Raw genomic sequence first — 113,069 nt, 5'->3', positions numbered from 1 at the left:
TGACGACCGGTTGCGTGACGCCGCGCTCGATGAAATCGGCGCTCAACTCCACGACCCGGCGGTACTGCAAATCCACGGTGATCATGTGATAGCAGTCGTCGAGCAGCACCTTGGTCACCGGCCCGCCGAGTGTGCGTTCGACGTAATCGGCGTTCCAGCGGCTGGTGATGTCGTCCTCGATGGAGTGCAGCACCAGCGCCGGCGTGGTGATCGACGGCATGCGTTTTTTCACCACGGCATTGAGCCGGTGCAGTTCCCGTACCGTGACGCCTTCCATGGTCAGCAGACCGGCCTGACTGCTCTGGCCTTCTTTCATCTGGCGTTCGACGATGGCGCGCAGGCGCTCGTTCTTGATCCCGTAGGGCGGCTTTTCTTCGAAACTGCACAGATGCACACCGAACGGGATTTTCATCAGCAACGGGGTGAGGAACGCCAGTTTGTTGATGCTCCAGCCGTCATAGCGCAGGGTGGTCGAGTACAGCAGCAAGCCTTCGATCTGCCCGGGGTGTTCGGCGGCCAGGTACATCGACAACACCGCGCCCATGGACAAGCCTCCGACATACACCTTGCGGTGTTTGCGGCGTACGCCGACGAAGGTGTTGCGCGCGCTTTCGTACCAGTCGCGCCAGCCGGTGGCCTGCAGGTCGGCATTGCCGCCGCAGTGCCCGGCCAGCGTCGGCACATAGACCGTGTGCCCGGCTTTCGCCAGGCCCACGGCCACCCGACGCAACTCCGTCGGGGTGCCGGTGAGGCCGTGGATCAACAACACCGCGACCTCCCCGTTGCCGAGAACGAAACCGGCGTTGCCTTCGCCCATGTCGATCTCTGCGTCGATCATCGTTTCATCGCCCGATGCAGCAGGCGGTCGAGCAGGGCCAGGCCCAGATCGATTTCCGGATAGCTGATTTCCAGCGACGGCGCGAGGGTGATGACGTTCTTGTAGTAACCGCCCACATCGAGAATCAGGCCCAGGCGACGGCCGTCGATTTCGATGTCGCCCTTCATGCCTTCTTCGACCATGAAGTCGAGGGTGGCCTTGTCCGGGGTGAAGCCGTCTGCGGTGCAGATCTCGCAGCGCAGCGCCAGACCGAGGCCGTCGACATCACCAATGATCGGGTAGCGTTTTTGCAGATCCTGCAGGCCTTCGAGGAAGTATTTGCCCTTGGCCATGACCATCGCGCCGTAGTCGACTTCGCTGGTCATCTTGAACATTTCCAGACCCACCGCCGTGCCCAGCGGGTTGGAGGCGAAGGTCGAGTGGGTCGAGCCTGGCGGGAAGACTTTTGGGTTGATCAGTTCTTCACGGGCCCAGATGCCGCCCAGCGGGTTGAGGCCGTTGGTCAGCGCCTTGCCGAAGACGATCACGTCGGGTTTGACGTCGAAGTGTTCGATCGACCACAGCTTGCCGGTGCGGTAGAAGCCCATCTGGATTTCGTCAACGACCATCAGGATGCCGTGCTGATCCAGGACGTGCTTGAGTTCGCTGTAGAAGTTCATCGGCGGGATCACGTAGCCGCCGGTGCCCTGGATCGGTTCGACGTAGAACGCGGCGTATTCGCTCTGGCCGACTTTCGGGTCCCAGACACCGTTGTATTCGGTCTCGAACAACCGCGCGAATTGCTGCACGCAGTGGCTGCCGTACTCTTCCTTGGTCATGCCTTTCGGGCCACGGAAGTGATACGGGAACGGGATGAACTGCGCACGTTCACCGAAGTGACCGTAGCGGCGGCGATAGCGATAGCTGGAGGTGATCGACGAAGCACCGAGGGTGCGCCCGTGGTAGCCGCCCTCGAAGGCGAACATCAGGCTCTTGCCGTTGGTGGCGTTGCGCACGACTTTCAATGAGTCTTCGATCGACTGCGAGCCGCCGACGTTGAAGTGCACCCGGCCGTCGAGGCCGAATTTTTTCTTGGCGTCGACCGCGATCATTTCCGACAGCTCGATCTTGCCCTTGTGCAGGTATTGGCTGGCGATCTGCGGCAGGGTGTCGATCTGCTGTTTCAGCGCGTTGTTCAGGCGCGGGTTGGCGTAACCGAAGTTGACCGCCGAGTACCACATCTGCAAATCGAGGTAGGCCTGGTCTTCGGTGTCCCAGACGTAGGAGCCTTCGCAGCGGCTGAAGATGCGCGGCGGTTCGATGTAGTGAACGGTGTCACCGTAGGAGCAGTACTTGGCTTCTTTTTCCAGAAGGACCTGGTCTTCGGCGGTCGCGATGCGGATATCAGACATGGTGCAGGGTTTCCTGTGCTTCAGAAGTGGATTCGGTGCTGAAAGTGACGGCGTTGGCGGCCGCGGCCAGCGGCAGGCGGGCCAGCAGGTGTGGCAGTTCGGCGAAGCTGTCGAAGCGCGCGTAGGCGATGCCGTTGCGCTCGCAATGCTCGGCCAGGCGATCCTTGGCGAAGACGAAATCGGCGGTGGACGCCACGCACATGTCGGACTGGCCGTCACCGATCACCAGCACGCGTTTGCTGCCGGGGGTGGATTTGCATTTGCAGTTGCCGGCGGCGGCGCGGCAGGCGTCGCTGGCGTAAGGGAAATCGATGCGCCACTTGTCGTGATCGATCTGGCGCAGGCGGTTGGCGAGGATCGGCAGCAGCGTCACGTAGTTGCGCGCAAGGATCCGCGCGATGCCTTGCTCGATGCCATCGCTGACCACTTCCAGCGAAGCGCCGAGGCCGATCACGTGGTCGACGAAATCGGGGAAGTCGGGATCGATCTCGATGCTGTCGAAGAACTCGAGCAGTTGCGCAGGCGTGGCCTGGATCAGCGCCAGCTGACGGCTGAGGCATTCACGGGAACCGATCTTGCCCTCCAGCCATTCGTTTTCGATGGCTTCCCAGCTCGGGTCGGCGAAGCGTTCAAGGATGCTGTCGATCACGTCGGTACGGGTGATCGTCCCGTCGAAATCACACACGATATGCCAGTCAATCATCTGCGGTACCTGTTGGGTCGAGGCCGTTGTCAGGGTGCGCGGTCTGCGCCTGGCAAGGGTGGGAGCAGGGACTGTGCCAAATGGCCCAGGCCCCGTAATGGCGGGGGCGATACGGGATTTTTGCGAAGTGCAGCTACAATTTTTGTAGCTTGCTACAAACAACATGAGTGCTTGCGCCCAGGGCGGTATCCGGGGATTGATGCGCGCAAGTTCAGAAAAGGAATCACTCATGCAGAGGAAAACACTGGCGTTATTGAGCGCCCTGGCCTGCTTTTCCGGGGCCGCGGTGGCGGATGGCATCACGGGCGAGGCGGGCCTGGGCCTGGGGTATCAACCGCATGATCCGACCGGCAGCCGTTATGAAACCCGACCGATCCCGTATCTGGATCTGGACTGGGGCGATGTCAGCCTCGGCACCGATGACGGCCTGACCTGGAGCGCTTTGAAAAGCAACGGTTTCAGCGCCGGGCCGTATCTCAATTACCTCGCGGGGCGTACCGCCAACGGCGAATTGCGCGGCCTGCGGGATGTGCCGGACATGGCCGAAGCCGGCGGTTTCGTGCAGTACGCACCGGCCGATTTCTGGCGCGTGTTCGCCTTCGTTGGCCAGGCCGTCGGCGGTGGCAGCGGGCAGGGCGGTGTGTTTGGCAAAGTGGGGGGTGAAATCGGCTATCCACTAGGCGGCGGGGTGATCGGCAGCAGCAACCTGACCGCGCATTTCGCCGATGCGCAGGGCACGCAGACCTTCTTCGGTGTCAGCGACAGCGAGGCGCAGGCCTCGGGTATCCGCGCCTACAACGCCGGTGGCGGTTTGCAGAACGTGGCGCTGACCCAGAGCTTCGAGTTCCCCCTGGCGCCGCACTGGTCTCTGGTCACCAGCGCGAGCTGGATTCACCTGACGCGCTCGGCGGCGGACAGCAGCATCGTCAAGGCGGTGGGCGATACCAATCAGGGCGAAGTGCAGGCGGCCATCGCCTACAAGTTCGACTGATTTCAGCCACGGGCGAATTGGTCTGCGGTTTGCAGACAGCCATGTCGAATCCATTCCTTCAGGATGTTCTTCATGGCTCGCCCCGCTTATCGTCTGTTGGCCCATTCGTTATGGGATTTGATCCCCATCGCCTTGGGCCTGGCCCATTTCGCTTTTGTCCTGTGGCTGGTTTCGGCTTTCCACGACCTTTCCTGGTGGGCCTTCGTGCCGCTGGCGCTGGGCTATGCGATCAGCCTGTCGTGGAGCATCAACAGTATTTCCCACAACCAGATTCACAACGCCTACTTCACCCCGGCGTGGCTGAACCGGGCGTTCGATCTGCTGCTGTCGGTGACCATCGGTTTTTCGCAAACCCTCTATCGCGATATCCATAACCGCCATCACCGCGGCAATTCGGACCGGCCGGGGCCGGACGGCAAGACCATTGATCCGCTGTCGATTTATCAACGCGGCAAGCACGGTCAGCCGGAGAATCCCTGGGCTTATACCTTCCTGAGTTTTTTCCGCGACGATCCCAAACCGATCTACACCGAGATGCGCCGCAAACGGCCGAAGGACGCGCGTTGGGTTCAGGTGGAAATCTATGTGACGGTTGCGTTTTATCTGCTGCTGGCGGTGTTCGACTGGCAGGCGGTGCTGGTGCTGCTGCCGTTCTGGTATCTGGGGCAGGCGTTGTCGTCGCTCAACGGTTACTACGAACATTTTGGCGGCAATCCGGACTTGCCGATGGCCTGGGGCGTGAGTGCCTACAGCCCGCTGTACAACCTGCTGTGGATGAACAACGGCTATCACGCCGAGCACCACTACCGGCCGAAAATGCACTGGACGCAGGTCAAGGCCTATCACCGGCAGATCGCCCGGCAACAGCAGGAGGCGGGGGTGAAGGATATTCCGCTGGCGCACGGATTGGGGTTTCTGCTGAACCACCCAAAGCCTGACGCCTGACCGATTTGTGTAGGAGCTGCCGCAGGCGTTTTTCAAGATCAAAAGATCGCAGCCTGCGGCAGCTCCTACAGGAGGGCGGTGATGCTGGTCTGTTTTTGTAGGAGCTGCCGAAGGCTGCGATCTTTGTTTTTCAAGATCAAAAGATCGCAGCCTGCGGCAGCTCCTACAGGAGGGCGGTGATGCTGGTCTGTTTTTGTAGGAGCTGCCGAAGGCTGCGATCTTTGTTTTTCAAGATCAAGAGATCGCAGCCTGCGGCAGCTCCTACAGGGGGGCAGTGATGCTGGTCTGTTTTTGTAGGAGCTGCCGAAGGCTGCGATCTTTGTTTTTCAAGATCAAAAGATTGCAGCCTGCGGCAGCGCCTGCACAGGGATTTTCAGTGTTCTTCGCCTTCGGCAAGCAAGGCAATCCCGCCCATGATCACCGCCACGCCAACCCAGTGCAGCAGGCTGATCTGCTCGCCCAGGCCCAGCCACGACCCCAGCAGCACACCGACAAACACCAGCGAACTCAGCGGAAACGCCAGTGACAGACTGCTGCGGCGCAGGATCAGCATCCAGACAAAAAACGCGCCGATGTAGCAGGCAATCGCCACCCACACGCCGGGCGTCATGACGATGCCTTGCAGCCATTGCAGGCTGAAGTCCATCTGCCCCAGTTGATCGCCGCCGACCTTGCTCGCGATCTGTCCGCCACTTTCCAGAATGATCAACAGCGCCCACAGCACGATGGTGCCCAGGCGCCCGTGTAGCCAATGCATTGCGTCGTTCCTTTGCAGTTCCAGGCGAACTTCAGACATGGCCGGCACACACGAGCATCACGCCCGCCGTAATCACCAGCGTGCCCAGCCAGCGCCGCCGGCTGACGGTTTCACCAAGCACCAGTTTGCCCGCCAGCACCACGCCGCAATAAGCCAGCGCCGCCGCCGGAAACAGCAGGCTCAGCGGTGCCCGCGACAGGGCGCCGAGCCAGACGAAAAACTCGATGGCGTAAGCGCCGATCCCGGCCCACAGCAGTGGCGCGTTGAACACCTGCCCCCAGAACACCTGAAGGCGAAAACCACCTTCCAGTTCCGGCAGTCGATCCAGGCCCAGTTTGAAACAGAGCTGGCCGATCACATCCAGAACAATCGACAGGGCCACCAGCACAATCACGGTAAGCGTCATGGAAACAACTCCTCGAACAGCTCTATCAAGGCTTGATTGGTCGTCGAATTGCGCAGGATATCGGCGTCGCTCCAGCGCCCGGCCGGCGGCTGGTCGGTCTTCGCCTCCCAGCGTTTGAGCAGGTTGCTGAAGGCCGGGCGGGCGTATTCGCCGCAGATGTCGATGCCGATGATCCGCTTGCTCGCCGCCAGGGCGCGCAGGGCCTGGAGCATATGGCTCAGGCGCATGCCGCCCTGATCCCAATTGGTGGCGGCGTCTTCGCTGGCGAGCACGTCCTTGTCGATGGTGATCCACACCGCATCGGTGGGCAGGCTGGCGATCAGGTTGTCGAGGAACAGGCTCCAGTCCACTTCGGACAAATTGCGCCAGTGCAGCATGTTTTCCTGCTGCTCATGGCCGGCGCCGTCGCCGACCCGTCCCCAGACTCTGGAAGGCGCGTGCTGCCACGGAAACAACTGTAGAACCCCGCGTCTGAGGGCTGCGAGGTTGCCGCCCTTGAGCTGTGGATTCTGCAGGTCATCGCTGCACGGGCCCAGGGTGACGATGCGGCGGATGTTCGGCAGTTTCAGCGCCTGATTGACCCAGGAACCACAATGCCGACGCGGCGCGAAACGCACCCAGTCGGGGTGATTGTCGAAGTGGATCAGGCTGACCGGCTCGGGCAGGTCGGTGAGAAACGCCGGGGTCAGGTGGTGATAATCACCGGAGCCGACGAAGAAGATTTCCGGCGTCGGGCCGGTATGCCGTGGCCGTTGCTGCAAGCGTTCGGCGAAACGCCGCCAGGTGCGTTCGCTGGACCAGAGCCTGAGTTTCGGGCCGAGGTCGAGCAGGTCCAGGCGGCGGGCGCGGCCACTGTCGAGCAGTCGCGCAATGGGCGCCTGGGCAGTCAGGCTGTGGTCGAGATCTAAAATGTTCAAGGTCGCTATTCACCCTTGGCAGACCCTGCCAGACACCGGCCTCATCGATCATGAGCGCCAGCCGGGCAGGGCTTTGGGGGTAAATGCAAGGGGCGGGCCAGCGTCTGGCTCAGGCGTGCAGGCGCACCCACACCGTGACCAGCACGGTCGCGGCGATCAACCACGCCACAACCGCCACCGCGAGTGACGCCTCCAGCCGCATGCGGTCGACCATCACGTACAGCGTCGTCAGGTAGATGAAGTACGGAATGATCGACCACATGCCGAACACGATGGTCGCCTTCAGATCGTCGATCGAGCGGCTCTTGCCGACGATGTAATGGGCGATCAGGGCAAAGGTCGGAAACAGCGGCACCAGCCCGGCGATGTAATAGTTTCGGGTCTTCGACAGTGCGGCGAGGATCACCACCACTGCCGCGCCGAGTGCTGCTTTGAGAATCAGATCCATCAGTGGCTCAACCCGTATTTTTTCACTTTGTCGAACAGCGTGGTCTTGGCCATGCCCAGTTCCAGGCTGGCCTGGGTCAGGTTGCCGCCGCTGCGCTGCAAGGCATCGCTGAGCAGGTTGCGCTCGAACGCTTCCACCGCTTCGGCAAACGCCAGGCCCTGGCCGCCACTGCTGGCGCCGGACTTCTTGAACGCCGGCAGGCCGAGGGCGAAGCGTTCGGCGACGTTGCGAAGTTCACGCACGTTGCCCGGCCAGTCGTGGCTCATCAGGTTCGACAGGGTCTGGTTGTCCAGCTCCGGCAGCACCCGGTCAAAACGCAGCGCCGACTGCTGGGTGAAGTGTTCGAACAGTTGCAGGATGTCTTCGCGCCGCTCGCGCAGTGGCGGCAGTTCCAGCGTCACCACGTTGAGGCGGTAGTACAAGTCGCTGCGGAATTCGCCGGCCTTGCTCGCGTCGTCGAGGTCGGACTTGGTCGCTGCAATCACTCGGCAGTCCACCGCCACACTCTGGTTCGAACCGAGGCGTTCGAGGGTGCGCTCCTGCAACACGCGCAGCAGTTTGATCTGCAGCGGCAGCGGCATGCTTTCCACTTCGTCGAGGAACAGCGTGCCGCCGTCGGCGTGTTCGATCTTGCCGATGCGCCGCTTGCCGGCGCCGGTGAAGGCGTTGGCCTCGTGGCCGAAGATCTCGCTCTCGAAGAGGTTTTCCGGCAGGCCGCCGCAGTTCAGCGCGACGAACTGCTTGGTGTGCCGGCGGCTGAAGTCGTGCAGGCAGCGCGCGACCAGTTCCTTGCCGGTGCCGGTCTCACCTTCGATCAGCACGTTGGCCGAGGTGTCGGCGACGTTGGCGATCAGCTCGCGCAGGTTCTGCATGGCGGGTGAGCGACCGATGATCCGCCCTTCGAGGGAATCGCGTTCGGCCAGTTGTCGGCGCAGCGAGGAGACTTCCCGGGCGAGGCTGCGTTGCTCCAGCGCACGCCGGGCGACGTCCACCAGACGCTCCGGCGAGAAGGGTTTCTCCATGAAGTCGTAGGCGCCTTTCTGCATCGCGCCGACCGCCATGGAAATGTCGCCGTGGCCGGTGATCAGCACCACCGGCAGGCTGCGGTCGCGTTGCTTGAGGCGGGTCAGCAGTTCCAGGCCATCGATGCCCGGCAGGCGGATGTCGCTGATGACGATCCCGGCAAAGTTGTCGCCGACCTGCTCCAGCGCTTCTTCGGCACTGCCGACGCCGATGCAGGGAATGTCTTCGAGGGTCAGCGCCTGCTGGCAGCCGAGCAGCACATGGGGGTCGTCTTCGACGATCAGCACACTAAGGTCGTGGTTCATATTGGCTCGGCAGGAGTAGGGCTTACCAACGGTAAACTGAGGACGAAGGTGGTGCCACCGTTGGCCGGGTGTTCGACACCCAGGTGCCCGCCGGTGGCGGCAGCGAGACTGGCGGAAAGGGTCAGGCCGAGGCCCAGGCCCTGCTCACCGGGTTTGGTGGTGAAGAACGGCTCGAACAGATGCTTGCGCGCCTCGGCATCGACACCGTGACCGTTGTCGCGCACCCGCAGGCGATATTTACCGTTGAATTCTTCGCCCTCCAGCCACAGTTCCGGCTGTGGCTGCGCCTGCATGGCGTCGAGGGCGTTGCCGATCAGGTTGACCAGAATCTGTTCGAGGCGGGTCTGGTCGATCTGTACCTGCACGTCGCTGAACTGGCGGTGCAGTTGCAGCGCCATGCTGTCCACCCGCGCACCGAGCAATTGCAGCGCCGCCTCCACCGCTTTGCCGAGACTGGCCTGACCCTTGTCGTCACCGCGGCGGGCGAACGAGCGCAGGCTGGCGGTGATCCGGCCCATGCGGTCGATCAGGTCGTTGATGGTCTTGAGGTTGGTGCTGGCGACGTCGAGCTGACCGCGCTCAAGGAAGCGGATGGTATTGCCCGACAGCGTGCGCATCGCCGCCAGCGGCTGGTTCAGCTCGTGGGCGATGCTCGTCGACATCTGGCCGATGGCCGCGAGTTTGCCGGCCTGCACCAGTTCGTCCTGGGCGCGACGCAGGGTTTCTTCGGCCTGCCGCCGTTCGCGGATCTGGCTCTTGAGGCGTTCGTTGCTGGCGCGTAGGTCGGTGGTGCGTTCGGTAATCCGACGCTCCAGTTGATTGTTGGCTTCCTGCAAGGCTTCGCGGGCGGCGAGGCGGGTGGCGATGACCTTGCGCCGCTCGTTCCAGGCGATCAGCAGGAACGCCACCAGGGCGAAGGCCACCGACACCAGAATCCCTTGGTTGACCGCCTCGCGGCGCAAGTCCTGCAATGGCGTGAGCAGGGTGAAATTCCACGGTGTGTCGCTCAGCGGCCGGGTTTGCGCCAGGTAGCTGATGCTGTCGTCGTCGGCGCTCAGTTCACTGTTGGCCGGGAAGGTCAGTTTCTCCACGCCCTCGGCCAGGGTTTCGCGGGCCAGTGGTTGCAGTTCGTTGAGCGGGAACCAGTAATACTGCAGGCTGCGGGCGAGTTTTTCCTTGGTTTCGTCGCTCAGCGGTACCACTGATTTCAGGCGTCGCGCGGGGTCGCTGGAGAGGATGATGATGCCGTTCTCGTCGCTGACGAAGGCCTCCAGGCGCGCCCGTTGCCAGCGTTCTTCCAGCGCTTCGAGACGCACCTTGACCACGGCGACGCCGATGATCTTGCCGTGTTCTTCCAGGCCATGGGCCAGGTAGTAGCCGGGTTCGCCGCTGGTGCTGCCGATTCCGTAGAAACGCCCGGGTTCGCCGCGCACGGCTTTCTGGAAATAGGCGCGAAAGGACAGGTCTTCCCCCAGATAACTGTCGACGTCGCGCCAGTTGCTGGTGGCCATCACGCGGCCGGTGGTGTCCATCACGTAGATGGCCCGACTGCGGCTGCGCCGGTTCAGGCCTTCAAGGTACGCATTAACCGTTTGCCGGTGTTCCGCGGTCGGGTCGGCCAGCAGTTGCGGGACACTGGTTTCCAGTTCCAGCAGGCTGGGCAGGTAGGTGTACTTGCTGATCTCGCTTTCGACCGTGCGCGCATGCAGTTCCAGCTGGCGCTGGCCGCTTTCGCTGAGGCTGCGGATGCCGAAGTGTTCACTGGTCCAGAAGCCGGCGTAACCCAGTCCGATCATCAGCACGATGATCAGCGGCGGCAGGAACAGATGGCGAATCAGACGGGGCTTCACGGCAAGTGATGGCGGCGCTGCGCGATAGAGATTGGGGTCGCATTTCATCACAGTTGCCTTGGGTCAACCAGCGCTGCCGCGGACGGCGCACTGGTTTGGTCGAGCCTGGAACCTGTGGCGAGGGAGCTTGCTCCCGCTCGACTGCGAAGCAGTCGTCAATCCATTCAATGCGGTGTTTCAGATAGATTGCATTGGCAGGTTTTGGGGCCGCTGCGCGACCCAGCGGGAGCAAGCTCCCTCGCCACAAGGGCAAATCGGTGTTGCTTTTAGTGCTGCAGGATTTTCTCGAGGAAATGCTGCGCGCGTTCGGAGCGGGCCTTGATGTCGCCGAAGAACTCCTCTTTCGGGCAGTCTTCGATGATCTTGCCGGCGTCCATGAAAATCACGCGGTCGGCCACTTTGCGGGCAAAGCCCATTTCGTGGGTCACGCACATCATGGTCATGCCTTCCTGAGCCAGTTGCACCATCACGTCGAGCACTTCGTTGACCATTTCCGGGTCGAGCGCCGAAGTCGGTTCGTCGAACAGCATGACGATCGGGTCCATCGCCAGCGCACGGGCAATCGCCACACGCTGTTGCTGACCGCCGGACAGTTGCCCCGGGTGCTTGTGGGCATGCGCCGACAAGCCGACGCGCTCGAGCAGTTGCAGACCTTTCTTGGTCGCCTCTTCCTTGCTGCGGCCCAGCACCTTGATCTGCGCGATGGTCAGGTTTTCGGTGATGGTCAGGTGCGGGAACAGTTCGAAATGCTGGAACACCATGCCGACGCGCGAGCGCAGTTTCGGCAGGTTGGTCTTGGAGTCGGCAATCGAGGTGCCGTCGACGACGATGTCGCCTTTCTGGAACGGCTCCAGCGCGTTGACGCACTTGATCAGGGTCGACTTGCCGGAACCCGACGGGCCGCAGACCACGATCACTTCGCCTTTCTTGACCTCGGTGCTGCAATCAGTCAGCACCTGGAAGTCCCCATACCACTTGTTGATGTTTTTGATAGAGATCATACGGCGAACCTTTTTTGCAGACGCTTGACCAGCAGCGAGGCGGAAAAGCTGATGATGAAGTAGACGACACCGGCGAAGATCAGGAACTCGTTGGAACGACCGATGATGTCGCCGCTGGAGCGGGCGGAGTTGAGGAAGTCCACCAGGCCCACGGTGTAGACCAGCGAGGTGTCCTGGAACAGGATGATCGACTGTTGCAGCAGCAACGGGGTCATCTTGCGGAACGCCTGGGGCAGGATGATCAGACGCATGGTCTGGCCATAGGTCATGCCCATCGCTTGCGCGGCGGCCATCTGGCCTTTGGGGATTGACTGCACGCCGGCCCGGACGATTTCACAGAAGTACGCGGCTTCGAACATCATGAAGGCCACGACGCAGGAGGTGAACGCGCCGATCGGGGTGTCTTCGCCGGTGATCCAGCGCAGCACGAACGGCACCGCCAGGTAGAACCAGGTGATCACCAGCAGCAGCGGGATCGAGCGGAAGTAGTTCACATAGGCGCCGGCCACGCGTGACAGCAGTTTGCTGGACGACAAGCGCATCAGCGCGAGGATGGTCCCCAGCACGATGCCGCCGACCACGCCCATGACCATCAACTGCAGGGTCATGACCATGCCGTTCCACAGGCCCGGGATCGCGGGGATGATGCCGCTGAAATCGAAGTCCATTATTTACCCCCCACGGAGATCAGGCCGGGCACTGCGACTTTCTTCTCGACCAGGCGCATCAGCAGCATCAGGCTCATGTTCAGGGTGAAGTAGATCAGCGTGGCCAGGGTGAAGGCTTCAAACAGGTTGGCCGAAAATTCGGCGGTCTGTTTGGTTTGCGCCAGCAGTTCCATCAGGCCGATCAGGGACGCCACGGAGGAGTTCTTGAAGACGTTGAGGAATTCCGAGGTCAGCGGCGGAATGATGATGCGGTAGGCCTGGGGCAGCAGCACGTTCCAGTAGATCTGCGGCAGCTTGAAACCCATGGCGCGAGCGGCAGATTCCTGGCCGCGTGGCAGCGCCTGGATGCCGGTGCGCACTTGTTCACAGACGCGAGCGGCGGTGAACAGGCCCAGGCACACGACGACGCTCAGGTAGGCCGAGGTGGTCGGGTTCAGATCCTGTTTGTACCAGTCCTGCAGGTTTTGCGGCAGCAGATCGGGCACCAGGAAGTACCAGATAAACAGCTGAACCAGCAGCGGCACATTGCGAAACAGTTCCACGTAGCAGGTCGCGATGCCCGATACGAGGCGGCTCGGCACCGTGCGCATGACCCCCAGAATGGAGCCCAGCAGCAAGGCGATGATCCATGCCACGACGGCGATGGCAATGGTCCAGCCCAGACCGGAAATGAACCAGTCGAGATAAGTCTCGCTGCCCACGCCGGTGGACTTGAAGAACACGCCCCAGTCCCAGTTGTAATTCATTAGGGTCTCCCCTCGAAATCGATCGATGTACAAGCACCCGCTTGGGGAAGATCCTTTCCCGTCCGACGTTGAACGCCGGGCACACGCGATCGGCTCGGAAACCGCCAGGTCGAGTGTTCCACAGTAAAGCCAGCAGGTAGTAACAGACGCCTGAGGGAGGGTGGCTCCCTCAGGCGATAAGGTTAGTCAGGAATCAGATTTTTACGTCAGGCGCCGGCTTGTCGCTCGGGTTGGCGATCAGCTCTTTGACCTTGTCGCTCATCGGGAAGTTGAGGTTCAGGCCTTTTGGCGGAATCGCGCTTTCGAACCACTTGCTGTAGATCTTGTTGATCTCGCCGGACTTGTACAGGCCAACGATGGCGTCATCGACAGCTTTCTTGAAGGCCGGGTCGTCTTTGCGAACCATGCACGCATAGGCTTCGAAGGACTGCGGCGTACCGGTGATGACCCAGTCGTCCGGCTTCTTGGCCTTGGCTTCTTCGCCAGCCAGCAGGGCGTCGTCCATCATGAAGGCAACGGCGCGGCCGCTTTCCAGCATGTTGAAGGATTCGCCGTGGTCTTTGGCGGAGATGATGTTCATGCCCATCTGCTTGTCGGCGTTCATCGCTTTGATGATGCGCTCGGACGTGGTGCCGGCGGTGGTCACGACGTTTTTGCCTTTCAGGTCGGCAAAGTCCTTGTAGGACGGGTTGCCATCCTTGTCTTTCTTGACCAGCAGACGGGTGCCGATTTCGAAGATGTTGACGGTGAAGTCGACTTGCTGGGCGCGTTCGGCGTTGTTGGTGGTGGAGCCGCACTCGATATCCGCGGTGCCGTTCTGGATCAGCGGGATACGGGTTTGCGAAGTCACCAGGTTGTACTTGACCTGCAAGTTTGGCTTGTTCAGGTCTTTTTTCAGGGCTTCAACGATGGCCACTTGAATGTCGTGGGAGTAGCCCACGGGTTTGCCGGAAGCATCCGCGATGTAGGAAAACGGGATGGAGCTGTCGCGGTGAGCGAGCGTGATGGTGCCGGAATCGTTGATTTTCTTCAGGGTGCCGGTGAGTTCGGCGGCGAAAACTGGTGTGCTGATCAGAGCGGCAGCAATGGCTGCGCCCAGGATATGGGGAACGATGCGCATCAAATTTTCCTCGAATTGTTTTTTTTATGGAGCCAGTTCGTCGGCCCTTTTGTGCTTCGAATGCCTGACGGCTCCTGAAGTGTTGGCACGGCAGGCATTCGTCGAGAGAGTGTAGAGCATGAGTCGTGCCAGACCAGTTGTAGAAGGTTAACTGTTTGATTTTTAAGGGTATTAAAGTTTTGTGTCGATGTTTTTGGCTGAAACTGATCCGGTTATCCGAATTGACCGGGAGGTCGCGTTCGGAAAACCGAACGTTGTTTTGCCGGTTGTTTCCGGCACGACGATCTTTGTGGCGAGGGAGCTTGCTCCCGTTGGACTGCGCAGCAGGCCCGCTTTTATGAGCGGGGCCGTTACGCGAGCCCGCGTGCGCAAGTGCCCTTGCCACCGATTCAGCGTCCGGCGCGGATAAAAAAAAGCCCCTGAATCTCACAATTCAGGGGCTTTCGATCAAGCGATGTTCAGATCAGGCCGCTTCAATCTTGCGATTCTGCTCGACCTTGCCCAGGTAAGCCGCCAGCTTCTCCTGCTCGACCGGGGTGGTGAACAGGCCCAGTTTGCTGCGACGCCACAGGATGTCGTGGGCAGTGGTGGCCCATTCTTCGCTGCACAGGTAATCGACTTCACGGGTGTAGAGCCCGCCGCCGATGTGCTCGCCCATTTCTGCCAGGGTTTCCACGCCTTCGAGCATGCGCCAGCTGCGGCTGCCGTAGGTGGTGGCCCAGCGGCGGGCGATTTCGCTCGGCACGAAGTCGAACTTGTCGCGAATCTGCGCGCTCAAGGCCTGCGGGGTGGTCATGTCTTCGCCGCCGGGCAGGGTGGCGGTTGCCGTCCAGCTCGGGCGCATCTGGGTGAAGAATGGCAGCAGTTGCGCCATCGCCGATTCAGCCAGTTTGCGGTAAGTGGTCAGTTTGCCGCCGAACACCGACAGCAGCGGTGCCTCTTCGCCGCCACCGGACAACGCCAGGGTGTAATCGCGGGTCACGGCCGAAGGGTTGTCGGATTCGTCATTGCACAGCGGACGCACGCCCGAGTAGCTGTGCTGGATGTCGTCGCGGCTGATCTGCTTCTTGAAGTGGGCATTGACCACTTTGAGCAGGTAATCGGTTTCGCCGTCGGTAATCGCCACTTTGGCCGGGTCGCCGGTGTATTCGCGGTCAGTGGTGCCGATCAGGGTGAAGTGATTCAGGTACGGAATGGTGAAAACGATGCGCTGATCTTCGTTTTGCAGGATGTGCGCGTGTTCACCTTCGTACAGTTTCGGCACGATGATGTGGCTGCCCTGGATCAGGCGGATGCCGTACGGCGATTCCATCTTCAGGTCGTCACGTATGAACTTGGCGACCCACGGGCCGGCCGCGTTCACCAGCGCTTTGGCGGTGATCGAAAACAGGCTGCCGTCGGCACGTTCCAGGTTCAGGTGCCACAGGCCCTTGGCGCGGCGGGCGCTGACGCAACGGGTCTGGGTGTGCACATGGGCGCCTTGTTCCCGGGCGGCCATGGCGTTCAGGACCACGAGACGGGCGTCATCGACCCAGCAATCGGAGTATTCGAAGCCCTTGGTGATTTCACTTTTCAGCGCGCTGTCGGCACCGAACTTCAGGCTTTTCGAACCCGGCAGTTTTTCGCGCTTGCCGAGGTTGTCATACAGGAACAGGCCGGCGCGGATCATCCACGCCGGACGCAGGTGCGGACGGTGCGGCAGCACGAAGCGCATCGGCTTGACGATGTGCGGCGCCTTGGCCAGCAGCACTTCGCGCTCGGCCAGTGCTTCACGCACCAGACGGAATTCGTAATGTTCAAGGTAGCGCAGGCCACCATGGATCAGCTTGCTGCTAGCCGACGAGGTGTGGCTGGCCAAGTCATCCTTTTCGCAAAGGAACACCGAGAGACCGCGACCGGCGGCATCCGCTGCGATCCCCACGCCATTGATCCCGCCGCCAATTACGGCAACGTCGTAGATCTCGGAGATAGGGGGCGTACGCAAGGTAGATGTGGACATCGGCTGGCCTCGGGCTCTTTTGATTTTCTGTCTTGGAAATCGAACATTAATGTTCATTTGCGAAAATGGTAGCCCATAAAGACGCGCACAGCCAGTCAACTTCGATTGAAAAAACTCATCGAAGGGCAGTTAAAAGAAAATTTCCGAACATTTTGAGGCGGGGGATGTTTTTTGTGGCGAGGGAGCTTGCTCCCGCTCGGCGTCGCAGCCGTCGTGAATCCGGTGCGCAAGGCGTGGCTGGATGAATTAGGTTGGATGGTTTTGGGGCCGCTTCGCAGCCCAGCGGGAGCAAGCTCCCTCGCCACAGGGGAGCTGCGCCAAGTAGGGTTTAAACGACTTCCAGGCGAATCTTGTGCTGACTCAACAACTGCGCCAATGCCGGTACCGGCTGCTGGTCGGTGACCAGGCAATCGATCAGGCTGATCGGGCCGAGGCGGATCATCGCGTTACGCCCGAACTTGCTCGAATCCGCCGCCAGAATCACCTGCCGCGCATTGGCAATGATCGCCTGGGAAACGCGCACTTCCTGATAGTCGAAGTCGAGCAGGCTTCCGTCCTCGTCAATCCCGCTAATCCCCACCAGTGCAAAATCCACCTTGAACTGATTGATGAAGTCCACGCTCGCCTGACCCACCACGCCGCCGTCACGGCGTACATTGCCGCCGGTCAGCAGCACATCGAAATCATCCTTGGCGCTGAGCATCGAGGCGACGTGCAGGTTGTTGGTGATGATCTTCAGGTGATTGTGGTTGAGCAGGGCGCGGGCAATCGACTCGGTAGTCGTACCGATATTGATGAACAGCGAGGCGTGATCGGGGATCTGCGCGGCGATGGCTTCACCGATGCGTTGTTTTTCGTCGCGCATCTGGTCGGCGCGCATCGCATAGGCAGTGTTTTCGACGCTGGAATCGTAGGCCGCGCCGCCATGGTAGCGACGCAACAGATTGGCTTCCGCGAGCTGATTGATGTCGCGGCGGATGGTTTGCGGGGTAACAACGAACAGCGTGGCCATTTCCTCGATGCTCACATAGCCGCGTTCGCGGACCAGCTCGAGGATTTGTTGCTGACGGGGAGGCAGATTCATGGGGCGTCCTTTGGGCTGCCGTGCAAAATTTGCCCATGATGCCGCAGGAATCTCCTCCCTACCAGTTAGATGCCTATCTGGATCTGCAGGTTGGCTTATTCAGCGTCTTCACGTGCCCAGTCACGGGTACGGCTGACCGCTTTTTTCCAGCCTTTGTACAGCTTCTCTTTCTCCACTTCGTCCAGGCTCGGTTCGAACTCACGCTCGATCACGGCCTTGCCGCGCAGTTCGTCCAGGCTGCCCCAGAAACCGCACGCCAGACCGGCCAGGTATGCTGCACCGAGTGCCGTGGTTTCGCGCATTTGCGGGCGCTCGACCTGCGTACCGAGGATGTCGGCCTGGAACTGCATCAGGAAGTTGTTCGCCACCGCGCCGCCGTCCACGCGCAGGGCCTTGAGGCGTTCGCCGGAGTCCTGTTGCATGGCGTCGAGGACGTCGCGGGTCTGGTAGGCGATCGATTCCAGTGCGGCACGGATGATGTGATCCACGCGAACGCCGCGGGTCAGGCCGAACAGCGCGCCACGGGCATACGGGTCCCAGTACGGAGCGCCCAGGCCGGTGAACGCCGGTACCAGGTACACGCCGTTGCTGTCCTTCACTTTATTGGCGAAGTATTCGGTGTCGTGGGCGTCGTTGATGATCTTCAGTTCATCGCGCAGCCACTGCACGGTCGAACCGCCGTTGAACACCGCGCCTTCCAGGGCGTAAGCCACTTCGCCACGCGGGCCGCAAGCGATGGTGGTGAGCATGCCGTGCTGGGATTTCACCGCTTTGTCGCCGGTGTTCATCAGCAGGAAGCAACCGGTGCCGTAGGTGTTTTTCGCCTGGCCCGGCTCGACGCACATCTGGCCGAACAGTGCAGCTTGCTGGTCACCGGCGATACCGCCGATGGCGATGCCGCTCTTGGTGCGGCCGTAGATTTCCGAAGAAGCCTTCACTTCCGGGAGCATCTCGCGCGGGATGTCGAGGATTTCCAGCATCTTCGAGTCCCACTCCAGCGAGTGGATATTGAAGAGCATGGTGCGCGAGGCGTTGGTGTAGTCGGTGACGTGCACCTTGCCGCCGGTGAATTTCCAGATCAGCCAGCTATCGACGGTGCCGAACAACAGTTCGCCGTTGCGCGCACGTTCGCGGCTGCCTTCGACGTTGTCGAGGATCCACTTCAGCTTGGTGCCGGAGAAGTACGGATCGGTGACCAGGCCGGTGTTGTCGCGGATGTAGTCTTCGTGGCCATCGCGCTTGAGCTGCTGGCAGATCTCGGTGCTGCGGCGGCACTGCCAGACGATGGCGTTGTACACCGGACGACCGGTGGTCTTGTCCCAGACCACGGTGGTTTCACGCTGGTTGGTGATGCCGATGGCCGCCACCTGGTCGTGATGCAGACCGGCCTGGGCCAGTGCTTCAACCATCACCGCGCTCTGGGTGGCGAAGATTTCCATCGGGTCGTGTTCGACCCAGCCGGCTTGCGGGTAGTGCTGAGCGAATTCGCGCTGGGCGGTGCAGACCACGTTCGCGTCGCGGTCGAAAATGATCGCGCGGGAGCTGGTCGTACCCTGATCGAGGGCAATGATGTAGTTCTTATTCTGAATGTCGGTCATGTCGATTGCCTTGGACGAAATAAGGGAGAGTGGGCCGGGGCGCGGGCTCTAAATGGGCAGGAGCCCGCGCCGACTGTTTCAAGAAGTTCTTGGTTTGCCGTCAATGGCCGGTTCTGCATCCTTTGTAGCAGGTGTGGCGCCGGTCAGGTGACGGGCGATGAGCCCGCGATACCCGGCAGCGCCGAGGCAGGCACCGACAATCGGTGCAAAAATCGGAATCAGGAAGTACGGAATATCGCGACCGCCAGTGACCGAAATTTCACCCCAGCCAGCGAAGAAAGTCATCAGTTTCGGACCGAAGTCACGGGCCGGGTTCATCGCGAAACCGGTCAGCGGGCCCATCGAGCTGCCGATCACCGCGATCAGCAAACCGATCAGCAGCGGTGCCAGCGGGCCTTTCGGCAGGCCGTTGTTGTCGTCGGTCAGGGACATGATCACGCCCATCAGAATCGCGGTGATGATCACCTCGACCAGGAACGCCTGGGCGGTGGACAGCACCGGGTTCGGGAAGGTCGAGAACACCGACGCCAGTTCAAGGCTTGCCGCCGTGCCACGCACCATGTGGTGGGTTTGTTCGTAATCGAAGAACAGATTGCTGTACAGCGTGTAAACCAACAGCGCGCCGCAGAACGCGCCGGCGATCTGCGACAGAATGTAGAACGGCAGTTTGCGCTTTTCGAAGTCAGCGAAAATGCTCAGGGCGATACTCACGGCGGGATTCAGGTGCGCGCCGGAAACGCCGGCGGTCAGGTAGATCGCCATGCTCACGCCGACGCCCCAGATGATGCTGATTTCCCACAGGCCGAAGCTGGCGCCCGCGACCTTGAGCGCGGCGACACAACCGGTGCCGAAAAAGATCAGCAGTGCAGTACCCAGAAACTCGGCCATGCATTGGCTCGATAGCGATGGTTGCTGTAAAGCAGTTGTCATTGAAAACCTCGATTTTTGTTGTTGTCTGGCGCGTTTGCCGACAGGGCAAGGCGCGATTTTCACCGAGGCAGGATCCCCATCCTGTTCCCGGTTTACTGCTGGGTGCTGCGGTGACCATAATTCTTACATTATTCAGATTCGAAAAAATATAGACAAGAAACAAACCTGTCAAAGGTCGAAAGTGAACCGTCGGTCACAATTCAACTATCAGCTTGCTGAATGATCCTGCGGGTGACTGCGGCGATAGTCCGGCGTTTCGCCTGCAAAGCCCGGAAAACGGGGCTTGCGCTAGAGCCTTTTGTCAGGTGATGGCCTAGAATCCGGGGCAGGATTTTTCTGTTGATGCCGAGCCTGGAGCTGCCATGACCCCCGCGTTGGACTTGTTGAAAAAAGTTCGTGCCGAACATCGCGTGCACAGTTACGAACATGATCCCAAGGCGGCCTCCTACGGGCTGGAGGCCGCGGAAAAACTGGCACTGGCGCCGGCGCAGGTGTTCAAGACGCTGCTGGCCGCCAGCGAAAAAGGCGAATTGTTGGTGGCTGTAGTGCCGGTCGTCGGAAGCCTTGACCTCAAGGGCCTGGCACACGCGGCAGGTGTGAAGAAAGTCGAAATGGCTGACCCGGCCGCTGCTCAGCGTTCCACCGGTTACCTGCTGGGCGGCATCAGCCCTTTGGGTCAGAAGAAGCGCCTGCGCACCTTCATTGATCACTCGGCTCAGAGCTTTACGACCATTTATGTCAGTGCCGGCCGCCGTGGTCTGGAAGTCGAACTGGCGCCGGCAGTGCTGGCCGAACATACCCAAGCCAAATTCGCCGACATCGGTCGCGCCTGACGCTGCACGCTGTATGAAGAAAATGGGTCGGTTCTGTCACTGGTGCTCAGCGCCGTGTGGCCGCATGCTCTGCCAACTGACTCAGGGAGAAGGCTATGCAGCTCGAGTTTCATCAGGTCGACGCGTTCAGTGATCGGCCATTCAGTGGCAATCCGGCAATGGTTTATCGACTGGACGCATGGCTCGCGGACGAGTTGATGCAGAAGATCGCCGCCGAGCACAATCTGGCGGAAACCGCCTTCGTGGTGCGCGAAGGCGCGGCGTGGCACATTCGCTGGTTCACCCCGACCACCGAAGTGCCGCTGTGCGGGCATGCGACGCTGGCCAGCGCCTATGTGTTGTTCGAAATCTATAAGGAAAACGCCGAGCGGCTGGACTTCGTCTGCAAGTCCGGGCCGCTGAGCGTCAGTCGCGAGGGTGATCGTCTGTGGCTGGATTTCCCGTCGATCGTGCCGTCAGAGATTGGCGTGACGCTGGATGTCGAGCGCGCGCTGGGCGTCGAGGCGGTGGATGTGCTTGGTTCCAACGAGCTGTTTGTGGTGCTGGAGTCGGAGCAAGCGGTGCTCGACTGCAAACCGGACATGGTCGCGCTGGCGAAACTGCCATGGCTCGGCGCCATCGTGACGGCGCGCGGTCATCAGCATGATTTCGTCTCGCGCTATTTCGCCCCGGCGATTGGCATCAATGAAGACCCGGTCACCGGTTCTACGCATTGCAGCCTGATTCCGTATTGGTCGAAACGTCTGGGCAAATCCAGTTTGACTGCGTGCCAGCGTTCGGCGCGGGGCGGGGAGTTGTTCTGCCGGATGGAAGGTGAGCGGGTGAAGATTGGCGGGAATGCCACGCTGGTTGCGAGCGGTAGGTTGCTGCTGGCTTAAAGTCAAAACATCGCAGCCTGCGGCAGCTCCTACATTGATCCCTGTAGGAGCTGCCGCAGGCTGCGATCTTTTGATCTTAGAGGGCGGTGCTGAAGCGGCGGACGCCGTTTTCCACCGCCGGGATTTGCGCAGCGGTGCTGCCCGAAGCCTGGAACAGGACGAGGTGTTCAGCGGCAACGCGAATTCCCACCTCCGCCCCCACCTGATGATCAGCATGACTGGGGAAGATCGATTCCAGCTGCGCACCCGTCGGCAACTGCAGGCGATACAGGGTTGACGCGCCAAGGAAGGTCTTGCCGACGATCCGGGCTTTCAACGCGCTGTCTGGCGCATAAACGATGTCATCCGGACGCAGCAACACGTCCACCGCACCGCCCACCGGCCAGGTGTAGGCCCGGTTGCCGCGCAGTTCGCCGAGTTCGGTCTGCACCGATTCCGGGCTGCCGAGCTGGCCGCGAATGAAATAGCCCTGACCAATAAAACTGGCGACAAATGGCGTCGCCGGCTCGTGGTAGAGGTTGTAGGGCGTGTCCCACTGCTCCAGCCGGCCTTCCTTGAACACGCCAACGTGATCACTCACGGCGAAGGCTTCTTCCTGATCGTGGGTCACCAGAATCGCACTGGTGCCACGGGCCTTGAGGATGTCCCGCACTTCGTGGCTGAGCTTGCGGCGCAACTCGCCGTCGAGGTTGGAGAACGGCTCGTCGAGCAGCAGCAATTGCGGCTCCGGTGCCAAAGCGCGGGCGAGGGCGACACGCTGTTGCTGGCCGCCGGACAACTCGTGCGGGAAACGCTTGCCGAGGTTCTTCAAGTTGACCAGTTCCAGCAGTTCTTCGGTAACGCGCTCCTTGTTCGGGTGCTTGCGGATACCGAAGGCGATGTTGTCCGCGACGCTCATGTGCGGGAACAGCGCGTAATCCTGGAACACCATGCCGATCCGGCGTTTCTCCGGGGCCAGGGTGAAGCCGGCGCTGGAAATGGTCTCGCCGCCGAGGGTGATTTCCCCTTCGTGCACCGGTTCGAAACCGGCAATGGCGCGCAGGGTGGTGGTCTTGCCGCAGCCGGAAGAACCGAGCAGGCAGCCGATGTCACCGGCGTTGAGGTGCAGATTGAGGTTCTGCACCACACGTTGATCTTGGTAGCCGCAAGCGAGGTTGCGCAGGTTCAGCAGTAATTCATGGCTCATGCGTGGTGATATGCCGGTTCGACGAGGAACTCGAGCAGGGCCTTCTGTGCGTGGAGACGGTTTTCTGCCTGATCCCAAGCGACGGAGCGCGGGTCATCGAGCAGGTCGAGGCTGATTTCTTCGCCGCGGTGGGCAGGCAGGCAATGCATGAACAGCACGTCTTCGGCCGCCAGGTCGAGCAGGGCGCGATTCACCTGGAATGGCGCGAACAGCTTCAGACGCTTGGCGGTCTCTTCTTCCTGGCCCATCGAGGTCCAGACGTCGGTGCTGACCAGATGCGCGCCGCGCACAGCGTCCTGCGGATCGCGGACGATGGTCACACGATCACCGGCCTTGGCCACGAATTCAGGATTCGGCTCGTAACCTTCCGGGCAGGCAACGCGCAACTGGAAGTCGAACTGGATCGCCGCTTCTATATAGCTGTTGCACATGTTGTTGCCGTCGCCGATCCAGGCCACGGTCTTGCCCTGGATCGAGCCACGGTGCTCAAGGAAGGTTTGCATGTCGGCCAGCAACTGGCACGGGTGCAGGTCATCGGACAGGCCGTTGATCACGGGCACGCGCGAGTTGGCGGCGAATTCGGTCAGGGTGCTGTGGGCAAAGGTACGGATCATCACCGCATCGAGCATGCTCGACATGACAATGGCGCAGTCGCCGATCGGCTCGCCACGACCCAGCTGGGTGTCACGCGGCGACAGGAAGATTGCCTGGCCACCGAGCTGGATCATGCCGGCCTCGAAAGAGATCCGGGTACGGGTCGAGGATTTCTCGAAGATCATCCCCAGGACGCGGTTTTTCAGAGGCTCGAACAGTACGCCGCGGTTACGCAGGTCCTTGAGCTCAACGCCTCGACGGATCACGCTGACCAGCTCTTCGGGCGTGCAATCCATCAGGGAGAGAAAGTGCCTTGCGCTCATCATTGACTACCTTTTTGCTACAAACCGCAGATGCTCAAAGCCTTGTTTAACGGAACAACGGGCGAGACCTGCGGCGTAAGCCGCACGGGGCGACGAAATAGGGGGAGGCGCGATATTGACACTAAATGTCGCGTTTTTCCAATAGGCTACGGTTTTTGCAGAATTCGCAGAGCGAACCGCCGGTGGCAGTCACGCAGTTGAAGCCGGGTTCAGGACAGCAGCGAGCCTCTTTGTACACTGGCCCCGGCGGGCTTGGCAATCCGGCGTGGCGGGCAGAGTGGCACTCGGGTCGCTTCGAGACTGTGCAGTTGTGGTTTCGCTTGGTCGGATACGCAGGCTGAAACATTTGCTAAAGCAAAGTGCTGGGTTATAAATAAGTTTCGAGCGACGCAGGAAGCCTCCGCATGGAATCGAAAGAAAAACTGTTAATGGAATTGCTGGGCCACACGGCTCGCTCACTGACTCATCTCACCGCGTCGGTGACTTCGATGTCCTTCGAGTTGCTGCGTAGCGAAGACGACGTGGTCAAGACCGCCGGCCGCCACATGATCGATCGCATGGCTACCATCAGTGCCGGACTCGACGAACACTGGCGACTGATCGGCGAACTCACCGGCGTGCACGTCGCCCACGAGCAGATCGAAACCATTCAGGAAATCCAGCTGCAGCCACCGCCGCAGTTGCCGTCCAATTGAACGTGGCGGGCTATCGGCTCGCCTGATAACCGTCGATTCACAAGACGAACGTCGCTGGCATCGTTCCCGGGCACGGGCCATAGTTTTGTTCCCGCAGGCATCACCGTTGCCTGCCCAGAACAAGACAGAGACTGGCCATGACCAAGACTCTCCACCACCGTGCCTGCCACCTGTGCGAAGCCATCTGCGGCCTGACCATCGAAACCACTGAAACCGATGGCAATGTCGCGATCACCTCGATCAAGGGCGACGCCCTCGATACGTTCAGCCGTGGACACATCTGTCCCAAGGCCGTGGCCCTGCAAGACATCCAGAATGATCCCGACCGCCTGCGCCAGCCGATGCGCCGGGTTGGCAGTGAATGGCTGCCGATCGCGTGGGACGAGGCCTTTGCGCTGGTGGCCGAGCGTCTGGCGGCGATTCAGGAGCGTCACGGGCAGAACGCGGTGGCGGTCTATCAGGGCAACCCGAGCGTGCACAATTACGGGCTGATGACCCACAGCAACTACTTCCTCGGCCTGTTGAAAACGCGCAACCGCTATTCCGCGACCTCGGTCGATCAGTTGCCCCATCACTTGAGCAGTTACCTGATGTACGGCCACGGCTTGTTACTGCCGATCCCGGACATCGATCACACCGATTTCATGCTGATTCTGGGCGGTAACCCGCTGGCGTCCAACGGCAGCATCATGACCGTGCCCGATGTCGAGAAACGCCTGAAGGCGATTCAGGCGCGCGGCGGCAAAGTGGTGGTGGTCGATCCACGGCGCAGCGAAACCGCGGCCATCGCCGATCAGCACTTGTTCGTACGCCCGGGCGGCGACGCGGCGCTGCTGTTCGGATTGCTCAATACGCTGTTCAGTGAAGGCCTGACGCGTGGCAGTCACTTGCCGGTCGAAGGCCTCGATGAGGTGCGCGCGGCGGTGGCGACGTTTACCGCCGAGGCCATGAGTCCATTGTGCGCCGTGCCAGCCGAGCAGATTCGCCAACTGGCGCGGGATTTCGCCGCAGCGCCGAGCGCGGTGTGCTACGGACGCATGGGTGTTTCCACCCAGGCATTCGGCACCTTGTGCCACTGGCTGGTGCAGTTGATCAACCTGGTCACCGGCAACCTTGATCGGGTAGGCGGTGCGTTGTGCACCGAGCCGGCGGTGGATCTGGTGGCATCGACCTCGGGCGGGCATTTCAACAAGTGGCAGAGCCGGGTGTCCGGGCGCCCCGAGTACGGCGGCGAGCTGCCGGTGTCGGCGCTGGCCGAGGAGATGCTCACCGAAGGCGAAGGGCAGATTCGCGCATTGATCACCGTGGCCGGTAACCCTGTGCTGTCGACGCCGAACGGACGGCAACTGGAGCAAGCGCTGGACGGGCTGGAATTCATGGTCAGCATCGACCTGTACATCAACGAGACTACGCGTTACGCCGACCTGATCCTGCCGTCGACCTCGGCACTGGAAAACGATCACTACGACACCACATTCAATCTGTTCGCGGTGCGCAACGTCACCCGCTTCAATCGGGCGATACTCGCCAAGCCCGAAGGCGCGTTGCACGACTGGGAGATCTTCGTCGGCCTGGCCAAGGCCTTTGCCGAAAAGACCGGCAAGGAACTGAAACCGACGATGCCGCCCTCGAAGATGATCGACATGGGCCTGCGCATGGGCCTGTACGGGGATGCGTCCGAGCAGAAACTCTCGTTGGCGACGCTGTTCGATCATCCGCATGGCATTGATCTGGGCGCGTTGAAGCCCAATCTGGCATCGCGCCTGAAAACGCCGAATCAGCATGTGCAGGCCGCGCCGCCAGAGATTCTCGCGGACCTCGCACGCTTTGCGGCACTGCAGGCGCCCGCCGCCGATGAGCTGTTGATGATTGGCCGCCGACATGTGCGCAGCAACAATTCCTGGATGCACAACTACCATCGACTGGTGAAGGGCAAGCCACGGCATCAGTTGCTGATGCACCCGGATGACCTCGCCAGTCGCGGGCTCAGCGATGGGCAACGGGTGCGCGTCAGTTCGCGGGTCGGGCAGATTGAAGTCGAGGTGCTTGGCAGTCTGGACATGATGAAGGGCGTGGTCAGCCTGCCACACGGTTGGGGGCATGCGCGGCCGGGGGTGCAGATGACGATTGCCAGCGGCCAGCCGGGGTCGAGTGCCAACGACCTGACCGATGAATGCCAGCTCGACGAGTTGTCGGGCAATGCGGCGCTCAATGGCGTACCGGTGACGGTGGCGGCGGCTTGAGCATGTCTGTCGGGGAGACCGAGCAGCGCGCTCGGGATTCCGTTACAATGCGCCACCGTGCCGACCCATGAGTCGGAAAGTTCAGCCGAGGTGCTCCATGGATATCATCGAAACGATTAAAGAGCAGATTGCCAACAACACCATTCTGCTTTACATGAAAGGCTCGCCGAATGCCCCGCAGTGTGGCTTCTCCGCGAAAGCTGCGCAGGCTGTGATGGCGTGTGGCGAAAAGTTTGCGTACGTGGACATCCTGCAGAACCCGGAAATCCGCGCCAACCTGCCGAAGTACGCCAACTGGCCGACTTTCCCGCAACTGTGGGTCGGCGGTGAGCTGGTCGGCGGCAGCGATATCATGACCGAGATGGCTGCAGACGGTTCGCTGCAAAGCACCATCAAGGCGGCTGTCGAAGCGGCTGCTGCGAACAAGTCCGAAGCCTGATCCCGGCTTTGGGGGCGGGCTTGCTCGCTCCCACAGGGATTTCAGCCTTGATTGAAATCCGGGCAATAAAAAGCCCCGCGCCTCGAAAGAGGGCGGGGCTTTTTAGTGTCTCGGGTTTAGCGGGCGCTAACTTACTCTTCGCCCATCTGCGATTGCAGATAGTTTTCAAGACCGACTTTATCGATCAGGCCCAGTTGGGTTTCCAGCCAGTCGATATGTTCTTCTTCGGATTCAAGAATGTCTTCGAGCAGTTCACGGCTGCCGAAATCGCCCACCGATTCGCAATGCGCGATGGCGGCTTTCAGGTCAGCGTGACCGGTTTTCTCGATGCGCAGGTCGCATTCCAGCATTTCCCGCGTGTGCTCGCCGATGTGCAGCTTGCCCAGGTCCTGCACGTTCGGCAGGCCTTCGAGGAACAGGATGCGCTTGATCAGCTTGTCCGCGTGTTTCATCTCGTCGATGGACTCGTGGTACTCGTGCTTGCCCAGCTTGTTCAGGCCCCAATCTTCATACATGCGTGCATGCAGGAAGTACTGATTGATCGCGACCAGTTCATTGGCAAGGATCTTGTTGAGATGCTGGATGACTGTAATGTCGCCTTTCATGATGGGAGTCCTGCCCTGTAATAGCTGTATATAAGGCGGAGTTTGAGCTTGGTACTTATAAGTGTCAAACCTAAGTTATTGAATAATAAATGAAATTAAATCTGAATAAGAATGTTTGTGTTCCGCGTCTAGCGCCTAAGCTCTTGATTTGCAGGCATAAAAAAACCGGACATATGTCCGGTTTTTTGAAATAGGGGGGGATTACGCCGCTGTAAATTCTACAGGGTAGGGGATCGCAGCCTGAGCGGTTTGCAGCTTGGTCAGGGTTTCGCGAACCACTTCCTTGGCAAGGCACGCACATTTGCCGCATTGGCTGGCGACGCCGGTGGCCTGGCGGACTTCTTTATAGCTGCAGCAACCTTCATAGATCGCTTCGCGGATCTGTCCGTCGGTGACGCCAGTGCAGAGACAAACATACATAAGTGAGAACCGTCGCTGGTTGTGACTCAATTGCGATGGATCTTAATGTTAACGAGAATGATTGTCAAAGTGCTTTCTGAATGGTTTTCGATCGAAATGCGGGTCACTGACGAACGGTGGTTAATGGCGATTTGCCTGGCCCCGAAAATGCCGGTCCGTTATCCGCCTTGGGCAAAAACCGTTAAGGACAGGCGAAAAACGCAGTGTATGATGGTCGGCCCTTGCGAAGAGGGTTCGTGTCACAGGGCTGTCGTCTGAGGGTGGCAGGCTGGCCCGGACCCTGAACTTCAAGTTATTCACCAGGAGATATCCATGAGCGTACTCGTAGGCAAACAAGCCCCTGACTTCACCGTTCCGGCCGTACTCGGCAATGGCGAGATCGTTGACAGCTTCACCCTGTCCTCGGCCATCAAAGGCAAATACGGCCTGGTGTTCTTCTACCCACTGGACTTCACCTTCGTCTGCCCGTCCGAGCTGATCGCTCTGGACAACCGCATGGCCGATTTCAAGGCACGTAATGTGGAAGTGGTCGCTGTGTCGATCGACTCGCACTTCACCCACAACGCCTGGCGCAACACCCCGGTCAACAACGGCGGCATCGGCCAGGTGAAATACACCATGGCTGCCGACATGAAGCACGAAATCGCCAAGGCCTACGACGTTGAGTCCGAAGGCGGCGTGGCTTTCCGTGGCGCGTTCCTGATCGACGACAAGGGTGTTGTCCGCTCGCAGATCATCAACGACCTGCCGCTGGGCCGTAACATGGAAGAGCTGATCCGTCTGGTTGACGCTCTGCAATTCCACGAAGAGCACGGCGAAGTCTGCCCTGCCAACTGGAAAAAAGGCGACAAAGGCATGAACGCTTCGCCAGAAGGCGTTGCGGCTTACCTGACCGAGAACGCTGCTGCCCTGTAAGGCGCAACGTCGAGGTACAAAAAAACCGGCCCACGTGGCCGGTTTTTTCATGTGCAGGATTGACCCGACGAGGATCAGTCGTCGAAGTCTTCCCAGCCGCCCATCTGCTTCCAGCGATTGACGATGCCGCAGAACAGCTCGGCAGTCTTCTCGGTGTCGTAACGCGCCGAGTGCGCTTCACGGCCATCGAAGTCGATGTCGGCTGCCTGACAGGCTTTGGCCAGTACGGTTTGACCGTAAGCCAGGCCCGCCAGCGTCGCGGTGTCGAAGCTGGAGAACGGATGAAACGGGTTGCGTTTCATGTCCAGGCGCGCCACGGCAGCATTCAGGAAGCCGAGGTCGAAGCTGCTGTTGTGGCCGACCAGGATCGCCCGTTTGCAGCCGTTGGCCTTCAGCGCCTTGCGCACGCCGCGGAAGATGTCGGTCAGCGCGGTTTCTTCGCTGACGGCCATGCGCAGCGGGTGATCGAGCTTGATCCCGGTGAACTCCAGCGCCGCCGCTTCGATGTTGGCGCCTTCGAACGGCTCAACGCGGAAGAAGTAGGTGTGGTCCGGGTAAACGAAACCCTTTTCATCCATGGCGATGGTGGTCGCGGCAATCTCCAGCAGAGCGTCGGTGGCCGAATTGAAGCCACCGGTCTCTACGTCGACGACAACCGGCAGGTAACCGCGAAAACGCGCTGCCATTGGATGACGGGAACCGCCGCCGCCACCTTGACCGTCCAGTTCGTCGTCGAAATGGTCTTCACTCACGCGTGTTCCTCCAGCAGGCGCCAGCGCAGTTTTTCACCGGCGCGCAGCGGGATAACGTTCAGCTCGCCGAATGGCAGGCTGGTCGGGGCGGTCCATTCTTCGCGAACCAGGGTGATGCGATCGGTGTTGGCCGGCAGACCGTAGAAGCGCGGGCCGTTGAGGCTGGCAAACGCCTCGAGCTTGTCCAGCGCGTTGCGCTGTTCGAAGGCTTCGGCATACAGCTCGATGGCGGCGTACGCGGTGTAGCAGCCGGCGCAGCCGCAGGCGGCTTCCTTGGCGTGCTGGGCGTGCGGCGCCGAGTCGGTGCCGAGGAAGAACTTCGCGCTGCCGCTGGTGGCGGCGTCGAGCAGGGCTTCCTGATGGGTATTACGCTTGAGGATCGGCAGGCAATAGAAGTGCGGCCGGATCCCGCCCACCAGCATGTGGTTGCGGTTGTACAGCAGGTGATGCGCGGTGATGGTTGCGCCGACGTTGGCCGAAGCCTCGTTGACGAACTGCACGGCGTCGCCGGTGGTGATGTGTTCGAACACCACTTTGAGCGTCGGGAAACGCTCGACCACACGGCGCATGTGCTCATCGATGAAAATCTTTTCGCGGTCGAAGACATCGACATCGCCACGGGTGACTTCGCCGTGGATCAGCAGCGGCATGCCGACTTCGGCCATGGCTTCCAGCGCCGGGAAGATCTTGTCGATGCTGGTCACTCCGGAATCGGAGTTGGTGGTGGCGCCGGCCGGGTACAGCTTGGCGGCGTGCACGAAACCGCTGGCCTTGGCCTCACGAATTTCTTCGGGCTGGGTGCGGTCGGTGAGGTACAGCACCATCAGCGGTTCGAAGCGACTGCCGGCCGGGCGGGCAGCGAGAATCCGCTGGCGATAGCCGTCGGCTTCGGCGGCGTTGCGCACCGGTGGTACCAGGTTGGGCATGATGATGGCGCGGCCAAAGGTGCGCGCAACATCGGCAACGGTATTGGTCAACACGGCACCATCGCGAAGATGAATGTGCCAGTCGTCGGGACGCAGCAGGGTCAGGCGGTCGGACATGAGGGGATTCCAGGCGGGTCAAACTGAGGGGAATGCTACCGGAAAAGACTCTTGCAGGCACTCGCTATCAAGTTTTGCGGGAACCTTCCGATATCCCGTAGGTATGCCGTAAACATAGTGTGAATCGGTCTTTGTGTTACAGAAGCCAATGGAGCCTCCCGTGCGCCAGCGATATTTAGCCTTGCTCAGTGTGTTTGCCAGCCTCCCCGCGATGGCGCTCACCTACCAGACACGTCTGGAGAACATTGAGTGGACGGTCGAGGGCGACAAGTTCGAGTGCCGCCTGACCCAGCCGATCACCGATTTCGGCTCGGGCCAGTTCGTGCGCAAGGCTGGCGAGCAGGCGATTTTTCGTCTGAACGCCTACAACGCCATGCTCGGCGGCGGTTCGGCGACCCTGCTGGCGGCGGCCGCGCCGTGGCAGCCGGGGCGCAACGACATCTACCTGGGCAGCGTCAGGATCGGCACCGGCAACGTGCTGTTCAACAGTTCGCAATCGCAGGCCGGTGGGCTGATCAGCGGTCTGCTCGACGGTCGCAGCCCGGTGGTACGCCGTGCATCCGGCGATGGCCGGGTGTCTGAAGTGCGCTTGCTGCCGGTCAAGTTCAGCAAGGCTTTCAACGAATACCAGACTTGTGTGGCGAAGTTGCTGCCGCAGAATTTCGATCAGGTGAAACAGTCGCAGGTCGGCTTCCCGGGCGAAGGCACCGATCTGGACGCCGCCGCCAAGGCCAGGCTGCAAGTGATGCTCGAGTACATGAAGGCCGATCCGACGGTCAATCACATCGAACTCGATGGCTACTCCGACAACAGCGGCAATCGTCTGACCAACCGTGAACTGTCGCGCCGTCGCGCGCTGGCCGTGGTCGACTTCTTCAAGGCCAATGGCATCGCCGAGTCGCAGATCACCGTGCGCTTCCATGGTGAGCAATATCCACTGGTGCCGAACAGCAACGCGGCCAACCGGGCGAAGAACCGCCGGGTCAGCGTGAAACTGGCGCGGGTGGCGCCGACCACCGCGCCAGCGCCGCAGGCCAGTACGCCAGCCAGCACTGCGGCGACTTCCTGACTCGCCGGTCATCGTCGCGCTCTCGACAGATTCTGTCGCTTTGTCGTCTTAAGCTGTCGCGCCTCTGTAAATTATCGCATTTGAGCGGTAGACTCCTCGGCTTTCCGTAGAACCCCGTGGAGTGATGGCATGGCGGACGTAAACAAGGTCGTTCTGGCGTATTCCGGCGGCCTGGACACTTCGGTGATCCTCAAGTGGCTGCAGGATACTTATAACTGTGAAGTGGTGACCTTCACCGCTGATCTCGGTCAAGGCGAAGAGGTCGAGCCGGCCCGCGCCAAGGCTCAGGCCATGGGCGTCAAAGAAATCTACATCGATGACCTGCGCGAAGAATTCGTGCGCGATTTCGTGTTCCCGATGTTCCGCGCCAACACCGTTTACGAAGGCGAGTACCTGCTGGGTACTTCCATCGCACGTCCGCTGATCGCCAAACGCCTGATCGAAATCGCCAACGAAACCGGCGCTGACGCCATTTCCCATGGCGCCACCGGCAAGGGCAACGACCAGGTGCGTTTCGAACTGGGTGCCTATGCACTCAAGCCGGGCGTAAAAGTGATTGCGCCATGGCGCGAGTGGGACCTGCTGTCCCGCGAGAAGCTGATGGACTACGCCGAGAAGCACGCGATCCCGATCGAGCGTCACGGCAAGAAAAAATCCCCGTACTCGATGGATGCCAACCTGCTGCACATCTCCTATGAAGGCGGCGTGCTGGAAGACACCTGGACCGAGCACGAAGAAGACATGTGGCGTTGGACCGTCTCCCCGGAGAACGCGCCTGACAAGCCGCAGTACCTGGAACTGACCTACCGCAACGGCGACATCGTTGCGCTGGACGGCGTCGAAATGACTCCGGCCACCGTACTGGCGACACTGAACCAGATCGGTGGTGCTCACGGTATCGGCCGTCTCGATATCGTTGAAAACCGTTACGTCGGCATGAAGTCCCGTGGCTGCTACGAAACCCCGGGCGGCACGATCATGCTGCGCGCTCACCGCGCCATCGAGTCGATCACCCTGGACCGCGAAGTCGCTCACCTCAAAGACGAGCTGATGCCGAAGTACGCCAGCCTGATCTACACCGGCTACTGGTGGAGCCCGGAGCGTTTGATGCTGCAACAGATGATCGACGCTTCGCAGGTCAACGTGAACGGTGTGGTTCGCCTGAAACTGTACAAGGGCAACGTGATCGTGACCGGCCGCAAGTCCGACGATTCGCTGTTCGATGCCAACATCGCGACCTTCGAAGAAGACGGCGGTGCTTACAACCAGGCGGACGCGGCGGGCTTCATCAAGCTCAACGCGCTGCGCATGCGCATTGCGGCCAACAAGGGTCGCAAGTTGTTCTGATGCTTTCAGGCGCATAAAGAAATGGCGGCACTGTTTTCAAACAGGCCGCCATTTTTTTTGATTGTCTTGCTGACACGGCTTATCGGTTTTCACGGGGCATTCTCACGGAAACGTTTTGGCGTCAGCGTCTTCGCAGTACCGTCAGTTCTTGCGAGCACACGTTGTAAATAATACAGAGCGTTGTGATCGTGCCTTTTCCAGCGTGTTTGAATTGCCTGGCCACATGACGTTTGAGCAACTCGTTCGTGGTGTGGCAGGACAGCATCACAATGATTCGTATCGCTCTCTTGTTCCGCGGGCCCGGGGGCAACAGGATCCCGGCCAGCTCGCTTTTGAGCTTTATCTGCCGCGCATCGACGAAGTGCAGATCACGGGTGGTGGCGGGCAAATGAATGAAGTGTTGAAAGATGACGTGAGCGAAGGTACCCGGGTCTGGAGGGTCGGCCACGTTATGCGGGCGGCACACATCATCACGGGTCTCAGCTACGCCTGGGTATCCGCCGTCCGTTGGGGGATCGTTGTGCTGCGCCTGATGCTCTGGTGGAGGTTTATCGGTATTCGCTTTTCCAGCCTTGAGGAAGTTCTTGTCCTTGTCGAAATCGGAAGGCGCATACAAAGAGCGATAGTTGAAGTTCAGGGTGAGAAAGAAAAGAAACAGTAAATAAAATGGAAAGCTGATCAGAAACCAGACATAGATTTCCCGTTCCTTATTGGCAAGAAAGGGCAGAGAGACAGCCGCGGAAGTTTCGGAGATGACGGCGAATATCGCAATCACTGTCATTGGGTTGGTGATTTTGTTTTTGAGTTTTAGCATGTTATTTATTCATCGTCTTTGATGGTTGTAAGTGGCTGTTGTTAGTTGTTGTATGTACGTTGTTTTGCAGGTTGCGCGAATATTTATAGCAAGTAAATTCATGATGACGAACTTTTGTTGTTTTCAGATTGCAAGTCTGCAAGTTGTTTTGAGTCTGAGGGAGTGAGGCGGTTGGCCGTTTGAGATCGGGCCGCAAGCCTTTCCGGGGCGCTTCAGAGCGAAGTTCAGGTGTGTTTTTTAAACACTCTGCGACATTTTATTTCCAGGAAGTACGAGGGGCGTGAATGTTTTTTTTGATTGCGGCAGCAGGCTAGCGTTTTTTTGTAGGAATAATCCTCAATGCTTGTAGGGCATGTCTTTCGCTGCAAGTGCCAGATCGCTCTGATGTGCCATCAAGTAGATGACTACGTTATTGTGCGTGCTCTAAAAATTCGAACAGCGAAACTGGACTTGCCCATGAATAAAGTGCTGATCGTGGATGATCATCCCGTCATTCGTCTGGCTGTGCGTATGCTGATGGAACGTCATGGCTACGAAGTTATTGCCGAAACGGATAACGGTGTGGATGCGTTACAACTTGCGCGGGATCAGATGCCGGATATCGTCATTCTGGATATTGGAATACCGAAACTCGATGGCCTCGAAGTTATTGCGCGGCTGAACGCGACGGCCATGCCATTGAAAGTTCTGGTGTTGACTTCACAGGCACCGGGCCACTTTTCGATGCGCTGCATGCAATCGGGGGCGGCGGGCTATGTCTGCAAGCAACAGGACCTGACAGAGTTGCTCAGTGCGATCAAAGCCGTGCTGTCCGGTTACAGCTATTTTCCAAACCAGGCCCTGCATACCGTACGGACCAGCCTCGGTAATGCCAGTGAGTCCGATATGGTGGACCGCCTCTCCGGGCGGGAAATGATGGTGTTGCAGCAACTGGCGCGTGGCAAGACCAACAAGGAAATTGCCGATGGCATGTTTCTCAGCAACAAGACAGTCAGCACATACAAGACCCGTCTGCTGTTGAAGCTCAATGCCCGCTCGCTGGTGGACCTGATCGAGTTGGCACAACGCAACGGCCTGGTCTGATGGGCTTGCAGCCATTGGACGGTGGGGCGTGGGGTGCCAGATTCGTCAGAAAGTAAAAAGCCTCCGGTTCGGGAGGCTTTTAAGTGTCAGAGATCAAAATCGTAATCGGCCAATTGCTTTTGCAGTCGGCGCTCCTCAAGCAGGTTATCGATGGTGCGGCGTTTACTCAGGTTGGTCTTGGCGACTTCGACCACAGGTTCAGCGTCGTCGGTTTCCGCAGCGGTGAAATCGTCATCTACATCCAGTTGTTCTTTGCTTTCAGTCATAAGGTGAACTCCAGGCTAAGACTGCCTTTGGCGCTCCTTATATCGATATTCCTGCTGCGGGTAAAAAAGATTTTTTCAATCGACGGATCAATAAAAGCAATAGCCAATCAATCGTCCGAGGTTTTGTGTTTGTACTCGCACAAATCCTCAATCCGGCAGCTGCCACAGCGCGGCTTGCGGGCGAGACACACGTAGCGACCGTGCAGAATCAACCAGTGGTGAGAGTCCAGCAGGTAGTCTTTAGGTACAAACTTCATCAGCTTCTTTTCCACTTCAACCACATTTTTACCCGGAGCGATGCCGGTGCGATTGCTGACGCGGAAAATGTGCGTGTCGACCGCCATGGTCAACTGGCGAAAAGCGGTATTGAGCACCACGTTGGCGGTCTTGCGGCCGACACCGGGCAGTGCCTCCAGCGCTTCGCGGGTTTGCGGGACCTCGCCATTGTGCAGTTCGACCAGCATGCGGCAGGTCTCGATCACGTTCTTGGCTTTGCTGTTGTAGAGGCCGATGGTCTTGATGTATTCGGACAGCCCTTCGACACCCAAGGCGTGAATCGCTGCCGGAGTATTGGCCACCGGAAAAAGTTTGGCCGTGGCCTTGTTCACGCCAACGTCAGTCGACTGCGCCGATAGGATTACCGCAATCAGCAGTTCGAAGGGCGAGGAGTAGGCCAGTTCGGTTTTCGGCTCGGGATTGTCTTCATGCAGCCTGCGAAAAATCTCAAGGCGTTTTGCAGCATTCATGGATGATGTGTTTCCTTGGAGAGAGCGTTCGAGCGAGTCAATGCCTGGCGGGCAGCCAGCAGCAGTCCCAGCAGTATGAAGGCGCTGGGAACCAGGGTAATCAGGTGCAGCCCTTGGTTGAACAGGACCAGACCTTGCCAGTGTTCTGACAGACCACGACCCAGATGCCCCTGACCGAACAGCTCACGCACAACGGTAAGCGTCAGGAGCAGCCCGCTCGACAGGCCAAAAAACTTCAGGCGTTCGGTCAGTGCCTGACGAAAGAAGCCATTGTATTCCAGCGCCACACATTGCAAGGCGATCAGCCCGGAATAGATGCCGATTGCCTGATGCCACTGCAACGCCCAGCGCTGCGCGAGAATATTGGCGCAACTGGTCAGGGTGGCGGCCAGCAACAGGCTGGCGAGCAGCACGCCACGGTCAGACAGTCGCACGCGCAGCGGACCGATGCACACTGCGTAAACCGCCACAACCACGCTCGACATCAACAGCATGCCCAGCGCGCCAGCCAATGTGGCGCTGGTACCCAGCAGCAACGTCAGCAACAACGTATTGGTCAGATTCGTCGGCCGGTTCATGGTGCGATCCCCAGCAAGGTTGCCCGATGCTGATCAAAGTAGCGCAGGGCGTCATGGATGGCATTGACGGTGGCGCGAGAGGTGATGGTCGCGCCCGCCAGTTGATCGAATTGTCCCCGATCCTTTTTCAGTGCCCAGCCTGCGTCATCGGGGGCGCTGCGCGACGTGCCGGTAAACGTGTCCAGCCAGGCATTCGGCCAGTCGCCGAGGTGTCCGCCGAGCGCCGGCGTTTCGTTTTGCCGCAGGGTTTTGACACCCAGCAGTCGGCCGTTGGCATCAATGGCAACCAGCAACTCGATGGCGCCGGCATAACCCTCGGTCTGAGTGCGCAACAACACCGCCACCGGCTGCCCGGCTTTGCTTGCGCGGTAACCGCCCAGCAGTGTGCTGTGGCTCAACGTGGTGTCAGCCAGCGTCAGCGGCTGCTCCAGCGGTTGATTGTCGTAGGCATCGGTGGCGAGCACATCCAGCAACTGGCGACTGTCGAGCAGGCGTTGTTCGACGGCAATCTGCGGCGCGCTGCTGCGCTGCAGCCAATAGGTCAGGCCCAGACCGACCGCGGCGATCAGCACCAGGGTAATGACTGAGGCAGTGCGGTTCATGGCGTCACCTGCGCCTGGCGCGATGCGGCGAAACGCTCCAGCGCCGGCACGCAGAGATTCATCAGCAACACCGCAAACGCGACGCCATCCGGGTAGCCGCCCCAGGTGCGGATCAAGTAGGTCAACAGCCCGACACCGACGCCGAACAACAAGCGGGCCAACGGACTTTTTGCGCCGGACACCGGTTCGGTGATGATGAAAAACGCCCCGAGCATGCTTGCGCCGCTCAGTAGATGGAACAGTGGCGAGCCGTGGGAGTCGGAGCCCGAACCGTTCCAGCACAGCAGACTGATGACAAACAGGCTGCCCAACATGCCGACCGGTGCTTGCCAGCCAATCACCCGACGTTGCAACAGCAACAGCCCTCCGGCGAGAAACGCCAGATTGACCCACTCAACGCCGTGCCCGCCGAAACGCCCGAACGCCGGGTTGCTGGCGAACAGCTCATCCATGGTCAGGCTTTTGTTGATCCGCAAGCTGTCCAGCGCCGTGGCCTGCACCCAGGCGTCCGGCGCCTGGCCTACATTGAAAATTTGCTCAACGCTCGCCCACAGATTCATGCCGTGCGCCGGCCAGTGCGTCATCGGTTGCGGAAACAGCACCATCGCCAGCGCAAAGCCAAGCATGGCCGGATTGAACGGATTCTTGCCGATGCCGCCGTACAGGTGCTTGCCGAGCAGCAGGCCCGAGGCAACCGCCGTGACGGTCAGCCACCACGGGCAATAGGGCGGCAGGGCCACCGCCAGCAGGGTGGCGCTGACCAGCGCGCTGCCGTCGCTCAGCGTCGGTTGCAGCGGTAGTCGGCGCAGGCGGGTGACGCCAGCCTCGACCAGCAGCGCGGTGGCTATCGCCAGTAGCAGATTGATCAACACGCCCCAGCCGTACAGCCAGAACAACGCCAGCAACCCCGGCAGCGCGGCGAGCAGCACTAGCTTCATCGCCTGTTGCAGGCGATCGTCCGGTGCTTCACGGGGCGACATGGTCGTGCACCTGACGCTCGGCGTCCTGCAGACGAGCGCGGGCCTTGTCGAGGACTTCGCTCGGCGTGTCGGCGCGGCGTTCGAGTTTGCTCAGGTCGGCGCGGGCGTAGGCCAGTTCGGTTTTCAACTGGCGCAGTTGGCTGTCGATCGGACGTTTTTCCACGCGCACGAGGTCAGGCACCGGCTGCTCACTGCCAGCTTCGGCAGCGTGAAGGGCCTGCTCGGCGTCACGCAGGGCCTGTTCCAGTGAGGCGATCTGCTGCGCTGGCGCCTCGGCGGTCTGGGCCTTTTTCAGTTCGGCACGGCGCATCGCCAACTGGATTTTCGCCCGTTTCAGGTCCGCGTCTTTCGCCGGAACCGGTGCCGCTGCCGCAGCGGCTGGAACGGTGGCGGCGCTGCTTTCGAGTTTCGCCAGCGCCTGCTCGGCGGCTTCAAATTGCTGTTGCAACACCACCAGTTGCGCCTGCTGCTCGAACGTCGGTGGGTGGCCGAAGGCTTTCAGCGATTTGTGCAATTGCGCGCGGCTCATGGCGACGTCGATCTTGGCTTTTTTCAGCGCGGCGTCAGAGCTCGCGGCTTTCTGCGCACGCACGCGCTCAAGGGCTGCCTGCACCGGATCCAGGGTTGCCACCGCCGGTTGCGCTGCCCGCTGCGCTCGGGCCTCGCGCTCCGCCTGTTTCTGCTGCTCTTCGCGTTGCAGGCGGGCGTTGCGGCGTTCGAAGCGCTGGCGCGCATGATCACGTTTGGCCGTGCGTGCGCGTTGCTCCTCCAGGCTGGACGCCAGGCCGCCGACCACCGGCAAGGTGCCGAGCGGCAGTGGATGCATCTCGATGCAATCCACCGGGCACGGCGCCACGCACAGGTCGCAACCGGTGCATTCGTCGATCAACACGGTGTGCATCAGTTTCGCCGCCCCGACAATGGCGTCGATCGGGCAGGCCTGAATGCACTTGGTGCAGCCGATGCACTCGGCTTCGCGGATGTACGCCACTTGTGGCGGTGCCGAACCACGGCTGACGTCCAGCTCCAGCACTGGCACCTTCAGCAGTTCAGCCAGGGCCGCGATGGTCTCGTCGCCTCCGGGCGGGCACTTGTTGATCGGTTCGCCGTCGACGATGCCTTGCGCATAGGGTTTGCAGCCGGGGTGGCCGCATTTGCCGCACTGGGTCTGCGGCAGAAGGGCATCGATGAGTTGAATCAGACTCATGTTTTGATCAGTCCACTGAATCCGAGAAAAATCACTGCGATCAGTCCGGCGCCGATCAGGTCGATCGGCAAGCCGCGAAAGGGCAGGGGAATGTCGTTGTCGGCCGTGCGTTCACGCAAGTCACTGAACAGGCTCAGCACCAGCCAGAAACCCAGCCCGGCGCCAATGCTCAGCGCCGTTGCCTGCAACAGGCCACGATCATGTTGCGCATTGATCAAGGCCAGCCCCAGCACACCGGCATTGCCCAGCAACAACGGCCACAGTCCGTCGAACGGCCAGTCGGGCAGCGCACGTGTCAGCAGTTTCAGCAGCGGTGCGATCAGCAGCACGCTGAGCGGCAAGAACGCGAACAGGTGCAGGGCCTGCAGTTGCAGCGGCACCAGCAGCCAGTGCCAGAGCACATGACCGATGACGCCGACGCTCAGCATCAGGCACGACGTCGCCAGTCCCAACGCATGCACCTGGCGCCGACTGCCGGCCAGCAACGGGTCGACGCCCAGCGGCCAGTGCAACACGAAGTTGTTGAGCAGGGCGGCACTGATCAGCGTAAGCGCAAGTTCGGTCATGGTTCTGCCGGCAGCAACGGGCGGGTGTCATCTTAGGTTAGGCATTATCCGGTACCCGCGAAGGGTGGGCCAGATATGAAAAATCCCACAGGCCTGCAGAACATGCCTGTGGGATCGTTTTCAGCGCTGGGTCTTACTTGATGCGTTGACCCGGCTTGGCGCCGCTGTCCGGGCTCAGCAGGTAGATTTCTTCACCGCCAGGGCCGGCGGCCATCACCATGCCTTCGGAGATGCCGAACTTCATTTTCCGTGGCTTGAGGTTGGCGATCATCATGGTCAGGCGACCGTCGAGTTTCGACGGGTCCGGGTAGGCGCTCTTGATTCCGGAGAACACGTTGCGCTGCTCGTCACCGATGTCCAGGGTCAGGCGCAGCAGCTTGTCCGCGCCTTCGACGTGTTCAGCCTTGACGATCAGGGCGACGCGCAGGTCGACGGCGGCGAAGGTGTCGAAGTCGATTTCCGGCGACAGCGGATCCTTGGCCAGTTCGCCGTTGCCCGCAGGTGCGGCAGCGCCGGTGTCGGTCTGGCTGGCGGTCAGGTCTTCTTTCGAGGCGTCGGTCATGGCTTGCACTTTTACCGGGTCGATGCGGGTCATCAACGGTTTGAATTCGTTCAGCTGATGGTTGGCCAGCAGCGTGGTGTGGTCGTTCCAGGTCAGCGGGGCGACGTTGAGGAACGCCTCGGCATCGGCGGCCAGCAGCGGCAGCACCGGTTTGAGGAAGATCACCAACTGGCGGAACAGGTTGATGCCGGTGGCGCAGATCGCCTGGACTTCATCCTGTTTGCCTTCCTGCTTGTTCAGCGACCACGGGGCCTTGTCGGCGATCCATGCGTTGGCGCGGTCGGCCAGGGCCATGGTTTCACGCATGGCACGGGCGAAGTCGCGAGCCTCATAGGCGTCGGCAATGCTCGGCGCGGCGGCGAGGAAGGCCTCGGTCAGCTCTGGTGCGGCATTGTTGTCGACCAGCAGGCCGCCGTTGCCCTTGTGGATGAAACCGGCGCAACGGCTGGCGATGTTGACCACTTTGCCGACCAGGTCGGAGTTGACCTTCTGCACGAAGTCTTCGAGGTTCAGGTCGAGGTCATCGACGCCACGGCCCAGTTTGGCCGCGTAGTAGTAGCGCAGGTATTCCGGCGACAGGTGGTCCAGGTAGGTACGGGCCTTGATGAAGGTGCCGCGGGACTTGGACATTTTCTGGCCGTTGACCGTCAGGTAGCCGTGCACGTTGATCCCGGTCGGCTTGCGGAAACCGGCGCCTTCGAGCATCGCTGGCCAGAACAGGGCGTGGAAGTTGACGATGTCCTTGCCGATGAAGTGGTACAGCTCGGCGGTGGAGTCCTTGCCCCAGAACGCGTCGAAGTCCAGCTCCGGAGTACGGTCGCAGAGGTTCTTGAAGCTGGCCATGTAGCCGATCGGCGCGTCCAGCCACACGTAGAAATATTTGCCCGGCTCGTCCGGAATCTCGAAACCGAAGTACGGCGCATCGCGGGAGATGTCCCACTGCTGCAAACCGGCGTCCAGCCACTCGGCGATCTTGTTCGCCACGGCGTCCTGCAGGGTGCCGCTGCGGGTCCAGGTCTGCAGCATCTGCTGGAAGTCTGGCAGCTTGAAGAAGAAGTGCTGGGAATCCTTGAGCACCGGGGTGGCGCCGGAGATGGCCGACTTCGGATCCTTCAGATCGGTCGGGGCGTAGGTCGCACCGCATTTTTCGCAGTTGTCGCCGTACTGGTCTTCGGTGCCGCATTTCGGGCAGGTGCCCTTGATGAAGCGGTCGGCCAGGAACATTTTCTTTTCCGGGTCGAAATACTGGGTGATCGAGCGCGTGGCAATGTGCCCGGCGTCACGCAGTTTCAGGTAGATCTGGCTCGACAGCTCACGGTTTTCTTCGGCGTGAGTGGAGTGGAAGTTGTCGAAGTCGACCAGGAACTCGGCAAAGTCGGCGCTGTGTTCAGCCTGCACGTTGGCGATCAGTTGTTCCGGGGTGATGCCTTCCTTTTCCGCGCGCAGCATGATCGCCGAACCGTGGGCGTCGTCGGCGCAGACATAGATGCACTGGTTGCCGCGATGCTTCTGGAAGCGCACCCACATATCGGTCTGGATATATTCCAGCATATGGCCAAGGTGAATCGAACCGTTGGCGTAGGGCAGGGCGCTGGTGACGAGGATCTTGCGTGGTTCGGACATGTGGGGCTTCGCTACTTGATGAAACGGAGGTCGGCCACTATAAAGCGCCGGCGCATATTTTTCACCCTGTGCGCCTGTTTCCGGATGCGGCAGTCACTTAATTTCAGCCTATGAAACCTTTCTATGTGAATGGGCCCCTGTGGCGAGGGGATTTATCCCCGATGGGTGGCGAAGCCGCCCCAAAACCTGATACCTCGGTGTATCAGGTACACCGCGTTCAATGGTTTCACGACTGCTGCGCAGCCGATCGGGGATAAATCCCCTCGCCACAAAGGTTTTCCAGCTCGAGCAATCTGTTCGCCTCAAATCAATGTCCAGCGTACGATACCCGCCATCTTTTCCAGTCTTGTTATCGGAGTTGCCCATGAGTGCCGTCACTCGCGCAGCGGTGGAAGCCGTCCTCAGCCAATACACCGACCCTTACCTGAACCAGGACCCGGTCAGCGCCGGATGCGTGAAGCTCATCGAGATCGATGGTGACCGCGTCAAGGTTGAGCTGGAAATCGGCTATGCCGCCGGCCTGTTCAAAAGCGGCTGGGCGCAATTGCTGCAATTGGCCATCGAAAACCTCGACGGCGTGGTGTCGGCCAAGGTCGAAATCAACAGCGTGATCGCCGCTCACAAGGCCCAGGCACAGATTCCGGGCCTGGCCAACGTCAAGAACGTGGTCGCCGTGGCCTCGGGCAAGGGTGGCGTGGGCAAGTCGACCACCGCCGCCAACCTCGCGCTGGCCCTGGCCCGCGAAGGCGCCAAGGTCGGCATTCTCGACGCCGACATCTATGGCCCGAGCCAGGGCATCATGTTCGGCATCCCCGAGCGCACCCGCCCGGAGGTCAAGGATCAGAAGTGGTTCGTGCCGCTCAAGGCCCACGGTGTCGAAGTCATGTCGATGGCGTTCCTGACTGATGACAACACGCCGATGGTCTGGCGCGGACCGATGGTCTCCGGTGCACTGCTGCAACTGGTCACGCAAACCGCGTGGGGCGATCTGGATTATCTGGTCATCGACATGCCGCCAGGCACCGGCGACATCCAGCTGACCCTGGCGCAGAAAGTCCCGGTGGCCGGTGCGGTGATCGTCACCACGCCGCAGGATCTGGCGCTGCTGGACGCGCGCAAAGGCGTGGAAATGTTCCGCAAGGTCAACATTCCGGTGCTGGGTGTGGTGGAAAACATGGCGGTGCACATCTGCTCGAACTGCGGGCATGCCGAGCATCTGTTCGGTGAGGGCGGGGGAGAGAAGCTGGCGACCCAGTACGGCGTCGAACTGCTGGCCTCGCTGCCGTTGTCGATGCTGATCCGCGAGCAGGCCGATGGTGGCAAGCCGACGGTGATCGCTGAACCGGACAGTCAGATCGCCATGGTCTACCAGGAACTGGCCCGCCACGTCGGCGCGCGCATTGTGTTGCAGGAAGCGGCGACGCCAGCGATGCCGAATATCAGCATCAGCGACGATTGATCGGCATCGTTTGCTAAAAGATCGCAGCCTTCGGCAGCTCCTACAGTTATCCCATGTAGGAGCTGCCGGAGGCTGCGATCTTTTGATCTTGCTTTAGATACGCAACCCGCCATCCATCTCCAGAATCCGCCCGGTGTAGTAGTCGTTTTCGAAGATATACGCCGCCGAATGGGCAATCTCTTCCGGCTTGCCCATGCGCTTGAGCGGAATCCCCGAGGTCATTTTCTCCAACGCCTCCGGCTTCATGCCCAGGGTCATCTCGGTTTCGATGAAACCCGGCGCGATGCCCGCCACGCGAATCCCGTAACGCGCCAGTTCCTTGGCCCAGGTCACGGTGGCCGCTGCCACACCAGCCTTGGCGGCAGAATAGTTGGTCTGGCCGACATTACCGGCGCGGGAGATCGACGAGATGTTGATGATCGCGCCGCTGTTCTTCAGCTCGATCATTTTCGCCGCGACTTCCCGGGTGCACAGGAACACGCCGGTCAGGTTGACGTCGATCACCGCCTGCCACTGGGCCAGGCTCATCTTGGTCATTTCGCCGTCCTTGACCTTGAGCAGCAGGCCATCGCGCAGGATCCCGGCGTTGTTGATCAGGCCATGGATCGCACCGAAGTCTTCGGCCACCTGGGCAACCATGTGCTCGACCTGCTCTTCGTTGGCCACGTTGCACAGATAGCTGCGCGCCTCGACGCCCTTGGCCTTGCAGGCCGCGACCGCGTCATCGAGTTTTTCCTGATTGAGGTCTACCAGGGCCAGCTTCGCGCCTTTGCCGGCGAAATACTCGGCCATGGAGCGGCCCAAACCCTGGCAACCGCCGGTGATAATGATTACTTTGTCGTTGAGTTGCATTCGCATGCCCCGATAGCCGGTCTGAGTGGTTTTTGTTATTGGCGACGCTCGATCTTTACCGGTTACGGCCAGATTGCACATGAGCATTGCCCGATGGCGTGACCGGGACTTATCCCCAGGCGCCTGTCCGTTTTTTCGACGGATTCTATATAAGGAGTCATAAATTGAGCGTTGAAGCGGCCAAGAATGCCCGAGAATTGCTTCTCAAGGAATACCGTGGCGTATTGTCCACCCACTCCAAATCGATGCCCGGTTTCCCGTTCGGCTCGGTGGTGCCGTATTGCCTGGACGAGCAGGGCCGCCCGCTGATCCTCATCAGCCGTATCGCCCAGCACACCCACAACCTGCAGAAGGACCCGAAATGTTCGCTGCTGGTGGGTGAGCGTGAGGCCGACGACGTGCAGGCTGTCGGTCGCCTGACTTACCTGGCCGAAGCACAGAAGCTCGAAGATCCGCTCGCCATCGAAGCCGCCGCCGAGCGTTACTACCGCTATTTCCCCGATTCGCAGAACTACCATAAGGCTCACGATTTCGACTTCTGGGTGCTCAACCCGGTGCGTCATCGCTACATCGGCGGCTTCGGCGCGATTCACTGGGTCGAGCAACTGACCCTGGCCAACCCGTTCGCCGGCAAGGCTGAAATCAGCATGGTCGAGCACATGAACAGCGATCACGCCAAGGCCATCGCTCACTACGTGGAACTCGCCGGTCTGCCGCAAACCGTGCCGGCGCAACTGGCCGGGATCGACAGCGAAGGCCTGCACTTGCGCATTGGTCAGGCGCTGTACTGGTTGCCGTTTCAAGCGCCTTGTCATACGCCGATACAAGTGCGCGAAGCCTTGGTTTCTCTGGCTCACGCCGAGGTTTGGCCAAAAAATGCAGTGGCCGACGCTTGAATTCACGAAAGGGCGACGTCATCTAATGCTTACTGCAAGGCATTTCTTGCGTTGAGGAATCTTTGATGCGCCCTTTTTTGTTGCTCTTTCTGCTGTTTCCGGTGCTGGAGCTGTTCGTATTCGTCAAAGTGGCAGGGGCTATCGGGTTTTTCCCGGCCCTGCTGCTGATCATTCTCGGCTCGATGTTCGGCGTGTTCGTGCTGCGCATCGCCGGTCTGGCCACGGCACTGCGTGCCCGTGAAAGCCTGAATCGCGGTGAACTGCCCGCGCAGACCATGCTCGAAGGCCTGATGCTGGCCCTGGCCGGCGGCCTGCTGATCCTGCCGGGCTTCGTCAGCGACGTGGTCGGTCTGGTGATGCTGTTGCCGTTCACCCGTCGCCTGCTGGCGAACAAAATGCGCCAGCGTGCCGAAGAACAGGCGATTCGTCAGCGTGCCTTCGCCGACGACCTGCAACCCCGTGGCGGTCCTGCACCGCGTCAGCCTCTGGGCCGCGAGGGTGATGTGATCGAAGGCGAGTTCGAACATCGCGACAGCAAATAACCCCTGCATCGACACGGCACCTTCGGGTGCCGTTTCTTTATGCGCGGCATTCAGGGGGCAAATCGATGAAAAATTTTCTGCCCCCGCCCTTGTAATCAGCTCATGCGCCCTTATGTATCGGTCACCGAAAGGTTTCCGGCATTTGAGTCGGACAGACTTCCGCGGTTCGCTCGACGAACCGCAACCGGCGCAGGCCGGATTTGTTAAACCCGCCGGGACTACACCGGCCGATGAAAACCACAATTAGGAGAGATCGACAATGAAGCTTCGTCCTCTGCATGACCGCGTCGTCATCCGTCGCAGCGAAGAAGAAAAGAAAACCGCTGGCGGTATCGTCCTGCCAGGTTCGGCTGCTGAAAAAGCCAACCACGGTGTGATTCTCGCTGTAGGCCCGGGCAAGGCTCTGGAAAACGGTGAAGTGCGTGCACTGTCCGTGAAGGAAGGCGACAAGGTTGTGTTCGGTCCTTACTCCGGCAGCAACACTGTGAAAGTCGACGGCGAAGACCTGCTGGTAATGAGCGAGAACGAAATCCTCGCTGTTATCGAAGGCTGATACCCCGCTCATTTTCCCGTTACTACAAAGTATTTAAGGAATATCGATCATGGCTGCTAAAGAAGTTAAGTTCGGCGATGCCGCTCGCTCCAAGATGCTCAAAGGCGTCAACGTTCTGGCTGACGCGGTAAAAGCGACCCTGGGCCCGAAAGGCCGTAACGTGATTCTCGAGAAGAGCTTCGGCGCTCCGACCATCACCAAGGACGGCGTTTCCGTCGCCAAGGAAATCGAACTCGAAGATCGTTTCGAAAACATGGGCGCGCAGCTGGTCAAAGACGTTGCCTCCCGTGCCAACGATGACGCCGGTGACGGTACTACCACTGCGACCGTTCTGGCTCAGTCGATCGTCAACGAAGGCCTGAAAGCCGTCGCTGCCGGCATGAACCCGATGGACCTGAAGCGCGGTATCGACAAAGCGACCATCGCGATCGTCAAAGAGCTGAAAGCCCTGTCCAAGCCATGCGCTGACACCAAGGCAATCGCTCAGGTCGGCACCATCTCCGCCAACTCCGACAACTCCATCGGCGACATCATTGCCGAAGCCATGGAAAAAGTCGGTAAAGAAGGCGTGATCACCGTTGAAGAAGGCTCGGGCCTGGAAAACGAACTGTCGGTTGTAGAAGGCATGCAGTTCGACCGTGGCTACCTGTCTCCGTACTTCGTCAACAAGCCGGACACCATGGTTGCCGAGCTCGACGGCCCGCTGATCCTGCTGGTCGACAAGAAGATCTCGAACATCCGCGAAATGCTGCCAGTGCTGGAAGCCGTTGCCAAAGCCGGCCGCCCACTGCTGATCGTTGCCGAAGACGTTGAAGGCGAAGCCCTGGCGACTCTGGTAGTGAACAACATGCGTGGCATCGTCAAGGTTGCAGCCGTCAAGGCTCCAGGCTTCGGCGACCGTCGCAAGGCCATGCTGCAGGACATCGCCGTTCTGACCGGCGGTACCGTCATCTCCGAAGAGATCGGCCTGAGCCTGGAAAGCACCACTCTGGAGCACCTGGGTAACGCCAAGCGCGTGACCCTGTCCAAGGAAAACACCATCATCGTTGACGGTGCTGGCGTACAAGGCGACATCGAAGCCCGTATCGCTCAGATCCGTGCTCAGGTTGCCGAAACGTCCTCGGACTACGACCGTGAAAAACTGCAAGAGCGTCTGGCCAAGCTGTCCGGCGGCGTTGCAGTGATCAAGGTTGGCGCGGGTTCCGAAGTTGAAATGAAAGAGAAGAAGGCCCGCGTTGAAGACGCCCTGCACGCAACCCGTGCAGCCGTTGAAGAAGGCGTGGTACCTGGCGGTGGCGTAGCGCTGATCCGCGCTCTGGAAGCACTGACCGAACTGACCGGCGACAACGCTGACCAGAACGTCGGTATCGCTGTGCTGCGTCGCGCTGTTGAAGCGCCGCTGCGTCAGATCGCTGCCAACTCCGGCGACGAGCCAAGCGTAGTCGTCAACGAAGTGAAGAACGGCAAAGGTAACTTCGGTTACAACGCTGCTTCCGGCGAATACGGCGACATGATCGAAATGGGCATCCTGGACCCAACCAAGGTAACCCGTTCCGCTCTGCAAGCTGCAGCCTCGATCGGCGGTCTGATCCTGACCACCGAAGCTGCTGTTGCTGACGCACCGAAGAAAGAAGGCTCGGCTGGCGGCGGTATGCCAGACATGGGCGGCATGGGTGGCATGGGCGGCATGATGTAAGCCAGCCTTACCCCCGTAACGAAAAACCCCGCCTGCGATGAGCAGGCGGGGTTTTTTATTGCCCGGATTTCACACTGCCTCCCTGTGGGAGCGAGCCTGCTCGCGAAAGCAATTCACCCATCACCACAGCAGTGACGGATACACCGCATTCGCGAGCAGGCTCGCTCCCACATTGGGATATGTGTTTCCTGTGCTAACCGGTGCGCAAAGAAAAACGCCCCGGAGCATCAGCCCGGGGCGTTTCTATTAACGATGAATGCTTAACGATCGCTGACTTGCGAGGTGTCTTCCTTCATAGGCTTCCAGCTCAACAACTGCTGTTTGAAGCCATAGCTGGCGGTCTGGTAATAGGTGATCGCCCGGCTGACCAGCGGGTCGTCGCTGGTGACCCGATACTCACGGCTCTCGGTCAACGCATCGTCATGCCGGCGCAAGCCCTGGCGCGGACTGAGGATCGCCAGATCCTTGCCGTCGAACAGACCCAGATGCTGGTAGTTGCCGACCACTACGCGCGGTGGCAGCGGGTTGTCCTGCAACAGGTTGCGGCCAAAGAATGTCGAGGTGTAGTCCAGGTTCAGCAAGCCCAGCAGGGTCGGGGCGAGGTCGATCTGGCTGGCCAATTGCGCGCTCTCGCGAGCTTCGATCATTTTCGGCGCGTAGATGAACAGCGGGATCTGATAGTTGGTGATCGGCAAGTCTTCTTTACCGGCGCTGCCCGCCGTGTGGTCGGCGACGAAAATGAAGATCGTGTTGTCGAACCACGGTTTCTGCCGCGCCTGCTCGAGGAACTGCCCGATGGCGTAGTCGGTGTACTTCACCGCGCCATCACGACCGTTGCCGGACTTGATGTCGATCCGGTTGTCCGGATAGGTGTAAGGACGGTGGTTGGACGTGGTCATCAACTGCAACAGGAACGGTTGCTGCCTGGCGTAATCGGCATCCGCCAGTTTCAGGGTCTGGCGATACAGATCCTCGTCGGCCATGCCCCAGGCGTTCTTGAAGTGGATCTCGGCTTCATCGACGCTGCTCTGATCGACGACGCGATAGCCATTGCCGCTAAAGAAGGCGTTCATGTTGTCGAAGTAACCGCGTCCGCCGTAGACGAACACACTGTCGTAACCCACGGCGCTGAGCTGCTGGCCAAGGCTGGCGAAACCGCTTTCACGGCCAATGCGCTTGACGATCGAGCGGCCCGGCGTCGGCGGGATGGCCAGGGTGATGGCTTCCAGACCACGGTCGGTGCGGGTGCCGGTGGCGTAGAAGTTATTGAAATACAGGCTCTGCTTGCGCAAGGCGTCGAGGTTTGGCGTCAGGTTGCGCCCGTCACCGTTGCTGCCCAGGTACTTGGCGCTCAGGCTTTCGATGGTCACCAGCACAATGTTCGGCTTGCGCGCGGTGCCCGGGTTGTCGATCACCCGGCGAATATCCTGCGGATCCTGGCCGATGAAACGAGCATTGCTCTCACTCAGCTCGGCACGGATCTGACCGGCGACCTGTTCCGCCGACAGGCTCTTGTAGAACTGGGCGTAGTCCAGTTCATTGTTACGGAACGCCGCGAAGAACTGGTACGGACCATTGCTGGCCAGTTCGTTCTGGTAAGCGTTACCGCCCTGCGCACGCGGGGCGTCCTGGCTGAGCAGTTGCAGGCTCAGCCCGGTGACGATCAGCAGGCCCAGAGCGCTGAGCAGGCGTCCGCGCAGCGCTGGCAGGGGGGCATTCATGGCGGCATTGAACGGCTTGCGCAGGGCAAAACTGATCACCACGGCCAGTACGGCGAGGAGGCTCAGCAGTTTGCCGATCGGGTACGACTCGAGGACGTTGTTCAACACTTCGTCCGAGTACACCAGGTAGTCGACGGCGATAAAGTTGAAGCGCACGCCGAACTCGTCCCAGAACAGCCATTCGGCCACCGCCACGAACAGCATCGCGAACAGGCTGATGGTCAGCAGGACGCGCAGGAACCCGCGATGGCCTCGGCGGCGCCACAGGCCCGGCGGGCACAGCAGCAGATACAAGCCCATCGGCAGCGCCGCGTAGGCGAGAAACCCCAGGTCATAGAGCGCGCCAATGCCGAACACGGAAAGGGCAAAGCCACCGGCCTCATCCAGGTGAGTCAGCAGCAATACCGCACGAGTCAGGAGAAAAATAACCAGCCAGGCGCCGGTGATAAGCAGCAGAAAGCGCACGGGCGCGGTCTTGAAAGAGTCCATTGTCTCGTTTTCCTTATATCAATGGCGCGCGAGTGTCGCGGCGCCACTGTAGTCAGGTTGTGAATCGATAGTGAAAACTTTGTTAAAGATTTAATTTGGTAGAGCAAATGGATTTGCGCGCATGCCAGCGCTAGCCCTGAGCCGGCGTTGGCCTTAAGCTGCGCGGGCCGAGACGGCCGTAACTGTGTACGGAGGAAATGCCAATGCGAATTCTATTGGTCGAAGACAACCGCGATATCCTGGCCAACCTGGCCGATTACCTGGGGCTCAAAGGCTATACCGTCGATTGCGCCCAGGACGGCTTGTCGGGTCTGCATCTGGCTGCCACCGAGCATTACGACCTGATCGTGCTCGATATCATGCTGCCCGGAATCGACGGCTACACCCTGTGCAAGCGCCTGCGTGAAGACGCCCGCCGCGACACCCCGGTGATCATGCTCACCGCCCGCGATCAACTGGACGACCGCCTGCAGGGTTTCAAGTCCGGCGCGGATGATTATCTGGTCAAGCCGTTCGCCTTGTCCGAACTGGCGGCGCGGATCGAAGCGGTGATGCGCCGTACCCAAGGCGGCGGACGTCGCGCGCTGCAGGTCGGCGACCTGAGCTACGACCTCGACACCCTGGAAGTGACCCGCGAGGGCAAGCTGCTCAAGCTCAACCCGGTCGGCCTGAAACTGCTGGCGGTGTTGATGCAGAAGAGCCCGCATGTCCTGCGTCGGGAAATTCTCGAAGAGGCGCTGTGGGGCGACGACTGCCCGGACAGCGACAGCCTGCGCAGCCATGTCCACCAATTGCGTCAGGTGATCGACAAGCCATTCGCCAAACCGTTGCTGCAAACCGTGCACGGTGTGGGTTACCGCCTGGCCGAGGGGCGTGATGGAGTTTAAGCAAAGCCTTTCCCAGCGGATCATCATCGCCTTTGCGCTGATGAGTGCGCTGGTGGCCGGGGCCTTCGCCATGGGCATTGTGGCGACCGTGCACCTGGTGGAGGAAAAACTGATTTCGGCGGGGCTGGGCGGCGACCTGCAGCGTCTGCTGCTGATGGACAACGTCTCGGACTGGAGCCATCGTCCGGAACCGGATCAGTTGTTCTATTTCAGCGGCGGCCCGGGTGATTTCGAGTTACCGAAAGACCTGCGCCACCTCGATGCGGGCTTCCACGAAGTTTTCCGCGAGAATCTGTCGTATCACGCGATGGTCGAGGTCGTCGACGGTCGTCGCTACGTCTTGCTGCAGGATCAAAGCGATTTCGAAGAGCGCGAGCGTGTGCTGTTCGCCGTGGTGCTGGTGGGCTTCGTGCTCAGTCTGGCGCTGGCGGTGTTCCTCGGTTGGGTGTTGGCGCGCAAGGTCATGGCGCCCGTGGTGCGACTGGCGCGACAAGTGCGGCACCGCGATCAACTGCTCGGTCTGGCGCCGCCGTTGGCCCCGGATTATGCGGCTGACGAAGTCGGCGAACTGGCGGTGGCGTTCGATGCCACGCTGGGGCGTCTGCGCCAGGCGCTGACCCGCGAGCGGCTGTTCACCAGCGACGTCAGCCACGAACTGCGCACACCGTTGATGGTGTTGGCCAGCTCCTGCGAATTGCTTCTGGAAAACCCGGGGCTGGATCAACGCGGCCGGGCCCAGGTCGAGCGTATCGCCAGGGCCAGCGAGGAAATGCGCGAACTGGTGCAGACCTTCCTGATGCTCGCCCGCGCCCAGCGTGAAGATGCGGGGTCCGCGCCGCAGCAGAATCTCTCCCAAGTGGCTGATGGACTGTTGAGTATCTGGCGCGAACCGATCGAGTCCAAAGGCCTGCGCCTGCTGTTCGAGCCGGGCAACCCGCCGGACACCCGCTTCAATGCCACTCTGCTCAGCGCGGTCATGGGTAATCTGCTGCGCAACGCCTGCCACTACACCGAGCAGGGATTCATTCGCCTTACCCTCAATGACAAGGGGTTTGTCGTCGAAGACTCGGGTGTCGGCATCCCCGAGGAAAAGCGTGAAGCCATGTTCCAGCCTTTTGTGCGCGGTAATGAAAAGCGTGGCGAGGGCCTTGGGCTGGGCCTGTCGCTGGTGCAGCGGATCTGTGAAAACCAGGGCTGGGAGGTGACGTTGAGCACCATGCAGCCCAATGGCTGCCGCTTTGAAGTCACGCTGGGGCTACGCTGAGCCCCACTGATGGCCCCGCGCTATTGCTTTCTCCCTGTAAAACCCTGTAATAGATTGCCGGTTTACCTGACGTAATTTTCACAAAGGGACGACCTGACGCTGACATGCCTCTACCTATGGTAGGGGCATCAGTTATTCAGGAGTCCCGATGATGAGCAGCCCGATCAAGCTCGATTTTTCCGAAAAGTATGATGACCAGCATGCACAAAAATATTTGCGCAAGCACCAGGACGGTCTCGGTCGTCGGTTGTCTCACTGGCGGGATGAGCAGGTAGCTCGCAAGGCGCTGACTCTGGCCGGCGAGCCGGGTCTGGTTCTGGACCTGCCGTGCGGTGCAGGGCGGTTCTGGCCTTTACTGGCGGAAAAGCCCAACCGGGTGATCATTGGTGCGGACAATTCCGAATCGATGATCAAGACCGCGATGCAGTCGCAACCGGCGGATGTGGTGAAACGGGTACAACCCTTGCACACGTCAGCGTTCGACATTGCCTTGCCTGATAACGCCGTCGACAGCATTTTCTGCATGCGTTTGTTGCACCACATCGGTGAAGCCGAGCATCGACGGGCGATTTTGCGTGAGTTCGAACGTGTCACCCGCGACAGCGTGATCATTTCGTTGTGGGTAGACGGTAATTTCAAGGCCTGGAAACGCAAACGTGCCGAGCAGCGTCGTGGGCAGGAAGGTTACCAGAACCGATTTGTGTTACCGGCTGTGACAGTGGAAAAGGAATTCGAAGCGGCAGGTTTTCGCATTCAGGAACAACTGGACTTTATTCCGCTCTATGCCATGTGGCGGGTTTACGTATTACGCAAGAGGTAACAGGATGGCGGTGCAAATAGCAGCAGAAACGGAAGTCGCTCCCCAGGATCGCTTCGACTACTACTGGAACCAGCGCGGTGAATGGGTGGAAGAGCCCAATGTCCGCCGGGGTGGGGAAAGTGGTGTGCAACGAGTCGTGGGCCGTGACGGCCAGTTGCTTTATGCCAAGCGCCAGACCGGACATATCTATCGCAGTTGGTTGCATCCTTTCGGCCGCCCGACGGTATTGCGTGAGCTGGATGCCCTGACCGGCGTCAGCCGTCTCGGTGTGCGTGTACCGCAAATCGTCTTCTGCGGTGCGCAGCCTGATCCGCAATACAAGTGGCGTGCCCTGTTGGTGACCAAGTCGCTGGACGGTTTCGATGAGCTGGAAAAATGGGAAGCCGCGGGTGGTCGTGCCCAATACGGTGAAGCCGTCTACGAACGCGTTCTCAAAGACCTCGCAGAAAACCTGGCGCGCATGCACAAGGGCCGCTGGCAGCACAGCTGCATCTACATCAAACACGTATTCGTACGGGTGACCGGCGAGGGCGATTCGGCTCAGGTCGAAGTGGCACTGATCGATCTGGAAAAATGCCGCCAGCGTCTGACCGCTTATCGCGCGGCCTCCCATGACATGAAGCAATTGCGTCGCCATTCGTCGTTCAGCGACACCGACTGGAAAAAACTCGTCTACTTTTATGAGACGGCGTTTGGCAGCGCTATCAAAGGTTTATAGCGATGAAACTCGAAATTGCACGAGGTTTGTTTTTGGTTGGGGCCTTGGCAGTTGCTTCATTGGCGGTGGCGGCCTGGGAGCAGCCCCGCATGCAGGTGATCGGTGCTACCACGGCCGATGCTCGCTGCGCAGTACCACGGGTGGCGAAAGCCTCCGTGGCCACTAAACCTGATCATGATTTGTTGCTGTTCATGTTTGGATTGTCTCAAGGGATGAGGCCACAGAGTTGAATCGATTGAAGCCCAAATGAAAGGCCTCGCAGATGCGAGGCCTTTTTTATGGATCAATACAAATTTCCTCTGATACACATCCACTGTGTAGGAGCTGCCGAAGGCTGCGATCTTTTGATCTTGAAAGCAAAGAGCAAAAGATCGTCCGAACGCGGCCCGAACCTTCGGCAGCTCCTACAGGGACACAGTCATGATTTGGGATCCGGTTTGGCCAGCAGGGTGTAGATGCACGGCAGCACGAACAGCGTAAACAAGGTGCCGATCGACATACCGGTGGCAATCACCATCCCGATATCGAAGCGGCTGACCGCGCCGGCACCGGTCGCCAGAATCAGCGGCACCATGCCGAACACCATCGCCGCCGTGGTCATCAACACCGGGCGTAATCGTATCGCCGCCGCTTCCTCGACCGCCTCGCGCGCGGTCAGGCCTTTGTCCTTGCGCAACTGGTTGGCGAATTCGACGATCAGGATCCCGTGCTTGCTGATCAAGCCGATCAACGTCACCAGCCCGACCTGGGTGTAGATGTTCATGCTCGACCAGCCCAGAAACAGCGGAATCAACGCACCACAGATCGACAGCGGCACCGTCACCAGAATCACCAACGGATCGCGGAAGCTTTCGAACTGCGCCGCCAGCACCAGAAAGATGATCGCCAGCGCAAGGGCGAAGGTTACCCACAGAGCGCTGCCTTCCTGCACGTACTGGCGCGAGGCGCCGCCATAGTCGAAGGCAAAACCGGCCGGTGCTTCTTCCCGGGCGATCTGCAACACGGTGTCGATGGCCTCGCCCATGCTGACCAACGGGAATCCGGAGATCTTCGCGGCGTTGAGTTGCTGAAACTGGTTGAGCTGGCGCGGTCGCGCCCGATCGGTGACTTTGATCAGCGTCGACAGCGGCAGCAGCTCGCCCTGGGTGTTTTTCACGTAGTAATTGTTCAGCCAGCCGGGGTTCTCGCGAAACGGTCGCTCGACCTGGGCAATCACCTTGTAGCTACGGCCTTCGATGGTGAAGCGGTTGATTTCCGCCTCGCCCAGCAGCGTCGACAGGGTGCTGCCCAGATCCTGCATCGACACGCCCATCTGTGCGGCTTTGGCGCGGTCGATGTCGACCACCACTTCCGGCTTGTCGAACGCCAGGTCGAGATCGACGAAGGCAAACTTGCCCGACTCCATGGCGCGCTTCTTGATCCGGTCGGCGACTTGCAGCAGCAGCTCGTAGTCATTGGCGGTGTTGACCACGAACTCGAACGGCAAACCTTCACCGGTACCGGGCAGCGAGGGCAGGTTGAAGCCGAAGATCTGCAGGCCCGGGATAGCGCCCAGTTTGCCCTGCACCTCGGGCAGGATCTGCATCTGCGTGCGACTGCGCTCGTTCCACGGCTTGAGCAGGAAGCCGCCGATACCCGCTTGCACGCCGTTGTAGCCGTTGATCTGGAACGACGAGTAGTACTCCGGAAACTCTTTGAAGATCTTGATGAAGTCGTCGGTGTAGGTGTTCAGGTAGTCGAGGTTGGTCGGCTGCGGAGCGGTGGCCATCATGAAAATGATGCCCTGATCCTCATCCGGCGCCAGTTCCGACTTGGTGAACTTGAGGAACACCGGGATCAGGCACAGCACGATCACCGCGAAGACCAGCACCACCGGCCGCGTATTCAGTGTGCCGTGCAGCACGCTCTGGTAGCGGCGCTTGAGACCGTCGAAGAGGCGGTCGAGGCGATGCGCGAGGCCACTGGGATTTTCCTCGTGGCGCAACAGCAGGGCGCACATCATCGGCGACAGGGTCAGGGCGACGATCCCGGAGATCACCACGGCGCCGGCCAGGGTCAAGGCGAACTCCTTGAACAATGCCCCCGTCAGTCCAGTGAGGAAACCGATCGGCGCATACACCGCCGCCAGGGTGATGGTCATCGACACCACCGGCATGGCAATTTCCCGGGCGCCTTCCAGTGCCGCCTCCAGCGGTGTCTTGCCTTCCTCGATATGCCGGTGAATGTTCTCCACCACGACAATCGCGTCGTCCACCACCAGCCCGATTGCCAGCACCATCGCCAGCAGGGTCAGCAGGTTGATCGAGTAGCCCATCATCTGCATGAAGAACATCACGCCGATCATCGACAGCGGGATGGTCACCACCGGGATCACCACCGAGCGCAGCGCGCCGAGGAACAGGAACACCACCACGATCACGATCAGCACCGCCTCGAACAGGGTTTTCACCACTTCGTCGATCGAGGCCTGGATGAACAGGGTGGCGTCGTAGGCGATCTCGCTCTTGAGGTTGGGCGGCAACTGGGCTTCGAGTTCCGGCATCAGCTTGCGCACTTCCCGGATCACGTCCAGCGGGTTGGCCCCGGGCGTGGCTTTGATGCCGATGTACACCGACGGCGTGCCGCCGAACGAGCTGATCGAATCGTAGTTTTCCGCGCCCATCTCGACCCGCGCCACATCGCTGAGCAGCACGCGGCTGTCGCCACTGACCTTGAGCGGAATCGCCGCGAACGCTTCGGCGGACTTCAGTTCGGTGTTGGCGTTGATGCTGGTGACCACGTACTCGCCTTTCACCTCACCGGCGGCGGAGAGGAAGTTGTACTGGCGCACGGCGTTGGTCACGTCGCTGGCGCTGAGACCGAAACCGGCGAGCTTCACCGGGTCGAGCCACAGGCGCATGGCGAATACCTGGTTGCCGAGAATTTCCGCCTCGGCCATGCCCGGCAGGGTCGCCAGTTTCGGCTGGATCACCCGCGACAGGTAGTCAGTGATCTGCGGATTGCTCAAGTCCTTGCTGAAGAAACTGATGTACATCAGCGCCGAGGCGTCGGCTGATTCCTTGCTCAGCACCGGGTCTTCGGCGTCCTGTGGCAGCTTGTTTTTCACCTCGTTGGCCTTGGCCAGCAGTTCGGTGAACAGACGGTCGGTGTTGGACCCGATGCGCGCGTAGATCGAGATCACCGAGAAGTTCTGCCGACTGACCGAGGTCATGTAGTCGATGCCTTCGGCGCTCGCCAGGCTCTGCTGCATCGGCTGGGTGATGTAGCCCTGAATGGTCTCGGCGTTGGCCCCGGGGTAGGCGGTGGTCACCGTGATCAGGGCGTTTTCCATTTGCGGGTATTGGCGCAGCGGCAGTTTGCTCCAGGCCTGGAAACCCAGCAGCACAATCAGCAGGCTGACCACGGTGGCGAGCACCGGGCGGCGGATGAACGGATCGGTAAAAGCCATGGGGATTCCTTGATCAGTCGGCGCGAGGCGGACTGTTCTGCTCGCCGAGGGTCTTGTCGTCGCTGATGGCAATGTGTGCGCCGTTGTCCAGTTTGATCTGGCCGGCGGTCACCACTTGTTCGCCGTTCTGCACGCCCTTGTTGATCATCACCAAGCCATCGCGGCGTTCACCGGTTTCGATGAAGCGTCGTTCGGCAATCAGCACCGGCTGGCCCTTGTCGTCTTTTTCGACACTGCCGTCCTCGGCCTTCTTTTGCCCGACCACGTACAGCGAGTTGCCGTAGAGGGTGTAGGTGATCGCGCTCTCCGGCACGACGATGTGTTTCTGCGGATCGGGCAGCAACACCTCAAGGCTGGCGAACATGCCCGGCAGCAGTTTGCCGTCGGGGTTGGCCAGGGTCGCGCGGACCAGAATGTTGCGCGTGCTGCTCTCGACGATCGGGTTGATCGCGCTGATGGCGCCGGGGAAGTTCTGGCCGGGATAGGCCGCGACGCTGATCTGCACCGGTTGGCCGATGGCCAGTTTCGGCACCGATTGCTCAGGCATATAGAAGTCGGCGTAGAGACTGCTCAGATCCTGCAGCGTGGCGATTCTGGTACCGCTGGCGAGGTAGTCGCCGACATCCACCTGACGGATGCCGATGGTGCCGCTGAACGGCGCGACGATGCGTTTTTTCGCCAGCGAGGCATTGAGCTGATTGACCGTGGCGCGGTTCTTTTGCAGAACCGCCGAGAGCCGATCATATTCGCCCTTGGAAATGGCACGACTGTCGACCAGTTGGCTGCCGCGACCGAAATCCAGTTGCGCCAGGCCCAGGTCAGCCTTGGCGGTTTCCAGCAAGGCGGTTTCCACTGCGCTGTCGAGTTGCAGCAGCGGTTGCCCGGCCTTGACCTTCTGCCCGGATTCGAATTTGAGTTCAGTGACGGTACCGGCGACTTCCAGGCTCAGCTCGACGCCTTGCAGCGCCTTGAGCGTGCCGACGGTGGGCAGGCGCATCTGCCACGGCCGCTCGGTGGCACTGGCCACGGCAACGCTGATCGGCGGTTTGGGTTTGGAAAAGCCCTGGATCATGGTGTAGATCGAAAAGGCTTTGTATCCGCCCAATATCAGGACGACCAGCAAGACAACACCCAACATGATCAGCATGCGGCGACGCAGCATATTTCCAGTTCCTTGGATAAATCAGGTGAGACAGTCCCGAACATTACTCCGAGAGAGGTAGGGAATCCAACTGCCATTACTACCGTTGAGATGACACTTCCCCTGTGGCGAGGGAGCTTGCTCCCGCTGGGTCGCGAAGCGGCCCCGCTCTTTTATCAAAAGCAGGGCCTGCTGCGCAGTCCAGCGGGAGCAAGCTCCCTCGCCACAAGTTTCAGTATCAGCTTCAAGTGTTGGTTCAGGCCATCAAGTGCAGATGGTTATCCCAGAGCCCCGCCGGCAGCTCCAGCGGTTTGGCCAGCAGTTCATCCTGGCGGCAATCGTAGTAACGGCAACGGCCCTGGCCCGAGGTCACGACAAAGCCATCCTGCACGGCACCGACACCGGCACAATCGGGCAGCGGCGCGTCGAGACGCACTTCGCCGCTGTCCAGGTCCCAGATGAAGAACCGGTTACCGCGCGGCGCGGTCAGCGCCACCAGCCGCAGTTCGCTGTGCAAGGCGACGCTCGCGGTGTAGTGCCCCATCGACTGCAACTGATGATCCGGCACCGGGAACGCCACGAACGGCTGTCCCGGACGCTTGATCGCCAGCAGCTCCGAGCGCTCATGCGAGGCGCCCATGAACTGCTGACCGGCAACGATGGTGCCGTCGCTGGCAATGCCCAGGTGGCGCACGCTGTTCATCTGCTGGGCCAGGGTTTCCTTGCTCAGCAGGGTGCCGTCGCGCTGCATCAGCACCAGGCTCGGTTCCATGGCGTTGAGGTTCATGTCGACGCGGCTTTCCGCCTCGGTCCGAATCCCGCCGTTGGCCACCACCAGGGTTTCGCCATCGGGCATCCACGACACCTGATGCGGGCCGAGGCCATGGGTGGAAATCTCGCCGCTGTGCACCAGCCGCTCGCCTTCGAACTTGTACACGCCGAGCAGGCCGCGACCCGGGTCGGTGGTGTCGTTCTCGGTGGCGTACAGGTATTCGCCGTCCTTGTGCACCACGGCGTGGCCGTAGAAATGCCGGTTCGGCTGCGCCGTCACGGTTTGCAGCAACGTCCCGTCGCGCAGGTCGATCAGATAGCTCTCGGTGCCCGGGCGACGGGCGACGAACAGTGCGATCGGCAGCGTCGGGTGGTTAATGATGTCGTGACAGCGCTGGCCGACCTCGGTGGCGAATACCCGGGTGCCGTCCAGCCGATAACCGACGGCGTAGTGCTTGCCGTCGGTGTCATCGCGCGCCGAGAGCAACAACGGGCTCTGATCCTTGCGCTTGAACAGCGTCCAGCCGCCCAGTGTCACTGCTCCCAGCAGCAAACTACCTAAAGTCAGAGCCTGGCGTCGCAGCATGGCACTTGCCCTCATCAGTCACCGTCGTTGGCGTTGAAGCCCAGTTGAATGCCCAGCGCCTTGGCCAGTTCGCCTTCGTGCAGGCGATGGACGACGTTGAGGCTGTCGTAGAGATCGTTGAGTTGCTGGCGACCGGCGTCGTCGCCGAGCATTTCGGTCAGCGAGCGCTGAGTGCTGCCGAACAGTTCCAGCGATGCGGCGTAGGCGGCGTCGATCTTGTCCGCCAGTGGCTTTTGCTCGGCCGGCAACAGACCGCGCAGGCCTTTGTTGTCGACGCCTTCCCAGACGGTTTTGGCGGCGGCAAGGCTGGCTTCCAGCGCGGTCAGCGACGACTGGCTGCGCCAGGCATCCGCCTGGAACGGCTGCGGCACACCCTTGCTCTGGCGGCCCATGGGCGTGCCGAGTTTTTTCTTCAGGGTGTCGAGGGCGGTGACCTGCACACGCAGCAGATCGGCGATCGCTTCGTGGGAGTCGGCGTAGCGCTGGTTAGGGAACTTGCTCATCTGCGCGAGCATGCCGTCGGTGTTGTTCCAGCTCTGCAGAATCTCTTCGGCCAGTTGCTTCTGACGCTCGCCGATGGCGATCAGCAGTGGGCAGTATTTGGCCTTCTGCTCGGCGTTGGCGACGTCCGGCTTTTCATCGAACAGGATGTATTCGTAAGCCGACAGGCCTTGCACCACCACGCTCGATTTGGCCAGGGCAGCGGCATCGATCTGCGGCTGGGCGACGACCAGTTGCTCGACCTGACGGCCTACGAGGTTTTTCTTGTCCGGCCAGAACTGCACCTGCCACGAACGGTTGCCCTCGGCCAGCGGCCCGATCAGCAACGGTTGCAGCTCGGCCCAGGCTTTCTGCGCATGCAGGAAGTCGGCGCGGGCGGTTTCCAGGGTTTCCTTGCCCTGGCAGTAGGCGAGGGCGCTGACGGCCAGTTGTCTGTCGGCTTCGACCCAACGGGTGTAGGTCGGCAGGATCACCGATTTGGCGATGGCCGCCGAGGTGACCGCTTGCGGATCCTGCGGCGAACAGGCGCCGAGGGCGAGCGCGGCAAGGCTGGTGAACAACAACTTGGGACGGAACATGTCGGGCTCCCGATTCTTTTAAATGTTTAAAGTGAGTTCAAGAACGCCAGCAGCGCGGCACGCTGTTCGGCGTTGAAAGACAAAACCTGTTGCTGCGCCTTCTGCGCTTCGCCGCCATGCCAGAGCACGGCTTCGAGCAGATTGCGGGCGCGGCCGTCATGCAAAAACTGAGTGTGACCACTGACCGCCTGCGTCAGACCGATCCCCCACAACGGCGGGGTGCGCCAGTCGCGGCCGGAGGCCTGGAATTCAGTACGGTTGTCGGCCAGACCGTCGCCCATGTCATGCAGCAGCAGATCGCTGTACGGGCGAATCACTTGATTGGCCAGTTCAGGTTCGGCCGCATTGGCGGCGGTGGTGTATTTCGGTGTATGGCACGACTGGCAGCCGGCCTGGAAAAACAGGTTCTTGCCGGCCAGCACTTGTTCGTCATTGACGCCACGGCGCGCCGGTACCGCGAGGTTGCGGGTGTAGAACAGCACCAGGCGCAGGATGTTATCGCTGACTTCCGGCTCGCCGTCCGGACCATTGCCGTTTGGCGCCTGTTTGCAGGCAGTTTGCGCGTCGGTGCAGTCATCGAAGGGTCTCAGACTTGTGGTGAGGCCCATGTCACCGGAAAACGCGTGGACATTCTGCTGATTGAGGTTCGGCTGCCCGGCTTTCCAGCCGAATCGACCGACCACGGTTTTCTGCAACTCATCATCCCAGACCCGATTCGCCCGGCCCTTGATGCCGTTGTTTTCCTTGGCCTGTGCAGCGGCGTTGGCGAGGATTGCTTCCTCAGGGATCGCTTCGAGCAGGCCGAGGCCGATCATCGGCGGCGCGACGCGGGCCGAGAAACGCGTGTCCGGGTGCATCGGGCCGTAGCCCAACTGAGTGAATTGCAGGAGCGGTTTGCGCAGTTCCACTTCGGTGCCGTCCTTGAAGCGGATCGGCACCGCGCTGTACTCGACGCGCACCTTGCCTTCCGGCGTGACGCCGGGCACCGCCATGTCCTGGAACTGACCACCGTAGACCGGTTCCGGCACCACGCCGACCTGCTCGATGAGCCTGGCGAACTCCGGCGCATCAGGAATCGACAGGCGCACCAGCATCGACACCGCGTTCGCCGCATCCGGGGCGGGCGGATGACCGCGGCCATCCTTGATGTGGCAGTTCTGGCAGGCGTTGGTGTTGAACAACGGGCCAAGGCCATCGCGGGCGGTGGTGGTCGACGGGGCGATCACCCACGGGCTGCGGAAGAAGCTGTTGCCGACACTGAAATCGACCCGGCGCGACGGCGGCAGGTTGGCCGAGGGCAGCGAGAACGCGTTCTGGTCGGTCTTGCGCACGGTCGTCGCCCCGCCCGAACGCGCTTCACCGGGCTCAGCCTTGGTAAAGCGCGGGGCGTCATCGCAGGCACTCAGGCCCAGGGCCAGAATCAGTGCGGACAAGCGAAGAGGCAGCGAGGGCATCAGACATCCTGCGGACGGGCGAAAACAAAGGCGCAAAGTCTAACAGGGCGTGGGAGTTTGAATAAGAGGAATTATCGTTTGCTTGATACAAGGCAAGCCTTGAAGCTCATGCAAACCCTGTGGGAGCGAGCCTGCTCGCGAAAGCGGTGTCTGCCGCGCTGACGATGTTGCGCCAGATGACGCCTTCGCGAGCAGGCTCGCTCCCACAGGGATTGGTGGTGCACCTGATATCGAACACACCATGGAGAAGGGCTTTGTGTAGGGCAGGCATGAAAAAGGCGACCCGCAGGTCGCCTTTTTAACTCAGACGCGTTGATCAGAACTCGTGATCAGCGTTGTCCGGGTTCAGGTCGCTGATGCCCAGTTTGCCGGCAGCGGCTTCGATCGAACCGGTCTGCTTGACCAGTGCGGCGATGGCGTCACGCACAATCTGGTTACCCGCCGTGTTGCCGGCCGCGATCAACTGGTCGTAGTGCTCACCCTTGTTGGCGTGATCAACCATGACCTGGATCTTGGCTTCGGTAGCAGCCAGATCGGCTTTCAGCGCGGTGTCGGCAGCCGGGTCGGCCTTGGCCACCAGCGACGACAGGCTGGCGCCGGTCATCTTGGTGCCGTCGGTACGGGTGTACTCGCCCAGGTACACGTTACGAATGCCTTTGGCATCGTAGAAGTGCGAGTTGTGGGTGTTGTCGCTGAAGCAATCCTGTTCGTCTTCCGGGGAGTTGGCTTCCAGGGAAACCTTCATGCGCTCGCCCGCCAGTTCACCCAGGGACAGGCTGCCCATGCCGAACAGCATTTTGCGCAGACCGGTTTCAGCCGGCTCGGCTTCCAGGGTGGCGCGGTAGTTGTCGGCCACGTTCGGCTTCCAGTTGCCGACCATTTCTTCCAGGTCGCTGACCAGCAGCTGGGTCACGGCTTTGAGGTACGCACGGCGACGATCGTTGTGACCGCCAGTGGCGCCTGCGCCTTCCAGGTAGTCCGAGGCCGGACGGTTGCCGGCGCCCGGGCCGGTGCCGTTCAGGTCTTGGCCCCAGAGCAGGAATTCGATGGCGTGGTAGCCGGTGGCGACGTTGGCTTCGGAACCGCCCAGCTCGTTGAGGCTGGCGAGTTTTTCCGGGGTGATGTCTTTTACGTCGACCTTGTCTTCGCCGACCTGCACTTCAGTGTTGGCGATGATGTTGGCGGTGGCACCCGGGTTGCCCAGTGCGTGTTCGTAGGATTTGTCGACGTAGTCGATCAGGCCTTCGTCCAGCGGCCAGGCGTTCACCTGACCTTCCCAGTCGTCGATGATGGTGTTGCCGAAGCGGAACACTTCGCTCTGCAGGTAAGGCACGCGCGCGGCAACCCAGGCAGCGCGAGCGGCTTTCAGGGTGTCGGCGTTCGGCTTGGCGAGGAACGCATCGACGGCGGTTTGCAGGGTTTTCGCGGTGGATTCGGCGTCGCTGTAAACGGCGAAGACCATGTCGGCGTAGTGCGCGACCACAGCCTTGGCGGCAGCTTCATCGACTTTACCGGCAGCGGCAGGTGCTGCTGCAGCGGCGGTGCTGGCGGCCGGAGTCGGCGCGGCCGGGGCGGCAGCCTTGTCTTTGCCTTCGCCGCAACCGGCGAGGGAAATAGCGATGGCCAGCAGACTGGCGGTAGCCAGAGGCATACGAATCATGGCGAACATCCTGCTTCGGTAATTGAGTGGACTCACGCTGGGGGCGCAAAACTGCGACATAATGCAAATCTTTCGCATTATGTGTAAAGGGCTGTGGCTGGAAATATTTCTTATTTACGCAGATCAAAAAACGCAGCCAACGGCGCGCAATACCTCTGGAAGCTGCCGAAGGCTGGATCATTTGATCGTTTAGAGAATCGCCGCGTTGCTGCGCTGGGCCTGCTTGAGATAGGCGCTCAGTTCCCGAGACGGCAGCGGCTTGCTGTAGAGGTAACCCTGACCTTCGTGGCAGCCTTCGGAGATGATGTAGGACTCTTGCTCGGCGGTCTCCACGCCCTCGGCAATGACCTGCATGCCCAAGCTCTTGCCCAGTTGAATGATCGCGCGAACGATGGTCGCATCGTCGTCGTCATCCAGCAGGTCCTGAACGAAGCTCTTGTCGATCTTGATCTTGTCCAGCGGCAGGCTCTTCAGATAGCTCAGCGATGAGTAGCCGGTGCCGAAATCGTCGATGGCGATCAGCGCCCCGGAGCGACGCAGGCTCAGCAGGTGCTGGGCGGCGGTGCTGATATCTTCCATCAGGCCGGTTTCGGTGACTTCCAGCTCCAGGCTGCGCGGCGGCAGACGGTAGATCTGCAGCAGGTTGTTGACCACCCGCGGCAGCTCGGCGTGGTGCAGTTGCACGGTGGACAGGTTGACCGCCATGCGCAGATCGGCGAAGCCCTGATCGTGCCATTCGCGCAGTTGCTTGCAGGCCTGATCGAGCACCCATTCGCCGATGGCGATGATCGTGCCATTCTGCTCGGCCAGCGGGATGAACAGGTCCGGCGGCACCAGGCCGTGTTCCGGGTGTTGCCAGCGGATCAGCGCTTCGACCCCGACCACGCGGTGATCGCGGTAGCTGATCTGCGGCTGATAGACGAGGTAGAACTGGTCGCGAATCAGCGCGTCGCGCAGGTCTTTTTCCAGTTCGCGGCGTCGACGCATCTCGCTGTCGACGCTGGCGATGTAGAACTGATAACGGTTGCGCGAGCGGGTCTTGGCCAGCGTCATGGTCTGCTCGGCCTTCTGCAACAGCTTCTCGGTGCTGTCGCCGTCCTCCGGGAACAGGGTGATGCCAATGGTCGCGCGCAGGCGGATTTCCTGATGATCGAGGGCAAACGCCGCTTCCAGATCATCAAGGATGCTCTGCGCCAGTTCCGCCGCTTCGTAAGGCTGTTCGATATCGGCCTGCACCAGTGCGAACTGGTCGCCGCCCAGACGGGCGAGGGCGCCGAGGCGGCCGCTGTGGGCACGCAGGCGATCGGCCAGTGCCAGCAACAACTGGTCGCCGGTCTGGTAGCTGAACTGCTCGTTGATCCCCTTGAAATCATCCAGGCCCACGCATAGCACTGCGACCCGGCGTTGCAGCTTGCCGGCGTCCACCAGAATCTTGTCCAGTTGCTGCTGCAGTTGCTGGCGATTGGGCAGGCCGGTGAGGAAGTCGTACTGGGCCATACGCAGCAGGCTGTTTTCCGCTTCGTGGCGCAGATGAGTGTTGCGTTCGATGGATTCGAGCAGCTGGTTGGCGGTGTTGATCCAGATGCCCAGTTCGTTTTTCTCGTGGCCCTTGATCTGCGGAATCTTGTGTTCGCTGGGACGGTCCGGATTGATTTCGGTCAGGTGCTCGATGATCCGCGACAGCGGTTTGGTCAGCAGCCAGTGATAGACCAGATACAGCACCAGGCCCATGGCCAGGGCGCGCAGCACGCCGGAAATGAAAATGATCACCGAGCTGACGATGAAACTCTCGCCGTAGGTGGCGGTGTCGAGGGTGATGCTCAGGTCGCCGTAATACTCGCTGTACGGGCCGCGACCGACCAATTGCGTGGTGAAGGTGCGTTCCTGGCCGAGAATCAGATCGGTCAGCCAGCGACTGTTGGACTGCTGCAACTCACGGGATTTTTGCGCGAGCATCGCTTCGTTGGGATGGCCAATGGAGGCTTGGCGCACGGCGTCGTCCTGGAACAGGCCTTCGATCACCTGCATGCCCATTTCCCGGTCAAGGCTGTAGACCGCCTGGGTGGACGGATCGCGGAACATGTCGAGGATCCGTTGCGCGTCCCCGGCCACGGCCTGGCGGGTCTTGTAGGCGTCGAAGACGATCTGGGCGCAGCTCAAGACCACGCCGACGATCAATGCCGAAAGGAGCACGACCCGGAGCAACTTCACCGACAAGCTGTTCTTGAGTTCCAGCTTCAAAGGGTTATTCCTTGTTCCGTGCGGGTAGCGTCAAGTTGCCATGAGTATTGGCAATCCCGTGTTGGCAGTCAAAGGGACAATCAAGCCGCGGAACATTTGCCCGTGGCCTTGGCCGTAATGCTGCTATCTGGAGTGTCAGCTCTATTTGTACTGTGTCGGTAGTTTCGGCCCTCAACTTGAGCGCTTCGGAACAATTTTCCTCTGTTTGAGGTTAGTCCGCTGTGGCATGGCAGCAAGCAACGTGAGGCTGCATTTACTGTATGAAAAAAGCCGTCTCATTGTAGGAGCTGCCGCAGGCTGCGATCTTTTGCTTTTTTAGAAGATCAAAATCAAGAGATCGCAGCCTGCGGCAGCTCCTACAGAAATCCGAGGCATAAAAAAACCCGGCAATGCCGGGTTTTTTGTCTGGCGCGCAGCTTAAGCGGTGAAGGTTTTGCCTTCGAACTGCTCGGCAACGAACTTCCAGTTGACCAGGTTCCAGAACGCTTCAACGTACTTCGGACGCAGGTTGCGGTAGTCGATGTAGTAAGCGTGTTCCCAGACGTCGCAGGTCAGCAGCGGGGTGTCGCCGCTAGTCAGCGGGTTGCCGGCGCCGATGGTGCTGGCCAGGGCCAGGGAACCGTCAGCCTTTTTCACCAGCCAGCCCCAGCCGGAACCGAAGGTGCCGATCGAGGTTTTGCTGAATTCTTCCTTGAACTTGTCGAACGAACCGAAAGCCGCGTTGATGGCTTCAGCCAGTGCGCCGGTTGGTTGACCGCCGGCGTTTGGCGCCAGGCAGTTCCAGTAGAAAGTGTGGTTCCAGACCTGAGCGGCGTTGTTGAAGATGCCGCCCGAGGAAGTCTTGACGATCTCTTCCAGGGGCTTGCCTTCGAACTCGGTGCCTGGCACCAGGTTGTTCAGGTTCACGACATAGGTGTTGTGGTGCTTGTCGTGGTGAAATTCCAGGGTTTCCTTGGAAATGTGCGGCTGCAGGGCATCGTGTGCGTAAGGCAGCGGCGGCAATTCGAAAGCCATGATGATTCTCCTAATCAGGTCTGTTGCGGTGAGCGCAAGGCCGATCACGGGCGGCCAGAAATGCACCGACGAGTTTTTACTCTTTGCGGCGCAGGGTTCGGATCATAGCACCGGGGTCAAGGCTTAACCACGCAACAACTGTGTGGGATAGAGGTTCCGGAATAAATCAGTTGGCGATAATCAATTGGCCCGCCACCGTGAACATCATCAACGCCACCACCAGATCAAGAATCCGCCAGGTACTCGGTCGCGCCAGCCACGGCGCCAGCCATGCCGCACCCAGGGCAAGGGTGAAAAACCACAGCAGCGAGGCACTCGCGGCGCCAACGACATAAGCCCCCGGCACCGACTGTTGTGCACCGAGAGAGCCGATCAGCAACACGGTGTCCAGATAGACGTGCGGGTTGAGCAGCGTCACCGCCAGCGCACTGAGCATCACCGCCCGCAGCGAGCGCACGGTCTGGTTTTCGCCCTGGTTCATGCTCTGTTTCGCGCACGCCCGGCGCAGCGCCTGGCTGCCGTACCAGATCAGGAAGGTCGCGCCGCCCCAACGGGCAATCGCCAGCAAGGTCGGGTTCTGCGCGAGGATCGTGGCCAGACCGAAAACCCCGGCCGCCACCAGCAGCGCATCGCACGCCACGCACAGTGCCGCCACCGGCAGGTGATGTTCACGGCGCAGGCTTTGCGCCAATACAAATGCGTTCTGGGTGCCGATCGCCATGATCAGCCCGAACGCCACCAACAGCCCATTCACATAGCTTTGCCACATAACGAGTTACTCCGCGTTGGCTGCGAGATCGCGCAGCACCTGCATGGCGCGGTCGGCGTCGGCCTGACCGACGAACAGGTGATCGTGGTAGTAACCGGCGATCACGTTGCAACTGATCCCGGCCTTGCCCAGCGCCGTGGCGAACGCGGCGGTGAGGCCGACCGCCTCCAGGGCCGAATGCACGTTGAGGGTGATCCACGCGGCTATATAGTCGAAGCTCAGCCCCGCCTGTTCGGCGTGGGCGCGTTGCAGAATCACGGTCAGGCCTTCCTGTTCACGGAAACTGCCGACAATCTCCAGACCGCTCGGTAACTGGCCGTCGCGCAGGGTGCAGAACACGTATTCGCCGGCGTTGAGCTGCGGGCTCATGCTGCGCAGCAAGGTCGTGAGTGAGGTTTCGCCAGCCATGTGGGTGGTCCTTGATAAAGAGTGCTTGCTGGCTATTCTCCGGTGCAAAGCGGTATAAGAAAAACCAATAGTGCTGATCGCTCATTAGGAAAACTGATGTTCGACTACAAATTGCTTTCCGCTCTGGCCGCCGTGGTCGAGCAAGCCGGGTTCGAACGCGCCGCGCAGGTGCTGGGCCTTTCGCAATCGGCGATTTCCCAGCGGATCAAACTGCTGGAAGCGCGGGTCGGCCAGCCGGTGCTGGTACGCGGCACGCCGCCGTCGCCGACCGAGATCGGCCGGCGCCTGCTCAACCATGTGCAGCAGGTGCGCCTGCTCGAACGTGACTTGCAGACGCTGGTGCCGGCGCTCGACGAAGAGGGCCTGCCGGAACGCCTGCGCATCGCGCTCAATGCCGACAGCCTCGCCACCTGGTGGGCTGAAGCCGTGGGCGATTTCTGTGCCGAGCAGCATTTATTGCTGGATCTGGTGGTGGAGGATCAAACCGTCGGTCTCAAGCGCATGCGTGCCGGGGAAGTCGCGGCGTGTGTCTGCGCCAGCGAACGCCCGGTGGCCGGCGCGCGCAGCGTGTTGCTCGGGGCGATGCGTTACCGGGCGCTGGCCAGCCCGGCGTTCATCGAGCGGCATTTTCCTGATGGCGTGCGCGCCGAACAGTTGCCGCGCACCCCGGCGCTGGTGTTCGGCCCGGACGATTTCCTCCAGCATCGCTTCCTCGCATCGCTCGGTGTCGAGGGTGGTTTCGAGCACCATTTGTGTCCGTCTTCCGAAGGTTTTGTTCGCCTGACTGAAGCCGGGTTCGGTTGGGGCCTGGTGCCGGAACTGCAGGTGCGTGAGCAATTGCAACGCGGTGTATTGCGCGAACTGTTGCCAGATAAACCGATCGATGTGCCGTTGTACTGGCATCATTGGCGCAATGGCGGTCAGTTGCTGGGGTTGCTGACCGAGCAATTGGTACGTTCTTCATCACGCTGGCTGGTGCCCTTGGGCTGACGGTCAGCGTCAAGACAGACGTATCAGGTAAACGAAAGACATCGGAGCTTTACATGAAAATTCTGGTCACCGGCGCAAGCGGCTTCATTGGCGGACGCTTTGCGCGTTTTGCCCTTGAGCAGGGCCTGGACGTGCGGGTCAACGGTCGCCGGGCCGAAAGCGTCGAGCATCTGGTGCGCCGTGGCGCCGAGTTCGTCCCGGGCGACCTCACCGATGCGGATCTGGCACGCGAGCTCTGCGCCGACGTCGAAGCGGTGGTGCACTGTGCCGGTGCCGTCGGCTTGTGGGGGCGTTATCAGGACTTTCATCAGGGCAACGTGCAGGTCACCGAAAACATCGTTGAAGCCTGCCTCAAGCAGCGTGTGCGGCGGCTGGTGCATCTGTCGTCGCCGTCGATCTACTTCGATGGCCGCGATCACCTTGGCCTGACCGAAGAGCAAGTGCCCAAGCGCTTCAAACATCACTACGCGGCGACCAAATACCTGGCCGAACAAAAGGTCTTCGGCGCCCAGGAATTCGGCCTGGAAACCATCGCCCTGCGCCCGCGCTTTGTCACCGGCGCCGGCGACATGAGCATCTTCCCGCGTCTGCTGAACATGCAGCGCAAGGGCCGTCTGGCGATCATCGGCGACGGCTTGAACAAGGTCGATTTCACCAGCGTGCAGAACCTTAACGAAGCGCTGCTCAGTAGCCTTTTGGCGGCCGGTTCGGCGTTGGGCAAGGCCTACAACATCAGCAATGGCGCGCCCGTGCCGTTGTGGGATGTGGTCAATTACGTAATGCGCAAAATGGACGTGCCGCAGGTCACCAAGTATCGCTCGTACGGTCTGGCCTACAGCGTCGCCGCGCTTAACGAAGGCGCGTGCAAACTCTGGCCGGGGCGCCCGGAGCCGACCCTGTCGCGGTTGGGCATGCAGGTCATGAAGAAAAATTTCACCCTCGACATCAGTCGCGCCCGGCATTATCTGGACTACGATCCGCAAGTCAGCCTGTGGTCGGCCCTCGATGAGTTCTGCAGTTGGTGGAAAGCTCAGGACATCCGTTGATACAAGTCGGCCGGCCGGCAATGAACCGCACTGCCGCTTGAGGGTCAATCCCTGCGGCTGCGGCGGTTATACTTCGCAGCATTTAGCCATCACCGCGTTCCACAAAGGTTGCCTCAATGTCCATGCGTAACGATGCCAACGACGATTTCGACGATGTACCGAGCCTGCGGGCCGACACCTTTGACGACGATGACATTCCGCCTACCGCCCGCACCTCCGTGCACTCGCGTACGCCGCCGGTGGTCAAGGTCAAGGCCGCGAGCACCGGGCCGTTGTGGGCACTGGTCGGCGCACTGTTCTTTGCCTTTATCGGTCTGGCCTGGTGGAGTTTCCAGCAGATTTCACTGATGGAGCAGCAGTTGGTCGCGACCCAGGAAAGTTTTGCGCGCATCAGCGAGGAAGCGGCGGGGCGCCTGCAGGACATTTCCGGCAAGGTCGTCGCCAGCCAGAGCAACGTCAACAGCGACAGCGAAGCCTTGAAGTTGCAGATCAAACAGTTGGAAACCCAGTTGCTGGATCAGAGTAAACAGCAGCAAGGCGTGGTCGGTCAGACCAGCGATCTGGACAAGCGTCTGGCGCAGATGACCGCGCAGACCACCGAACAGCAGAACGCCAACAGCCAGTTGCAGGCTCAGGTCAAAGCCTTGAGCGCCGAACTGGCGACGCTGAAAAGCGCACCGGCCGACACGGGCAAGTTCGATGCGCAGCTCAAGAGTTATGACGCCCAGCTGAAAAGCCTCGGCGCTGATATCACCGCGCTGAAAAAGCAAGGCAACCCGAGCGCGGCGCTCGAGCGTCTGGAGCAGGAAATCGTCGTCCTCAAAAGCGAGCAGGACAACCGTCCGGCAACGCCACAGGGTGGTGGCAATACCGCCGAGTTCGATGCGTTTCGCGGCCAGATGACCCGCAACCTCAATACCCTGCAGGCGCAGATTCAGAACTTGCAGCAGCAGATCAACGCCCGGCCATAGGGCCTGATGAACTGTAGCCAGGGACCTTTGTGGTGAGGGGATTCATCCCCGATGGGGCTGCGCAGCAGCTCCCTGGTATCAGCTCGGTGTGTCAGGAAATATGCGTTGCCTGAATCGGGGCTGCCTGGCAGCCCATCGGGGATAAATCCCCTCACTACAAGATACCGCAACTTCTGGATTCATCTTCGACCTCCGTCCTGTCCCAAGCCGTCTACGCTCTTGAAACACCAACAAGAACGAGGGATGCGTGATGGGGTTTTTGCATAAAGTGGCGTGGCTCGGGGTGATGCTGCTTGTGGGGGCGGGGCAGGTCAGCGCCGCCACCACGCAAAAGGACGACAGCAAAGCCGCCATCGCTTTGCTGGAAAAGGCCCTGGCCTATTACCACGATAACGGCGACAAGGCCTTCGCCGCGTTCAGCCGTCAGGGTGAATTCGTCGACAAGGATCGCTACGTGTTCGTGGTCGACACCCAAGGCGTGATGCTCGCCAGCGGCGGGCCATCGTCAGCCTTGATCGGTCGTGATGTCAGCGAAGTGCTTGCGCCGGATTTGCAGAAAGCCTTCAAGGACGCCTTGCTGGTGCCAGAAGGTAACGGCATTCAACAGGCCGACTACCGCTGGCAGAACTGGTCCGATGGCAAGGTAGAGCGCAAGCATGTCTACTATCAGCGCATCGGTAAGCGGATTCTGGCGGTCGGTTATTACCTGCCGCGCGCTTCAGCCGAGCAGGCCAAGGCGCTCCTCGAAAAGGCTGCAACCGATCTGGGCAAAGACGAGAAGGGCACGCTCACGGCCATCAACTCGCTCAAGGGCGGTTATCTGCAGGATGACCTGTACGTGTTCGTGGTCAATCTGGACACCCAGCGCTATGTTGCCCACGGCACCAACCTGCGGCTGATCAATACCGATTTCAGCAAGATCAAGGACCCGGAAGGCAAACCGGTGGGCGAGCCGATGCTGGCGTTGATCGCCAAACAGGATGACGGCGAATACGAATACCGCTGGAAAAATCCGGTGACCGGCAAGGTCGAAGACAAGCATGCCTACCTGAAGAAGGTCGGGCATTTTCTGGTGGCAGTGGGTTACTACAGCCCTTGAGGATCAAAAGATCGCAGCCTGCGGCAGCTCCTACATGTGGAATGCTTCTCCCCTGTAGGAGCTGCCGCAGGCTGCGATCTTTTGCTGTTACTTGGCGCCGTGCTCCCGCCCGCGCAGCAGGTTATTCGGCATCGCAATCGCCGCCGCCAGCCCCAGCAGCGACACCGCTGTACTCACCCACAGCAAATGCCGGAACGTCACCGAAAGCTCGGCGCGCAAGGCGTTCTGCGCATCCCCCGGGGCCGCGTTCAAGCCATCCAGCAGCACGTTGCCCGAATGCCCTTCACTGATCAGCGAACTGCTCGCCAGATGGGCGAAACTCGAGTCCTGCAACAAGGCCAGCAACAGCGCCGACATCAACGCCACGCCCACCGCGCCGCCCAGTGAGCGGAACAGGTTGGTGGTGCTGGTGGCGACACCGATGTCGCGTTGTTCCACCGAGTTCTGCGTGCCCACCAGCGAGGTCGGGAACTGCATGCCGCCGGCAATGCCGCTGAGCAGCATGAACAGACCACTGAGCAACGTCGCTTCGGGTGGACTGAAGGCCATGCCGAGGATCGAAATCGGCATCAGCATCGCCCCGGTCAGGATCTGCGGCTTGTAGCGCCCGGTGATCGAGGTGCGCCGGCCGGCGAAATAGGCACCGATCGGCAGGCCCATCGCCAATGGCAACAGGTGCAACGCGGCACTGTCGGCCCCGGCGCCAGTGACGCTCTGGAAGCGCAGCGGCATCAATACGATCAACGAAATGGCCTGGAAACTGGTGAAGAAAATCGTGCACCAGCACAGCAACGCATTGCGGTTGGTGAACAAGTGCATGGGCAGCAGCGGCTCGCGCGCCCGGCGTTCATGCCAGACGAACACCGCCAGCACCAGCACCGCACAGGCGAACAAGCCGAGCACTTCGCGGCTGCGCCATGAATGGCCCTGGCCGACCTGAGTGATGCCCAGCAGCAACGCGGTCAGGCCGATGATCATCAGCAGGGTGCCCAGGTAGTCGATGATCGGCTTGCGCTGCGGAATCGGCAGCCCGCGCAGGTTGCGCCGCGCCACCCAATAGGCGCCAAGCCCCAGCGGCAGGTTGATCAGAAACACCCAACGCCACGACAGGTATTCGGTCATGTAGCCGCCGAGTACCGGCCCGGCGACGCTGGCGACCGCGTACATGCTGCTGAAATAACCCTGATAACGCCCACGCTCGCGGGGCGGAACGATGTCGCCGATGATCGCCTGGCTGACCGAAATCATCCCGCCGGCGCCGATGCCCTGGAGAATCCGCGCCAGCACCAGTTGTTCCATGCTTTGCGCCATGCCGCAAAACAGCGAGGCGAGGGTGAACAGGCCCATGCCGAACAGCATCAGTTTGCGCCGCCCGTACAAATCGCCGAGCTTGCCGTAGATCGGCACCGCCACGGTCATCGCTACCATGTAGCCGGAAATCACCCAGGCCAGCAGGCTGACGTCCTTGAATTGGGCAGAGATGGCGGGCATCGAGACGGCGACGATGGTCTGGTCCAGTGCGCCGAGAAAGATCGCCAGCATCAGCGCGACCAGCACGCTGCGAATGGCCGGTTTGGGTGTTTCAGGCTGATGAAGATTGGTCACGGGCGGAACCTGCGGGCAGTGAGAATCCCGCAGGCCATCGGGCGAGCGGGGATGCTCGCCAGTGTAAGTCGGTAGGAAGCTATTCGATAGCCTCATAAGGAAGTCCGACGTAATTTTCTGCAATGGTTTTTCGACCCGCTTCTGAACTGACAAAGTAGTCCAGTTCCGAGGCGCTGATCCGCTGGCTGAAGTCATCATGCGCGTCGAAACGATGCAGCATCGAGGTCATCCACCAGGAAAACCGCTCGGCCTTCCATACCCGGCGCAGGCAGATTTCCGAATACTTCTCCAGCAGATCGGTGCGGCCGTCGCGATAGACCTTCAGCAGAATATTGAACAGCGTACTGACATCGCTGGCAGCCAGGTTCAGGCCCTTGGCACCGGTGGGCGGCACAATGTGCGCGGCATCCCCGACCAGAAACATCCGCCCGTACTGCATCGGCTCGACGACAAAACTGCGCAGCGGTGCGATGCTCTTTTCAATCGACGGGCCGGTCACCAGTTTCTCGGCAAGCTCCACCGGCAGGCGTGTTTTCAGCTCAGCCCAAAAGCGCTCATCGGACCAGTCCGCGACGTTTTCTTCAGCCGGCACTTGCAGGTAGTAGCGGGTGCGCGTGGCCGAACGCATGCTGCACAGGGCAAAGCCGCGTTCATGCCGGGCGTAGACCAGCTCCTCATGCACCGGCGGGGTGTCGGCGAGAATCCCCAGCCAGCCGAATGGATAGACCCGTTCGAAAATCTTCAGGCAGTCCTCGGGAATCGACTGTCGGGCCACACCGTGAAAACCGTCGCAACCGGCGATGTAATCGCAATCGACGCGCCAGGTTTCACCGTCCTTTTCGAAGGTGACAAACGCCTCGTCGCTTTTCATGCCGTGAGGAACGACATGGCTCACCTCATAAAACGACAGCGCGCCCGCCTCCCGACGAGCGGCCATCAGGTCGCGGGTGACTTCGGTCTGGCCGTAGACCATCACGGTTTTTCCACCGGTCAATGCCTGCAGATCGATGTGCGCCAGACGCCCATCCAACGCGAGGTCGAAGCCGGTGTGCACCAACCCTTCGGCGTCCATGCGCTGACCGACCCCGGCCTGACGCAACAGCTCTACCATGCCTTGTTCAAGCACGCCGGCGCGAATGCGGCCGAGCACATAATCGGGTGTCTGGCGTTCCAGAATCAGGGTGTCGATGCCGGCGTTGTGCAGCAACTGCCCGAGGAGCAATCCGGATGGACCGGCGCCGATGATGGCGACTTGGGTTTTCAGCGTTTTCATTGTTTTTATGACTCGCAAGCTTCACGCGGCATGAACCGGTGAATGATTTTTATGGATCGAGTGCTTGCATTTTTCCCTCGCGGGTCTGTCAATTGAAGGTGAAAACTGAGCCGATACCTGTACATTCTGCCAATCGGTGCGATTATCGCCCGCAACCTCGAGGCCTGGATTGAAGTGATGAACAAGCCTGACCTGCCTTCGATTCCGGTGTTCAAGCTCTACGGTGAAAGCCTGGACTGGCCGACCCCTGACTTGCTGCACTGTGAAACCATTTCCAAACGCAGCCGCGAACATCAATGGGAAATCAAACCCCACCGTCACGCCGATTTGTGCCAATTACTCTTCGTTTTCAAAGGTCAGGCAGAGCTTGAAATCGAAGGTCAACGCACGCAACTCAACGAACCCGCCATTCAAGTCCTGCCCCCGTTGTCGGTGCATGGCTTTCGTTTTTCCGAGGACGTCGAAGGCTTCGTCGTCACCCTCGCCAATCCGTTGATCAACCACCTGCAGGCGCAACTGGGCAACTCGGTGCACGCCTTGGCCCAGGCCGAGCATTACCCGGCGGGCAAGGATGCGGAGTACCTCAACAGTCTGTTTGCAGCGTTGCAGGCCGAATACAACGGCCATCAACCCGCGCGGGAAATGCTCATGCATTCGCTGGTCAGCGTGATCATGGTCTGGGTCAGCCGTCAGGCGATCGTGCGCCACAACGCCAGCCAGCGGCCGCAACGCCAGCGCGAATACCTCAACGGTTTTATTCAGTTGGTGGAGGAAACGTATCGTCAGCATGTGAAGGTCGAGGACCTGGCCCATCGTCTGGGGATTTCCGTGTCGCACCTCAACGGCACCTGCCGGGAACTGGCCGGGCAGCCAGCGCTGCAGATCATGCACGAGCGCCAGTTACTGGAAGCCAAACGTTTGCTGACCTACACCAGCATGACCATTTACGAGATGTCGGAGTTGTTGGGGTTTTCCGATCCGACCAACTTCACGCGCCTGTTCCGGCGCCGGGTTGGGATTTCGCCAAAGGCGTTTCGTGACCGGCTAAAAGCCGATCAGTGATCTTGTAAACGCTGCAAAGTCCTGTGGGAGCGAGCCTGCTCGCGAAGGCGGTTTTTCATTCAGCATGGTTGTTGGCTGACATACCGCTTTCGCGAGCAGGCTCGCTCCCACAGGATCGCATTCCAGTTCAGATCATTCAGCGCAACGCATTAAGCGTCGCGTTATGCGGAATGCAGCGCTCGAAATTGCAGCTGGCGTATTCGCGCGGCAGTTGTCGCAGTTGCTCCACCCGCCAGGCCGCAGTGCCGTACAGCGCCAGCGTGGCGGCACAGGTGATGAAAATGGCGAAATACCTTCTTGTTCTGATGTTCATGGCGTTGACCTCTGAACGCATACCCTGCGGTATTACTTTCAGCATAGAACAAGATCAAAAGATCGCAGCCTGCGGTAGCTCCTGCATATGACCTTTGTGGGAGCTGCCGCAGGCTGCGATCTTTTGCTTTTCTACAACCCGACATCCCACGCCGGATTTTCGGGAAATCGCTGCACCAGAAAATCCAGCATGCTGCGCAACGCCGCCGGCATGTGCTTGCGCGAGGCGTACACCGCGTAGATGTTCATCTGCCGTGGCTCGGCATCCGGCAGCAGGCGCACCAGTTCACCGGCATGCACATGCACCCCGGCCTGATAGGTCGGCAGCATCGCCACGCCCGCACCGGCCAGGGTGGCGCGCAACAGGGTGCTGGCCTCGTTGGCGCTGATGTTGCCCTGCACCGGCACCGACACCGGTTCGCCATGTTCCTCGAAGTGCCACAGGCTTTTACCGAAATACGAGTGGGTCAGGCAGTTGTGCTGGCTCAGGTCCTCGACCCGCTGCGGTGGCGGATTGTCGCGCAGGTACGCCGGCGCGGCGCAGACCACCGAACGGCACACCGTCAGGCGTCGGGCAATCAGGTTCGGGTCCAGGTCATTACTGGTGCGGATCGCCAGATCGATGCGCTCATCCACCAGGTTCACCGTGCGGTCGAGCATCTGCATGTCGATGCTGACCCCGGGGTAGCGCTTGACGTACGCCGCCATGGCATCGGCCAGTTGCGCCTGGCCGAACGAGGTGCTGACGCTGATGCGCAGTAGTCCGCGCGGTGCCTCGTCGGGTTCGCTGACGGCGGCCTGCATGTCGGTCGAGAGTTCGAGCATCTGCCGGCAGCGCGGCAGGATTTCGCTGCCGGCGGCGGTCAGGCTCAACTTGCGCGTGGTGCGGTGCATCAGGCGTGCGCCGACCCAATCCTCCAGCTCCGCCAGATAGCGCGACACCACCGGCCGCGACAGGTCCAGATGATCGGCCGCCGCCGACTGGCTGCCCAGATCCACCACCGTGACAAACACCCGCATTGCTTGAAGACGATCCATGATTTGCCCGCTTTCAGAAACAAACTATGTTCAAGCATCGCATTTTTTGTACCGAGTCAGGCAACTAAGCTCTGTCCCATCGCCAAACACGGCATTCGGACCACGGAGCAACAGATGATCGGCTTCACTACCCTCAAGCGCGTTTTGCTGGCCACCGCCACCCTCGGCTTCGCGGCCCATGCCGCTGCCGCCAACCTGACCCTGGATGTCTACAACCCTGGCGCCCAGGCGATTTTTCCGGTGACCTCGGTATTGGTCAGCGGCGAGAAAGACGCGATTCTGGTCGATGCCCAATTCGGCAAGGCCCAGGCCGAGCAGGTGGTGGAAAAGATCCGCGCCAGCGGCAAGCACCTGACCACCATTTACATCAGCCACGGTGACCCGGATTACTACTTCGGCCTCGACACCCTGACCAAGGCCTTCCCCGACGCCGAGGTGCTGGCTTCGCAGCCGACCGTGGACCACATCAACAAAACCGTCGCCGGCAAGCTCGCCTTCTGGGGCCCGAAAATGGGCGCCGACGTACCGGCCAAAACCATCGTGCCGGGCGTGCTCAAGGGCGACAGCCTGATGCTCGAAGGGCAGAAGTTGCAGGTGGTCGGGCTTGAGGGCAAACAACCGGATCGCAGCTTCGTGTGGATTCCGTCGCTCAAGGCCGTAGTCGGTGGCGTCGTGGTCGCCGAGAACATCCATGTGTGGATGGCCGACACCCAGACTGCGCAATCCCACGCCGACTGGCTGCAAACCCTGCACTCGATCGAAACCCTGAAGCCGAAAACCGTGATCCCGGGACACTACCTGGGCGAAAGCAGCCGCTCGTTGGCCAGCGTGAAATTCACCGCCGACTACATTAATGCTTTCGACGCCGAAACCGCCAAGGCCAAGGATTCCGCCGCACTGATCAAGGCCATGCAAAAGCGCTACCCGAAACTCGGCGAAGAAAGCTCGCTGGAGCTGAGCGCCAAAGTCGCCAAGGGCGAGATGCAGTGGTAAGCCGCTTTATCTGAAACAGAGGTCGAGAGGACTTTTGTGGCGAGGAAGCTTGCTCCCGCCCGCCTGTGCAGCAGGCGTAAAACTGAAAATGCGTTGAATCTGAAATAGGCGGGGAGTGCTTCGCCCTCCAGCGGGAGCAAGCTCCCTCGCCACAGGGAATACCGCTTCAAGATTAGATTTATGCCGTCGTTGAAACTCTCAAGCCAACTGGAGAATGTCATGAGCAAGATCGCAATCATTGGTGCCACCGGCCGTGCCGGTAGCCAACTGCTGGAAGAAGCCCTGCGTCGTGGCCATAGCGTTACCGCTATCGCTCGCGATACTTCGAAGATCGGCGCGCGCGCCGGTGTGGTCAGCAAGAATGTCGATGTGCTGGATTCGGCGGCGCTGCAAGCCGCTGTGGCCGGTCACGACGTGGTGATCAGCGCAGCGCATTTCGCCACCGTACCGGCCAGTGCCGTGGTCGGTCCGGTGAAGCAGGCGGGCGTGAAGCGTCTGTTGGTGGTCGGCGGTGCCGGTTCGCTGTTGCTGCCGGACGACACCCGGGTGATCGACAGCGCCGGTTTCCCGGCCGAATACAAAACCGAGGCCAGCGCTGGCGCGGCGTTTCTCGAGGTGCTGCGTTCGGAGCAGGATCTGGACTGGACCTTCCTCTCGCCCTCGGCAGAGTTCGTCGAAGGCGAGCGCAGCGGTACGTTCCGCGTCGGCAAGGATCACTTGCTGGTGAGTGCCGCAGGTCGTAGCTGGATCACCTTTGCCGATTACGCGATTGCGTTGATCGACGAAGTGGAAACGCCGAAGCATTCGCGTCAGCGGTTTACGGTTGGCTACTGACCTGTAAGCGCAATCCCCGTAGGAGCTGCCGCAGGCTGCGATCTTTTGATCTTGATCTTAAAACAAGATCAAAAGATCGCAGCCTGCGGCAGCTCCTACGGGGTATTTGTGTGCTTCAGCGGGTATGCGCCTGCTCCACCAGCCAGATCATCAATTCCTCCAGCTGCGGCGAGGTTCCCCCACCCTGCGGCATCACCACGTAGTAGCCCAACCCCGTCTTCACCTTCAGCTCAAACGGCATCACCAGCCGCCCGGCGCGCAGGTCATCGCCGATCAGCGACCAGTCGCCAATCGCCACCCCCGTCCCGTGGGACGCCATCGACATCGCCTGATCCAGTGTCTCGAAATGCTGCCCGGTGTTGACGTTGCTCAGCTGCAATTCGGCGGCGGTCAGCCACACCGTCCAGTCCTGTGTGTCGCGGGTCGGATGCAGCAGCAGGTGCTGTTGCAGATCGGCCGGTTCGCTCAGTGCCGGCGGGCCTTTCAATAAGGTTGGCGAACACACCGGCGTCAGTTGCTCATCGAACAGGTGCAGGGCGGTCGACGAGTTGTCCGGCGGCGTGCCGTAGATCACCGCGGCATCGAATTGCTCGCGCTGGAAGTCGACGCCGTGGGCCAGTGTGGTGGTCAGTTTGACCGGCACATCCGGGCGTTCCTTTTGCCATTGCAACAGGCGCGGTACCAGCCAGCGCATCACGCAGCTCGGTGCCTTGAGCTGCAGGGTTTCGCGCTTCAGACCAATCTGCTCGGTGGCTTCGCTGATCAGGTTGAAGATCTTCTCCACCCTGGGCAGCCACTCGCGCCCCTCGGCCGTCAGCTCAAGGCCTCGGGCCAGGCGAATGAACAGCTCATACCCCAGATGATCCTCCAGCCCGGCGATCTGCCGGCTCACGGCCCCCTGGGTGATGTGCAACTGCTCGGCTGCCCGCGTGAAATTGCAGCACTGCGCGGTGATCAGAAACGTGTGCAGGGCGGGCAGGGGAGGCAGTCGTTTCATGTGGATCCAAGGTATGACGTGAGGACATGGCTAGTATGACTTTTAATCGATTGTTGCCGCTACCTGCCGCCCGTTCAATGAGCCCATTGAAGGGCCCTTTGCAGGAGTGAGCCTGCTCGCGATAGCGGTGTGTCAGTCACCGTAATCTTGAAGGCGAAGACGCCATCGCGAGCAGGCTCACTCCTACACAAAGGCCTTGTGTCTCAAATGAACAAGAAGGGCAATCGACATGGCGACGTGTGGCGAAGTACTGGTCAAGTTACTCGAGGATTATGGGGTCGAGCAGGTGTTCGGTATTCCCGGGGTGCACACCGTGGAGCTGTATCGCGGGCTGGCCCGTTCGAGCATCAGCCACGTCACCCCACGGCATGAACAGGGTGCCGGTTTCATGGCCGACGGCTATGCGCGCACCAGCGGCAAACCGGGTGTGTGCTTCATCATCACCGGCCCGGGCATGACCAACATCACCACCGCGATGGGCCAGGCGTACGCTGACTCGATCCCGATGCTGGTGATCTCCAGCGTGCAGACGCGCAGCCAGCTGGGCGGCGGTCGCGGCAAGCTCCACGAACTGCCGAACCAGAGCGCACTGGTCGGTGGCGTGGCTGCGTTCTCTCACACCCTGATGTCGGCGGCGGAGTTGCCGGGCGTGTTGGCCCGTGCCTTCGCACTGTTTCAGGCCGGACGTCCGCGTCCGGTGCACATCGAGATTCCGCTGGACGTGCTGGTGGAAGACGCCGATGAGCTGCTCGCCAGCATCCCGGTGCATATCGACCGCGCCGGCGCTGCACCGGCTGCCGTACGCCGCATGACGGAGTTGCTGGCCGGCGCTCAACGTCCGCTGATTCTCGCCGGTGGCGGTGCCATCGAGGCCGCCGCCGAGCTCACCGAACTGGCCGAACTGCTCGACGCCCCGGTGGCGCTGACCATCAACGCCAAAGGCATGCTGCCGTCCAGCCATCCACTGCTGATCGGCTCGACGCAAAGCCTGGTCGCGACCCGTGCACTGGTGGCCGATGCCGACGTGGTGCTGGCGATTGGCACCGAACTGGCCGAAACCGATTACGACGTGACCTTCGCCGGCGGCTTCGAGATTCCCGGCAAGTTGCTGCGCATCGACATCGACGCCGACCAGACCGTGCGCAACTATCCGCCGCACGTGGCATTGGTCGCCGACTCGCGCAACGCTGCACAGGCGCTGCTCAGTGCGCTGGCGCATCAGCCGTTGGCCGAGCGTCGCAACGATTGGGGTCAGGTGCGGGCGGCGCGTCTGCGCGATGATCTGGCCGCGACCTGGGATGCACCCACACTGGCGCAGACGCGTTTTCTCGAAACCGTCCTGCACGAGTTGCCGGATGCAGTGTTCGTCGGCGACTCCACGCAACCGGTGTACACCGGCAACCTCACCTTCAACCCGGAACGTCCACGCCGCTGGTTCAACTCGTCCACCGGTTACGGCACCCTCGGCTACGCCTTGCCGGCGGCAATCGGCGCGTGGCTCGGCGGCAGCATCGAAGGTGGTGCGCGGCCGCCCGTGGTGTGCCTGATCGGCGACGGCGGTTTGCAGTTCACCCTGCCGGAACTGGCCAGCGCGGTCGAAGCGCGCACCCCGGTGATCATCCTGCTGTGGAATAACCAGGGTTACGAAGAGATCAAGAAGTACATGGTCAACCGCGCCATCGAGCCGGTGGGCGTCGACATCTACACCCCGGACTTCATCGGCGTTGCCAAGGCGCTGGGGTGCGCCGCCGAAGCGATCAGCTCGGTCGAACAACTGCGCGGCGCGCTGCGCGCCGCCACCGATCGTCAGGGCCCGACCCTGATCGAAATCGACCAGAGCCAATGGATGCAGGCGGTGGCCCAATGATCAATTTCCCAACCACACTCGACGGCCTGTACATCAATGGCCAATGGTCGGCCGGTCGTGAGCATCTGCGAGTGATCAACCCGGCCACCGAAGCGCTGCTGACCACGGTCAATGGCGGCGATGAAAGCGCGGTTGATCTGGCCGTCAGCGCGGCCACTCAAGCATTCAAGCGCTGGTCGAAAACCACCGGTGCCGAGCGCGGTGCGATCCTGCGCAACATCGCCAATGGCGTGCGCAACGGTCGCGATCACCTGATGAAGTTGCAATCGAGCAACAACGGCAAACCGCAATTCGAAGCGGCGATCGACGTCGATGATGTGATCGCCACTTTCGAGTATTACGCCGAATTGGCCGAAGGCCTCGACGCACAACTCGACAGCAACGTGGCGCTGCCCAGCGACGATTTCAGCGCACGTCTGCGCCGCGAACCGTGTGGTGTGGTCGGGCTGATCGTGCCGTGGAATTTCCCGATGGTCACCACCGCGTGGAAGCTCGCCCCGGCCTTGGCCGCCGGGTGCTGCGTGGTGCTCAAACCGTCGGAAGTCACGCCACTGCCGGAGCTGGAACTGGCGGCGATCATTGCCGAGTCCGGCTTGCCCGACGGTGTGTTCAACCTGGTTTGCGGCACCGGTCTGGCGGTCGGTGCACCGCTGTCGGCGGACCCGCGTATCGCCAAGATTTCCTTTACCGGCAGCAATGCCGTCGGCGTGCAGGTGATGCAGCGCGCCGCCGAAACGGTGAAGGGCGTGAGCCTGGAACTGGGCGGCAAATCTTCGCTGCTGGTGCTTGAAGATGCGGATCTGGAACTGGCGGTGGAACTGGCCTGCGGCGGCGGTTTTTTCAACGCCGGGCAGATGTGCTCGGCCACCAGCCGGGTGCTGGTCGCTGATGAGCTGGCGGAGGAATTCCTTGAGCGTCTGCAAAAACGCGCGCAAGCGATTCGCGTGGCCGATCCATTCGATCCGGACGTCGAGATGGGCGCACTGGTCAATCAGGCGCAATACCAGCGCGTGCTCGGCCACATCGACCGTGGTCTGAGCGCCGGAGCCAAGCTGGTGTGCGGCGGCAATCGTCCGGCGGATCTGCCGCGCGGCTATTTTTTGCAGCCGACGGTGTTCACTGACGTGCCCCTCGACAGTGCGCTGTGGTGCGAAGAGATTTTCGGCCCGGTGCTCTGCGTGCGCAGTTTCAGCAGCGAAGCCGAGGCGATTGCCCTGGCCAACGACAGCCAGTTCGGGCTGGTCGCCAGTGTGGTGACGCGTAACGCCGAGACCGCCGACCGGGTCGCCAATGCCCTGCAGGCGGGGCTGGTGTGGCTCAACGCGCCGCAAGTGATCTTCCCGCAGACAGCGTGGGGCGGCTACAAGCAGAGCAGCATCGGCCGCGAGTTGGGGCCGTGGGGCCTGGCCGCGTTTCAGGAAATCAAACACGTGATCCGGGCGCTCTGAACGCCCGAAAAAGGTGAGCGCATGCCTCGCAATAAGGCATGCGTCGGTGTCATGGCTTCGATGAGTTTTTATCGATAGTCAGGTGTATTGCACGACCTCAGGATGAACCCGTCGGCAGTGCTGCAGGCCTTTGAAAACAAGGCCTGCAGCGGATCCGGCCGCGCGGATGCAACGGTTGCGACCAACCTCATACTTAAAAGAACAAAGGGAGTCCTTCATGGGCGAGCATGATCTGAACAGGCGTCAATTCATTAAAACCGTCGGCGTCGCCTCGGTAGCGGCGGCAGCCCTGAGCATGCCCTTCATCCGGGCCAGTGCCAGCGACACGCGTTTTGCCGGCAAGACCCTGCGTTTACTGACCTGGTCGGATGACACCGGCCTCGCTGCACTGCGCAACATCGCCGCGACGTTCGAGGCCAAGACCGGCGCCAAGGTCATCGCCGACCGCACCGGCAGCACCTCGGAAATGGTCGCCAAACTCAAGGCCGGCGGTGACCGTCCGCAGTACGACATCATCACCCTGGCCGGGGTTGGTGCCGAAGGTCTGGCCGCCGCCGGGCTGCTGGAAAAACCCGACCTCAACCGCATTCCCAACCTGATCGACGTACCGGAAAAGTACCGCACCGGCGCCGACGGCCACGGCATCGGATACCTGCTGTGGTGCAACAGCCTGGTCTACAGCACCCGCACCCTCAAACAGGCACCGGACAGTTACGCCGCGCTGTGGGACGCCGATCTGGCGCCGAACATTTTCCTGCCGCCGCCGAACTGGACCGAGGCCATGGACCTGATCATCATCGCCGCGAAACTCGCCGGCGGTGACGAACACAACATCGAACCGGGCTTCAAGAAACTCGCCGAACTCAAGGATCGTGTGGTCACCCTCGGCGAAAACCCGAACCAGATCGCTGAGCTGTTTCGCACCGGTTCGCTGGACATGGGCGGCTTGTACGCCCCGGCATTCTTCCCCAAGCAGATCCGCGATCCGAACTACGGCCTCGGTGCCACGTTCGGCATGAAGGAAGGTTTCTACACCGACCTGATGCTCTCGGTGATGCCGAAGAACCGTCCGGGCGACACCGACCTGGCCTACGCCTTCATCGACCACTCTCTGGACCCGCTGGTGCAGGGCAAGATGGCCGAAGACATCTTCAACGGCCCGGTCAACGCCAAGGCAATCATCTCTGCCGAAGCGCGCAAGAGCCCGTACATCCTCACCCCGGAGCAGATTGCCGAGAAGGCGATCATGCACGACAACGCGTTCCTGGCGACCGTGCATGACCAATGGATTCGTCGTTATACGGAAATCTTTTCTTCCTGACCCGAACCCCCTGTAGGAGCTGCCGAAGGCTGCGATCTTTTGCCTTTGATCTTCTCTGAGCAGATGAGGATCAACAGCAAGATCAAAAGATCGCAGCCTTCGGCAGCTCCTACAGGGATGTGTCGTTTGGCTTTCCATTGACGAGATCATTGCTATGGAACATCAATCCCTGACCCAACCGGTCGGTGCCGCCGACGTGCGCCCGGCGCGCGGTATTTCGCCGACCGCCCGGGCGTGGTTTTTCCTCACGCCGTCGATGCTGTTTCTCGGTGTGCTGATCGCCGCCAGCCTGCTGGTGCTGCGCATGAGCGTCGGCACCAAAGGTGCGGAGTGGAGCGGGTTCAGCCTCGCCAGTTACGCGCAATTGCTCGAACCCTATTACCTCAAGTCGCTGCTGCTGACCCTGCGTCTGGCGTTGATCAGCGCGGTGATCGCCGTGCTGCTGGCGATCCCGGTGGCGTACACCATGTCGCGGCTGACCTCGCCCTTTCTGCGGCGGATTTTTCTGGCGGCGGTGTTGTTGCCATTGCTGGTCAATCTGCTGCTGCAAAGTTACGGCTGGCTGGTGATTCTCGGCCCCGGCGGGATGTTGAATCAGGCGCTGATGGGCCTGGGCCTGATCAAGCGCCCGATCATGTTGCTGTACAACCAGAACGGTGTGCTGATGGGCCTGGTGCAGACCGCATTTCCACTGGCGGTGCTGCCAATTGCCAGCGCCATGCGCGGCGTCGCGCGCACCTACGAAGAGGCGGCGGCAACGCTGGGCGCCAGTCGTTTTCAGGTGTTCCGTCAGGTGGTGTTGCCGATGAGTCTGCCGGGGATCATCACCGGGGCGACGCTGGTGTTCGCCTACAACGCCAGCAGTTTTGTCGTGCCGTTGCTGCTCGGTGGCCGCCGTGTGCCGATGCTCGCGGTGATGGTGCATGACCAGATCGCGCCGCTGATGAACTGGCCTGCTGCGTCGGCGGCCGGGGTGGTGCTGATCGTCACCACGCTGGCGATCATGACCCTGTCCGAATACATCACTGGCCGCCGTCGGCGCCTGCTGGAGGCTTCGCAATGAGTTCCTTGATCAAGAAGCGCATGGCGCTGTTGCCCGGCGACACCGGCAAGTTTGCCGGGATTCTTTCCGGGTTCATTTTGCTGCTGGCGGTGTTGCCGATCCTGACCATGATCGTGATGTCGTTCAGCGGGGCGTCGAACCTCGATTTCCCGCCGAGCAGCTACAGCCTGCAATGGTACAAGGCGGCCTGGCACACCTTCGTGTCGCCGGACGCCAGCGACGTGTTGAGCCTCGGCCAGGCCATGGCTACCAGCCTGCTGGTGTCGTGCCTGACCATGGTCTTCGCCACGCTGATCGCGGTGCCTGCCGCCTATGCGCTGACCCGTTGCGAGTTCCGTGGCAAAGCTGTCGCACTGCAACTGATGTCGTTGCCGCTGGTGTTTCCGATGGTGGTGTTGGGCCTGGCCTTGCTGCTGGTGTTCGACAGCCTGCCGTTCCATCTGACCACCTCACGGCTGGTGATTGCCCACGTGATTCTGGCGCTGCCGTTCGTGGTGAAAAACTGCACCGCGGCGATGCTGTCCATCGGCAGCGAAGTCGAGGAAGCGGCGCGGATGCTTGGCGCCTCGCCGTTGCGGGCGATTGTCGACGTGGTGGTGCCGTTGATGAAGTCGGGGATTCTCGCGGGGATGCTGCTGGCGTTCATCGTCTCGTTCAACGAATTCACCGTGACCTATTTCCTCTACACCATCGACGTCATGACCGTGCCGATCTGGATGTACAGCCGCACCGTGTCATCGCTCGACCCTACCGTGTTCTCGTTTGCCGTGCTGATCGTGCTGATCGACTTCGTCCTGATCTGGGCGCTGGAGAAGCTGGTGGGCGAGGGCGGCGTTTCCTTTTGATTTGAGGTGCAACATGACTGGTCTGATTCTGGAAAACGTCGAGAAATTCTATGGCTCGGCTTGCGCGGTACAAGACGTCAACCTGCATTTGCCGGAAGGCAAACTGGTATGTTTTCTCGGCCCGTCGGGTTGCGGCAAAACCACCTTGCTGCGGATGATCGCCGGGCTGGAAACCCTCACCGGCGGCGAGATTCGCCTGGACGGCGAGAACATCGGCCACACCCCGGCGCACCTGCGCAACTTCGGCATGGTGTTCCAGTCGCTGGCGCTGTTCCCGCACATGACCGTCGGCGAGAACATCGCCTATCCGCTGAAACTGCGCGGCGTGAGCAAAACCGAGCAGCAGGCGCGGGTGGTCGAGTTGCTGGAGTTGATCCAGCTGCAAGCGATGATCGACCGTCCGGTGGCGAAGCTCTCCGGTGGGCAGCGGCAGCGGGTGGCGATTGCTCGGGCCATCGCCTCGCGGCCGAAAATCCTTCTGCTCGACGAACCGCTGTCGGCGCTCGACGCCAAGCTGCGCGAGTCGATGCAGGTGGAGATTCGCCAACTGCAACAACGCCTGAACATCACCACGATCATGGTCACCCACGACCAGCGCGAAGCCATGACCATGGCCGACATCGTCGTGGTGCTGGGCGAGCACAAGGTGCAGCAAGTGGGTACGCCGATCGAAATCTACCGACACCCGGCCAACGAGTTTGTCGCCGACTTCATCGGCTCGGGCAACATTTTCCCGGCTACCGCGCTGGGTGACGGCAAGGTCAGCCTGCCCGGTGGTGATGCGCTGCACGTGCCGATCTGCAGCAGCATCGTGGTAGGGCAGAAAGTCAAAATGCTGATTCGTCCGGAGGACCTGCAACTGTCTGCGCCACAGGCGACGGCAGGCAATCGCTTGCTCGGCAAGGTGACATTCGTGCGCGACATCGGCGCGACCATCGAGACCACGGTGGAGTGTTCCGGGGTGACATTTACGGCGCTGAGCACGCCGTGTCAGGGGATTGGTTTGGGGATCGGGCATCCGGTGTCGGTGACGTTGCCGGCGGAGGCATGTCGGGTGTTGGGGGCTTGATCCGGATTTTTAGCTGATCATTCTGGCCTCTTCGCGAGCAGGCTCGCTCCCACAGGGGATTTGTGTCGATCACAGATCCAATGTGGGAGCGAGCCTGCTCGCGAAAGCGTCAGTCGATACGGCGCAATGTCTGGATCAGACCGAAAGCCGTAACCGCGCCAGATCCCGCAACGGCGGCGCACCAAACAATCGGCTGTACTCGCGGCTGAACTGCGACGGGCTTTCATACCCCACGCGATACCCCGCCGCCGAGGCTTCCAGGCCTTCGGTCAGCATCAGGCGCCGCGCCTCTTGCAGGCGCAACTGCTTCTGATACTGCAGCGGACTCATCGCGGTCATCGCCTTGAAACGGTGATGCAGGGTCGAGACGCTGAGGTTCACTTCTTTCGCCAGATCATCGATGCGCAGTGGCTGCTCGAAATTGCCGTTGAGCCATTTGATCGCCTGGCTGATGCGGTGGCTCTGGCTGTTGGCAATCGCGATCTCATACAAACGATGGCCCTGCGGACTGCGCAGCAGGCGATAGAGAATCTCCCGGCGAATCAGCGGCGCGAGCATGGCGATGTCCTTCGGGGTGTCGAGCAGCCGTGCCAGGCGTAGCACCGCGTCGAGCATCGCGCTGTCGATCTTTTCCACATACAGGCCGCGCCCGGTCGGTCGGGTCGGCACGCCCATCGGGCCAGCGTCGGCAATCAGCGCGGTGATTTCGGCCGGGTCGATGTCCAGACGCACGGCGAGGATCGGCTCCTCCGGCGAGACATTCACCACCCGTCCGCTGAGCGGCATCGAGACCGAGACCACCAGGTAATTCAGCGGGTCGTAATTGAAGAACTCATCTGCCAAGCGTACTTCTTTACGACCCTGAGCCATGATGCACAGTGCCGGTTGCGCCAGCACCGGGGCGAATTCGTGGGACTGGGTGTGGCGCGACATGAACAGCGAGCCGACCGCAGTCTGGTAGCTGCCATCGTCGGTGGTGTTGCGACGGATGATCGCCGCCAGTTCTGCGCGCTGTTTCTCCATGTCGGCATCGGGCGGGGTTTGGAAACGATCGAATGACGTCATGCACGGCATCCTCGGCAAGGGAGGTGGAATGAGGCAGAGCTTATGTTTGTGCAAGCGCCAGCGGTAGACACATCCTGTCAAATGCTTGCCTGATTCTGCATGGCCGCTTTTGCGCGCCGGCCACCAGCCGGTGACCACCACCTTACCGCTTGGGCCGAATACCCCTGTAGGAGCTGCCGCAGGCTGCGATCTTTTGATTTTAAAAGCGAAAGTCAAAAGATCGCAGCCTGCGGCAGCTCCTACACAAAGCTCGTATGACAGCGGTGTGACAGGGTTTTACCGGTTATTACCGGGCCTGTGTGCAGTCTCGCAGGATTGTGCAACGCAACGGCAGGAATCGACTAACGGCACCTTGCGCCCGGCCCTTAACCTTGGATCCTGTCGCAGCCCGTCCCCCGGCTGCCACGCGACTCCCTGGGAGGGTTGAACATGTCCAAGCAGATTCCCGTCAGTCATATGGCCTTCGTTCGAGCGCGCGCCGGACGCTCCGCCGAACTGGGTGTACGCCTCAGTGCCTTGATCGAACCGTCGCGCACCGCCCCCGGTTGCCTGAACTTTGCCCTGCAGCATTCGCAGTGCGATCCGGACCTGTGGCTGGTCTCCGGTTTCTGGAGCCATCAACAGGCGATGACCGCGTATTTCAACAGTCCGTCGATGCAGATCTTTGCCGAATTGGTTCAGGACCTGGTGGTCAACAGCCTGGATTTCCACACCTTTAAAGAGGTGTCGGCGGCGCAGGCCCTCGGACAATGCCCGGCACCGATACACAAACTCGCCGGTTGAGGGTTTAATGTCCGGCTTATTCGTCTGAGCCAGGATGTGTGCCATGGCACGTAAAGAGTTCGAACACTTCGAAGCAGTCTCCGCAGTCGTCCCCGTCGAGTTGGGCGGCAACAAGGGTTATCACGCGGCCATCGCGGTCAAGGCCCTGGTCGATGGCGGGGCGCCACGCTTTCATAAACTGCTGGGTGATCAGGTGTTCCCCGGCGCCATCGCCGCCGATGAAGCAGCGACCCAAGAGCTGGACCGTCTGCAGGGCGTCACTGATGACGCCGAGCTGATCTGGTAACTGCGCTTATTTGCCGGCGCCCGGGCGCCACATCTTGAACAGGGCTTCAGGCCCCAACTGGAAATAATCCGCCGGCCCGCCGCCGCGCAGAATCGGTTCTGCCGCGGCGGTGTCGTAGATCCCGTCCTTCAACAGCCATTTGGCGATATGCACGGCGACCACTTCGCCGAGAATCAGCCAGCTCGGCACGGTTTCGCCATCGGCACGCTGCAACTGAATGATCTGCGTGACCTTGCATTCGAAGGACACCGGGCTTTCGGCTACCCGTGGCACCGCAATCACCTTCGACGCCACCGGCGTCAGTCCCGCCAATTCAAACTCGTTGACCTCGGGCGCGACCATCGCGCAGCTCTGGTTCATCTGCTCGGCCAGCGGCCGGGTGGCGAGGTTCCAGGCGAATTCGCCGGTCTGCTCGATGTTGTTCAGGCTGTCTTTGCGCCCGACGCTGGAAAAACCAATGATCGGCGGAATGTAGTTGAAGGCGTTGAAGAAGCTGTAAGGCGCCAGGTTCAGTCGGCCGTGGGCATCCTGCGAAGAGATCCAGCCGATGGGACGCGGGCCGACGATGGCGTTGAACGGATCGTGAGGCAGGCCGTGGCCGTTGGCGGGTTCGTAGAAGTGGATGTCATCGGACATGGCTGAGGTTCCTCAAGAGGGCATTCTGAAAGACGCCATAGTGTAAGAGCGCACCGCGTATTTCCAGTCAAACGCTGATCCCACTGCAGGAGCTGCCGAAGGCTGCGATCTTTTGATTTTGTTTTTAAAGATCAAGATCAAAAGATCGCAGCCTTCGGCAGCTCCTACAGGTAATTTGTGTGGGTTCGAGAAAATTGTCATGCCCCGGAAATGACTAAGCCCGGCCGAAGCCGGGCTGTGCGCTTTACAACTGCAATCAGCTGATCGAAGCGGATTGGGTGCGGTCGTAGCCGTCTTCCGCAAAGGTAGCCGAACCGGTGCGGTCGTAGCCATCTTCGGCGACAGTGGCCGAGCCAGTGCGGTCATAACCATCAGCAGCAACGGCCGAGCCAGTGCGGTCATAACCATCAGCAGCAACGGCCGAGCCAGTGCGGTCATAACCATCAGCAGCAACGGCTGAGCCAGTGCGGTCATAACCATCGGCAGCAACGGCCGAGCCAGTGCGATCAAAACCGTCAGCAGCAAAGGTATTGGCGGCCATTACGGACAGGGCGAAAGCGAGGATCAGTTTGGTTTTCATGTAAGTGACTCCAGATTCGTTGGCGGGTGTGTCTTGCTTGGGGTTAATGCTACGCCAACCAAATTGATTAAAAAGCGCAAAATAATGCTAAAAACTATCGATTAATTTGATATTAAGGGCAGCGTATTGAGAGGCTTCCACTGTCGGGAGCGAACGCCGCGCAGGTCATCGATCAGGTATTGGCAGGATGCAAGGGCAGCATTAATGGGGGATTAATCGCTGTTTTCGCGAGATGACGGATTTTTCATCCGGGGCTGACCGGTTTTTCACCGATGCAAAGCGAATCTGCCCACGGCCAGAACTCCAGGAACCGATCGGAGCGTCGCAGGCGGGCAAGCGGCAGGTTGCCGAGTTGACTTGATAATCGGTTGAAGCGAAAAGATCGCAGCCTCCGGCAGCTCCTGCATGGGAATGCGTTTCCCCGTAGGAGCTGCCGAAGGCTGCGATCTTTTGCTTTTAAAGCCCGATCAGTCAGTCACGATCCGCGAGTGTTTCTGCGTGTCTTTCATGGTGATGTACACCAGCAGCGACACTGCGATGCACGCGGTCACGTACCAGTAGTAACCGGTTTCCATGCCGATGCTCTTGAACCACAGCGCGATGTATTCGGCGGTGCCACCGAAGATCGACACGGTCAGTGCGTACGGCAGGCCGACGCCCAGGGCGCGGATTTCGGTCGGGAACAGTTCGGCCTTCACCACCGCGTTGATCGAGGTGTAGCCGCTGACGATGATCAGTGCCGCCATGATCAGGAAGAACGCGCCCCACCAGGTCTGGATGGTGTGCAGGGTCATCAGGATCGGCACGGTGAAGATTGTGCCGAGCACGCCGAAGGCGATCAGGATCGGACGCCGACCGATTTTATCGGACAGGCCACCGATGATCGGTTGCAGGCACATGAACAGGAACAGCGTGGCGGCAGAAATGGTGGTCGAGTCGGAGATGCTCATGCCGACGGTGTTCACCAGGTATTTCTGCATGTAGGTGGTGTAGGTGTAGAACGCCAGCGTACCGCCCATGGTCAGGCCGACCACGGTCAGCAGTTCTTTCGGGTGACGCATCAAGGTGCGCATTGCGCTTTCCTTGGACTTCTCTTTTTTGGTGAACGATTCGGTTTCTTCCATGCCGCGACGCAGGTACAGCGCGACGACGGCGCACAGTGCGCCGATGGCAAACGGAATACGCCAGCCCCACGCGTACAGCTGTTCGGTGGTCAGCATGTTCTGCAGCACGATCAGCACGCCCAGCGCGATGAGCTGGCCGGAGATCAGGGTCACGTACTGGAAGCTGGAGAAGAAACCGCGACGTTCCCTGGTCGCCATCTCCGACAGATAGGTGGCCGAGGTGCCGTACTCGCCGCCGACCGACAGGCCTTGCAGCAGTCGTGCGAACACCAGCAGGATCGGCGCGCCGATGCCGATGGTTTCGTAGTTCGGGCTCAGGGCGATCAGCAGCGAGCCGAAGCACATCAGGTAGACCGAGGCCATCAAGGCTTTCTTGCGACCGACTTTGTCAGCGTACAGGCCCATCAGCCAGCCACCGATCGGGCGCATCAGGAAGCCCACGGCGAAGATCGCGGCGGTGTTCATCAACTGGGCGGTGGTGGAACCGGCGGGGAAGAAGGTCTTGGCGAAGTACAGCGAGAAAGCGGCGTAGACGTACCAGTCGTACCACTCGACCATGTTGCCGACCGAGCCGCTGAAGATCGATTTGATCCGGCTGGCGGTGGTTCTTTCTTTGGCGGGCGCGGCAGCCGACCCAAGGGGCAGGGCGTTGGAGTTATCCATTGAAGGATCCTTCGTTTAATTGTTTTTGTGGAGCGCGTTAGAACGCAGCCTGCAGGGGCTATAGCAGGAGCTGTGCCAACGAGGAGAGGGCCGGTTTAGAGGGGGTGACGGGATCTGGTGAGCGGAAATCCGCTTATGGCTGGATTGTAGTGAGCGGAAAATCGCTCATTCAGGCCGGTGGATCATCGTTGGCTGTGCCGGCCCCTTCGCGAGCAGGCTCGCTCCCACAGGGGAAACGCATTCCCATTGTGGGAGCGAGCCTGCTCGCGAAAGGGCCATCAGCGACAACGAAAAAATCAACTGCCCGGAACAAACATCTCCCGACTCAACCCATGCCGCTGCAGCTTTTCATTGAACGTTCGGCGCGGCAGCTGCAACTCTTCCAGCACCGCTTTCACATCGCCCTTGTGCCGGGTCAGCGCGGCACGCAGACATTGCGCTTCGAAGGCCTCCTGCTGCGCAGCAAGCGACTGGCCCGGGTCGATGCCTTGCACCGGCTCATCCAGCCCCAGCACCTGACGCTCGGCGACGTTCGCCAGTTCACGCACGTTGCCCGGCCAGTCGTGGCTGAGCAGGTGGCTCAATTGCGCCCCGCTCAACGGTGGGAAGGTACGGCCCAGACGCTGGGCGGCGCTGAAGGCAAAGGCTTCGAACAGCAGCGGAATATCTTCGCGGCGCTCGCGCAACGGCGGCAGACGCAGCTCGGCGACGTTCAGGCGATAAGCGAGGTCTTCACGAAAGCGTCCGGCCCGGGCTTCATCGAGCAGGTCGGGTTTGGTCGCGGCGACAATCCGCAGGTCGACGCGAATGCTCTGGTTCGACCCCAGCCGTTCCAGCTTCTGCTCCTGCAGCACCCGCAGCAGTTTCACCTGCTGGGCCAGCGGCATGCTTTCGATTTCGTCGAGAAACAACGTGCCGCCGTCGGCGTATTCGAGCTTGCCGATGCGCTTGCCGGATGCCCCGGTGAACGCGCCGCTCTCGTGGCCGAACAACTCGGCTTCGAACAACTGCTCAGGGATCGCCGCGCAGTTGAGCGCCACAAACGGTTTGTCCGCGCGCGGGCCGAAGTCGTGCAGGCAGCGGGCGATCAGTTCCTTGCCGCTGCCGGTTTCGCCACGGATCAACACGTTGACCGGCAGCGCCGCCAGATCCAGCACCTGTCGGCGCAAGGTCTGCATGCCACGGGACACGCCGAGCAACGTCGCATCGAGTCTGGCGCGGTGGTCGGCCTGCTCGTGCAGGGCGCGGTTCTCCAGAACCAGTCGACGTTTGTCCAACGCCCGGCGCAGGCTGCCGAGCAGGGTTTCCGGGCTGAACGGTTTTTCCAGAAAGTCGTAGGCGCCGTCGCGCATGGCTTCGACCGCCATCGGCACATCGCCGTGGCCGGTCAGCAGAATCACCGGCAGGTCGGCGTCACGGCGCTGTACTTCGGCCAACAGCTGCAGGCCACTGAGCCCGGGCATGCGCACATCGCTGAGGATCACCCCGGGGAAGTGCGCCGGCAGCGCCGCCAGGCAATCTTCGGCGCGGCTGAACAGTTGCACCTCGAACCCCGACAGGCTCAGCCACTGTTCGACGGCGCTGCGGATGCTGCTTTCGTCATCGACCACCATCACCGAATTGAGCATCAGATGTGCGCCTCCAGATCGATCGGCAGGGTCACGCTGAACACGGCGCCGGCCACGCCATTTTCAACGCTCAGGCGCCCACCGGATTCATGCACGATTGCGAACGATACTGCCAGCCCCAGGCCGAGGCCGTCACCCACCGGTTTGGTGGTGAAGAACGGGTCGAACACCTGGTTCAGGTGTTCTTCGGCAATCCCGCCGCCATTGTCGATCACGCTCAGGCGCCACAATTGTTCGTCCACCTCCAGGCGGATTTCCAGGCGCTTGCCCGGTTTGCCCTGCATCGCGTCGAGGGCGTTGCGCAGCAGATTGATCAGCACCTGTTCGAGACGAATCGCATCGCCACGGACCCATGCCGGACGCGTCAGGTGCAGCACCAGGCTGACCTGTTCGTCGCGCAGGCGGGCGTCGAGCAATTGCAGCGACTGATCGACCACCGTCGCCAGATCCAGCCGTTCGCGCAGGCCACTGGGACTCTTGCGGGCAAATGTCTTCAAGTGCCCGGTGAGCGAGGCCATGCGCGTGAGCATTTCATCCACCGGTTTGAGCGCCTTGTAGGCATCATCGACGCGGCCATGCTCCAGCAGCAGCCGCAACGTCGCCAGCTGCATGCGTTGCGCCGTCAGCGGCTGATTGATTTCGTGGGCCAGCGCCGCGGACATCTGCCCCAGCGCTGCGAGCTTGGCCGATTGCACCAGTCCGTCCTGGGCGGTGCGCAGGTCGCGGGTGCGTGCTTCGACCAGTTGCTCGAGTTCTTCGCGGTTGCGTTGGCGGACTTTCGACAGGCGCCAGCGCTGGTTGAGGAACAACAGCAGAAACACCAGCGCCAGCCACACCCCGGCAGCGGCCAGTCCGGCGTTGCGCAAATCTTCGAAGGCCACTTGCGGACGTCGCAACAAATGCAGGGTCCAGCCTTCGGCGGCCAGCGGCAGAGATTCCCACAAGTAGTCGGCAGTCCCGTCCGGGCCTTCGACCCGGCGCAAGTCGCTGTTGTCGTCGAAGTGGCGCAGGGACAGATGCGTCAACGGCAGCAGCGATTGCTTGTCGTACTGCCGCGTGCGCTTGATCTCGGCCATATCGCGGCTGTCCAGCGGCCGCAGCGAGCGATAGCGCCAGCCCGGCTGGTTGGCGATGAAAATGATCCCACGCGCATCGCTGACCAGCAACGTGTCGCTGCCCTGGCGCCATTCGCGCTCCAGCTCCGGGAACTCCAGCTTGACCACCATCGCCCCGAGGAACTGATCGTTGTCGTTCAGCACGGCACTGGACAGAAAATAACCGGGGATGCCGCTGGTCACGCCCACCGCGTAAAAGCGTCCGCTGCCCTGGGTACGGGTCTGACTGAAATACGGACGGAAACCGTAGTTGTGGCCGACATAGCTGCTGGGCAAACGCCAGTTGCTCGCCGCCACCGCGAGGCCGGTGTGATCCAGCAGTTCGAGCGTCGAGGACTGTGCCGCGCCGTTGATCTTTTCCAGCTTCAGGTTCAGCGCGTTCTGTTGCCCGGCATCGACCGGTCCGGCCAGCGCGCCGCGCAATTGCGGGTCGAGCGCCAGCACGGCGGGCAGCGCGCGATAGCGGTCGATCAGGGTGTGCAGGGAATTGGCATACAACGCCAGCTGCTGGCTGGCACGAGTCGCGTCTTCCTCCATCGCCTGGCGTTCGGCGTGGCGGATGGCAAGGGTGGCCGCAAGCACGGCACCGGCGATGATCAGCAGGGTATACAACGACAGGCGCAAAGTACGGGAAGTCGGCAGCATGCTGGGCTAATGGATAAAGGGACGGGCGGGCACGATAGCATGGGCCTGCCCGTCCTTCTCGTCTGACGCGTTACCTGATCAGACCGCCGTGAACCGGTGTGAGTGTGAAAGCAGCATGGTGCGGGTATAAGCCAGCTCGCCAATGACGGCTTGAGTGGCCTGCGTCAGGCTTTCGACGCTGTCACTCGAACAAACCAAACGCTTGCTGAAAGTGTCAATCGTCGAACTCTTGGCGATGGACGGCGGGGTGATACTGAGGTCTTGATCAGCCATGAGTCACATCCATTGCACAGGCGAAGACGCAGATGGATTGACACTAACAACAATCTCGGCAGCGCACACCTGTCAGATCTGATAGGTGCATTGAGGCCCAAGGTGTGCGTCGTCTCCCAGGCACAAAAAAAGGCCGGCCCGTCGAGTGACGGGCCGGCCTTTTTTACGGCTGCGAAACGCTTACTGCACTTCTACCGCCAGGCTCTCGGCGATCTTCTGCTGCCAGATCGCAGGGCCGGTGATGTGTACCGATTCACCGTTGCTGTCCACCGCGACGGTGACCGGCATGTCCTTGACCTCGAACTCGTAGATCGCTTCCATGCCCAGCTCGGCGAACGCCAGCACCTTGGACTTCTTGATGGCCTGGGCCACCAGGTAAGCGGCGCCGCCGACGGCCATCAGGTACACGGCCTTGTTGTCCTTGATTGCGTCGATGGCGGTCGGGCCGCGCTCGGACTTGCCGATCATGCCCAGCAGGCCAGTCTGCTCAAGGATCTGACGGGTGAACTTGTCCATCCGCGTGGCGGTGGTCGGACCAGCCGGGCCAACCACTTCGTCACCGACTGGATCAACCGGGCCGACGTAGTAGATGAAGCGACCTTTGAGGTCCACCGGCAGGGTTTCGCCCTTGTTCAGCATCTCGACCATGCGCTTGTGCGCCGCGTCGCGACCGGTGAGCATCTTGCCGTTGAGCAGGACGGTTTCGCCCGGCTTCCAGCTCTGCACTTCTTCCGGGGTGAGGGTGTCGAGGTTGACGCGGCGGGCCGACGGGCCGGCTTCCCAGACGATTTCCGGGTAGGCGTCCAGCGATGGTGCTTCCAGCGAGGCAGGGCCGGAACCGTCGAGCACGAAGTGCGCGTGACGGGTGGCGGCGCAGTTCGGGATCATGCACACCGGCAAGGACGCGGCGTGGGTCGGGTAGTCCATGATCTTCACGTCGAGCACGGTGGTCAGGCCACCGAGGCCCTGGGCGCCGATGCCCAACTGGTTGACCTTCTCGAACAGCTCCAGACGGATCTCTTCGATGCGGTTCTGCGGGCCACGGGCTTTCAGTTCGTGGATGTCGATGGATTCCATCAACACTTCCTTGGCCATGACCGCGGCTTTCTCGGCGGTGCCGCCGATGCCGATGCCCAGCATGCCCGGTGGGCACCAGCCAGCGCCCATGGTCGGAACGGTCTTCAGTACCCAGTCAACGATCGAGTCGGACGGGTTGAGCATGGCCATTTTCGACTTGTTCTCGGAACCGCCACCCTTGGCCGCCACGTCCACTTCCACGGTGTTGCCCGGGACGATGGAGTAGTGGATCACCGCCGGGGTGTTGTCCTTGGTGTTTTTACGAGCGCCCGCCGGGTCGGCGAGGATCGAGGCACGCAGCACGTTTTCCGGCAGGTTGTAGGCGCGGCGCACGCCTTCGTTGATCATGTCGTCCAGGCTCATGGTCGCGCCGTCCCAACGCACGTCCATGCCTACGCGCACGAACACGGTCACGATGCCGGTGTCCTGGCAGATCGGCCGGTGGCCGGTGGCGCACATGCGCGAGTTGATCAGGATCTGAGCGATCGAGTCACGGGCCGCTGGCGATTCTTCGCGCAGGTAGGCTTCGTGCATCGCCTGGATGAAATCCACGGGGTGGTAGTAGGAAATGAATTGCAGGGCGTCGGCAACGCTCTGAATCAGGTCATCTTGCTTGATCACGGTCATGAGTCGCGCTCCTCTAAAAGACGGGAACATTCAATAAGGTGCCTGCGGCTTGGGTGCATCGGTCGGTCGCAAGCACCTTTCAAGGCACGCCGGGGCTGCTGGCGCGACGCTAAAAAGGCGCGGCAGTATACCGCGCCTCTTCAGGGCATACACGCGCCGGCAGTCATTCGTTGGTCGCATACCGAACACTGCCGGCCCCGGTGACTATGGAGCTTGTTCCTGCTGGCCTGCGCAGCAGGCCCTAATCCAGCCACCTCAATATTTCAGTTCCACCGCGTATGCCGGTTTACGACTGCTGCGCAGCCGATCGGGAGCAAGCTCCCTCGCCACATGTGGGTGGCATCAATCCGGTCATCGGGTCATGCATTTGACGTCAAATTTTGGCTCCGAAAATCAATGGTCATTTATCGACTACGCCTCTAAAGTGGCATCCGGTCTGTAGAGTAGGACACTCGGTCAGCCTCCTATCGCACGGTGAGTCAACGATTGACCCATAACGCCATTCAACGCCTTCTGCTCAAGCGTTTTGCCCTCGCTGCAGCCACCTACGGATTGGCTTTGCTGCTGCTGTGGCTGGCGTTTTTTACCGGTCATTACCCGCATTCCTTGAGCAGCGTGGCCGTCGGCAGTGCGTTGGTGGTCATCAGTCAGGCCACGTTGTTTGCGTTGTTCTGGTCCGGGCGCAATCTGCGTTTTGATGACCCCAGCATGACCGAGGCGCAAGTGCTGCTCGGGCTCGGCTGGCAGACTTGGCTGATCGCCCATCTGGACGAGGCCCGCGGCGCATTTCTGGTGTTTTATGTGCTGATCCTGCTGTTCGGCCTGTTTCATTTATCCCGCCGCGCGTTCATTCGTTGCGCGCTGCTGGTGTTCTTCAGTTTCTGTGCCATCACCCTTTGGGAGGGTTACCAATTCCGGCTCCCGGATCCGGCGCTGGCGATATTGCAGGTGTGCATTCTGGCGATGGTGCTGGCGTGGCTGGTGATCTACGCACGCTTTGTCCAGGTGTCGCGCCAGCGCATGCGCCAGCGGCGGTTTGCCTTGCAGGCGCATCAGGACACCCTGCGCGGGATGATGCGCCAGCTCGAAGACCTGGTCGCCACCGATGAACTGACCGGGCTGTTCAACCGCCGGCATTTTCTGCGCCTGGCCTCCCGCGAGCTGGGCGAGATGGAACCGGGTGTGGTGCATGGCCTGGCGCTGATCGATCTCGACCACTTCAAACGCATCAATGATTTGCATGGCCATGCAGCCGGTGATCAGGTGTTGCAGGCGTTCGCCGGAGTGGCGGGTGCCTGCCTGCGTGACGGCGACGTACTGGCGCGATACGGTGGTGAGGAATTTGTGGTGTTGCTGCCCGACTGCGATGCCGAACGCCTGACCGCCTGTTGTGAACGCCTGCGCATCGCCTTCACCGACGTCGAGCTGGTGGGCCTGAACGTGCGTAACCTCAGCCTCTCGGCGGGTATGACCCTGCTGGAACTGGACGACGATCTGGACGATGCCTTGCAGCGTGCCGATCAGGCGCTGTACCGGGCCAAGCGCGACGGGCGCAATCGCTGTGCGGCCGCGTGGGAGAATGTGGATGCCTGAACTTCGGGTGGGTGAGCAGCAATGGTCGGTGGCGGCGGGCAGTAACCTGCTCGATGCCCTGAATCAGCGCGGTGTCGCGGTGCCTTACAGCTGCCGCGCCGGCAGTTGCCATGCCTGTCTGGTGCAGTGCGTAAACGGCTTGCCTGCGGATAATCGCCCCGACGCCTTGAGCGCCGAGCAACGGCAGGAAGGCTGGCGTCTGGCCTGTCAGTGTCAAGTGACCGAAGACTTGCAGGTGCACACGTTCGACCCGATTACCGACGGTCGGCCGGCGGTGGTCGAGGCGCTGGACTGGCTCAGCGACAACGTCCTGCGTCTGCGCCTGACCCCGCAACGTCCGCTGCGCTACAGCGCCGGGCAACATCTGGTGCTGTGGATCAACCACATCGCCAGGCCGTACTCGCTGGCGAGCCTGCCGCAAGAAGACCGCTTTCTCGAGTTCCACCTCGACTGCCGCCAGCCCGGCGAATTCAGCGATGCGGCGCGGCGCCTGCAGATCGGTGACCCGATCCGCCTCGGCGAGTTGCGCGGCGGCGCATTGCATTACGACCCGGACTGGCACACCCGACCGCTGTGGCTGCTGGCGGCCGGCACCGGGTTGGGGCCATTGTTCGGTGTATTGCGCGAGGCCTTGCGTCAGGATCACCAGGGCGCCATCCGCGTCATTCACCTGGCCCATGACGCGCGCGAGCACTATCTGGCCAAACCCCTTGCGGCGCTTGCCGCGCAGCGCGAAAACCTCAGCGTCGAGCTGTGGACCGCGGCCGAGTCAGCCGCCGCTTTGGCGCAACTGCGCCTTGTTTCCCGGCAAACCCTGGCCTTAGTCTGCGGCTCACCGACCAGCGTCGATGCCTTTGCCCGGCGTCTGTATCTGGCCGGATTGCCGCGCAATCAACTGCTGGCAGACGTGTTTCTGAGCCGTGGTTGAACGCTGAATTCATTGGTTCGAGGGTTCCTGTGGCGAGGGCGTTTGCTCCCGTTTGAGTGCGCAGCGCTCACAAACGCTTGGGGCCGCTGCGCAGCCCAGCGGGAGCAAGCTCCCTCGCCACAGTGATCTTCGCTGGCCTGCACTGTCGAGACACACCATGACCGACGCCATTCTGCTGGAACGCGAACGCGGTTTACTGACCCTTCGCCTCAACCGCCCCGACAAGAAAAACGCCCTGACCCGCGCGATGTACAGCCGTCTCGCCCAAGCATTGAAGCAGGCCGACAGCGATCCTGAAATCAATGCCGTGCTGATCACCGGTAGCGCCGATTGCTTCACCGCCGGCAACGACATCGCCGACTTCATCCAGCAACCGCCGAGCGACCTCGACAGCCCGGTGTTCCACTTCATGCTCAACCTGCTCGAATGCCGCAAACCGGTCATCGCCGCCGTGGCCGGCGCAGCGGTGGGCATCGGCACCACGTTGCTGCTGCACTGCGATCTGGTTTACGTCGCCCGGGATGCTCGCTTGCGCATGCCGTTCGTCAATCTCGGTTTGTGTCCGGAGTTCGGCTCCAGTCTGATCCTGCCGCGTTTGCTTGGCCAAGCCAAAGCGGCGGAGTTGTTGCTGCTCGGCGAAGGTTTTACCGGTGAACAGGCGGCGCAGTGGGGCATTGCCAGCGAGGCGCTGGGCAGCGGCGAAGCGGCACTGAACAAGGCGCGGGAGATGGCATTGCGTTTCGACGAACTGCCGCCGGAGGCGGTGCGTATCAGCAAACAACTGATGAAAGCGCCGGACCGCGAGCTGATCCGTCAGGTGATCGAGGAGGAGGGCGCATTGTTCACCCAGCGGTTGCGCTCGCCGGAGGCGCTGGCGGCGTTGACCGGGTTTATCAAACGGCATTGAAAGCTTCGCTGACTGGGCTTGCCAGCGATGAGGCCTGAATAGACGCAACACCTTCCGGAGCAGAAAATGAAAAGCCCCGACACTCACATGCCGGGGCTTTTGTTTTTCAGCGCGTCACTCAGACCTGCGGGTCACCCACGTGCAGGATCTTCATGCCGTTGGTGCCACCGGTGGTGTGGTAGCTGTCGCCCTTGGTCAGGATGACCCAGTCGCCTTTTTCCACAACGCCGCGCTTGACCAGTTCGTCGATCGCTTTCTGGCTGACTTCGTTCGGTGCCAGCGAAGCCGGGTCGAACGGAACGGTGTATACGCCACGGAACATCGCCGCGCGGGCCTGGGCTTCGCGGTGCGGGGTGAAGGCGTAGATCGGCACCGAGGAACGGATACGCGACATGATCAGCGGGGTGTAGCCGCTTTCAGTCAGCGCGATGATCGCTTTCACGCCCGGGAAGTGGTTGGCGGTGTACATGGTCGCCAGGGCGATGCTTTCGTCGCAGCGCTCGAACTCTTTGCCGATACGGTGGCTGGAGGTCTTGCTGGTCGGGTGCTTTTCAGCGCCGACGCAGATGCGCGCCATCGCCTGAACGGCTTCCAGCGGGTACAGACCAGCAGCGGATTCGGCCGAGAGCATCACGGCGTCGGTGTAGTCGAGCACGGCGTTGGCCACGTCGGACACTTCGGCGCGGGTTGGCATCGGGTTCTGGATCATCGACTCCATCATCTGGGTTGCAACAATCACAGCCTTGTTGTGGCGGCGTGCGTGCAGAATGATTTTCTTCTGAATGCCCACCAGCTCGGCGTCGCCGATTTCCACACCGAGGTCACCACGGGCAACCATCACCGCGTCGGACGCCTTGATCAGACCGTCGAGGGTTTCGTCGTCGGCCACGGCTTCGGCGCGTTCGATCTTCGCCACCAGCCAGGCCGTGCCACCGGCTTCGTCGCGCAGTTGACGGGCATAGTTCATGTCGGCCGCGTCACGCGGGAAGGATACGGCGAGGTAGTCGACTTCCATTTCCGCAGCGAGCTTGATGTCGGCCTTGTCTTTTTCAGTCAGGGCCGGAGCGGTCAGGCCGCCACCGCGACGGTTGATGCCTTTGTGGTCGGACAGCGGGCCGCCGATGGTCACCACGCAGTGCAGTTCGGTAGCGGTGGCGGTTTCGACGCGCATCACCACGCGGCCGTCGTCGAGCAGCAGCTCGTCGCCCACGCCGCAGTCTTTGACCAGATCCGGGTAGTCGATACCGACCACTTGCTGGTTGCCTTCGGTCAGCGGATGGCTGGTGGAGAAGGTGAACTTGTCACCGATCTTCAGCTCGATGCGCTTGTTGGCGAATTTGGCGATACGGATTTTCGGGCCTTGCAGGTCACCCAGCAGGGCGACGAAGCGACCGTGCTTGGCAGCCAGGTCACGCACCAGCTTCGCGCGAGCCTTGTGCTCGTCGGGGGTGCCGTGGGAGAAGTTCAGACGGGCAACGTCCAGACCAGCCAGAATCAGCTGTTCGAGAACTTCCGGCGAGTTACTGGCCGGGCCAAGGGTGGCGACGATTTTGGTACGACGGACGGACATGCAAAGACTCCTGAGTTCAAGCGCTAGCAGAGGCTACTATGCTCGACGGGTGTAGTCATTGTTCGTTTGCACTACTTTTTGTGAAGAGCTTCGTTAATGCATTCTTTTTTTGAACACGACAATCGGCGCAATCGGTTCTGAAGATTTTCGGCTCCGGGTCGATACACTGCTCAAGACAGGAGAACCCTCATGCGATTGTTGCCCATTGCCGCCCTTGCCCTCAGCGCCCTCGCTGCCACGGGATGTACCCGTTGGGCGATGAACCATCATTTGAACAACGCCTACAGCGCCTATGACCGAGGCAATTGCGAGCAAGTGATGCTCGAACTGTCCAAGGTCGAGCGCGACAGCCGCGCCCGTCCTTATGTGTGGCCGGAAGTGTCGATGATGCGCGGTCAGTGCCTGGAACGGCAAAAGATGTACATCGACGCGGCCCAGACCTACCAGTTCATCATCGCCTCGTACCCCAACAGCGAATATGCCTTCCGCGCCCGTGCGCGCCTGGAAACCTTGCAGAGCCTGGGCCATTACCCGACGCGCAGTGCGGCGGCGGTGCCGAGTCCGCAACGCTTTTGATGTCGGGTGTCATACAAACGCTGGCTGACTGTACAGGTTGAGCTATAGTCCAGTGATCCGGTTTAGAGTCTGGCCTCTAAACATGGGGCAACACCTGCGACTGGTCGATGTTGAGGCGATGGCGTATTGGCGACCATGCCACCGGAAGCGGGGAGAGCGTGCCTGAGACACAGGCGTGTTCCGAAGCAAAGGTGCGGCTCTGTAATGGAGCCTTGCATGGCGTACCTCGCATGTTTACCGACCGACGAATCGAACGGCACCAGTTGCCGTACTTCCTCAGGGTGTTCAACAGCGTCACCGACAAACCCATCGGTTTTCTGGGCAATGTGTCCGAAGACGGGCTGATGCTCATCAGCCAGTTGCCGATGATGACCGGTGTCGATTTCAGCCTGCGTCTCAAAATCCCGTTCGGCGATGGCTGCCAGCAGGTCATCGACCTGACTGCGTACTGCCTGTGGTGCCATGAAGACGCGACCCCGATGCACTACGACGCCGGCTTCAGCCTGCAACGCCCGCCGCCGGAATATGCGCAACTGGTGCAGGCGTTGAAGCAGTACTTCAGTTTTCAGCCCCTGCCGGCGTCCGCCTGATACAGCCAAAACCAAAGATCGCCGCCTGCGGCAGCTCCTACAGTGGGAATGCCATTTTCCTGCAGGAGCTGCCGCAGGCGGCGATCTTTTGATCTTCAAGCCTTCAAGGCAATCGCCCGCTCACTGTCCAGTGTCTTCTCCGCCAGCAACAAACCCATCTCGCTCAACTGATAGATCGCCATCGCCAGATGCCGTGGTTTGTCTTCCAGGCTGTCCGCCAGATCCAGCAGCAGAATGCTTACCGACGAGAAGGTTTCGTAGGTCTGGATGGCGATGGCTTCGGGGTTGAGGTCGGGGGCGACAACGAACATCTGCATGCCGCGATCCACGGAATTGCGTGAGGGCGATTTGGGTTTAAGGTAGTGGTCGAGGGCGCGTTCTGCGGCTTCCTGAAACCTCTCTGAATCAGGGGGGAGACAGCTGGAAGTCGCGTCAGATTCTGGAGGATTTGATGTTGTACTGTTCATGGCTTTATATCCTTTTTGCTTGGCTTCCAGTTCGGGTGAACGCGAATGGAAACTGCTATGAAGAGGTTATTCGGCCGGGGGGGAGGTGAGCTGTTCGGCTCACCTAGAGACGTCCTGCTAACAGCTAAAATGTTACTAGCCTGACTGAAGCTACTGCCTCGACATTGCCCCGGACAATTAATTTCGACCGCTGATCGTCAGCGGCCAAGATCAAGTTACGGAGCCTCACCAATGCGTACAAGACAGAGCATTCTGGTGTGTTCGTAGGCAAAGGCGCCACGTCGTGTAGCCTAAATTCCTAGATTTGGGGAAGACTTCATTCGGATGACGGATATGTGTAGCCGTACGCATCCATCTGTTTCATTTCGATATGAGACGGGGGGGATTTTAGGTGGGGTGTTGGAAGGTGTTTCAATCGTCAAATCGCTTCGATAATCACCCTGTGGATAACACCAAAGCGGTCGACAAAATTCATTGAGTTTTTGAGGCCTAGTCCGTTTCCTTTGCTCTGAGTTTCGCCAAGCCCTGCTTGATATAGCCGGCATTTTCTCCAATGACAAAAAGCGCAGAGCGGACGTTTTCTCCGGTCTCGGTAAACCCACTTTCTTCGACCTGGAGTGTTAGCTCCATTAGGGCTGCCTCCAGCCCAAGCTGATTCTGATAAATCCTTTCCAACACATCAGATAATGAATATTTAGTGGGCATTCTTCGACTCCGTTCGAGAGGCTTCGAGCATGGCTGCATGGGAAAATTTAGCGGGCAATCCGATAGCGCGGGATGGGCCGCTTCAAGGAGCGGACTGGCACTCCTTTAAATAAGTGGAGTGAGATACCGATCAATGGAAAAGCCCTTGTATCAGCGGTATTTCCTATTAAGAAATCTACACCCGCTTGCCAATTTGAAACACCCCGCCAGCGTGAAATCTACAACGTCTATAGGGCTCCAGCTTTCTTCCAGCTTAAGTACATTGATACTAGTTCAGTGTTTAGCTTACTGGTAGGGACATCCAACACAGGTGTGCCATGAGCAATCAGGCGCTCATTCAGTTCGGCCCTAGCGTTTAGGTAATCCACTGCGCCGCAATAGGCCAATGCTTCAGGAAGGGTTTGTACCGAGTCTTGGCGCATTTGGTCGAGCGTTTCTTCACGCAGGCTGACCACTAGCACTTGATGCTGGCGGCTCAGGTATTGGACTGCGTTGGTCAGTTCGCCATGGTCCTCATCCTGCAGGTTGGTCATAAGGATGACCAGTGCCCGTCGTTTCTGACGTGTCAGTAGTTGCCGAATGGCTGCCTGATAGTCCGCCGGACGTTGGCTACTCGCCAGATCGTAGACCGTGTTGAGCAGGACGTTGAGTTGCCCGCTGCCTTTTACCGGAGCCAGATATCGCGGTTGATCGTCTGCAAATGTACTCAATCCCACGGCATCGCCCTGACGCAAGGCGACATAGCTCAGCAGCAGGCAGGCATTCAGCGCATGGTCGAAATGCGACAGCTCGCCATCCTGGCTGCGCATGCGCCGGCCACAGTCGAGCATGAAGATGATTTGCTGGTCGCGCTCGTCTTCGTATTCCCGGGCGATCGGTGTGCGCTGGCGGGCGGTGGCTTTCCAGTCGATCTGGCGCAAGCTGTCGCCTTCGCGAAATTCGCGCAGTTGATGAAACTCCTGGCCTTGCCCGCGCCGTTGGCGCTGGCGCACACCGAGCTGGCTCAGCCAGTTGTCCACCGCCAGCAGTTCACCGCCGTACAGGCGCGCGAAGTCCGGGTAGACACGGGTTTGTGCGGGTACGTCGAGCAGGCGTTTACCTGACCACAGACCCAGCGGGCTGGGCAGGTTGATTTCACACTGGGCGAAGCTGAAGTGACCGCGACTGAGCGGGCGCAGGCGATAGCCCACTTCGCTGAACTGGCCGGGTTCCAGCGCGACCGACAGCGGCAGGTTGTCGAAGGTCAGCCCCTGTGGCACGTGATCGAACATCGCCAGGGTGATCGGCTCACGGAAGTCATGACTGACCTGCAGCCGTACTTCGCTCCAGCGACCCAGTGCCAGACTGCCGGGCATCTGCCGATGCACCCGGGGCGAGGGCAGGCGCTGCAGGCGAATGGCGTCGAGCAGGGCCAGCACCAGCAGCGCCAGCAGCAAGCCCCAACTGATCGCCGACAGGCTGGCGGGTGTCGGCACGTCGAGTGCCTGCACGGTGCCCAGCAGTGTGCCGATGGCCAGCAGAACGGCCAGCCAGATCAGCAGCAGGCGGGACGGTTTCACAGGCGCGGCGCCGGCACTTGGTCGAGCAATTGCTGCAGCACCTGATCCACCTGCAGGCCTTCGATGTCCAGCTCCGGCGCCACGCGCACCCGATGGCGCAGCACCGACAGTGCGCAGCCCTTGATGTCATCGGGGATTACGAATTCGCCGCCGCGCAGCAACGCTCGGGCCCTGGCGCAACGTACCAGTGCGATCGACGCGCGTGGGCCGGCACCGAGGGTCAGGCCGGGCCACGAGCGGGTGCTGCGCGCCATGCGCACGGCGTAGTCGAGAACCTGATCGTCCAGCGGCAGGTCGCTGGCAATCCGTTGCAAGGCCTGCACATCCTTGGCTTGCAGGACCGTGCGCAGCGGCTGCACATCGAGCATGTCGGCGCGAGTCGAGCGGCTGACCTGACGCACCATGTGCAGCTCCTGCTCGGCATCCGGGTAGTCCATGCGCACCTTGAGCATGAAGCGGTCGAGTTCGGCTTCCGGCAGTGGGTACGTGCCTTCCTGTTCGATCGGGTTTTGTGTGGCGAGCACCATGAACGGTTGGGCGATGGGCAGCGCCCGGCCTTCCAGGGTGACCTGGCGTTCCTGCATCGCCTCGAGCAGCGCCGCCTGGGTTTTCGCCGGTGCGCGGTTGATCTCGTCGGCCAGCAGCAGGTTGGTGAACAGCGGCCCCTTGCGCAGCTTGAACTGCTCGGTGTGCAGGTCGTACACCGCGTGGCCGGTGACGTCGCTGGGCATCAGGTCCGGGGTGAACTGGATGCGCGCAAACTCGCCGCCGAAGCATCGCGCCAGTGCCCGCACCAGCAAGGTCTTGCCCAGCCCGGGGACGCCTTCAAGCAGCACGTGACCGCCGGCAATCAACGCCGTCAGCACGTCATCGATCACGCCGTTCTGGCCGATCAAGGCCTTTTGCAATTCTCCGCGCACCGCTTGCGCCAGCTGGCTGGCACGCTGGCGTTGCTGGGCGGCGTGGCTGGCGCTGCCGGGCTCGATCTGTTCACTCATAGCGTGTTCCTCAAGGTTTGCAGGTGGGCCACCTGGCGGCTGAAATCAGCGCTGCTCATGCGCTGTTTCGGCACCGGGCTCAGGGCCTGGCTGATGGCGCGGGTCGGCTGTCGGGTCAGGCGCGACAGCACCAGCCATTGTTCGGCCACGTTCAACTGGTCGAAGCCGGGATGGCGTCGTCGGGCACGGCGTAGCACGTCCTGTTGCAGGGCTTGCAACAGCAGGTGCTGGCCGTTGTGGCGCAGGATGAAATCGGCGCTGGCGCGCAGGTGTTCCTGCAACTGCCGGCGAGCACGTGGGGCGGGCGCGAGCAGTGGTCCATGGCGTACACCGACGTGCCACAAGCCCAGGGCAATCAGCGCCAGCAGGGCAACGATGGCTTGCGGGAAATAACGCCAGAGCAGGGCTGGCAGACTGTCGTGTTCCGTGCTGAAAACCAGCGTGACGTCGGTGTCGGCGCTCAGGTACCAGAGCAGCCAGGCGTTGTCGTGTTGACTGATGGACGGGGTCTTCCACAGCTCGGCATCGGTGACCACGGTAATGGAGCCGAGGCCGTAGGCCAGTTGCATCATGTGCGTGGCCTTGGCGCTGTTGGCCCAGGCTTGCGCGAGATTCTTCGGGTCTTCCAGATGAAACGCGGTGTCGAAGCCGGCGTAGGCCGGGGCGTCCTCATCTTCCAGGTACAGCTTGGTCAGGTCTGGGTACGGATCATCGGCCAGTTCTGCCGGCGGCCCCTTGAGGTTTTTGCTCAGGGACTGGTGCAACTGCACTCGGTCGAGCAACAGGTCATCGCTCTGTCCGGCCTGTTTATCCCACAGGGCTTCGGCGACGAACACCAGACGTCCGCCGGCGCGGGCCCAGTTCAGCACCTGATCGACCTGTCGCGGCGTCATCCGCGAGCGCTCGCCGAACAACAGCAGGGTGTGCCGGCGCGGATCGATGTCGGGCAGCACCGCCAGGGTTTCGGCATGGCTGACGGTGAGGCCGCGCTCGCGCAGGAACATTTCCGCCGCCAGATACGGGTTGGCCTGGGCGGGCGGCGAGGGGCCGTGGTCGATCACTTCCTGATAGGGCCTGGCCTTGAAGTACAGATAGAGGCTCAACGCTGCGAGCAGGGCGACGAGCAGCCCGCCGATCAACCACGCGTTGCGCCGGTTCAAGGGCGCGCTCCCTGGCCGAACAGGGCACGCCAGCCGTCACACAGCTCCTGTTGCAGATGCGCCGCCGGTACGCGATGACCGTAGGCCATGTTCTGCCAGTGCAGCGTCAGCGCGCGGCTGAAGCTCAGCAGTTCGGGGCGCTGTAATTGCTCGACCCGCAGCAGCACCTGGTGCTCGGTGTCGGCGGGCTTCAAGGTCAGGTCAAAGTCGTGCAGCAGGCGGCTGAGCAAGCCGCGATAGAGCAGACCCAGCGCGGCGCGTGGCTGGGTGTGCCAGAGTTGTTCGGCGCTGGCGGCGATGTCGTCGGGCAGGCTTTGCGGGGTCAGGTCCAGGCCGAACGCTTGCTGCGGCGCGGCTGGCCTGACGCGAGCGGGCAGTTTTGCCCGGCGGCTGACGAAAGTGCGCAGGAATTCGCGATAGTGCCAGATCAGCCAGCCGACAGCGGCGATCAGTGCGCCCCACAGCAGCACCTCAATCAGGCTGGCCAGCGCATTGAAACGTTGCCCGTCGAGCCAGCCGAGCAGGGTTTTCAGCCATTGCGGCGCCTCACCGGGCCTGGTTTCGGCCGGGGCGGCCGGGTCGTCGCCGAAGCGATAACGGGTCACGCTTTCTTTGTTCTTGAACGGTGGTTGTTCCAGTAACGCCTTGATGCTGTCGTGCGCGGCCTGGCTGGTCAGCGGTTGCTGCAGCAGACGTGGCGCCTCCGGTGCGCTGGCGGGATCGGCCGCAGCCCAAACCGGTGGCAGCGCTGGCAGCAACAGGCAGAGGGCGAGCAACAGACCGAGGGCGCTGCATTTCAGGCGCTGGCGCAAACGGCGGAACACCAGCTCGATGTCCCACGCTTCGAGGGTGGTGCGCCGGTTTAGATACAGGCTGAAACCGCAGGCGACATACACCGGTTCCCAGACCACCAGCACCAGCGCATAGAAGGCATTGGTCAGGTGCTCCAGCCAGCGCCAATGGTGATCGGCGTCGAGGATCAATGACTGCCAGTCCCAGTCGGTTTCGATCTGCTGCGGCAGCAGCATGTAGAACAGCACCATCAGGCCGATCCACAGCGCGGTCTCCAGGTGCACGCCGATGATCGTCAGCCATTGCGCGGCGCCGGCATTACGTTGCAGCAGCACCTGCAAGCGTTGTTGGCGGGCCGTGCCGTCCAGGCCTTCGAGTTGCAGCACCGGCAGCAGGAAGCTGCGGCTCAGGCTCAGGCGACGCCAGGTCAGGCTGGCCAGCAGTTGCGGTTTGAGCAACCGGGGAAATTCGCGCAAGGCCTGTTTCAGGGTCGGTGTTTCGCCGAACAGGGCCTTGGACAGGATGTACAGCGGCAGGCGTTCGTACGCCGGTTTCAGCCACCAGAAAATGAACACGGCCAGCGACGGCGAATCCCACAGCAATAACGTCAGCAGGGCGAACAGCGGCAGGGTGACGATGGCCCAACTGGTCATCAGCAGGCGTCGGTGCTGCTGGCTCATGAGCACGCCCAGGTCCATGGCTTCCCAGGTGCTGCGCGGGCGGATTGCGACGGTGGCGTCACTCAGGCGCATGGCGGGTCCTTCCGGCGAGCAGCAAGTACGCCGCCACCGCTGCCCACAGCGCCGCACCGACCAGGTATTTGGTCTGCGGGGTGACGCTGGTTTTCGATGACCAATAGGCTTCGACGAAGGCGGCGATCAACAGTAAAAGCATGACTCCGCACACCAGCAGGACGCTCTTGCGCGCCGCTTCCACCAGCGCTTCGCCACGCGTCAGTCGTCCCGGTGCAATCACCGCCCAGCCCAGTTTCAGGCCCGCGGCGCCGGCCAGGGCAATCGCGGTCAGCTCGAACGCGCCGTGGCCGATCACGAACGACCAGAACGTCTGACCGAAACCGATTTCGCTCAGGTGCCCGGCCACCGCGCCGATGATCAAGCCGTTGTAGAACAGGAAAAACCCACTGCCCACTCCCAGCAGCAAGCCACTGGCGAAGGTCTGGAAGGCGATGCCGATGTTGTGCATCACGTAGTAACCGAACATCACCCAGTCTTCGCTGGCGGCACGTTCGGCGGAGCGTCCGAGGTGGCCGGCCACCGGGTCGTACATGCTCTGCATCTCGCGCACCTGTTCGGCGGGGATCAGGTTGTAGATCAGCTCGGGATAGCTGTACACCAGCAGCGCAAAGCCGATCAGGCTGCCGAAAAACAACAGCGCGGCGGCCAGCACGAAGGGCCATTCGGCGCGTACCCGGCGGGGGAAGTCGGCGAGGATGAAACCCAGCAGGTTGGCGCCGAATCGACTGCGATGCCGATACAGCTGCTGGTGGCCGCGCAACACCTGTTGTTGCAGCGAATCGATCAGAAAACTGCTGTAGCCACGTTCCTGCGCCAGCGCCAGATGCTGGCACAGACGTCGATAAGCCTTGGGAAAACTGGCCACCTGCGAAGTGTCCTTGCCGTGTTCGAGGCGTTCGAGGGCCAGCGTGAAGCGCTCCCATTCGGCCTTGTGGCGGGCTTCGAAAAGACTCTGTTTCATGTCGGACCCAACAAGCCGCGGGCGATGCCGTTGAGTTCGCTGACCGCTTTGGGCGCCGAGATGTGCAGCGGCTGGGCCAGCAGGGCGGCCAGCTCATTGACCCGCGCCGGTGACAGGTCTGTCTGGCGTTCGGCGAAGGCGAGCAGCGCGCGTTGCTCGCTGAGGTTGAGTGGCACCGGCGCGCTGCGCGGCTGGGCGTCGGGTAATTGCGGACGCAGCAGGGGGCGTTCGCTGTAGACCACCAGGGTACCGGCGGCGATGTCGCCCAGGCGTTTGAAGGTCGGATGTTGCAGGCAACTGATGGCGCCGAGGCAATAGCCGAACGGCAGCAGATCGACGAAGCGCAACAGGTTGCGCAGCAGCGAGGCTGACCAGCCGATGGGGGTGCCGTTATCGTGGATCACCCGCAGGCCCATCCATTGCTTGCCCGGCGAACGGCCCTGGCGCAGCACTTCGAACAGCACCATGTACCACCAGCTGACGGCAAACAGCAGCAGCGAACCGAGGCCCATGCCGAGCTGGCCGAGAAACGCCAATGCCAGGAACAACACGCCGAGGATGGCGCCGCGAATGCCCAGGTCGATGCTGAAGGCCAGGGTGCGCACCATCAGACCGG

107 protein-coding genes (2 of these 107 running past the window's edge) are annotated in these 113,069 nt (G+C 61.0%); 41 read left to right on the top strand and 66 right to left on the bottom strand.

What is annotated here, in order from left to right; translation table 11 throughout:
* The 3 genes in view from HBN98_RS08310 to HBN98_RS08300 are tightly spaced (each overlapping or abutting the next) and all read right to left on the bottom strand, a layout consistent with a single transcriptional unit that may run on beyond the window.
* A protein-coding gene (locus tag HBN98_RS08310) for an alpha/beta hydrolase (RefSeq protein ID WP_083368030.1) crosses the window boundary here: on the bottom strand, positions 1-838 show its 5' portion. The gene continues 41 nt to the left of window position 1, outside the view; only the first 838 of its 879 coding nucleotides appear in the window; it begins with the start codon at positions 836-838; its stop codon lies beyond the left edge, outside the window.
* Positions 835-2,229: an aspartate aminotransferase family protein gene (locus tag HBN98_RS08305; RefSeq protein ID WP_064589017.1), complete on the bottom strand. Its 1,395-nt coding sequence runs from the start codon at positions 2,227-2,229 to the stop codon at positions 835-837. Before HBN98_RS08305 ends, HBN98_RS08310 begins: the two co-directional genes overlap by 4 nt.
* The gene (locus HBN98_RS08300) at positions 2,222-2,932 is read right to left on the bottom strand and encodes an HAD-IB family phosphatase (RefSeq protein WP_064589016.1); all 711 of its coding nucleotides are present in this window, start codon (positions 2,930-2,932) and stop codon (positions 2,222-2,224) included. Before HBN98_RS08300 ends, HBN98_RS08305 begins: the two co-directional genes overlap by 8 nt.
* A gap of 229 nt (positions 2,933-3,161) precedes the next feature.
* Between HBN98_RS08300 and HBN98_RS08295 the strand changes: the two genes are divergently transcribed.
* Positions 3,162-3,923, top strand: a complete 762-nt coding sequence (locus tag HBN98_RS08295) for a MipA/OmpV family protein (protein ID WP_083368031.1) — start codon at positions 3,162-3,164, stop codon at positions 3,921-3,923.
* A gap of 72 nt (positions 3,924-3,995) precedes the next feature.
* Positions 3,996-4,868, top strand: a complete 873-nt coding sequence (locus HBN98_RS08290; protein ID WP_083368032.1) for a fatty acid desaturase family protein — start codon at positions 3,996-3,998, stop codon at positions 4,866-4,868.
* Positions 4,869-5,241: 373 nt separating this feature from the next.
* Here the strand turns inward: HBN98_RS08290 and HBN98_RS08285 are convergent, their stop codons facing one another.
* From HBN98_RS08285 to HBN98_RS08220, 14 genes are all read right to left on the bottom strand, one after another.
* Entirely contained in the window at positions 5,242-5,625 is a 384-nt protein-coding gene (locus HBN98_RS08285; RefSeq protein ID WP_128614624.1) for a DMT family transporter, read from the bottom strand.
* Positions 5,626-5,656: 31 nt separating this feature from the next.
* Positions 5,657-6,031, bottom strand: a complete 375-nt coding sequence (locus tag HBN98_RS08280; protein WP_083368033.1) for a DMT family transporter — start codon at positions 6,029-6,031, stop codon at positions 5,657-5,659.
* Entirely contained in the window at positions 6,028-6,948 is a 921-nt protein-coding gene (locus HBN98_RS08275; RefSeq protein WP_083368034.1) for an arginase family protein, read from the bottom strand. The genes HBN98_RS08280 and HBN98_RS08275 overlap by 4 nt, the downstream gene beginning before the upstream one ends.
* Before the next feature lie 109 nt (positions 6,949-7,057).
* Complete coding sequence (locus HBN98_RS08270) at positions 7,058-7,387, bottom strand: GlpM family protein (protein ID WP_169844047.1); 330 nt, start codon at positions 7,385-7,387, stop codon at positions 7,058-7,060.
* 8 nt (positions 7,388-7,395) lie between these two features.
* Entirely contained in the window at positions 7,396-8,724 is a 1,329-nt protein-coding gene (gene aauR, locus HBN98_RS08265) for a two-component response regulator AauR (RefSeq protein ID WP_064589009.1), read from the bottom strand.
* Positions 8,721-10,622, bottom strand: coding sequence for a two-component sensor histidine kinase AauS (aauS, locus tag HBN98_RS08260; protein WP_064589008.1), 1,902 nt, complete (start codon positions 10,620-10,622; stop codon positions 8,721-8,723). Before aauS ends, aauR begins: the two co-directional genes overlap by 4 nt.
* A gap of 218 nt (positions 10,623-10,840) precedes the next feature.
* Positions 10,841-11,575: an amino acid ABC transporter ATP-binding protein gene (locus tag HBN98_RS08255; protein ID WP_064589007.1), complete on the bottom strand. Its 735-nt coding sequence runs from the start codon at positions 11,573-11,575 to the stop codon at positions 10,841-10,843.
* Complete coding sequence (locus HBN98_RS08250; RefSeq protein ID WP_003227756.1) at positions 11,572-12,243, bottom strand: amino acid ABC transporter permease; 672 nt, start codon at positions 12,241-12,243, stop codon at positions 11,572-11,574. The genes HBN98_RS08255 and HBN98_RS08250 overlap by 4 nt, the downstream gene beginning before the upstream one ends.
* The gene (locus tag HBN98_RS08245; protein ID WP_064589006.1) at positions 12,243-12,989 is read right to left on the bottom strand and encodes an amino acid ABC transporter permease; all 747 of its coding nucleotides are present in this window, start codon (positions 12,987-12,989) and stop codon (positions 12,243-12,245) included. Before HBN98_RS08245 ends, HBN98_RS08250 begins: the two co-directional genes overlap by 1 nt.
* Positions 12,990-13,182: 193 nt before the next feature.
* Positions 13,183-14,109: a glutamate/aspartate ABC transporter substrate-binding protein gene (locus HBN98_RS08240; RefSeq protein ID WP_064589005.1), complete on the bottom strand. Its 927-nt coding sequence runs from the start codon at positions 14,107-14,109 to the stop codon at positions 13,183-13,185.
* A 463-nt stretch (positions 14,110-14,572) separates the two neighbouring features.
* A complete protein-coding gene (gene glpD / locus HBN98_RS08235) occupies positions 14,573-16,108 on the bottom strand; it encodes a glycerol-3-phosphate dehydrogenase (protein WP_083368036.1) in 1,536 nt (511 codons plus the stop codon).
* A 328-nt stretch (positions 16,109-16,436) separates the two neighbouring features.
* Positions 16,437-17,192, bottom strand: coding sequence for a DeoR/GlpR family transcriptional regulator (locus HBN98_RS08230; RefSeq protein ID WP_007916700.1), 756 nt, complete (start codon positions 17,190-17,192; stop codon positions 16,437-16,439).
* Positions 17,193-17,287: 95 nt separating this feature from the next.
* A complete protein-coding gene (glpK, locus tag HBN98_RS08225) occupies positions 17,288-18,790 on the bottom strand; it encodes a glycerol kinase GlpK (protein ID WP_016986644.1) in 1,503 nt (500 codons plus the stop codon).
* A 78-nt stretch (positions 18,791-18,868) separates the two neighbouring features.
* A complete protein-coding gene (locus HBN98_RS08220; protein WP_083368037.1) occupies positions 18,869-19,720 on the bottom strand; it encodes an MIP/aquaporin family protein in 852 nt (283 codons plus the stop codon).
* A gap of 362 nt (positions 19,721-20,082) precedes the next feature.
* Between HBN98_RS08220 and ybaK the strand changes: the two genes are divergently transcribed.
* Complete coding sequence (ybaK, locus tag HBN98_RS08215) at positions 20,083-20,553, top strand: Cys-tRNA(Pro) deacylase (protein WP_064589002.1); 471 nt, start codon at positions 20,083-20,085, stop codon at positions 20,551-20,553.
* Positions 20,554-20,648: 95 nt separating this feature from the next.
* On the top strand, positions 20,649-21,431 hold the full coding sequence (locus tag HBN98_RS08210; RefSeq protein WP_083368038.1) for a PhzF family phenazine biosynthesis protein: 783 nt from the start codon (positions 20,649-20,651) through the stop codon (positions 21,429-21,431).
* A 76-nt stretch (positions 21,432-21,507) separates the two neighbouring features.
* Here HBN98_RS08210 and HBN98_RS08205 read toward each other — a convergent pair whose 3' ends face one another.
* Complete coding sequence (locus HBN98_RS08205) at positions 21,508-22,617, bottom strand: ABC transporter ATP-binding protein (protein WP_083368039.1); 1,110 nt, start codon at positions 22,615-22,617, stop codon at positions 21,508-21,510.
* Positions 22,614-23,534, bottom strand: coding sequence for an ornithine carbamoyltransferase (gene argF / locus HBN98_RS08200; protein WP_045123046.1), 921 nt, complete (start codon positions 23,532-23,534; stop codon positions 22,614-22,616). The genes HBN98_RS08205 and argF overlap by 4 nt, the downstream gene beginning before the upstream one ends.
* Before the next feature lie 404 nt (positions 23,535-23,938).
* Here argF and HBN98_RS08195 point away from each other — a divergent pair, with 404 nt between their 5' ends.
* The 3 genes from HBN98_RS08195 to grxD all read left to right on the top strand — a co-directional run bounded on the left by HBN98_RS08195 (position 23,939) and on the right by grxD (position 26,911).
* Positions 23,939-24,229, top strand: coding sequence for a hypothetical protein (locus HBN98_RS08195; protein ID WP_064588999.1), 291 nt, complete (start codon positions 23,939-23,941; stop codon positions 24,227-24,229).
* Between the two features lie 137 nt (positions 24,230-24,366).
* The gene (locus HBN98_RS08190) at positions 24,367-26,472 is read left to right on the top strand and encodes a molybdopterin oxidoreductase family protein (protein ID WP_083368040.1); all 2,106 of its coding nucleotides are present in this window, start codon (positions 24,367-24,369) and stop codon (positions 26,470-26,472) included.
* Positions 26,473-26,569: 97 nt separating this feature from the next.
* The gene (grxD, locus tag HBN98_RS08185) at positions 26,570-26,911 is read left to right on the top strand and encodes a Grx4 family monothiol glutaredoxin (RefSeq protein WP_016773402.1); all 342 of its coding nucleotides are present in this window, start codon (positions 26,570-26,572) and stop codon (positions 26,909-26,911) included.
* 131 nt (positions 26,912-27,042) lie between these two features.
* On the opposite strand, the gene bfr is transcribed toward grxD, so the two are convergent.
* The gene (gene bfr / locus HBN98_RS08180) at positions 27,043-27,516 is read right to left on the bottom strand and encodes a bacterioferritin (RefSeq protein ID WP_007963971.1); all 474 of its coding nucleotides are present in this window, start codon (positions 27,514-27,516) and stop codon (positions 27,043-27,045) included.
* Positions 27,517-27,717: 201 nt separating this feature from the next.
* Positions 27,718-27,936: a bacterioferritin-associated ferredoxin gene (locus HBN98_RS08175; protein WP_003227725.1), complete on the bottom strand. Its 219-nt coding sequence runs from the start codon at positions 27,934-27,936 to the stop codon at positions 27,718-27,720.
* A 312-nt stretch (positions 27,937-28,248) separates the two neighbouring features.
* Between HBN98_RS08175 and HBN98_RS08170 the strand changes: the two genes are divergently transcribed.
* Positions 28,249-28,851 (top strand): peroxiredoxin, encoded by a 603-nt coding sequence (locus tag HBN98_RS08170; protein ID WP_007963972.1) that lies wholly within the window; start codon positions 28,249-28,251, stop codon positions 28,849-28,851.
* A gap of 74 nt (positions 28,852-28,925) precedes the next feature.
* Here HBN98_RS08170 and rnt read toward each other — a convergent pair whose 3' ends face one another.
* Entirely contained in the window at positions 28,926-29,603 is a 678-nt protein-coding gene (gene rnt, locus HBN98_RS08165; RefSeq protein WP_003227721.1) for a ribonuclease T, read from the bottom strand.
* Positions 29,600-30,646, bottom strand: coding sequence for a dihydroorotase (pyrC, locus tag HBN98_RS08160; protein ID WP_047296199.1), 1,047 nt, complete (start codon positions 30,644-30,646; stop codon positions 29,600-29,602). The genes rnt and pyrC overlap by 4 nt, the downstream gene beginning before the upstream one ends.
* A gap of 160 nt (positions 30,647-30,806) precedes the next feature.
* Between pyrC and HBN98_RS08155 the strand changes: the two genes are divergently transcribed.
* Together HBN98_RS08155 and HBN98_RS08150 are read left to right on the top strand one after the other, a co-directional pair.
* Positions 30,807-31,715 carry a flagellar protein MotY gene (locus HBN98_RS08155; protein ID WP_083368041.1) on the top strand — a complete coding sequence of 303 codons (909 nt, stop codon included), beginning with the start codon at positions 30,807-30,809 and terminating at the stop codon, positions 31,713-31,715.
* 129 nt (positions 31,716-31,844) lie between these two features.
* On the top strand, positions 31,845-33,062 hold the full coding sequence (locus HBN98_RS08150) for an argininosuccinate synthase (RefSeq protein ID WP_025112375.1): 1,218 nt from the start codon (positions 31,845-31,847) through the stop codon (positions 33,060-33,062).
* A gap of 121 nt (positions 33,063-33,183) precedes the next feature.
* Here HBN98_RS08150 and HBN98_RS08145 read toward each other — a convergent pair whose 3' ends face one another.
* The gene (locus HBN98_RS08145) at positions 33,184-33,876 is read right to left on the bottom strand and encodes a hypothetical protein (RefSeq protein WP_083368042.1); all 693 of its coding nucleotides are present in this window, start codon (positions 33,874-33,876) and stop codon (positions 33,184-33,186) included.
* 456 nt (positions 33,877-34,332) lie between these two features.
* Here HBN98_RS08145 and HBN98_RS08140 point away from each other — a divergent pair, with 456 nt between their 5' ends.
* Positions 34,333-34,959, top strand: a complete 627-nt coding sequence (locus tag HBN98_RS08140) for a response regulator transcription factor (protein WP_064588995.1) — start codon at positions 34,333-34,335, stop codon at positions 34,957-34,959.
* A gap of 86 nt (positions 34,960-35,045) precedes the next feature.
* Here HBN98_RS08140 and HBN98_RS08135 read toward each other — a convergent pair whose 3' ends face one another.
* From HBN98_RS08135 to metG, 8 genes are all read right to left on the bottom strand, one after another.
* A complete protein-coding gene (locus HBN98_RS08135; RefSeq protein ID WP_064588994.1) occupies positions 35,046-35,225 on the bottom strand; it encodes a PA3496 family putative envelope integrity protein in 180 nt (59 codons plus the stop codon).
* Between the two features lie 107 nt (positions 35,226-35,332).
* On the bottom strand, positions 35,333-35,971 hold the full coding sequence (gene nth, locus HBN98_RS08130) for an endonuclease III (RefSeq protein ID WP_064588993.1): 639 nt from the start codon (positions 35,969-35,971) through the stop codon (positions 35,333-35,335).
* Positions 35,968-36,549 (bottom strand): Rnf-Nqr domain containing protein, encoded by a 582-nt coding sequence (locus HBN98_RS08125; protein ID WP_083368043.1) that lies wholly within the window; start codon positions 36,547-36,549, stop codon positions 35,968-35,970. The genes nth and HBN98_RS08125 overlap by 4 nt, the downstream gene beginning before the upstream one ends.
* Positions 36,546-37,151: an RnfABCDGE type electron transport complex subunit G gene (locus HBN98_RS08120; protein ID WP_083368044.1), complete on the bottom strand. Its 606-nt coding sequence runs from the start codon at positions 37,149-37,151 to the stop codon at positions 36,546-36,548. Before HBN98_RS08120 ends, HBN98_RS08125 begins: the two co-directional genes overlap by 4 nt.
* Positions 37,148-38,131 (bottom strand): RnfABCDGE type electron transport complex subunit D, encoded by a 984-nt coding sequence (locus HBN98_RS08115; protein ID WP_083368045.1) that lies wholly within the window; start codon positions 38,129-38,131, stop codon positions 37,148-37,150. Before HBN98_RS08115 ends, HBN98_RS08120 begins: the two co-directional genes overlap by 4 nt.
* Complete coding sequence (rsxB, locus tag HBN98_RS08110; RefSeq protein ID WP_083368046.1) at positions 38,118-39,338, bottom strand: electron transport complex subunit RsxB; 1,221 nt, start codon at positions 39,336-39,338, stop codon at positions 38,118-38,120. Before rsxB ends, HBN98_RS08115 begins: the two co-directional genes overlap by 14 nt.
* Positions 39,335-39,904 carry an Rnf-Nqr domain containing protein gene (locus tag HBN98_RS08105; protein WP_083368047.1) on the bottom strand — a complete coding sequence of 190 codons (570 nt, stop codon included), beginning with the start codon at positions 39,902-39,904 and terminating at the stop codon, positions 39,335-39,337. The genes rsxB and HBN98_RS08105 overlap by 4 nt, the downstream gene beginning before the upstream one ends.
* Positions 39,905-40,037: 133 nt before the next feature.
* On the bottom strand, positions 40,038-42,089 hold the full coding sequence (gene metG, locus HBN98_RS08100) for a methionine--tRNA ligase (RefSeq protein WP_064588987.1): 2,052 nt from the start codon (positions 42,087-42,089) through the stop codon (positions 40,038-40,040).
* Positions 42,090-42,453: 364 nt separating this feature from the next.
* On the opposite strand from metG, the gene apbC reads away from it, so the two are divergent.
* Positions 42,454-43,548: an iron-sulfur cluster carrier protein ApbC gene (apbC, locus tag HBN98_RS08095; protein ID WP_083368048.1), complete on the top strand. Its 1,095-nt coding sequence runs from the start codon at positions 42,454-42,456 to the stop codon at positions 43,546-43,548.
* Between the two features lie 93 nt (positions 43,549-43,641).
* Here apbC and HBN98_RS08090 read toward each other — a convergent pair whose 3' ends face one another.
* Entirely contained in the window at positions 43,642-44,400 is a 759-nt protein-coding gene (locus tag HBN98_RS08090) for an SDR family oxidoreductase (protein WP_083368049.1), read from the bottom strand.
* Between the two features lie 164 nt (positions 44,401-44,564).
* Between HBN98_RS08090 and HBN98_RS08085 the strand changes: the two genes are divergently transcribed.
* The 4 genes from HBN98_RS08085 (at position 44,565) to groL (ending at position 48,087) form a co-directional block, all read left to right on the top strand.
* On the top strand, positions 44,565-45,296 hold the full coding sequence (locus HBN98_RS08085) for a HugZ family pyridoxamine 5'-phosphate oxidase (protein WP_083368050.1): 732 nt from the start codon (positions 44,565-44,567) through the stop codon (positions 45,294-45,296).
* A gap of 65 nt (positions 45,297-45,361) precedes the next feature.
* The gene (locus HBN98_RS08080; RefSeq protein WP_064588984.1) at positions 45,362-45,838 is read left to right on the top strand and encodes an FxsA family protein; all 477 of its coding nucleotides are present in this window, start codon (positions 45,362-45,364) and stop codon (positions 45,836-45,838) included.
* 259 nt (positions 45,839-46,097) lie between these two features.
* Complete coding sequence (locus HBN98_RS08075; RefSeq protein WP_007916610.1) at positions 46,098-46,391, top strand: co-chaperone GroES; 294 nt, start codon at positions 46,098-46,100, stop codon at positions 46,389-46,391.
* Positions 46,392-46,440: 49 nt separating this feature from the next.
* On the top strand, positions 46,441-48,087 hold the full coding sequence (gene groL, locus HBN98_RS08070) for a chaperonin GroEL (protein WP_007964008.1): 1,647 nt from the start codon (positions 46,441-46,443) through the stop codon (positions 48,085-48,087).
* A gap of 260 nt (positions 48,088-48,347) precedes the next feature.
* Here groL and HBN98_RS08065 read toward each other — a convergent pair whose 3' ends face one another.
* Positions 48,348-50,297, bottom strand: a complete 1,950-nt coding sequence (locus HBN98_RS08065; RefSeq protein ID WP_083368051.1) for an LTA synthase family protein — start codon at positions 50,295-50,297, stop codon at positions 48,348-48,350.
* A gap of 203 nt (positions 50,298-50,500) precedes the next feature.
* On the opposite strand from HBN98_RS08065, the gene colR reads away from it, so the two are divergent.
* The 5 genes from colR (at position 50,501) to HBN98_RS08040 (ending at position 54,216) form a co-directional block, all read left to right on the top strand.
* Positions 50,501-51,184, top strand: coding sequence for a two-component system response regulator ColR (colR, locus tag HBN98_RS08060; protein ID WP_064588981.1), 684 nt, complete (start codon positions 50,501-50,503; stop codon positions 51,182-51,184).
* Positions 51,174-52,448: a sensor histidine kinase gene (locus HBN98_RS08055; protein WP_083368052.1), complete on the top strand. Its 1,275-nt coding sequence runs from the start codon at positions 51,174-51,176 to the stop codon at positions 52,446-52,448. The genes colR and HBN98_RS08055 overlap by 11 nt, the downstream gene beginning before the upstream one ends.
* A gap of 151 nt (positions 52,449-52,599) precedes the next feature.
* Positions 52,600-53,268 carry a class I SAM-dependent methyltransferase gene (locus tag HBN98_RS08050; protein WP_064590073.1) on the top strand — a complete coding sequence of 223 codons (669 nt, stop codon included), beginning with the start codon at positions 52,600-52,602 and terminating at the stop codon, positions 53,266-53,268.
* A gap of 4 nt (positions 53,269-53,272) precedes the next feature.
* Positions 53,273-53,986 (top strand): lipopolysaccharide kinase InaA family protein, encoded by a 714-nt coding sequence (locus HBN98_RS08045; RefSeq protein ID WP_027612049.1) that lies wholly within the window; start codon positions 53,273-53,275, stop codon positions 53,984-53,986.
* Positions 53,987-53,988: 2 nt separating this feature from the next.
* Complete coding sequence (locus HBN98_RS08040; RefSeq protein ID WP_064588979.1) at positions 53,989-54,216, top strand: hypothetical protein; 228 nt, start codon at positions 53,989-53,991, stop codon at positions 54,214-54,216.
* Positions 54,217-54,404: 188 nt separating this feature from the next.
* Here the strand turns inward: HBN98_RS08040 and HBN98_RS08035 are convergent, their stop codons facing one another.
* From HBN98_RS08035 to HBN98_RS07990, 10 genes are all read right to left on the bottom strand, one after another.
* Positions 54,405-57,434 carry a multidrug efflux RND transporter permease subunit gene (locus HBN98_RS08035; protein ID WP_083368053.1) on the bottom strand — a complete coding sequence of 1,010 codons (3,030 nt, stop codon included), beginning with the start codon at positions 57,432-57,434 and terminating at the stop codon, positions 54,405-54,407.
* Between the two features lie 13 nt (positions 57,435-57,447).
* Positions 57,448-58,596 carry an efflux RND transporter periplasmic adaptor subunit gene (locus HBN98_RS08030; RefSeq protein WP_083368054.1) on the bottom strand — a complete coding sequence of 383 codons (1,149 nt, stop codon included), beginning with the start codon at positions 58,594-58,596 and terminating at the stop codon, positions 57,448-57,450.
* Positions 58,597-58,831: 235 nt separating this feature from the next.
* Positions 58,832-59,932, bottom strand: coding sequence for a DUF1513 domain-containing protein (locus HBN98_RS08025; RefSeq protein ID WP_083368055.1), 1,101 nt, complete (start codon positions 59,930-59,932; stop codon positions 58,832-58,834).
* Positions 59,933-59,946: 14 nt separating this feature from the next.
* Entirely contained in the window at positions 59,947-61,011 is a 1,065-nt protein-coding gene (locus HBN98_RS08020; RefSeq protein WP_064588975.1) for an imelysin family protein, read from the bottom strand.
* 26 nt (positions 61,012-61,037) lie between these two features.
* Positions 61,038-62,465, bottom strand: coding sequence for a di-heme oxidoreductase family protein (locus HBN98_RS08015; protein WP_083368056.1), 1,428 nt, complete (start codon positions 62,463-62,465; stop codon positions 61,038-61,040).
* Positions 62,466-62,781: 316 nt separating this feature from the next.
* Positions 62,782-64,125, bottom strand: a complete 1,344-nt coding sequence (locus HBN98_RS08010; protein WP_064588973.1) for an imelysin family protein — start codon at positions 64,123-64,125, stop codon at positions 62,782-62,784.
* A gap of 189 nt (positions 64,126-64,314) precedes the next feature.
* Entirely contained in the window at positions 64,315-66,366 is a 2,052-nt protein-coding gene (locus HBN98_RS08005) for a putative bifunctional diguanylate cyclase/phosphodiesterase (RefSeq protein ID WP_064588972.1), read from the bottom strand.
* Positions 66,367-66,783: 417 nt separating this feature from the next.
* Positions 66,784-67,380, bottom strand: a complete 597-nt coding sequence (locus HBN98_RS08000) for a superoxide dismutase (protein ID WP_083368057.1) — start codon at positions 67,378-67,380, stop codon at positions 66,784-66,786.
* Between the two features lie 166 nt (positions 67,381-67,546).
* A complete protein-coding gene (locus tag HBN98_RS07995; protein ID WP_064588971.1) occupies positions 67,547-68,149 on the bottom strand; it encodes a LysE/ArgO family amino acid transporter in 603 nt (200 codons plus the stop codon).
* 6 nt (positions 68,150-68,155) lie between these two features.
* Positions 68,156-68,557, bottom strand: coding sequence for an ACT domain-containing protein (locus HBN98_RS07990; protein ID WP_083368058.1), 402 nt, complete (start codon positions 68,555-68,557; stop codon positions 68,156-68,158).
* Between the two features lie 96 nt (positions 68,558-68,653).
* On the opposite strand from HBN98_RS07990, the gene HBN98_RS07985 reads away from it, so the two are divergent.
* From HBN98_RS07985 to HBN98_RS07970, 4 genes are all read left to right on the top strand, one after another.
* A complete protein-coding gene (locus HBN98_RS07985) occupies positions 68,654-69,547 on the top strand; it encodes a LysR family transcriptional regulator ArgP (protein ID WP_064588969.1) in 894 nt (297 codons plus the stop codon).
* Between the two features lie 53 nt (positions 69,548-69,600).
* Positions 69,601-70,593 carry an NAD-dependent epimerase/dehydratase family protein gene (locus HBN98_RS07980; protein WP_083368059.1) on the top strand — a complete coding sequence of 331 codons (993 nt, stop codon included), beginning with the start codon at positions 69,601-69,603 and terminating at the stop codon, positions 70,591-70,593.
* Positions 70,594-70,709: 116 nt separating this feature from the next.
* Positions 70,710-71,564, top strand: coding sequence for a hypothetical protein (locus HBN98_RS07975; protein ID WP_064588967.1), 855 nt, complete (start codon positions 70,710-70,712; stop codon positions 71,562-71,564).
* Positions 71,565-71,814: 250 nt separating this feature from the next.
* On the top strand, positions 71,815-72,663 hold the full coding sequence (locus HBN98_RS07970) for a cache domain-containing protein (protein ID WP_083368060.1): 849 nt from the start codon (positions 71,815-71,817) through the stop codon (positions 72,661-72,663).
* A gap of 87 nt (positions 72,664-72,750) precedes the next feature.
* Here the strand turns inward: HBN98_RS07970 and HBN98_RS07965 are convergent, their stop codons facing one another.
* Positions 72,751-74,268 carry an MDR family MFS transporter gene (locus HBN98_RS07965; RefSeq protein WP_083368061.1) on the bottom strand — a complete coding sequence of 506 codons (1,518 nt, stop codon included), beginning with the start codon at positions 74,266-74,268 and terminating at the stop codon, positions 72,751-72,753.
* 79 nt (positions 74,269-74,347) lie between these two features.
* Positions 74,348-75,541 carry a 4-hydroxybenzoate 3-monooxygenase gene (gene pobA / locus HBN98_RS07960; RefSeq protein ID WP_083368062.1) on the bottom strand — a complete coding sequence of 398 codons (1,194 nt, stop codon included), beginning with the start codon at positions 75,539-75,541 and terminating at the stop codon, positions 74,348-74,350.
* Positions 75,542-75,718: 177 nt separating this feature from the next.
* Here pobA and HBN98_RS07955 point away from each other — a divergent pair, with 177 nt between their 5' ends.
* On the top strand, positions 75,719-76,603 hold the full coding sequence (locus HBN98_RS07955) for a helix-turn-helix domain-containing protein (RefSeq protein ID WP_064588963.1): 885 nt from the start codon (positions 75,719-75,721) through the stop codon (positions 76,601-76,603).
* Between the two features lie 136 nt (positions 76,604-76,739).
* On the opposite strand, the gene HBN98_RS07950 is transcribed toward HBN98_RS07955, so the two are convergent.
* Positions 76,740-76,916: a hypothetical protein gene (locus tag HBN98_RS07950; RefSeq protein WP_007964044.1), complete on the bottom strand. Its 177-nt coding sequence runs from the start codon at positions 76,914-76,916 to the stop codon at positions 76,740-76,742.
* Between the two features lie 131 nt (positions 76,917-77,047).
* Entirely contained in the window at positions 77,048-77,953 is a 906-nt protein-coding gene (locus HBN98_RS07945) for a LysR family transcriptional regulator (RefSeq protein WP_212613300.1), read from the bottom strand.
* A gap of 114 nt (positions 77,954-78,067) precedes the next feature.
* Between HBN98_RS07945 and HBN98_RS07940 the strand changes: the two genes are divergently transcribed.
* Both HBN98_RS07940 and HBN98_RS07935 read left to right on the top strand, forming a co-directional pair.
* Positions 78,068-78,946 (top strand): MBL fold metallo-hydrolase, encoded by an 879-nt coding sequence (locus HBN98_RS07940; RefSeq protein ID WP_083368064.1) that lies wholly within the window; start codon positions 78,068-78,070, stop codon positions 78,944-78,946.
* 219 nt (positions 78,947-79,165) lie between these two features.
* The gene (locus HBN98_RS07935; protein ID WP_083368065.1) at positions 79,166-79,780 is read left to right on the top strand and encodes an NAD(P)-dependent oxidoreductase; all 615 of its coding nucleotides are present in this window, start codon (positions 79,166-79,168) and stop codon (positions 79,778-79,780) included.
* 115 nt (positions 79,781-79,895) lie between these two features.
* Here HBN98_RS07935 and HBN98_RS07930 read toward each other — a convergent pair whose 3' ends face one another.
* Positions 79,896-80,777, bottom strand: coding sequence for a LysR substrate-binding domain-containing protein (locus HBN98_RS07930; RefSeq protein ID WP_083368066.1), 882 nt, complete (start codon positions 80,775-80,777; stop codon positions 79,896-79,898).
* A gap of 229 nt (positions 80,778-81,006) precedes the next feature.
* Between HBN98_RS07930 and HBN98_RS07925 the strand changes: the two genes are divergently transcribed.
* The 6 genes from HBN98_RS07925 (at position 81,007) to HBN98_RS07900 (ending at position 88,390) form a co-directional block, all read left to right on the top strand.
* Positions 81,007-82,644, top strand: coding sequence for a 5-guanidino-2-oxopentanoate decarboxylase (locus HBN98_RS07925; protein ID WP_083368067.1), 1,638 nt, complete (start codon positions 81,007-81,009; stop codon positions 82,642-82,644).
* Positions 82,641-84,092, top strand: a complete 1,452-nt coding sequence (locus HBN98_RS07920; RefSeq protein WP_083368068.1) for an aldehyde dehydrogenase family protein — start codon at positions 82,641-82,643, stop codon at positions 84,090-84,092. The genes HBN98_RS07925 and HBN98_RS07920 overlap by 4 nt, the downstream gene beginning before the upstream one ends.
* A gap of 217 nt (positions 84,093-84,309) precedes the next feature.
* The gene (locus HBN98_RS07915; protein WP_083368069.1) at positions 84,310-85,413 is read left to right on the top strand and encodes an ABC transporter substrate-binding protein; all 1,104 of its coding nucleotides are present in this window, start codon (positions 84,310-84,312) and stop codon (positions 85,411-85,413) included.
* Positions 85,414-85,567: 154 nt separating this feature from the next.
* A complete protein-coding gene (locus HBN98_RS07910; protein WP_083368070.1) occupies positions 85,568-86,476 on the top strand; it encodes an ABC transporter permease in 909 nt (302 codons plus the stop codon).
* Entirely contained in the window at positions 86,473-87,321 is an 849-nt protein-coding gene (locus HBN98_RS07905; RefSeq protein WP_083368071.1) for an ABC transporter permease, read from the top strand. The genes HBN98_RS07910 and HBN98_RS07905 overlap by 4 nt, the downstream gene beginning before the upstream one ends.
* Before the next feature lie 13 nt (positions 87,322-87,334).
* Positions 87,335-88,390: an ABC transporter ATP-binding protein gene (locus HBN98_RS07900; RefSeq protein WP_064588952.1), complete on the top strand. Its 1,056-nt coding sequence runs from the start codon at positions 87,335-87,337 to the stop codon at positions 88,388-88,390.
* A 135-nt stretch (positions 88,391-88,525) separates the two neighbouring features.
* Here HBN98_RS07900 and HBN98_RS07895 read toward each other — a convergent pair whose 3' ends face one another.
* Positions 88,526-89,455, bottom strand: coding sequence for an AraC family transcriptional regulator (locus HBN98_RS07895; protein WP_083368072.1), 930 nt, complete (start codon positions 89,453-89,455; stop codon positions 88,526-88,528).
* 429 nt (positions 89,456-89,884) lie between these two features.
* Between HBN98_RS07895 and HBN98_RS07890 the strand changes: the two genes are divergently transcribed.
* Together HBN98_RS07890 and HBN98_RS07885 are read left to right on the top strand one after the other, a co-directional pair.
* Complete coding sequence (locus HBN98_RS07890; RefSeq protein ID WP_083368073.1) at positions 89,885-90,238, top strand: antibiotic biosynthesis monooxygenase family protein; 354 nt, start codon at positions 89,885-89,887, stop codon at positions 90,236-90,238.
* A 43-nt stretch (positions 90,239-90,281) separates the two neighbouring features.
* Positions 90,282-90,524: a hypothetical protein gene (locus tag HBN98_RS07885; RefSeq protein ID WP_025112731.1), complete on the top strand. Its 243-nt coding sequence runs from the start codon at positions 90,282-90,284 to the stop codon at positions 90,522-90,524.
* A 6-nt stretch (positions 90,525-90,530) separates the two neighbouring features.
* Here the strand turns inward: HBN98_RS07885 and HBN98_RS07880 are convergent, their stop codons facing one another.
* The 7 genes from HBN98_RS07880 to HBN98_RS07850 form a co-directional block, all read right to left on the bottom strand.
* The gene (locus tag HBN98_RS07880; RefSeq protein WP_064588949.1) at positions 90,531-91,160 is read right to left on the bottom strand and encodes a flavin reductase family protein; all 630 of its coding nucleotides are present in this window, start codon (positions 91,158-91,160) and stop codon (positions 90,531-90,533) included.
* A gap of 256 nt (positions 91,161-91,416) precedes the next feature.
* Positions 91,417-91,740 (bottom strand): hypothetical protein, encoded by a 324-nt coding sequence (locus HBN98_RS07875; RefSeq protein ID WP_083368074.1) that lies wholly within the window; start codon positions 91,738-91,740, stop codon positions 91,417-91,419.
* A 467-nt stretch (positions 91,741-92,207) separates the two neighbouring features.
* Positions 92,208-93,527, bottom strand: coding sequence for an MFS transporter (locus tag HBN98_RS07870; RefSeq protein WP_083368075.1), 1,320 nt, complete (start codon positions 93,525-93,527; stop codon positions 92,208-92,210).
* 296 nt (positions 93,528-93,823) lie between these two features.
* Complete coding sequence (locus HBN98_RS07865) at positions 93,824-95,155, bottom strand: sigma-54-dependent transcriptional regulator (RefSeq protein WP_064588947.1); 1,332 nt, start codon at positions 95,153-95,155, stop codon at positions 93,824-93,826.
* Entirely contained in the window at positions 95,155-96,915 is a 1,761-nt protein-coding gene (locus HBN98_RS07860) for an ATP-binding protein (RefSeq protein WP_083368076.1), read from the bottom strand. Before HBN98_RS07860 ends, HBN98_RS07865 begins: the two co-directional genes overlap by 1 nt.
* Before the next feature lie 78 nt (positions 96,916-96,993).
* Positions 96,994-97,188 carry a hypothetical protein gene (locus HBN98_RS07855; protein WP_083368077.1) on the bottom strand — a complete coding sequence of 65 codons (195 nt, stop codon included), beginning with the start codon at positions 97,186-97,188 and terminating at the stop codon, positions 96,994-96,996.
* Positions 97,189-97,368: 180 nt separating this feature from the next.
* Positions 97,369-98,892 (bottom strand): fumarate hydratase, encoded by a 1,524-nt coding sequence (locus HBN98_RS07850; protein WP_064588944.1) that lies wholly within the window; start codon positions 98,890-98,892, stop codon positions 97,369-97,371.
* A gap of 486 nt (positions 98,893-99,378) precedes the next feature.
* On the opposite strand from HBN98_RS07850, the gene HBN98_RS07845 reads away from it, so the two are divergent.
* From HBN98_RS07845 to HBN98_RS07835, 3 genes are all read left to right on the top strand, one after another.
* Positions 99,379-100,485, top strand: coding sequence for a GGDEF domain-containing protein (locus HBN98_RS07845; RefSeq protein ID WP_064588943.1), 1,107 nt, complete (start codon positions 99,379-99,381; stop codon positions 100,483-100,485).
* Positions 100,478-101,413: an iron-sulfur-binding ferredoxin reductase gene (locus tag HBN98_RS07840; RefSeq protein WP_083368078.1), complete on the top strand. Its 936-nt coding sequence runs from the start codon at positions 100,478-100,480 to the stop codon at positions 101,411-101,413. The genes HBN98_RS07845 and HBN98_RS07840 overlap by 8 nt, the downstream gene beginning before the upstream one ends.
* A gap of 157 nt (positions 101,414-101,570) precedes the next feature.
* Positions 101,571-102,320, top strand: a complete 750-nt coding sequence (locus HBN98_RS07835; RefSeq protein ID WP_064588941.1) for an enoyl-CoA hydratase-related protein — start codon at positions 101,571-101,573, stop codon at positions 102,318-102,320.
* Between the two features lie 118 nt (positions 102,321-102,438).
* Here the strand turns inward: HBN98_RS07835 and pyk are convergent, their stop codons facing one another.
* Positions 102,439-103,890: a pyruvate kinase gene (pyk, locus tag HBN98_RS07830; RefSeq protein ID WP_003227610.1), complete on the bottom strand. Its 1,452-nt coding sequence runs from the start codon at positions 103,888-103,890 to the stop codon at positions 102,439-102,441.
* Positions 103,891-104,079: 189 nt separating this feature from the next.
* Here pyk and HBN98_RS07825 point away from each other — a divergent pair, with 189 nt between their 5' ends.
* Positions 104,080-104,466 carry a tetratricopeptide repeat protein gene (locus tag HBN98_RS07825; RefSeq protein WP_025112748.1) on the top strand — a complete coding sequence of 129 codons (387 nt, stop codon included), beginning with the start codon at positions 104,080-104,082 and terminating at the stop codon, positions 104,464-104,466.
* 230 nt (positions 104,467-104,696) lie between these two features.
* A complete protein-coding gene (locus tag HBN98_RS07820; RefSeq protein WP_064588939.1) occupies positions 104,697-105,056 on the top strand; it encodes a PilZ domain-containing protein in 360 nt (119 codons plus the stop codon).
* A 95-nt stretch (positions 105,057-105,151) separates the two neighbouring features.
* On the opposite strand, the gene HBN98_RS07815 is transcribed toward HBN98_RS07820, so the two are convergent.
* From HBN98_RS07815 to HBN98_RS07780, 8 genes are all read right to left on the bottom strand, one after another.
* Positions 105,152-105,523, bottom strand: a complete 372-nt coding sequence (locus HBN98_RS07815) for a DUF6124 family protein (protein ID WP_064588938.1) — start codon at positions 105,521-105,523, stop codon at positions 105,152-105,154.
* A gap of 489 nt (positions 105,524-106,012) precedes the next feature.
* Positions 106,013-106,228, bottom strand: a complete 216-nt coding sequence (locus tag HBN98_RS07810; protein WP_064588937.1) for a hypothetical protein — start codon at positions 106,226-106,228, stop codon at positions 106,013-106,015.
* A gap of 227 nt (positions 106,229-106,455) precedes the next feature.
* Complete coding sequence (locus HBN98_RS07805; protein WP_083368079.1) at positions 106,456-107,787, bottom strand: DUF58 domain-containing protein; 1,332 nt, start codon at positions 107,785-107,787, stop codon at positions 106,456-106,458.
* Positions 107,784-108,785, bottom strand: coding sequence for an AAA family ATPase (locus HBN98_RS07800; RefSeq protein ID WP_083368080.1), 1,002 nt, complete (start codon positions 108,783-108,785; stop codon positions 107,784-107,786). The genes HBN98_RS07805 and HBN98_RS07800 overlap by 4 nt, the downstream gene beginning before the upstream one ends.
* Positions 108,782-109,945 (bottom strand): DUF4350 domain-containing protein, encoded by a 1,164-nt coding sequence (locus tag HBN98_RS07795; protein ID WP_083368081.1) that lies wholly within the window; start codon positions 109,943-109,945, stop codon positions 108,782-108,784. Before HBN98_RS07795 ends, HBN98_RS07800 begins: the two co-directional genes overlap by 4 nt.
* Positions 109,942-111,489, bottom strand: a complete 1,548-nt coding sequence (locus tag HBN98_RS07790) for a DUF4129 domain-containing protein (protein ID WP_083368082.1) — start codon at positions 111,487-111,489, stop codon at positions 109,942-109,944. The genes HBN98_RS07795 and HBN98_RS07790 overlap by 4 nt, the downstream gene beginning before the upstream one ends.
* Positions 111,476-112,453, bottom strand: coding sequence for a stage II sporulation protein M (locus tag HBN98_RS07785; protein WP_083368083.1), 978 nt, complete (start codon positions 112,451-112,453; stop codon positions 111,476-111,478). Before HBN98_RS07785 ends, HBN98_RS07790 begins: the two co-directional genes overlap by 14 nt.
* Positions 112,450-113,069 carry the 3' portion of an RDD family protein gene (locus HBN98_RS07780; RefSeq protein WP_083368084.1) on the bottom strand. The gene runs 106 nt beyond the window's last position, so the window shows 620 of its 726 coding nt (coding positions 107-726); its start codon lies beyond the right edge, outside the window; the stop codon is at positions 112,450-112,452. The genes HBN98_RS07785 and HBN98_RS07780 overlap by 4 nt, the downstream gene beginning before the upstream one ends.

It is taken from the genome of Pseudomonas koreensis, from assembly GCF_012986595.1.
GTDB lineage: Bacteria > Pseudomonadota > Gammaproteobacteria > Pseudomonadales > Pseudomonadaceae > Aquipseudomonas > Aquipseudomonas koreensis.
This window is presented reverse-complemented; position numbering and strand designations above follow the sequence as displayed.

Coding starts and splice junctions, on each gene's coding strand:
- HBN98_RS08305 (WP_064589017.1), bottom strand. CDS start 2,229: ATGTCTGATATCCGCATCGCGACCGCCGAAGACCAGGTCCTTCTGGAA.
- HBN98_RS08300 (WP_064589016.1), bottom strand. CDS start 2,932: ATGATTGACTGGCATATCGTGTGTGATTTCGACGGGACGATCACCCGT.
- HBN98_RS08295 (WP_083368031.1), top strand. CDS start 3,162: ATGCAGAGGAAAACACTGGCGTTATTGAGCGCCCTGGCCTGCTTTTCC.
- HBN98_RS08290 (WP_083368032.1), top strand. CDS start 3,996: ATGGCTCGCCCCGCTTATCGTCTGTTGGCCCATTCGTTATGGGATTTG.
- HBN98_RS08285 (WP_128614624.1), bottom strand. CDS start 5,625: ATGCATTGGCTACACGGGCGCCTGGGCACCATCGTGCTGTGGGCGCTG.
- HBN98_RS08280 (WP_083368033.1), bottom strand. CDS start 6,031: ATGACGCTTACCGTGATTGTGCTGGTGGCCCTGTCGATTGTTCTGGAT.
- aauR (WP_064589009.1), bottom strand. CDS start 8,724: ATGAACCACGACCTTAGTGTGCTGATCGTCGAAGACGACCCCCATGTG.
- aauS (WP_064589008.1), bottom strand. CDS start 10,622: ATGAAATGCGACCCCAATCTCTATCGCGCAGCGCCGCCATCACTTGCC.
- HBN98_RS08255 (WP_064589007.1), bottom strand. CDS start 11,575: ATGATCTCTATCAAAAACATCAACAAGTGGTATGGGGACTTCCAGGTG.
- HBN98_RS08250 (WP_003227756.1), bottom strand. CDS start 12,243: ATGGACTTCGATTTCAGCGGCATCATCCCCGCGATCCCGGGCCTGTGG.
- HBN98_RS08245 (WP_064589006.1), bottom strand. CDS start 12,989: ATGAATTACAACTGGGACTGGGGCGTGTTCTTCAAGTCCACCGGCGTG.
- HBN98_RS08240 (WP_064589005.1), bottom strand. CDS start 14,109: ATGCGCATCGTTCCCCATATCCTGGGCGCAGCCATTGCTGCCGCTCTG.
- glpD (WP_083368036.1), bottom strand. CDS start 16,108: ATGTCCACATCTACCTTGCGTACGCCCCCTATCTCCGAGATCTACGAC.
- HBN98_RS08230 (WP_007916700.1), bottom strand. CDS start 17,192: ATGAATCTGCCTCCCCGTCAGCAACAAATCCTCGAGCTGGTCCGCGAA.
- glpK (WP_016986644.1), bottom strand. CDS start 18,790: ATGACCGACATTCAGAATAAGAACTACATCATTGCCCTCGATCAGGGT.
- HBN98_RS08220 (WP_083368037.1), bottom strand. CDS start 19,720: ATGACAACTGCTTTACAGCAACCATCGCTATCGAGCCAATGCATGGCC.
- ybaK (WP_064589002.1), top strand. CDS start 20,083: ATGACCCCCGCGTTGGACTTGTTGAAAAAAGTTCGTGCCGAACATCGC.
- HBN98_RS08210 (WP_083368038.1), top strand. CDS start 20,649: ATGCAGCTCGAGTTTCATCAGGTCGACGCGTTCAGTGATCGGCCATTC.
- HBN98_RS08205 (WP_083368039.1), bottom strand. CDS start 22,617: ATGAGCCATGAATTACTGCTGAACCTGCGCAACCTCGCTTGCGGCTAC.
- argF (WP_045123046.1), bottom strand. CDS start 23,534: ATGAGCGCAAGGCACTTTCTCTCCCTGATGGATTGCACGCCCGAAGAG.
- HBN98_RS08195 (WP_064588999.1), top strand. CDS start 23,939: ATGGAATCGAAAGAAAAACTGTTAATGGAATTGCTGGGCCACACGGCT.
- HBN98_RS08190 (WP_083368040.1), top strand. CDS start 24,367: ATGACCAAGACTCTCCACCACCGTGCCTGCCACCTGTGCGAAGCCATC.
- grxD (WP_016773402.1), top strand. CDS start 26,570: ATGGATATCATCGAAACGATTAAAGAGCAGATTGCCAACAACACCATT.
- bfr (WP_007963971.1), bottom strand. CDS start 27,516: ATGAAAGGCGACATTACAGTCATCCAGCATCTCAACAAGATCCTTGCC.
- HBN98_RS08175 (WP_003227725.1), bottom strand. CDS start 27,936: ATGTATGTTTGTCTCTGCACTGGCGTCACCGACGGACAGATCCGCGAA.
- HBN98_RS08170 (WP_007963972.1), top strand. CDS start 28,249: ATGAGCGTACTCGTAGGCAAACAAGCCCCTGACTTCACCGTTCCGGCC.
- pyrC (WP_047296199.1), bottom strand. CDS start 30,646: ATGTCCGACCGCCTGACCCTGCTGCGTCCCGACGACTGGCACATTCAT.
- HBN98_RS08150 (WP_025112375.1), top strand. CDS start 31,845: ATGGCGGACGTAAACAAGGTCGTTCTGGCGTATTCCGGCGGCCTGGAC.
- HBN98_RS08145 (WP_083368042.1), bottom strand. CDS start 33,876: ATGCTAAAACTCAAAAACAAAATCACCAACCCAATGACAGTGATTGCG.
- HBN98_RS08140 (WP_064588995.1), top strand. CDS start 34,333: ATGAATAAAGTGCTGATCGTGGATGATCATCCCGTCATTCGTCTGGCT.
- HBN98_RS08135 (WP_064588994.1), bottom strand. CDS start 35,225: ATGACTGAAAGCAAAGAACAACTGGATGTAGATGACGATTTCACCGCT.
- nth (WP_064588993.1), bottom strand. CDS start 35,971: ATGAATGCTGCAAAACGCCTTGAGATTTTTCGCAGGCTGCATGAAGAC.
- HBN98_RS08125 (WP_083368043.1), bottom strand. CDS start 36,549: ATGAACCGGCCGACGAATCTGACCAATACGTTGTTGCTGACGTTGCTG.
- HBN98_RS08120 (WP_083368044.1), bottom strand. CDS start 37,151: ATGAACCGCACTGCCTCAGTCATTACCCTGGTGCTGATCGCCGCGGTC.
- HBN98_RS08115 (WP_083368045.1), bottom strand. CDS start 38,131: ATGTCGCCCCGTGAAGCACCGGACGATCGCCTGCAACAGGCGATGAAG.
- rsxB (WP_083368046.1), bottom strand. CDS start 39,338: ATGAGTCTGATTCAACTCATCGATGCCCTTCTGCCGCAGACCCAGTGC.
- HBN98_RS08105 (WP_083368047.1), bottom strand. CDS start 39,904: ATGACCGAACTTGCGCTTACGCTGATCAGTGCCGCCCTGCTCAACAAC.
- metG (WP_064588987.1), bottom strand. CDS start 42,089: ATGTCCGAACCACGCAAGATCCTCGTCACCAGCGCCCTGCCCTACGCC.
- apbC (WP_083368048.1), top strand. CDS start 42,454: ATGAGTGCCGTCACTCGCGCAGCGGTGGAAGCCGTCCTCAGCCAATAC.
- HBN98_RS08090 (WP_083368049.1), bottom strand. CDS start 44,400: ATGCAACTCAACGACAAAGTAATCATTATCACCGGCGGTTGCCAGGGT.
- HBN98_RS08080 (WP_064588984.1), top strand. CDS start 45,362: ATGCGCCCTTTTTTGTTGCTCTTTCTGCTGTTTCCGGTGCTGGAGCTG.
- HBN98_RS08075 (WP_007916610.1), top strand. CDS start 46,098: ATGAAGCTTCGTCCTCTGCATGACCGCGTCGTCATCCGTCGCAGCGAA.
- groL (WP_007964008.1), top strand. CDS start 46,441: ATGGCTGCTAAAGAAGTTAAGTTCGGCGATGCCGCTCGCTCCAAGATG.
- HBN98_RS08065 (WP_083368051.1), bottom strand. CDS start 50,297: ATGGACTCTTTCAAGACCGCGCCCGTGCGCTTTCTGCTGCTTATCACC.
- colR (WP_064588981.1), top strand. CDS start 50,501: ATGCGAATTCTATTGGTCGAAGACAACCGCGATATCCTGGCCAACCTG.
- HBN98_RS08055 (WP_083368052.1), top strand. CDS start 51,174: ATGGAGTTTAAGCAAAGCCTTTCCCAGCGGATCATCATCGCCTTTGCG.
- HBN98_RS08050 (WP_064590073.1), top strand. CDS start 52,600: ATGAGCAGCCCGATCAAGCTCGATTTTTCCGAAAAGTATGATGACCAG.
- HBN98_RS08045 (WP_027612049.1), top strand. CDS start 53,273: ATGGCGGTGCAAATAGCAGCAGAAACGGAAGTCGCTCCCCAGGATCGC.
- HBN98_RS08040 (WP_064588979.1), top strand. CDS start 53,989: ATGAAACTCGAAATTGCACGAGGTTTGTTTTTGGTTGGGGCCTTGGCA.
- HBN98_RS08035 (WP_083368053.1), bottom strand. CDS start 57,434: ATGGCTTTTACCGATCCGTTCATCCGCCGCCCGGTGCTCGCCACCGTG.
- HBN98_RS08030 (WP_083368054.1), bottom strand. CDS start 58,596: ATGCTGCGTCGCCGCATGCTGATCATGTTGGGTGTTGTCTTGCTGGTC.
- HBN98_RS08025 (WP_083368055.1), bottom strand. CDS start 59,932: ATGCTGCGACGCCAGGCTCTGACTTTAGGTAGTTTGCTGCTGGGAGCA.
- HBN98_RS08020 (WP_064588975.1), bottom strand. CDS start 61,011: ATGTTCCGTCCCAAGTTGTTGTTCACCAGCCTTGCCGCGCTCGCCCTC.
- HBN98_RS08015 (WP_083368056.1), bottom strand. CDS start 62,465: ATGCCCTCGCTGCCTCTTCGCTTGTCCGCACTGATTCTGGCCCTGGGC.
- HBN98_RS08010 (WP_064588973.1), bottom strand. CDS start 64,125: ATGATTCGTATGCCTCTGGCTACCGCCAGTCTGCTGGCCATCGCTATT.
- HBN98_RS08000 (WP_083368057.1), bottom strand. CDS start 67,380: ATGGCTTTCGAATTGCCGCCGCTGCCTTACGCACACGATGCCCTGCAG.
- HBN98_RS07995 (WP_064588971.1), bottom strand. CDS start 68,149: ATGTGGCAAAGCTATGTGAATGGGCTGTTGGTGGCGTTCGGGCTGATC.
- HBN98_RS07990 (WP_083368058.1), bottom strand. CDS start 68,557: ATGGCTGGCGAAACCTCACTCACGACCTTGCTGCGCAGCATGAGCCCG.
- HBN98_RS07985 (WP_064588969.1), top strand. CDS start 68,654: ATGTTCGACTACAAATTGCTTTCCGCTCTGGCCGCCGTGGTCGAGCAA.
- HBN98_RS07980 (WP_083368059.1), top strand. CDS start 69,601: ATGAAAATTCTGGTCACCGGCGCAAGCGGCTTCATTGGCGGACGCTTT.
- HBN98_RS07975 (WP_064588967.1), top strand. CDS start 70,710: ATGTCCATGCGTAACGATGCCAACGACGATTTCGACGATGTACCGAGC.
- HBN98_RS07970 (WP_083368060.1), top strand. CDS start 71,815: ATGGGGTTTTTGCATAAAGTGGCGTGGCTCGGGGTGATGCTGCTTGTG.
- pobA (WP_083368062.1), bottom strand. CDS start 75,541: ATGAAAACGCTGAAAACCCAAGTCGCCATCATCGGCGCCGGTCCATCC.
- HBN98_RS07955 (WP_064588963.1), top strand. CDS start 75,719: ATGAACAAGCCTGACCTGCCTTCGATTCCGGTGTTCAAGCTCTACGGT.
- HBN98_RS07950 (WP_007964044.1), bottom strand. CDS start 76,916: ATGAACATCAGAACAAGAAGGTATTTCGCCATTTTCATCACCTGTGCC.
- HBN98_RS07945 (WP_212613300.1), bottom strand. CDS start 77,953: ATGGATCGTCTTCAAGCAATGCGGGTGTTTGTCACGGTGGTGGATCTG.
- HBN98_RS07940 (WP_083368064.1), top strand. CDS start 78,068: ATGATCGGCTTCACTACCCTCAAGCGCGTTTTGCTGGCCACCGCCACC.
- HBN98_RS07935 (WP_083368065.1), top strand. CDS start 79,166: ATGAGCAAGATCGCAATCATTGGTGCCACCGGCCGTGCCGGTAGCCAA.
- HBN98_RS07930 (WP_083368066.1), bottom strand. CDS start 80,777: ATGAAACGACTGCCTCCCCTGCCCGCCCTGCACACGTTTCTGATCACC.
- HBN98_RS07925 (WP_083368067.1), top strand. CDS start 81,007: ATGGCGACGTGTGGCGAAGTACTGGTCAAGTTACTCGAGGATTATGGG.
- HBN98_RS07920 (WP_083368068.1), top strand. CDS start 82,641: ATGATCAATTTCCCAACCACACTCGACGGCCTGTACATCAATGGCCAA.
- HBN98_RS07915 (WP_083368069.1), top strand. CDS start 84,310: ATGGGCGAGCATGATCTGAACAGGCGTCAATTCATTAAAACCGTCGGC.
- HBN98_RS07910 (WP_083368070.1), top strand. CDS start 85,568: ATGGAACATCAATCCCTGACCCAACCGGTCGGTGCCGCCGACGTGCGC.
- HBN98_RS07905 (WP_083368071.1), top strand. CDS start 86,473: ATGAGTTCCTTGATCAAGAAGCGCATGGCGCTGTTGCCCGGCGACACC.
- HBN98_RS07900 (WP_064588952.1), top strand. CDS start 87,335: ATGACTGGTCTGATTCTGGAAAACGTCGAGAAATTCTATGGCTCGGCT.
- HBN98_RS07895 (WP_083368072.1), bottom strand. CDS start 89,455: ATGACGTCATTCGATCGTTTCCAAACCCCGCCCGATGCCGACATGGAG.
- HBN98_RS07890 (WP_083368073.1), top strand. CDS start 89,885: ATGTCCAAGCAGATTCCCGTCAGTCATATGGCCTTCGTTCGAGCGCGC.
- HBN98_RS07885 (WP_025112731.1), top strand. CDS start 90,282: ATGGCACGTAAAGAGTTCGAACACTTCGAAGCAGTCTCCGCAGTCGTC.
- HBN98_RS07880 (WP_064588949.1), bottom strand. CDS start 91,160: ATGTCCGATGACATCCACTTCTACGAACCCGCCAACGGCCACGGCCTG.
- HBN98_RS07875 (WP_083368074.1), bottom strand. CDS start 91,740: ATGAAAACCAAACTGATCCTCGCTTTCGCCCTGTCCGTAATGGCCGCC.
- HBN98_RS07870 (WP_083368075.1), bottom strand. CDS start 93,527: ATGGATAACTCCAACGCCCTGCCCCTTGGGTCGGCTGCCGCGCCCGCC.
- HBN98_RS07865 (WP_064588947.1), bottom strand. CDS start 95,155: ATGCTCAATTCGGTGATGGTGGTCGATGACGAAAGCAGCATCCGCAGC.
- HBN98_RS07860 (WP_083368076.1), bottom strand. CDS start 96,915: ATGCTGCCGACTTCCCGTACTTTGCGCCTGTCGTTGTATACCCTGCTG.
- HBN98_RS07855 (WP_083368077.1), bottom strand. CDS start 97,188: ATGGCTGATCAAGACCTCAGTATCACCCCGCCGTCCATCGCCAAGAGT.
- HBN98_RS07850 (WP_064588944.1), bottom strand. CDS start 98,892: ATGACCGTGATCAAGCAAGATGACCTGATTCAGAGCGTTGCCGACGCC.
- HBN98_RS07840 (WP_083368078.1), top strand. CDS start 100,478: ATGCCTGAACTTCGGGTGGGTGAGCAGCAATGGTCGGTGGCGGCGGGC.
- HBN98_RS07835 (WP_064588941.1), top strand. CDS start 101,571: ATGACCGACGCCATTCTGCTGGAACGCGAACGCGGTTTACTGACCCTT.
- pyk (WP_003227610.1), bottom strand. CDS start 103,890: ATGTCCGTCCGTCGTACCAAAATCGTCGCCACCCTTGGCCCGGCCAGT.
- HBN98_RS07825 (WP_025112748.1), top strand. CDS start 104,080: ATGCGATTGTTGCCCATTGCCGCCCTTGCCCTCAGCGCCCTCGCTGCC.
- HBN98_RS07820 (WP_064588939.1), top strand. CDS start 104,697: ATGTTTACCGACCGACGAATCGAACGGCACCAGTTGCCGTACTTCCTC.
- HBN98_RS07815 (WP_064588938.1), bottom strand. CDS start 105,523: ATGAACAGTACAACATCAAATCCTCCAGAATCTGACGCGACTTCCAGC.
- HBN98_RS07810 (WP_064588937.1), bottom strand. CDS start 106,228: ATGCCCACTAAATATTCATTATCTGATGTGTTGGAAAGGATTTATCAG.
- HBN98_RS07800 (WP_083368080.1), bottom strand. CDS start 108,785: ATGAGTGAACAGATCGAGCCCGGCAGCGCCAGCCACGCCGCCCAGCAA.
- HBN98_RS07790 (WP_083368082.1), bottom strand. CDS start 111,489: ATGCGCCTGAGTGACGCCACCGTCGCAATCCGCCCGCGCAGCACCTGG.
- HBN98_RS07785 (WP_083368083.1), bottom strand. CDS start 112,453: ATGAAACAGAGTCTTTTCGAAGCCCGCCACAAGGCCGAATGGGAGCGC.